The sequence below is a fragment of the Staphylococcus saprophyticus subsp. saprophyticus ATCC 15305 = NCTC 7292 genome, from assembly GCF_000010125.1.
Lineage (GTDB): Bacteria > Bacillota > Bacilli > Staphylococcales > Staphylococcaceae > Staphylococcus > Staphylococcus saprophyticus.
The window spans coordinates 1730146-1845488 of sequence record NC_007350.1 but is presented as its reverse complement, the minus strand read 5'-3'; the positions used below and the strand labels follow the sequence as shown (position 1 = coordinate 1845488).

At 32.9% G+C, this 115343-nt stretch carries 106 protein-coding genes, 2 tRNA genes, 1 pseudogene and 2 riboswitches (1 of these 111 running past the window's edge); of the genes and pseudogenes, 70 read left to right on the top strand and 39 right to left on the bottom strand.

The window, feature by feature from the left end; genetic code table 11:
* Positions 1–10 precede the first annotated feature (10 nt).
* The 3 genes from SSP_RS08905 to SSP_RS08895 all read left to right on the top strand — a co-directional run bounded on the left by SSP_RS08905 (position 11) and on the right by SSP_RS08895 (position 3021).
* Positions 11–1585 carry an alanine/glycine:cation symporter family protein gene (locus tag SSP_RS08905; protein ID WP_011303476.1) on the top strand — a complete coding sequence of 525 codons (1575 nt, stop codon included), beginning with the start codon at positions 11–13 and terminating at the stop codon, positions 1583–1585.
* Positions 1586–1679: 94 nt separating this feature from the next.
* Positions 1680–2426, top strand: coding sequence for an esterase family protein (locus SSP_RS08900; protein ID WP_011303475.1), 747 nt, complete (start codon positions 1680–1682; stop codon positions 2424–2426).
* Positions 2427–2511: 85 nt separating this feature from the next.
* Positions 2512–3021, top strand: coding sequence for a YjcG family protein (locus tag SSP_RS08895; protein WP_002483746.1), 510 nt, complete (start codon positions 2512–2514; stop codon positions 3019–3021).
* Between the two features lie 121 nt (positions 3022–3142).
* On the opposite strand, the gene ltaA is transcribed toward SSP_RS08895, so the two are convergent.
* Entirely contained in the window at positions 3143–4339 is a 1197-nt protein-coding gene (gene ltaA, locus SSP_RS08890; RefSeq protein ID WP_011303474.1) for a lipoteichoic acid biosynthesis MFS flippase LtaA, read from the bottom strand.
* Positions 4317–5492: a diglucosyl diacylglycerol synthase gene (locus SSP_RS08885; RefSeq protein WP_011303473.1), complete on the bottom strand. Its 1176-nt coding sequence runs from the start codon at positions 5490–5492 to the stop codon at positions 4317–4319. Before SSP_RS08885 ends, ltaA begins: the two co-directional genes overlap by 23 nt.
* A 402-nt stretch (positions 5493–5894) precedes the next feature.
* Here SSP_RS08885 and SSP_RS08880 point away from each other — a divergent pair, with 402 nt between their 5' ends.
* The 7 genes from SSP_RS08880 (at position 5895) to SSP_RS08850 (ending at position 15559) form a co-directional block, all read left to right on the top strand.
* Positions 5895–7379: a UDP-N-acetylmuramoyl-L-alanyl-D-glutamate--L-lysine ligase gene (locus tag SSP_RS08880; RefSeq protein ID WP_041784913.1), complete on the top strand. Its 1485-nt coding sequence runs from the start codon at positions 5895–5897 to the stop codon at positions 7377–7379.
* Entirely contained in the window at positions 7369–7608 is a 240-nt protein-coding gene (locus tag SSP_RS08875; protein WP_011303471.1) for a YueH family protein, read from the top strand. The genes SSP_RS08880 and SSP_RS08875 overlap by 11 nt, the downstream gene beginning before the upstream one ends.
* Positions 7609–7620: 12 nt before the next feature.
* Complete coding sequence (locus SSP_RS08870; RefSeq protein ID WP_002483741.1) at positions 7621–9183, top strand: peptide chain release factor 3; 1563 nt, start codon at positions 7621–7623, stop codon at positions 9181–9183.
* 46 nt (positions 9184–9229) lie between these two features.
* Positions 9230–9411: riboswitch (yybP-ykoY riboswitch) on the top strand.
* 131 nt (positions 9412–9542) lie between these two features.
* A complete protein-coding gene (locus SSP_RS08865; RefSeq protein ID WP_011303470.1) occupies positions 9543–10343 on the top strand; it encodes a TerC family protein in 801 nt (266 codons plus the stop codon).
* 371 nt (positions 10344–10714) lie between these two features.
* Positions 10715–12508, top strand: coding sequence for a trypsin-like peptidase domain-containing protein (locus tag SSP_RS08860; protein WP_011303469.1), 1794 nt, complete (start codon positions 10715–10717; stop codon positions 12506–12508).
* A gap of 18 nt (positions 12509–12526) precedes the next feature.
* Entirely contained in the window at positions 12527–13885 is a 1359-nt protein-coding gene (locus SSP_RS08855) for a TrkH family potassium uptake protein (RefSeq protein WP_011303468.1), read from the top strand.
* Positions 13886–14050: 165 nt separating this feature from the next.
* Positions 14051–15559, top strand: a complete 1509-nt coding sequence (locus SSP_RS08850; RefSeq protein WP_011303467.1) for a bifunctional metallophosphatase/5'-nucleotidase — start codon at positions 14051–14053, stop codon at positions 15557–15559.
* 590 nt (positions 15560–16149) lie between these two features.
* Here SSP_RS08850 and SSP_RS08845 read toward each other — a convergent pair.
* Positions 16150–16752 (bottom strand): CPBP family glutamic-type intramembrane protease, encoded by a 603-nt coding sequence (locus tag SSP_RS08845; protein ID WP_002483736.1) that lies wholly within the window; start codon positions 16750–16752, stop codon positions 16150–16152.
* Positions 16753–16757: 5 nt separating this feature from the next.
* Entirely contained in the window at positions 16758–16943 is a 186-nt protein-coding gene (locus SSP_RS08840; protein WP_002483735.1) for a YkvS family protein, read from the bottom strand.
* A 200-nt stretch (positions 16944–17143) separates the two neighbouring features.
* On the opposite strand from SSP_RS08840, the gene SSP_RS08835 reads away from it, so the two are divergent.
* A complete protein-coding gene (locus SSP_RS08835) occupies positions 17144–18133 on the top strand; it encodes a lipoate--protein ligase (protein ID WP_002483734.1) in 990 nt (329 codons plus the stop codon).
* Positions 18134–18214: 81 nt separating this feature from the next.
* Here SSP_RS08835 and SSP_RS08830 read toward each other — a convergent pair whose 3' ends face one another.
* Entirely contained in the window at positions 18215–18433 is a 219-nt protein-coding gene (locus tag SSP_RS08830; RefSeq protein WP_011303465.1) for an IDEAL domain-containing protein, read from the bottom strand.
* Positions 18434–18684: 251 nt separating this feature from the next.
* On the opposite strand from SSP_RS08830, the gene SSP_RS08825 reads away from it, so the two are divergent.
* The 4 genes from SSP_RS08825 (at position 18685) to SSP_RS08810 (ending at position 20210) form a co-directional block, all read left to right on the top strand.
* Positions 18685–19251, top strand: coding sequence for a competence protein ComK (locus tag SSP_RS08825; protein WP_011303464.1), 567 nt, complete (start codon positions 18685–18687; stop codon positions 19249–19251).
* A 153-nt stretch (positions 19252–19404) separates the two neighbouring features.
* Positions 19405–19479: transfer RNA gene (locus tag SSP_RS08820), tRNA-Asn, on the top strand.
* Positions 19480–19481: 2 nt separating this feature from the next.
* A tRNA-Ser gene (locus SSP_RS08815) sits at positions 19482–19570 on the top strand.
* A 211-nt stretch (positions 19571–19781) separates the two neighbouring features.
* A complete protein-coding gene (locus tag SSP_RS08810; protein WP_002483731.1) occupies positions 19782–20210 on the top strand; it encodes an organic hydroperoxide resistance protein in 429 nt (142 codons plus the stop codon).
* A gap of 86 nt (positions 20211–20296) precedes the next feature.
* On the opposite strand, the gene SSP_RS13285 is transcribed toward SSP_RS08810, so the two are convergent.
* Together SSP_RS13285 and SSP_RS08805 are read right to left on the bottom strand one after the other, a co-directional pair.
* On the bottom strand, positions 20297–20386 hold the full coding sequence (locus SSP_RS13285) for an SAR1012 family small protein (RefSeq protein WP_011303463.1): 90 nt from the start codon (positions 20384–20386) through the stop codon (positions 20297–20299).
* A 119-nt stretch (positions 20387–20505) separates the two neighbouring features.
* Positions 20506–20718, bottom strand: coding sequence for a TM2 domain-containing protein (locus SSP_RS08805; RefSeq protein ID WP_011303462.1), 213 nt, complete (start codon positions 20716–20718; stop codon positions 20506–20508).
* 167 nt (positions 20719–20885) lie between these two features.
* Between SSP_RS08805 and SSP_RS08800 the strand changes: the two genes are divergently transcribed.
* Positions 20886–21443, top strand: coding sequence for a GNAT family N-acetyltransferase (locus SSP_RS08800; RefSeq protein WP_011303461.1), 558 nt, complete (start codon positions 20886–20888; stop codon positions 21441–21443).
* A gap of 110 nt (positions 21444–21553) precedes the next feature.
* Here the strand turns inward: SSP_RS08800 and SSP_RS08795 are convergent, their stop codons facing one another.
* On the bottom strand, positions 21554–22492 hold the full coding sequence (locus SSP_RS08795) for a 1,4-dihydroxy-2-naphthoate polyprenyltransferase (RefSeq protein ID WP_011303460.1): 939 nt from the start codon (positions 22490–22492) through the stop codon (positions 21554–21556).
* Between the two features lie 188 nt (positions 22493–22680).
* Here SSP_RS08795 and SSP_RS08790 point away from each other — a divergent pair, with 188 nt between their 5' ends.
* The 5 genes from SSP_RS08790 (at position 22681) to SSP_RS08770 (ending at position 28203) form a co-directional block, all read left to right on the top strand.
* Positions 22681–24033 (top strand): isochorismate synthase, encoded by a 1353-nt coding sequence (locus SSP_RS08790; RefSeq protein WP_011303459.1) that lies wholly within the window; start codon positions 22681–22683, stop codon positions 24031–24033.
* On the top strand, positions 24026–25708 hold the full coding sequence (gene menD, locus SSP_RS08785) for a 2-succinyl-5-enolpyruvyl-6-hydroxy-3-cyclohexene-1-carboxylic-acid synthase (protein ID WP_011303458.1): 1683 nt from the start codon (positions 24026–24028) through the stop codon (positions 25706–25708). The genes SSP_RS08790 and menD overlap by 8 nt, the downstream gene beginning before the upstream one ends.
* Entirely contained in the window at positions 25695–26501 is an 807-nt protein-coding gene (gene menH, locus SSP_RS08780) for a 2-succinyl-6-hydroxy-2,4-cyclohexadiene-1-carboxylate synthase (protein ID WP_011303457.1), read from the top strand. Before menD ends, menH begins: the two co-directional genes overlap by 14 nt.
* On the top strand, positions 26494–27312 hold the full coding sequence (gene menB, locus SSP_RS08775) for a 1,4-dihydroxy-2-naphthoyl-CoA synthase (RefSeq protein WP_002483725.1): 819 nt from the start codon (positions 26494–26496) through the stop codon (positions 27310–27312). The genes menH and menB overlap by 8 nt, the downstream gene beginning before the upstream one ends.
* Before the next feature lie 438 nt (positions 27313–27750).
* Complete coding sequence (locus SSP_RS08770) at positions 27751–28203, top strand: MarR family winged helix-turn-helix transcriptional regulator (RefSeq protein WP_011303456.1); 453 nt, start codon at positions 27751–27753, stop codon at positions 28201–28203.
* A gap of 94 nt (positions 28204–28297) precedes the next feature.
* Here the strand turns inward: SSP_RS08770 and SSP_RS08765 are convergent, their stop codons facing one another.
* Positions 28298–29458: an aminotransferase class I/II-fold pyridoxal phosphate-dependent enzyme gene (locus SSP_RS08765; RefSeq protein WP_011303455.1), complete on the bottom strand. Its 1161-nt coding sequence runs from the start codon at positions 29456–29458 to the stop codon at positions 28298–28300.
* A 243-nt stretch (positions 29459–29701) separates the two neighbouring features.
* Entirely contained in the window at positions 29702–30706 is a 1005-nt protein-coding gene (locus tag SSP_RS08760; RefSeq protein ID WP_011303454.1) for an acyltransferase family protein, read from the bottom strand.
* A gap of 200 nt (positions 30707–30906) precedes the next feature.
* On the opposite strand from SSP_RS08760, the gene SSP_RS08755 reads away from it, so the two are divergent.
* Positions 30907–31332 (top strand): MarR family transcriptional regulator, encoded by a 426-nt coding sequence (locus SSP_RS08755; protein WP_002483721.1) that lies wholly within the window; start codon positions 30907–30909, stop codon positions 31330–31332.
* Positions 31333–31525: 193 nt separating this feature from the next.
* On the opposite strand, the gene SSP_RS08750 is transcribed toward SSP_RS08755, so the two are convergent.
* From SSP_RS08750 to SSP_RS08735, 4 genes are all read right to left on the bottom strand, one after another.
* Positions 31526–35917, bottom strand: coding sequence for a GW dipeptide domain-containing protein (locus SSP_RS08750; protein ID WP_011303453.1), 4392 nt, complete (start codon positions 35915–35917; stop codon positions 31526–31528).
* Positions 35918–36151: 234 nt separating this feature from the next.
* Complete coding sequence (locus tag SSP_RS08745) at positions 36152–36574, bottom strand: GNAT family N-acetyltransferase (protein ID WP_011303452.1); 423 nt, start codon at positions 36572–36574, stop codon at positions 36152–36154.
* Positions 36575–36651: 77 nt separating this feature from the next.
* On the bottom strand, positions 36652–37122 hold the full coding sequence (locus SSP_RS08740; protein WP_011303451.1) for a DUF2538 family protein: 471 nt from the start codon (positions 37120–37122) through the stop codon (positions 36652–36654).
* 20 nt (positions 37123–37142) lie between these two features.
* Positions 37143–38435, bottom strand: coding sequence for an LCP family protein (locus SSP_RS08735; RefSeq protein ID WP_011303450.1), 1293 nt, complete (start codon positions 38433–38435; stop codon positions 37143–37145).
* 573 nt (positions 38436–39008) lie between these two features.
* Here SSP_RS08735 and SSP_RS08730 point away from each other — a divergent pair.
* Positions 39009–40667 carry a phospho-sugar mutase gene (locus tag SSP_RS08730; RefSeq protein ID WP_011303449.1) on the top strand — a complete coding sequence of 553 codons (1659 nt, stop codon included), beginning with the start codon at positions 39009–39011 and terminating at the stop codon, positions 40665–40667.
* A 20-nt stretch (positions 40668–40687) separates the two neighbouring features.
* A complete protein-coding gene (locus SSP_RS08725) occupies positions 40688–41863 on the top strand; it encodes a serine hydrolase domain-containing protein (protein WP_011303448.1) in 1176 nt (391 codons plus the stop codon).
* Positions 41864–41915: 52 nt separating this feature from the next.
* On the opposite strand, the gene rihC is transcribed toward SSP_RS08725, so the two are convergent.
* The 6 genes from rihC to SSP_RS08695 all read right to left on the bottom strand — a co-directional run bounded on the left by rihC (position 41916) and on the right by SSP_RS08695 (position 47885).
* Positions 41916–42824 carry a ribonucleoside hydrolase RihC gene (rihC, locus tag SSP_RS08720; protein ID WP_011303447.1) on the bottom strand — a complete coding sequence of 303 codons (909 nt, stop codon included), beginning with the start codon at positions 42822–42824 and terminating at the stop codon, positions 41916–41918.
* Positions 42825–43307: 483 nt separating this feature from the next.
* Positions 43308–43598, bottom strand: a complete 291-nt coding sequence (gene qoxD / locus SSP_RS08715) for a cytochrome aa3 quinol oxidase subunit IV (protein WP_011303445.1) — start codon at positions 43596–43598, stop codon at positions 43308–43310.
* The gene (gene qoxC, locus SSP_RS08710; protein WP_002483712.1) at positions 43595–44200 is read right to left on the bottom strand and encodes a cytochrome aa3 quinol oxidase subunit III; all 606 of its coding nucleotides are present in this window, start codon (positions 44198–44200) and stop codon (positions 43595–43597) included. Before qoxC ends, qoxD begins: the two co-directional genes overlap by 4 nt.
* On the bottom strand, positions 44190–46178 hold the full coding sequence (gene qoxB, locus SSP_RS08705; RefSeq protein ID WP_011303444.1) for a cytochrome aa3 quinol oxidase subunit I: 1989 nt from the start codon (positions 46176–46178) through the stop codon (positions 44190–44192). The genes qoxC and qoxB overlap by 11 nt, the downstream gene beginning before the upstream one ends.
* Positions 46178–47299 carry a cytochrome aa3 quinol oxidase subunit II gene (gene qoxA / locus SSP_RS08700; RefSeq protein WP_011303443.1) on the bottom strand — a complete coding sequence of 374 codons (1122 nt, stop codon included), beginning with the start codon at positions 47297–47299 and terminating at the stop codon, positions 46178–46180. Before qoxA ends, qoxB begins: the two co-directional genes overlap by 1 nt.
* A 268-nt stretch (positions 47300–47567) precedes the next feature.
* Positions 47568–47885 (bottom strand): DUF5011 domain-containing protein, encoded by a 318-nt coding sequence (locus SSP_RS08695; protein ID WP_002483709.1) that lies wholly within the window; start codon positions 47883–47885, stop codon positions 47568–47570.
* Positions 47886–48130: 245 nt separating this feature from the next.
* On the opposite strand from SSP_RS08695, the gene SSP_RS08690 reads away from it, so the two are divergent.
* A complete protein-coding gene (locus SSP_RS08690) occupies positions 48131–49276 on the top strand; it encodes a globin domain-containing protein (protein ID WP_002483708.1) in 1146 nt (381 codons plus the stop codon).
* A gap of 151 nt (positions 49277–49427) precedes the next feature.
* Here the strand turns inward: SSP_RS08690 and folD are convergent, their stop codons facing one another.
* A complete protein-coding gene (gene folD, locus SSP_RS08685; RefSeq protein WP_011303442.1) occupies positions 49428–50285 on the bottom strand; it encodes a bifunctional methylenetetrahydrofolate dehydrogenase/methenyltetrahydrofolate cyclohydrolase FolD in 858 nt (285 codons plus the stop codon).
* 204 nt (positions 50286–50489) lie between these two features.
* On the opposite strand from folD, the gene purE reads away from it, so the two are divergent.
* From purE to purD, 11 genes are read left to right on the top strand one after another with little or no spacing between them, the layout of a single operon-like run.
* Positions 50490–50972 carry a 5-(carboxyamino)imidazole ribonucleotide mutase gene (gene purE / locus SSP_RS08680; RefSeq protein WP_011303441.1) on the top strand — a complete coding sequence of 161 codons (483 nt, stop codon included), beginning with the start codon at positions 50490–50492 and terminating at the stop codon, positions 50970–50972.
* Positions 50959–52086 carry a 5-(carboxyamino)imidazole ribonucleotide synthase gene (purK, locus tag SSP_RS08675; RefSeq protein ID WP_011303440.1) on the top strand — a complete coding sequence of 376 codons (1128 nt, stop codon included), beginning with the start codon at positions 50959–50961 and terminating at the stop codon, positions 52084–52086. The genes purE and purK overlap by 14 nt, the downstream gene beginning before the upstream one ends.
* A 4-nt stretch (positions 52087–52090) precedes the next feature.
* Positions 52091–52792 (top strand): phosphoribosylaminoimidazolesuccinocarboxamide synthase, encoded by a 702-nt coding sequence (gene purC, locus SSP_RS08670; protein ID WP_011303439.1) that lies wholly within the window; start codon positions 52091–52093, stop codon positions 52790–52792.
* Between the two features lie 2 nt (positions 52793–52794).
* Positions 52795–53055, top strand: a complete 261-nt coding sequence (purS, locus tag SSP_RS08665) for a phosphoribosylformylglycinamidine synthase subunit PurS (RefSeq protein WP_011303438.1) — start codon at positions 52795–52797, stop codon at positions 53053–53055.
* Positions 53055–53726 (top strand): phosphoribosylformylglycinamidine synthase subunit PurQ, encoded by a 672-nt coding sequence (gene purQ / locus SSP_RS08660; RefSeq protein WP_011303437.1) that lies wholly within the window; start codon positions 53055–53057, stop codon positions 53724–53726. The genes purS and purQ overlap by 1 nt, the downstream gene beginning before the upstream one ends.
* On the top strand, positions 53719–55908 hold the full coding sequence (gene purL, locus SSP_RS08655; RefSeq protein ID WP_011303436.1) for a phosphoribosylformylglycinamidine synthase subunit PurL: 2190 nt from the start codon (positions 53719–53721) through the stop codon (positions 55906–55908). The genes purQ and purL overlap by 8 nt, the downstream gene beginning before the upstream one ends.
* The gene (gene purF, locus SSP_RS08650) at positions 55887–57374 is read left to right on the top strand and encodes an amidophosphoribosyltransferase (protein WP_011303435.1); all 1488 of its coding nucleotides are present in this window, start codon (positions 55887–55889) and stop codon (positions 57372–57374) included. The genes purL and purF overlap by 22 nt, the downstream gene beginning before the upstream one ends.
* Entirely contained in the window at positions 57367–58395 is a 1029-nt protein-coding gene (gene purM / locus SSP_RS08645; RefSeq protein WP_011303434.1) for a phosphoribosylformylglycinamidine cyclo-ligase, read from the top strand. Before purF ends, purM begins: the two co-directional genes overlap by 8 nt.
* Before the next feature lie 2 nt (positions 58396–58397).
* Positions 58398–58964 (top strand): phosphoribosylglycinamide formyltransferase, encoded by a 567-nt coding sequence (gene purN / locus SSP_RS08640; RefSeq protein ID WP_011303433.1) that lies wholly within the window; start codon positions 58398–58400, stop codon positions 58962–58964.
* Between the two features lie 15 nt (positions 58965–58979).
* Complete coding sequence (purH, locus tag SSP_RS08635; RefSeq protein WP_011303432.1) at positions 58980–60458, top strand: bifunctional phosphoribosylaminoimidazolecarboxamide formyltransferase/IMP cyclohydrolase; 1479 nt, start codon at positions 58980–58982, stop codon at positions 60456–60458.
* Positions 60459–60482: 24 nt separating this feature from the next.
* Positions 60483–61727 (top strand): phosphoribosylamine--glycine ligase, encoded by a 1245-nt coding sequence (purD, locus tag SSP_RS08630; protein WP_011303431.1) that lies wholly within the window; start codon positions 60483–60485, stop codon positions 61725–61727.
* Positions 61728–61819: 92 nt separating this feature from the next.
* On the opposite strand, the gene SSP_RS08625 is transcribed toward purD, so the two are convergent.
* From SSP_RS08625 to graF, 4 genes are all read right to left on the bottom strand, one after another.
* Positions 61820–62626 carry an energy-coupling factor transporter transmembrane component T family protein gene (locus SSP_RS08625; protein ID WP_011303430.1) on the bottom strand — a complete coding sequence of 269 codons (807 nt, stop codon included), beginning with the start codon at positions 62624–62626 and terminating at the stop codon, positions 61820–61822.
* Positions 62619–64031, bottom strand: a complete 1413-nt coding sequence (locus tag SSP_RS08620; RefSeq protein ID WP_041784911.1) for an ABC transporter ATP-binding protein — start codon at positions 64029–64031, stop codon at positions 62619–62621. Before SSP_RS08620 ends, SSP_RS08625 begins: the two co-directional genes overlap by 8 nt.
* A 12-nt stretch (positions 64032–64043) precedes the next feature.
* Positions 64044–64619, bottom strand: coding sequence for an ECF transporter S component (locus tag SSP_RS08615; protein WP_011303428.1), 576 nt, complete (start codon positions 64617–64619; stop codon positions 64044–64046).
* Between the two features lie 86 nt (positions 64620–64705).
* A riboswitch (TPP riboswitch) is annotated at positions 64706–64807 on the bottom strand.
* A 248-nt stretch (positions 64808–65055) separates the two neighbouring features.
* On the bottom strand, positions 65056–65190 hold the full coding sequence (graF, locus tag SSP_RS13145; RefSeq protein WP_002483692.1) for a glycopeptide resistance-associated protein GraF: 135 nt from the start codon (positions 65188–65190) through the stop codon (positions 65056–65058).
* Between the two features lie 300 nt (positions 65191–65490).
* Between graF and auxA the strand changes: the two genes are divergently transcribed.
* The 5 genes from auxA (at position 65491) to ptsP (ending at position 71057) form a co-directional block, all read left to right on the top strand.
* Complete coding sequence (gene auxA / locus SSP_RS08610; protein WP_011303427.1) at positions 65491–66792, top strand: lipoteichoic acid stability factor AuxA; 1302 nt, start codon at positions 65491–65493, stop codon at positions 66790–66792.
* Between the two features lie 345 nt (positions 66793–67137).
* Positions 67138–68307 carry a class I SAM-dependent rRNA methyltransferase gene (locus tag SSP_RS08605; RefSeq protein WP_011303426.1) on the top strand — a complete coding sequence of 390 codons (1170 nt, stop codon included), beginning with the start codon at positions 67138–67140 and terminating at the stop codon, positions 68305–68307.
* A 58-nt stretch (positions 68308–68365) separates the two neighbouring features.
* The gene (locus SSP_RS08600; RefSeq protein ID WP_002483689.1) at positions 68366–68908 is read left to right on the top strand and encodes a hypothetical protein; all 543 of its coding nucleotides are present in this window, start codon (positions 68366–68368) and stop codon (positions 68906–68908) included.
* 164 nt (positions 68909–69072) lie between these two features.
* Positions 69073–69339 carry a phosphocarrier protein HPr gene (locus SSP_RS08595; protein ID WP_002483688.1) on the top strand — a complete coding sequence of 89 codons (267 nt, stop codon included), beginning with the start codon at positions 69073–69075 and terminating at the stop codon, positions 69337–69339.
* 2 nt (positions 69340–69341) lie between these two features.
* Positions 69342–71057, top strand: a complete 1716-nt coding sequence (gene ptsP, locus SSP_RS08590; protein ID WP_011303425.1) for a phosphoenolpyruvate--protein phosphotransferase — start codon at positions 69342–69344, stop codon at positions 71055–71057.
* A 301-nt stretch (positions 71058–71358) separates the two neighbouring features.
* Here the strand turns inward: ptsP and SSP_RS08585 are convergent, their stop codons facing one another.
* Positions 71359–71589, bottom strand: coding sequence for a glutaredoxin family protein (locus SSP_RS08585; protein ID WP_002483686.1), 231 nt, complete (start codon positions 71587–71589; stop codon positions 71359–71361).
* Between the two features lie 199 nt (positions 71590–71788).
* Here SSP_RS08585 and SSP_RS08580 point away from each other — a divergent pair, with 199 nt between their 5' ends.
* The 3 genes from SSP_RS08580 (at position 71789) to SSP_RS08570 (ending at position 74911) form a co-directional block, all read left to right on the top strand.
* A complete protein-coding gene (locus tag SSP_RS08580) occupies positions 71789–73141 on the top strand; it encodes a cytochrome ubiquinol oxidase subunit I (RefSeq protein ID WP_011303424.1) in 1353 nt (450 codons plus the stop codon).
* Complete coding sequence (locus tag SSP_RS08575) at positions 73141–74157, top strand: cytochrome d ubiquinol oxidase subunit II (RefSeq protein ID WP_011303423.1); 1017 nt, start codon at positions 73141–73143, stop codon at positions 74155–74157. Before SSP_RS08580 ends, SSP_RS08575 begins: the two co-directional genes overlap by 1 nt.
* A 94-nt stretch (positions 74158–74251) precedes the next feature.
* The gene (locus SSP_RS08570; RefSeq protein ID WP_011303422.1) at positions 74252–74911 is read left to right on the top strand and encodes a potassium channel family protein; all 660 of its coding nucleotides are present in this window, start codon (positions 74252–74254) and stop codon (positions 74909–74911) included.
* Between the two features lie 731 nt (positions 74912–75642).
* Here SSP_RS08570 and rnjA read toward each other — a convergent pair.
* Together rnjA and SSP_RS08555 are read right to left on the bottom strand one after the other, a co-directional pair.
* Complete coding sequence (gene rnjA, locus SSP_RS08560; RefSeq protein WP_011303420.1) at positions 75643–77505, bottom strand: ribonuclease J1; 1863 nt, start codon at positions 77503–77505, stop codon at positions 75643–75645.
* On the bottom strand, positions 77505–77720 hold the full coding sequence (locus tag SSP_RS08555) for a DNA-dependent RNA polymerase subunit epsilon (RefSeq protein WP_011303419.1): 216 nt from the start codon (positions 77718–77720) through the stop codon (positions 77505–77507). Before SSP_RS08555 ends, rnjA begins: the two co-directional genes overlap by 1 nt.
* 501 nt (positions 77721–78221) lie before the next feature.
* On the opposite strand from SSP_RS08555, the gene SSP_RS08550 reads away from it, so the two are divergent.
* The gene (locus tag SSP_RS08550) at positions 78222–78494 is read left to right on the top strand and encodes a hypothetical protein (RefSeq protein WP_011303418.1); all 273 of its coding nucleotides are present in this window, start codon (positions 78222–78224) and stop codon (positions 78492–78494) included.
* A gap of 214 nt (positions 78495–78708) precedes the next feature.
* Here the strand turns inward: SSP_RS08550 and def are convergent, their stop codons facing one another.
* Positions 78709–79260 (bottom strand): peptide deformylase, encoded by a 552-nt coding sequence (gene def, locus SSP_RS08545; protein ID WP_011303417.1) that lies wholly within the window; start codon positions 79258–79260, stop codon positions 78709–78711.
* A gap of 124 nt (positions 79261–79384) precedes the next feature.
* Between def and SSP_RS08540 the strand changes: the two genes are divergently transcribed.
* The 12 genes from SSP_RS08540 to auxB all read left to right on the top strand — a co-directional run bounded on the left by SSP_RS08540 (position 79385) and on the right by auxB (position 91411).
* Positions 79385–80011: a YkyA family protein gene (locus SSP_RS08540; protein WP_011303416.1), complete on the top strand. Its 627-nt coding sequence runs from the start codon at positions 79385–79387 to the stop codon at positions 80009–80011.
* A 266-nt stretch (positions 80012–80277) separates the two neighbouring features.
* On the top strand, positions 80278–81390 hold the full coding sequence (pdhA, locus tag SSP_RS08535) for a pyruvate dehydrogenase (acetyl-transferring) E1 component subunit alpha (protein ID WP_002483677.1): 1113 nt from the start codon (positions 80278–80280) through the stop codon (positions 81388–81390).
* Positions 81391–81393: 3 nt separating this feature from the next.
* Entirely contained in the window at positions 81394–82371 is a 978-nt protein-coding gene (locus tag SSP_RS08530) for an alpha-ketoacid dehydrogenase subunit beta (RefSeq protein ID WP_002483676.1), read from the top strand.
* A 144-nt stretch (positions 82372–82515) separates the two neighbouring features.
* Entirely contained in the window at positions 82516–83817 is a 1302-nt protein-coding gene (locus SSP_RS08525; protein WP_011303415.1) for a dihydrolipoamide acetyltransferase family protein, read from the top strand.
* A 3-nt stretch (positions 83818–83820) separates the two neighbouring features.
* Entirely contained in the window at positions 83821–85227 is a 1407-nt protein-coding gene (gene lpdA, locus SSP_RS08520) for a dihydrolipoyl dehydrogenase (protein WP_002483674.1), read from the top strand.
* A gap of 232 nt (positions 85228–85459) precedes the next feature.
* On the top strand, positions 85460–85738 hold the full coding sequence (locus SSP_RS08515) for a UPF0223 family protein (RefSeq protein ID WP_002483673.1): 279 nt from the start codon (positions 85460–85462) through the stop codon (positions 85736–85738).
* 141 nt (positions 85739–85879) lie between these two features.
* On the top strand, positions 85880–86419 hold the full coding sequence (locus SSP_RS08510; RefSeq protein ID WP_011303414.1) for a helix-turn-helix domain-containing protein: 540 nt from the start codon (positions 85880–85882) through the stop codon (positions 86417–86419).
* Between the two features lie 12 nt (positions 86420–86431).
* Positions 86432–87526, top strand: coding sequence for an ABC transporter ATP-binding protein (locus SSP_RS08505; RefSeq protein WP_011303413.1), 1095 nt, complete (start codon positions 86432–86434; stop codon positions 87524–87526).
* On the top strand, positions 87519–88322 hold the full coding sequence (locus tag SSP_RS08500) for an ABC transporter permease (protein ID WP_011303412.1): 804 nt from the start codon (positions 87519–87521) through the stop codon (positions 88320–88322). The genes SSP_RS08505 and SSP_RS08500 overlap by 8 nt, the downstream gene beginning before the upstream one ends.
* A gap of 5 nt (positions 88323–88327) precedes the next feature.
* Entirely contained in the window at positions 88328–89140 is an 813-nt protein-coding gene (locus SSP_RS08495) for an ABC transporter permease (RefSeq protein ID WP_011303411.1), read from the top strand.
* Entirely contained in the window at positions 89137–90210 is a 1074-nt protein-coding gene (locus SSP_RS08490; protein WP_011303410.1) for an ABC transporter substrate-binding protein, read from the top strand. The genes SSP_RS08495 and SSP_RS08490 overlap by 4 nt, the downstream gene beginning before the upstream one ends.
* 73 nt (positions 90211–90283) lie before the next feature.
* Positions 90284–91411 carry a lipoteichoic acid stability factor AuxB gene (gene auxB / locus SSP_RS08485; protein WP_011303409.1) on the top strand — a complete coding sequence of 376 codons (1128 nt, stop codon included), beginning with the start codon at positions 90284–90286 and terminating at the stop codon, positions 91409–91411.
* 119 nt (positions 91412–91530) lie between these two features.
* Here auxB and SSP_RS08480 read toward each other — a convergent pair whose 3' ends face one another.
* Positions 91531–92886 (bottom strand): Nramp family divalent metal transporter, encoded by a 1356-nt coding sequence (locus tag SSP_RS08480; RefSeq protein WP_046199698.1) that lies wholly within the window; start codon positions 92884–92886, stop codon positions 91531–91533.
* A 199-nt stretch (positions 92887–93085) separates the two neighbouring features.
* Between SSP_RS08480 and SSP_RS08475 the strand changes: the two genes are divergently transcribed.
* Positions 93086–93589, top strand: a complete 504-nt coding sequence (locus SSP_RS08475) for a DUF4064 domain-containing protein (RefSeq protein WP_002483665.1) — start codon at positions 93086–93088, stop codon at positions 93587–93589.
* Positions 93590–93751: 162 nt separating this feature from the next.
* On the opposite strand, the gene SSP_RS08470 is transcribed toward SSP_RS08475, so the two are convergent.
* Positions 93752–94363 carry a YktB family protein gene (locus SSP_RS08470; protein WP_011303407.1) on the bottom strand — a complete coding sequence of 204 codons (612 nt, stop codon included), beginning with the start codon at positions 94361–94363 and terminating at the stop codon, positions 93752–93754.
* A 263-nt stretch (positions 94364–94626) separates the two neighbouring features.
* Here SSP_RS08470 and SSP_RS08465 point away from each other — a divergent pair, with 263 nt between their 5' ends.
* Positions 94627–95451 carry an inositol monophosphatase family protein gene (locus SSP_RS08465; protein WP_002483663.1) on the top strand — a complete coding sequence of 275 codons (825 nt, stop codon included), beginning with the start codon at positions 94627–94629 and terminating at the stop codon, positions 95449–95451.
* Positions 95452–95540: 89 nt separating this feature from the next.
* Here the strand turns inward: SSP_RS08465 and SSP_RS08460 are convergent, their stop codons facing one another.
* The gene (locus tag SSP_RS08460; RefSeq protein WP_011303406.1) at positions 95541–95732 is read right to left on the bottom strand and encodes a DUF5325 family protein; all 192 of its coding nucleotides are present in this window, start codon (positions 95730–95732) and stop codon (positions 95541–95543) included.
* A 101-nt stretch (positions 95733–95833) separates the two neighbouring features.
* On the opposite strand from SSP_RS08460, the gene typA reads away from it, so the two are divergent.
* Entirely contained in the window at positions 95834–97681 is a 1848-nt protein-coding gene (gene typA, locus SSP_RS08455) for a translational GTPase TypA (protein WP_002483661.1), read from the top strand.
* A 356-nt stretch (positions 97682–98037) separates the two neighbouring features.
* Here the strand turns inward: typA and SSP_RS12825 are convergent, their stop codons facing one another.
* Positions 98038–98211, bottom strand: coding sequence for a DUF2197 domain-containing protein (locus tag SSP_RS12825; protein ID WP_011303405.1), 174 nt, complete (start codon positions 98209–98211; stop codon positions 98038–98040).
* 2 nt (positions 98212–98213) lie between these two features.
* Positions 98214–98696, bottom strand: a complete 483-nt coding sequence (locus SSP_RS08450; RefSeq protein ID WP_002483659.1) for a hypothetical protein — start codon at positions 98694–98696, stop codon at positions 98214–98216.
* A gap of 334 nt (positions 98697–99030) precedes the next feature.
* On the opposite strand from SSP_RS08450, the gene SSP_RS08445 reads away from it, so the two are divergent.
* The 3 genes from SSP_RS08445 to SSP_RS08435 all read left to right on the top strand — a co-directional run bounded on the left by SSP_RS08445 (position 99031) and on the right by SSP_RS08435 (position 104774).
* Positions 99031–99306 (top strand): YlaN family protein, encoded by a 276-nt coding sequence (locus SSP_RS08445; protein WP_002483658.1) that lies wholly within the window; start codon positions 99031–99033, stop codon positions 99304–99306.
* 376 nt (positions 99307–99682) lie between these two features.
* On the top strand, positions 99683–100918 hold the full coding sequence (ftsW, locus tag SSP_RS08440; RefSeq protein WP_011303404.1) for a cell division peptidoglycan polymerase FtsW: 1236 nt from the start codon (positions 99683–99685) through the stop codon (positions 100916–100918).
* A 400-nt stretch (positions 100919–101318) separates the two neighbouring features.
* Complete coding sequence (locus SSP_RS08435; RefSeq protein ID WP_011303403.1) at positions 101319–104774, top strand: pyruvate carboxylase; 3456 nt, start codon at positions 101319–101321, stop codon at positions 104772–104774.
* A gap of 78 nt (positions 104775–104852) precedes the next feature.
* Here SSP_RS08435 and SSP_RS08430 read toward each other — a convergent pair whose 3' ends face one another.
* On the bottom strand, positions 104853–105761 hold the full coding sequence (locus tag SSP_RS08430; protein ID WP_011303402.1) for a COX15/CtaA family protein: 909 nt from the start codon (positions 105759–105761) through the stop codon (positions 104853–104855).
* A gap of 282 nt (positions 105762–106043) precedes the next feature.
* Here SSP_RS08430 and cyoE point away from each other — a divergent pair, with 282 nt between their 5' ends.
* Together cyoE and SSP_RS08420 are read left to right on the top strand one after the other, a co-directional pair.
* On the top strand, positions 106044–106955 hold the full coding sequence (cyoE, locus tag SSP_RS08425) for a heme o synthase (RefSeq protein WP_002483654.1): 912 nt from the start codon (positions 106044–106046) through the stop codon (positions 106953–106955).
* A 24-nt stretch (positions 106956–106979) separates the two neighbouring features.
* Positions 106980–107441: a DUF420 domain-containing protein gene (locus SSP_RS08420; RefSeq protein ID WP_011303401.1), complete on the top strand. Its 462-nt coding sequence runs from the start codon at positions 106980–106982 to the stop codon at positions 107439–107441.
* 96 nt (positions 107442–107537) lie between these two features.
* Here the strand turns inward: SSP_RS08420 and SSP_RS08415 are convergent.
* Positions 107538–109795: pseudogene (locus SSP_RS08415) on the bottom strand (ATP-binding cassette domain-containing protein).
* 189 nt (positions 109796–109984) lie between these two features.
* On the opposite strand from SSP_RS08415, the gene SSP_RS08410 reads away from it, so the two are divergent.
* Positions 109985–111034: a CAP-associated domain-containing protein gene (locus SSP_RS08410; RefSeq protein WP_011303398.1), complete on the top strand. Its 1050-nt coding sequence runs from the start codon at positions 109985–109987 to the stop codon at positions 111032–111034.
* Positions 111035–111051: 17 nt separating this feature from the next.
* Positions 111052–111486, top strand: a complete 435-nt coding sequence (locus SSP_RS08405) for a YlbF family regulator (protein ID WP_002483650.1) — start codon at positions 111052–111054, stop codon at positions 111484–111486.
* A gap of 129 nt (positions 111487–111615) precedes the next feature.
* Here SSP_RS08405 and SSP_RS08400 read toward each other — a convergent pair whose 3' ends face one another.
* Entirely contained in the window at positions 111616–112539 is a 924-nt protein-coding gene (locus tag SSP_RS08400) for a glycerophosphodiester phosphodiesterase (protein WP_011303397.1), read from the bottom strand.
* Positions 112540–112670: 131 nt separating this feature from the next.
* On the opposite strand from SSP_RS08400, the gene SSP_RS08395 reads away from it, so the two are divergent.
* The gene (locus tag SSP_RS08395; protein ID WP_011303396.1) at positions 112671–112922 is read left to right on the top strand and encodes a YlbG family protein; all 252 of its coding nucleotides are present in this window, start codon (positions 112671–112673) and stop codon (positions 112920–112922) included.
* 110 nt (positions 112923–113032) lie between these two features.
* On the opposite strand, the gene SSP_RS08390 is transcribed toward SSP_RS08395, so the two are convergent.
* Positions 113033–113422: a DUF7147 family protein gene (locus SSP_RS08390; protein ID WP_011303395.1), complete on the bottom strand. Its 390-nt coding sequence runs from the start codon at positions 113420–113422 to the stop codon at positions 113033–113035.
* Between the two features lie 69 nt (positions 113423–113491).
* Between SSP_RS08390 and rsmD the strand changes: the two genes are divergently transcribed.
* Positions 113492–114034 (top strand): 16S rRNA (guanine(966)-N(2))-methyltransferase RsmD, encoded by a 543-nt coding sequence (gene rsmD / locus SSP_RS08385; RefSeq protein WP_011303394.1) that lies wholly within the window; start codon positions 113492–113494, stop codon positions 114032–114034.
* 1 nt (position 114035) lies between these two features.
* Entirely contained in the window at positions 114036–114521 is a 486-nt protein-coding gene (coaD, locus tag SSP_RS08380; protein ID WP_011303393.1) for a pantetheine-phosphate adenylyltransferase, read from the top strand.
* A gap of 381 nt (positions 114522–114902) precedes the next feature.
* Here coaD and SSP_RS08375 read toward each other — a convergent pair whose 3' ends face one another.
* A protein-coding gene (locus SSP_RS08375) for a nucleotidyltransferase (protein WP_011303392.1) crosses the window boundary here: on the bottom strand, positions 114903–115343 show its 3' portion. The gene runs 693 nt beyond the window's last position; only the last 441 of its 1134 coding nucleotides appear in the window; its start codon lies off the right edge, out of view; its stop codon occupies positions 114903–114905.

The window sequence follows — 115343 nt, the reverse complement described above, 5'->3', positions numbered from 1 at the left end:
GGGATACATTATGTTAGAGGGGTTACTTACTTGGTTTTATGATATTGTTTGGAGCAAACCGTTAGTTTATGGGTTACTGATTACAGGTGTACTTTTTTCATTAATGATGCGCTTTTTCCAAGTTAGGCATTTTAAAGAGATGATCAGATTAATGTTTCAAGGGGAAAAATCACCCACGGGGATATCGAGTTTCCAAGCCATTGCACTGTCACTCGCTGGCCGTGTCGGTACTGGTAACATAGTGGGTGTATCAACTGCAATCTTTATTGGTGGACCAGGTGCTGTATTTTGGATGTGGGCAACGGCTTTCTTAGGGGCAAGTAGTGCATTTATAGAATCAACACTAGGTCAAATATATAAGCGAGAAGAAAAGGGACAATACCGTGGTGGACCAGCATTCTATATTGAATATGGGATTAAGGGCAAATTAGGAAAAGTCTATGGCTTAATTTTTGCTATTGTCACAGTCATTTCTGTAGGACTCCTATTACCAGGTGTTCAGTCTAATGCGATTGCCAGCTCTATGAAAAATGCATTTAGATTGGAACCATGGATTATTGCAATATTTTTAGCGGTGCTTTTAGCCTTAATTATTTTTGGAGGTATTAAATGGATAGCGAATGCAGCAACCGCTATTGTTCCATTTATGGCAATTGCATATATTATAATGGCTGTTATCATTATATTCTTGAATATTGAACAAGTTCCAGGATTGATTGCACTTATTTTCAAATCTGCTTTTGGTATGCAAGCGGCTTTTGGTGGTATCTTAGGTGCCATGATTGAAATCGGTGTTAAACGTGGATTGTATTCTAATGAGGCTGGACAAGGAACTGGACCACATGCAGCTTCAGCAGCAGAGGTGTCACACCCAGCTAAGCAAGGGTTAGTTCAAGCGTTTTCTGTCTATGTAGATACATTGTTTGTATGTTCGGCAACGGCTTTAATTATATTACTTTCAGGTACATATAATGTGACAGATGGAGGGACAACCTCAAGTGGTAAACCAAGTATGATTAAAGATAATGGCATTTTTGTAGAAATGTCAAATGGTGATAAAGATTATTCGGGTACAGCGATGTATGCACAAGCTGGTATTGATAAGGCCCTTCAAGGTGGTAGTTATCATTTTGATCCTGCATTTTCAGGCATTGGCTCATACTTTATTGCATTTGCGTTATTCTTCTTTGCATTTACAACGATATTAGCGTATTACTATATTGCAGAAACCAATATTACTTATTTGACTCGGAAGGGAACAGGAAGGACAACATTCTTCTGGATTAATGTCACGAGAGTCGTATTAATTGCTGCCACAGTATATGGTGCAGTGAAGACGGCGGATATCGCTTGGATGATGGGTGATTTGGGAGTTGGTATGATGGCTTGGTTGAATATCATAGCTATTTGGATATTGCACAAACCAGCTATTCAAGCATTGAAAGATTATGAATTACAGAAAAAACAACTAGGTTCTGGTAAAAAAGCAATTTACAAACCAGACCCCAAAAAAGTACCAAATGCCGTCTTTTGGCTAAAAGACTATCCACAACGGTTGGCCAAACAAAAAATAGATGAGTCATAGAGGTATTTACACCATAAATAATAAGATTTCAACATTTTAAAATAATGCGTCTCTTGGTACAATGTCATTAAGACTACGAGGGGGCGCATTATTTATGTATGATTTTAAACCAGGATGTATCACTAAAATTAATTTTCCTAGTAAAATATTAGATAGAGATGTCACACTATCTATTTATTTACCAAAAGATTTTACCGAATTATTTAAATATAAAATCATATTTTGTTTTGATGGTGCTGATTTTTTCAGTTTTGGTAGAATTCATCGAACTTATGAGCAGTTACGAGAGGCCAATGAGGTAGAAAGAGCTATATTTGTTGGATTTCACTATGAAGATGTTGATAAACGGCGCGCAGAATTTCATCCACAGGGTGCACGTACACATTTAACTGTAAAAGCAATGGCCAATGAAATATTGCCATATATTGATCAAACATTTCCTACATTTAAAGTAGGTAACGCACGCATTTTATTAGGTGATAGTTTAGCGGGTAGTGCTGCGTTAATTACGGCGTTATCTTATCCGCGTATCTTCAGTCAAGTTGGTTTATTAAGTCCACAACATGATGAAGCGATTGAAATGTTAATTGAACGTTGTCAGTTTAAAGAACAATTATCCATTTGGCATGCTGTAGGATTAGAGGAAGAAGACTTTAAATTGCCAACAACAGGCAAATCTGCAGACTTTTTAACACCTAATCGAAAATTAAATCAAGTCATTGAAAAAAATGATTTCACATACCATTATTTAGAATTTGAAGGTGGCCATATGTGGAAGTCATGGAAACCATTATTAGGAGATCTGTTAAAATATTTTTTATCAGATAATATTTCTTTTTAATAATCTGAACTAAGATGACTTTAGAGTAACGAATTTTTCAGAAATTTGCTATAATGAAAATATGTTAAACAAAGGAGGAATTTAAATGATTTTAGGATTAGCATTAATTCCGTCAAAAGCATTTCAAGATGAAGTGAACGCATATCGTAAGCGTTATGATGCACATTATGCGACAATTATGCCGCACATTACGATTAAGGGGCAATTTAAAATAAACGATGGTGATTTAGAATCTGTTAAAGAGACAATTAAATCTAAAATCGAAGGCATTCCAACGATTGATATACATGCGACAAAAGCATCAAATTTTGCGCCAATCACTAATGTTATTTATTTTAAAGTTGAAAAAACTGAAACTTTAGAAAGACTATTTAATCAATTTAACAATGGTGATTTTTATGGTGTAGCAGATCATACATTCGTGCCTCACTTTACTATTGCTCAAGGCTTGACTAGTCAAGAATTTGAAGATATTTATGGTCAATTAAAGTTAGCGGGAATTGATTACAAAGAAACAATTGAGCAACTTTCTCTAGTTTATTATGATGAAAAAGAAGAAAAATGGAAAGTACTTGAGAACTATAACTTAGCTTAAGATTAAACTATAAAATATGAGTCATAACATACGATAAAAACTTGGAATGAATAAAAGCGCCACTCGCAATACTAGAAATAAATTTTCTAATATGCGAGTGGCGCTTTTTTATATTATTTAGTTAAGAAGTTTTAGTTTTATTGTTCACTTTTACAAAATAAATACCATAAAAGATGGCTAAGAATAAGAATACAAGTGCTGAGAAATAAAAAGTATTGTTAACTGATTTGGTGAATTCAGTAATGAGTCCACCTACAAGGGGACCGATCATTGAACCGAAACCTTGTACACTATTGAATACCCCCCAAGTTTCTTCTTGTTCATCTGAATGGATATGACTTGCCATAAACGTATTCCACGCTGGCAGTAAAATACCGTACATAAGACCTATAAATACTGCTAGCACCCAAACGATTGTAATATTTGTAATAAGTGAAAGTGCAAATATCATCAGCGTGTATAAGACAAAGCCACCAAAAATAACCCAGTACATAAATAAGGTGCCATGTTTATCTATTATTTTAGATAAGAAGAGCATTGAAATAGCACAACCGATCCCGCCGAACACAATTGCCATAGTATATTCTAATGTGGAGACACCAACAACTTTAGTAGCGTATGTAGGTAATATGGGTACCAATGCAGTGATTGAAGCACCTTGTAATAATATACCAGGGAATAATATCATGTGACGTTTAGTCACATCGACTATTTGCCCTAATTGTTGTTTGACTGGGCGTGTATTGTAATTCGTCAATCTTACTTTCACGAAGTAGTATAATATCCAAGCGATTAATACAACGAGTGACATTAAAAATGCAAATTGAGTTGGATGGAATTTAAAAATGACATTCATACCAACCATACCGACTAGCAGGCCTAACAGCCAAGAGAAATATACATATCCCATTTGCTTACCACGATTATTCTCATCTACACTTGCTAACATAATCACCCAAATTGGACTCACAGCGATACCAAGTAAAATGGCACTGGCTATTAAAACAAAGGGCGATGTAGGGAACCAAATGACTAAAAATAAACTTGCAAAGGCAAGTAAGAAACCTAGTGTTAGCACTAATTTAGTACCTAAACGCTTAAGTAAAAAGCCAATCACAAAATTGGTAGTTGCATCAGCAATAAAATGTATAGAAATAGCGATAGATGTAATACCTACCGCGATAGATGTTGCTGTTGGAAGTAGCGCTAAATAACTGAGTATGTACATACCGCGAGCGAATTCCATCAAGAATAAGATGATGAGCATGATTATGAAATTTTTATTTGAGTTGTAATTATTTAACGAAGAGCTTTGCATATAAAGGAACCTTTCCATATACTTCTTCATAATGAGATGAATGATTAAGTAAGTTTAATAAATCTTTACATAATTTATAAGTTGAATATGGAATTCTTGACGCGTCCATAGATTCTGACATCGAAGCTAATTTGGTCGGTGCATTCGTTAGAGCAGCGACTTGCTCAATAGCAGCTTCAGGTGTATTAGCAATACGACCATAGCCTTTTTCTTCAAAGTAAACTGCATTCTCAAGTTCTTGACCTGGCGCAGGATCTAAGAAAATCATAGGGATTTGTCGCGTTAATGCTTCTGAGATCGTGATGCCACCTGGTTTAGTAATCATCAACTGACTCGAAGCCATCCATTCATTCATATGTTTGGTATAACCTAAAATCAAGACGTTGTTAAAATCTTTAAATTGCGATGTTAATGAACGTTTTAAATCTTTATTTTTACCACATATCATGACAACTTGTGCATGCGGACTGCGATTTAAAATTTCTTGAATCATTTGACCAAAACCTTTAGAAACACCAAAAGCACCCGCAGACATTAGAATTGTCGGTTTGTCAGGGTCTAAGTGATTTTGACTTAGCCATGCTGTTTTATCAATGTCTGTTTCGAATTTATCAGATATAGGAATACCTGTAACCTTCAATTTATCTTTAGGAATGCCAATACTTGCAAACTCATCTTTCAGTTCCTCTGTAGCAAGATAGTATCGTTGAGAGAAAGGTGTAATCCAATTCTTTTGCATACGATAGTCAGTCATGACAGTAGCGATTGGTATATTCATATCAAATTGCTCAGTTAATACAGACATGACTGGTGTAGGGAATGTGAGTAAGATAAGGTCTGGCTTTTCTTTCAAAAGTAAATTCATTAATTTATTTAATCCGTAATATTTATAGAAACATTTATCTAATTGATCTGGTTGGCTATAATAAAAAGCTTTATACATATTTCTAAAGTATTTAAAGCTGTTAATGTACCATTTTTTACAAATAGAAGTGAGGATAGGGTGTGCTTCTAAAAATAAATCGTGTTCGATAACTGTTAAATTGTCTAGATTCATTTCTTTGAATTGGTTCACTACACTCTGAGTAACTTGTAAATGCCCATTACCAAAAGATCCAGTAATTATCAGTATTTTTTTATTTTGAGTAACCATTAAAAGCCACCCTCCAATAGATTATATTTAGCTCATGTTAAGTTTAACGTATTTTTTTAACGTGTGAAAGAAAAAACAGAATTAATAATGATTATATCATTTTACAATCAGATAAGAAATGCTACATACTGTATTGGAAATTAATACATATTAAAATAAGATTGTTGTATATCTATACCATACCACTATTAATCTAGAAGTAAGCTTGCAAAATGGTAATTTAAGCAAATATATAGAAAATATTAACAATTATATAACATGGGGTTAATATTTAACAGATTTTAAATGTATAAAATAGCTATATACAATAGGAAGAAATTATTAGCATCTCATCTTTAGATTCTATAAAATAAGTTGAAAATGTGTATAATAGAACTATTGGAAATAAAGGAGCGATAAATGTTGGATGCAAATGTGTTGTTTGAAAAAATAAGAGTGAAACAAGTTATCGGCACACTAGAAAAAAATATAACAGATATAACGACCGATTCTCGTACGGCACAACATGGCAGTGTGTTTGTTGCCTCAAAAGGTTATACAGTGGATAGTCATAAATTCTGCCAAGATGTCGTTAATCAAGGATGCCAAGTGATTATCGTTAGCCATCAGCAAGAAATAACAGGCGATGTAACTCAAGTTATCGTACCTGATACTTTGCGTGTGGCTAGTTTATTGGCAAATACATTGTACAATTACCCTAGTAAACAATTGATAACTTATGGTGTAACTGGAACAAATGGTAAAACGTCAATTGCAACAATGATACACCACATATATAGAAAGTTAGGTAAAGGAAGTGCTTATTTAGGTACGAACGGCTTTCAAATTAATGAGGATAAATCAAAAGGTGCTAATACGACGCCTGAAACAGTCTCACTGACTAAAAAAATAAATGAAGCAGTAGAAAAAAATGCAGAAGCTATGACTTTGGAAGTGTCAAGTCATGGATTATCATTAGGTAGATTACGAGGCGTTGATTTTGACGTAGCAATCTTTTCAAACTTAACACAAGATCATTTGGACTTTCATGGTACTATGGAAGCCTATGGACATGCCAAATCATTATTATTTAGTCAATTAGGAGAAGACTTATCACAAGAAAAGTTTGTAGTATTGAATAAGGATGACGCTTTTTCAGAATATCTTGCCTCTGTTACACCATTTGAAGTATTTACATATGGAGTGACAAATGACGCACAATTTACAGCACATCATATCAATGAATCATTACAAGGTGTGCAGTTTACCTTTAAAACCCCTGAAGGTGAGTTTCAAGTGAAATCACCTTACGTTGGTTTATTCAATGTCTCTAATATTATGGCAGCAATGATTGCTGTGTGGAGTAAAGGTATTGCGTTAAATGATATCGTTGATGCGGTAGAAAATCTAGAACCAGTTGAAGGACGATTGGAAGTACTTGATCCGTCATTACCTATAGATTTGATTATAGATTATGCACACACGGCTGATGGTATGGATAAACTGATAGATGCGGTTAAACCATTTGCTAAACAAAAATTGATATTCTTATGTGGTATGGCTGGAGAACGAGATTTAACGAAGACGCCAGAAATGGGCCGGGTCGCTTGTCGTGCAGACTATGTTATTTTTACACCTGATAATCCAGCTAATGATGCCCCTAAGACACTAACTCAAGAATTAGCAAAAGGTGCTACACATGATAATTATATTGAATTTGAAGACAGAGCTGAAGGTATTCGTCATGCAATCAATATAGCGGAACCAGGAGATACTGTCGTTTTAGCTTCTAAAGGGCGTGAGCCTTATCAAATTATGCCTGGACATGTCAAAGTGCCACATCGCGATGATTTAATTGGTCTTGAAGCGGCTTATGATAAATTCGGTGGTGGTCCACTTGAAGATTAAAAATTTACATTTTAATGAAATAGCTGGTCATGTGTATATTTATGAAAACAAAGTGAATCAATGTATGTTAATCGCAATTCCTGATATGCATTGGTCATTAGAAATCGATTCATCTTTAAATGAAGATGATATGAACGAGGAACTTGTGATACACTTGTTTACGTTACTTGATGAGTCAACAGCTTCACAAATTGCTGATGACATCGTTAAATGGATATTTGAAAGTTAAAGGAGAGTATAAATGAGTATAAAGGAAGAAGTAGAATCAAGAAAAACCTTTGCGATTATATCTCACCCAGATGCTGGTAAGACTACATTAACAGAAAAGTTATTACTATTCGGTGGTGCGATAAGAGAAGCAGGTACGGTTAAAGGTAAAAAAAGTGGCAAATTTGCGACGAGTGACTGGATGAAAGTTGAGCAGGAGAGAGGGATTTCTGTTACAAGTTCAGTGATGCAATTTGATTATGACCACTATAAAATCAACATTTTAGATACGCCAGGACATGAAGACTTCTCAGAGGACACATATAGAACACTGATGGCAGTTGATAGTGCTGTAATGGTGATTGACTGTGCTAAAGGTATCGAACCTCAAACATTGAAACTATTCAAAGTATGTAAAATGAGAGGTATACCTATTTTCACATTTATTAACAAATTAGATAGAGTCGGTAAAGAACCTTTTGAATTATTAGATGAAATAGAATCTACATTAGAAATCGAAACATACCCAATGAATTGGCCAGTAGGTATGGGGCAAAATTTCTTTGGTATTATCGATCGTGAATCTCACACAATAGAGCCTTTTAGAGATGAAGAAAATGTACTGCATTTAAATGATGATTATGAGTTGGAAGAAGACCATGCAATGAAAAACGATAGTGCATTTACTCAAGCAATCGAAGAGTTAATGCTTGTCGAAGAAGCGGGCGAAACGTTTGATAATGAAGCATTATTAAGCGGTGACTTGACACCTGTATTTTTCGGGTCTGCACTAGCGAATTTTGGTGTTCAAAATTTCTTGAATGCTTATGTTGATCATGCGCCAATGCCGAATGCTCGTCAAACTAATGAAGATATAGAAGTTAGTCCATTTGATCTTGATTTTTCAGGATTTATCTTTAAAATTCAAGCTAATATGGATCCTAAACATAGAGATAGAATTGCATTTATGCGAGTTGTAAGTGGTGCTTTTGAACGTGGTATGGATGTAACCCTTCAACGTACACATAAAAAACAAAAGATAACACGTTCAACTTCGTTTATGGCAGATGATAAAGAAACCGTTAATCATGCTGTTGCGGGCGATATTATTGGACTTTATGACACAGGGAATTACCAAATTGGTGATACGCTCGTAGGTGGTAATCAGAAATTCAGTTTCCAAGAACTACCGCAATTTACACCGGAATTGTTTATGAAAGTTTCTGCAAAAAATGTTATGAAGCAAAAACATTTTCATAAAGGTATTGAACAGCTTGTTCAAGAAGGTGCTATTCAATATTATAAAGCATTGCATACAAATCAAATTATCATTGGTGCAGTTGGACAATTACAATTTGAAGTATTCGAACATCGTTTGAAAAATGAATATAATGTTGACGTAGTGATGGAACCGGTTGGTCAGAAAATTGCACGTTGGATTGAAAACGAAGAAGACATAAAAGATAAAATGAGTACATCACGTTCAATCTTAGTAAAAGATATATACGATAACTATGTATTCTTGTTTGAAAATGAATTTGCTACAAGATGGTTTGAAGAGAAGTTCCCAGAAATTAAATTATATGGATTGTTATAAATTTTATTTTTGTGTATAATAACTATATTAATAGAATACCTATGACTCAGTTGTCAGAGGGGAGTAACTTAACTTTAGTTGAAAATATATGAGTTTCGCATACAATCGTTTATATATGGTAAGTAATGCAACTTATTTATCTTTTAACTTAGTCATTTTATCGTCATTACGAAGTATCAAACTTCCGGTAAAGTGGGCAGAATAAAACTGTCGAGTGAGACCTTTGCTAATAGTGAATATGGATTGCCAGTTGGTTCTTAACATCATTATAGATGATGAAGACAAGTGCAAGTTACGTAAACACTAGCTTAGCTTAGGTCTCTATTTTTATGCTTAAAAAATTAAAGGAGTTGTCCTATATGGATCCAAGTTTGATTTTACCTTATCTATGGGTACTATTAGTGCTCGTATTTTTAGAAGGTTTACTCGCTGCAGATAATGCAGTTGTAATGGCTGTTATGGTGAAACATTTACCACCAGAGCAACGTAAAAAAGCACTGTTTTATGGTTTGATTGGTGCATTTGTATTTCGTTTTATTTCTTTATTCTTAATCAGTATCATAGCGCATTTCTGGTGGATACAAGCACTAGGTGCGATATATCTACTTTATATGTCAATACGGAACTTGATAACCTTCTTTAAAGAGAAAGATCAGCAAGAGCATGATGGTACCGACGATCATCATTTTGATGATGATGGAGAAGAAATTCATGCCAGTGCTAAATCATTCTGGGGTACAGTATTGAAAGTTGAATTTGCAGATATTGCTTTTGCAATAGACTCAATGCTTGCAGCACTTGCAATAGCAGTTACGTTACCAGCGGTTGGTATACACTTTGGTGGTATGGACTTAGGTCAATTTGCTGTGATGTTCTTAGGTGGTATGATAGGTGTTATCATTATGCGTTTTGCAGCAACATGGTTTGTCAACTTATTAAACAAATATCCAGGTTTAGAAGGCGCGGCATTTGCCATTGTTGGTTGGGTTGGTATTAAACTTGTTGTTATGGTGTTAGCGCACCCAGACATTTTAATTTTACCTGAACACTTCCCACACAGTATTTTATGGCAATCTATCTTCTGGACAGTTATGATATTATTAGTTCTAATTGGTTGGTTGACGTCAGTTCGTCAAAATAAAAAAGAAGAGAAAAAATAATCATTTATTATTAGACTGGAAAGCCATTGTGCTTTTCAGTTTTTTGTTTGCAGAAAATAGTTTATTTTAAATAATGATTGTTTAAGTAAATTTAAAAATATCTGCTTAAATTATTTAAAGAGAAAATGAGATAAAGTTAGAAATTTGTATAAAAAGAGCTTATAATCAAAGCTAAGGTATAAATGATAAAATATTTGAAAATATAATAGCTAAATAGTAAATTTGGCGATTTCTGCAATACATTTACACACTCAATCAAAATAGAATTCAGTATGAATATTTGTGTGTACTAGTAAAATAAATCGGAAAAATCCTTAATGATATGTCATAATGGATAGTATAGAAAAGATGTAGTTTAGGGGGGCGTTTTTGTGGCGAATGATAAAAAACATGTGATCCCAAGAGAGAAATATGGTCGTAAAAGACGAGAATATTTTCACAATGAAGAACGGGAACAACGTGTCCAAATGGAACGTAAAGCTAGAAAACAACGGGCTGAAAAAGCGGAAAAATTAGCAAAGAATAACGAAGAACGTGTTAAAGAAAATTTAAGAAAAGCACGCATAGAAAAACTAACACAAGAAGAAATTCAGCAGCAACAAGCAATGGCTACGAAACGAAATAGCAGTAATTCAGAAAGTGAATTTGAACCATCTGAAGATAACGCTCTGAATCATGTATCTAAGCAACAACCAGAAGAAGTTTCGCCTACATCGGATATAGCCAAAGATGATGTTGAAGTGGCATCAACGACAAATGAAACAAATGGTTATTTAAAAACCAACGAAATATCAAATGATTCAGATATAGATGTAAATGCGTCTACTAACAAAGACCGTTTACATGATGATTATTTTTATTCTGAAGAAGCGCAACAGTCAAGGGTTAATCAGTATATTGAAGAAGATAACTCAGATAAGGTTCATAACAATATTGCCAGAAATCATAAGTCTGGACAGACAGATGATAAATCTGACCAACACAGACATAGTGACCAACCAACTTTAATAGATAAAGTTAAGTATTTCTTCAAAGAACACTGGGCGAAAGTACTAATTGTATTGGCAGTTATTTTGTTAATTGTCTTAATTAATGCCATCTTTAATAATGTAGATCATAATGGAAACACGAAGGATAATATATTCCAAAGCAGCGATAATGCTAATAAAGAAAAAACATATACAGATACAATGAAAAGTGCGAATAGTGCCATTCATTCCATCGTAACAGTCGAAAATGATACAAGTAATAATAGTTCATCTGCGGAGAAAGAGACACAAGAAGCAGGAAAAGAAAATGAATTAGGATCAGGTGTCGTCTACAAAAAAGTGGGCGACTCTATTTTTATCATGACGAATGCGCATGTTGTAGGTGATAAAAAGGAACAAAAAATTACATACGGTAATAATGATACATCTATTGGTAAGGTCATTGGAACAGACAAATTTTCTGATATTGCAGTAGTTAAAACCAAAATAAAATCAGGTAGTGATGTTAAATCAATTAAAATGGGTGATTCCAGTACATTAGTCCTCGGTGAGCCTATTATTGTCGTAGGGAACCCACTAGGTGTTGACTTTAAAGGTAGTGTTTCAGAAGGTATCGTGTCTGGATTAAATCGTCATGTGCCAGTTGATATCGATAAGGATAATCAATATGATGTGCTCATGAGCGCTTTTCAAATGGATGCACCTGTTAATCCTGGTAATTCAGGTGGTGGTGTTATTGATAAAAATGGTAAATTGATTGGTATAGCTTCTTTAAAAATTGATATGGATCATGTTGAAGGAATTGCATTTGCAATCCCAGTCAATGACGCTGAATCTATTGCCAAACAACTTGAAGCAAAAGGTGAAGTTAAATATCCTAATACTGGCATAAAAATCGCGAATGTTAAAGATATGGATGAAGCTACGCATCAATCCCTTAACTTACCTGAAGAGGTTAATAAAGGTGTTGTCATTGGAGATGTAAAAGACAATAGTTTAGGTGAAAAATCTGGGTTGCAAAAAAATGATGTAATAGTAGAATTAGATGGTAAAGAAGTTGAAGATAATCTAAGATATAGACAGATTATTTTTAGTCATAAAGATGATTTAGATACATTGCCAGCAAAAATATATAGAGATGGTAAAGAGCAAGATATCAAGATTAAATTGAAGTAGCGTTGAGGTGAGTACGCGTTGTCCATTTTCAATCAATTATTTAAAAAATCAAGTCCTCAACAAGGTATTGTGATGTATTATATAGTTGCGATTATCGTGGCATTCTTACTGTTGAACTTACCTTATGTTCATAAAGCAGGTGTCTCTGTAGACCCAATCGATTCATTGTTTGTTGCTGTTTCAGGTGTGAGTGTTACAGGGTTATCACCAGTTAATATTGTAGAAACATATACGACGTTTGGACAAATTATCATCATGATCATCCTAAACATTGGCGGTATTGGTGTAATGGCAATTGGAACAATGTTGTGGGTAGTACTTGGTAAACATATTGGTATGCGTGAAAGACAGTTAATTATGTTGGATAATAATAAAGATACAATGAGTGGTACAGTTAAATTAATTCTCGATATCGTGCGTACCATTTTAATAATCGAGGTGGTTGGTGCAGCATTATTAACGTTCTATTTTTATCGAGATAACCCTGATTTGCAGTATGCTATCATGCAAGGGTTCTTTGTTGCAGTATCGGCAACGACGAATGGTGGTTTAGATATTACCGGTCAATCCTTGATTCCATATGCTAATGATTATTTTGTGCAAACCATTGTAATGTTTTTAATTATATTAGGTTCGATTGGCTTTCCTGTGTTAATTGAAGTGAAGGCATATATTAAAAATAGAATCCCTAATTTTAGATTTTCATTATTTGCTAAAATAACAACAGTAACGTATTTAGTACTATTTGTATTTGGTGTCATTATCATTTTACTATTTGAATATAACCATGCATTCCAAAATATGTCTTGGCACAAATCGTTATTCTATGCTTTGTTCCAATCTGCAACGACGAGAAGTGCTGGATTACAGACAATTGATGTAAGTCATTTTGGTGAAGGTACGAACGTGATTATGAGCATCTTGATGTTTATTGGGTCATCACCAAGCTCGGTCGGTGGTGGTATTAGAACAACAACATTTGCAATTTTAATCTTATTTTTATTGAACTTTAATAATAATAGCGAGAAATTGTCAATTAAAGCATTTAATCGTGAGATACATACAACAGATGTTCAACGATCATTTGCAGTGTTCACAATGGCAGGTATTTTAACTTTTGCAGCGACGATTTTTATATTAGTTGTTGAGAATGGTAAAATTTCATTTCTTCAAGGCTTTTTTGAGGTGATGTCTGCGTTCGGAACGTGTGGGTTATCATTAGGTGTCACTGGCGATTTTAATGATATGTCGAAAGTTACACTTATGATATTAATGTTTATCGGACGTGTAGGTTTAATTAGCTTTATTATAATGATTGGTGGACGTAGAGAACCAGATAAATTCCATTATCCAAAAGAACGTGTGCAAATTGGATAATGTGATGAGCATAGAATCCTAAAAAAACACTTAGTTGAACGACAAATTCAATTAAGTGTTTTTTAATTATCTATTTTTAATATAGTTATAAATAATGAAGATAAGATATTAGTATCGACGTAATTTAAAAACATGTTAAACTGTGATTAACGAGGAGAGAGGCATATGAAAAAAAGTGAAAAGATTGCAATTGATGTTATTGCTACTTCAGATATGCATAGTTATTTTCTAAATGGAGATAATGGTTCTAATATCTATCGAGCTGGTACGTATGTTAAATCGAAAAGAGAAGAAAATGAACATGTCATTTTACTAGATAGTGGCGGGAGTTTAGCGGGTTCTCTGGCTGCGTTTTACTACGCTGTGGTAGCGCCATATAAACGCCATCCAATGATAAAATTAATGAACGCCATGCAATATGATGCAAGTGGCATTAGTCCTAATGAATTCAAATTTGGATTATCCTTCTTTTCTAGAGCAGTTTCATTATCGAGATTTCCATGGCTTTCTGCCAATATTGAATATAAGAAAACACGTGAGCCTTATTTTTCAACGCCTTATACAATTAAAGAAATAGAAGGTGTTAAAATTGCAATCGTTGGATTAACTTCGGACGGTTTAATGGAGAGAGAGCATTTTGAAATGGAGAATGATGTACAAATTGAAAAAACCTTGCTGTCTTCTAAGCGATGGATTCGATTTATTCACGAAACAGAGATGCCAGAATTTCTAATTGTCATTTATCATGGGGGATTAGATCAGCTTAATAAGTCATCAAATGAACGTGAGCAAAATGTGAATGAAGCAGAAAAACTAATGCAAACCTTAGGTGTCATCGATTTGCTTATTACTGGTCATCAGCATCAAACATTTATTGGAAAAGATGAAAAAACTTTATATGTTCAAGCTGGCCAAAATGCAGAACAGTTAATCCACGTGAAAATCAATTTTAAAAAGCGAACGAATTCATTCGAATTAGAAAATGTAGAATCAAAAATCGTTGATTTAAATGAATATAAAGAAGATGAAGCGTTATTAGATTTAACTTATTATGATCGAAAAACAGTTGAACATTGGGGAAAAGAAATTTTAACAAATAAAGATATAGATGCACATATTGATGGGTTAGATGACGTGATTACCAAACCCCATGCATTTACCCAACTATTACATGATAGTATACGTCGCAAATTTGATTATGATATTTCCTGTGTCCATTTGCCTACAAGCGGCGAAACTGGATTATCTGGACAAATTACTAATGAGGCATTATATAATGCATATCCTCATCCAGATGTACCAATTGATTTAACTTTGAAAGGTCAACAAATAAAAGAAATTTTAGAATATTGTTATGCACATATTGAATTTAGTGGAGGTTCGTTAAGCTTAACTATTGTGGATGAAACACTCTGTACATTTTGGCAAGGTGTGGACTATACAATTGATATGAATGCATTGCCATTTGAAAGAGTTCAATTAAATAATATAACATTAGATCATATGTATCGCGTAAGTATGACAGATTATTGCTACAGAAATTATAAACAATATTTAGAGCAAGCAGTTATTCATGAAACAGGTGAAATTACGATGGTTGAATTGATTTCACGAAATTTGAAAGATGACCAATATAAAATAAAACAAAAACAGACATTTGAAGTTTTAATATAAGCAGGTCTAGTATATAAGTAACTTTGACTAAAAATAAACGTCAATTTCTATTGAGATAATATAGAAATTGACGTTTTCTTTACTTTTTGCAAAATTATACGAAAGTATCTTTATTTAGAATATTAAATTAAAGATTATATGATGTTGTAACATCCTGACTCTCGGGCGCATTGTATAAATATCGTTTTGTATCGCTAACTTTCAATAGCTTGAATGAATCTCCAAAAGTGCAAAATGTTAATAACGAAAGGGGAGTGGGACAGAAATCAAATTTTTAAATAGAGATTTCGTAGTCCCACGTATGCAATCAAGGCAAGGATGACTAGGATTGAAATGTTTATCTGAGCTAAAGCCCATGCATAAGTCTCCTAGAATTTTATGCAGAATACATAAGCTTTGGCTTATGCATAAGAACTACTGATTTTCATAAATTGAAAAAGTAGTTCTTTAAATCAGTGAGACTTTACATTTTCAATTCAGTCATCTGCTGCCTAAATGAAAAAGAGTCTGAGACAACTATTTATGTCTCAGACTCCTTTTCATTTGAGAAGGGTATTGAAGTCCCAACGTTTATTAATAATCGTATAGGTTTATACGTTGAATATTAATAAGATAACAACTGCTACAATTTGAGCTACAACAGTTGTTGCTATTCTACGTGTATAGAAATAACTTAATGAAAGTGCCATTTGTACAATAAATACAAAGAAAACAATCCATAAGTTGTCAAGATAGTAAAATAATGAAGCAGAACATAATGCTGTAATTATAATACTTAACCAACTTGGGATATTTAATTTTATTAATTCTTTTTGTAAAACAGTTCTCATGTAAAGCTCATGACAAGGTATAACAAAGACTAATGTTACTAACATTTGCCATTTATAATAGACACCCGTACGTGTGAGTTCTTTGATTAATTCAGCATATTTTATATCAGAAGCAATTGCTGCGATAATAAGTTGAATAATAATCAATACAATACCAGTAATAATGCCCACACCTAGTGATGTGAGTAAACGTTTAGATTCAATATCTCTCTGATAAAAGATATAACTGATACCAGCAATTAGCATAATGCCCGTATAAAGATACCAATATTCTTGTTTCTCGCCCCACATTACCAAAAGAATAATGTGGAATACTATGAAACTTACGACAAACCAAATTAGTGCCTTAGAAATTCTATTCATTTTAACTATCCTTCTTGTTCGACGATTGTGTATCGTTTGTGATTAATGACAGTTTTTTCTGGCAAGTCTAGTTCTTCGAAGTTCTCCATAATTGTTAAATCAACAATTACTGAGTTGTCATTAATTTTTTCAACTCGACCTTTTAAGCCGTCATAAAATTCTACGATATTTCCCACTTCTGCAACAGTCATTTTTAGTCCTCCCTAGAAATGCTAACTAGATAGTATTATACAAAAAATCGGCAGACAAATAAACAAAAAACCATTAAATTGCATGATGTAAAACAATTTTCAATTTTTAGCAAAATATCAAAGTGAATGATTGGCAATTTTTGTGAAAATATAGCATAAATAGGGTAAGGGCATATATTTATGGAAAAGGAGTGCAGTAGATGAAGTTTATTAGTAACAACGACATTACAGATCCAACATTAAATTTGGCAATGGAAGAATATGTTTTAAAAAATATGCCAAAAGATGATAGTTATTTTTTGTTTTATGTAAATAGACCTTCGATTATTATTGGGAAAAATCAAAATACAATTGAAGAAGTGAATCAACCATATATAGACGAACACGGCATTGATGTCGTTAGACGTATATCTGGTGGAGGAGCAGTATACCATGACACAGGCAATTTAAACTTTAGTTTTGTAACTGATGATGATGGTAACAGTTTCCATAATTTCAAAAAATTCACAGAGCCGATTGTTGAGGCATTACAATCATTAGGCGTTGATGCTGACATGAGTGGTAGAAATGACATTCAAGTAGGTAGTGCAAAAATATCAGGTAATGCTATGGTCAAAGTAAAGGATCGTATGTTTAGTCATGGCACATTAATGCTAAATAGTGAATTGAATGAAGTCCAAAATGCATTGAAAGTTAATCCAGCAAAGATTAAATCGAAAGGTATCAAATCAGTAAGAAGCAGAGTAGCCAATATTTCTGAGTTTTTAGATGAACCTTTAGATATTGATCGATTTAAGGAAATAATTTTAAAAACAATTTTTGGAGAAGCTACGCAAGTAGAAGAATATATATTAACTGATGACGATTGGAAAAAAATTGAACAACTAAGTAATGAAAAATACCGTACATGGGAATGGAATTACGGTAGGAATCCAAAATATAATTTTGAAAGAGAAGAAAAATTTGAAAAAGGTTTCGTTCAAATAAAATTAGATGTAAAAAAAGGTCGGATTGAGCATGCAAAAATTTTCGGTGACTTTTTCGGTGAAGGGGACATAACTGAATTAGAAAATGCACTAGAGGGTACAATGCATGAATTCGATAGTATAGAAGAAGCACTTTCAAATTACGATATTTATCATTATTTTGGTGATATTGAACGCTACGAATTAATCAGATTAATGTCATAATAAATAACATATAAAAAGGTCTATTCTCTATCTTAATTTTAAGTAGGGAATAGACCTTATTTTAAGTAACAAAACAATAAATTAACCAACGAGAAATTCCTCCAAATTTTTGTATTCTTCAGTATAGCGTTTGAAATCATTCTCGTTTTTATTTTTTAAAGCATTATCAATGAGTTGTTCCAATTTTTGCTTACGGACGTTCCGCAATGATTCATCTATGATCAATTCAATGCCTAAATCATTAATCGTAGATACAAATGATTCTAGTGTATTGTACTTTACATGTGTATTATGTTTCATAATCAACACAGCCCCTCTATCTATATTTATATACAGTATACAAGGTTTTAATTTTTAAATCAATGAATATTCAGACTTTTCCGAAAAAATAAGTGTAAAATGCAACTTTACAAAAAATAAATTAATGCAAAAGTATAGATACTAAAAATTAATTGTAGAAAATTTATAAAAATTATTATTATATAAGTTGATTTTAAGATGTTTGTATTATATTATTTGATTGTCGCCATAATATATAAGGAGGTAAAAATATGATTCAACCCTATATCATTAAAAAAGGGGATATGGTTTTACAACCATGCAGTTTATCAACTGGTAAGTATGAAGGTAGTTATCTTTTAAAGTATAAGGATGACAGCAAAGTTCTAAAAGAACGTGTTCCAAAGATTATTGATCGATCGTGTAGATTTTATGGTAGTAGTTATAATTTTAAGAAAGAAGATACGATGAGAATTACTGGCATAAGCAGTAAACCCCCAATTTTATTTACTCCACTTTTTCCTACTTATTTTTTCCCAACGCACTCTGATAGAAAAGAAGAAAATACTTGGATTAATATTCATTATGTTCACCAAATCAAACCACTAAAAGAAAAGAAATGTAAAGTGACATTTGTAGATAATCAAACAATTGTAGCTAACATTTCAGCACATAGCATGCATCATCAATACCTAAATGGTATTTATTATTACTATATGATGGATAGGGCAGCAAGAGTTGCTACCTTTGATCCAGAATCTCCTATTGATTATACAAAACCTCAATTAAATATTTATGAAGCATTAGCAAAATATTCATTATTTGAAAATAAATCATAGTAAATTTGGCGACGTAAGCATGTAAAAATGATATATGTGGAATATTATATTAATTTAGTGTAAATATTCCGCATATTTTTTTACGTTTACTACTTGAAAATTTAACGAGAGTTGATATAATAATATTTGTGCTTGATTAGAGCAACCCATTATTCCACAGTAGCTCAGTGGTAGAGCTATCGGCTGTTAACCGATCGGTCGTAGGTTCGAGTCCTACCTGTGGAGCCATTGGAAACGTACTCAAGTTGGCTGAAGAGGCGCCCCTGCTAAGGGTGTAGGTCGCGAGAGCGGCGCGAGGGTTCGAATCCCTCCGTTTCCGTAATATAAAACTTTGTTTTAAACACCGTAATCCTTTTTGGGATTGCGGTGTTTTTTTGTGCGTTTAAAGTAAGTGAATTAAGTAGTGTTTGCAATTCTATAAAATAGCTCAAATCATATTTTTGTTAATCACAAAAAAATAATGTTATATTAATAATGAATTAATGTTGATTGTATAAAAAAATAATATAATTTTAAAAGGAGATTTTAAGATGGTCAAACCTTTATATGAAACAAAAGTGATTAGCAATGGTGGAAGAGATGGTAAAGTATTTAGTGAAGATAATACATTTTATCAGGATTTAGCAGTGCCGAAAGAGATGGGTGGTAATGGCGTAACAGAATCTAATCCCGAGCAGCTATTTGCAGCAGGTTACAGTGCATGTTTTAACAATGCACTTATGCATATTTTAAAAAGCGATAGTAAAGGCACGATTGAACCAGAAGTAAGTGTGACAGCTTATTTATTACCAGACAAGAATGACGGTGGTGTTAAATTAGCTGCAGAATTAGATGTAACGTTAACTGATATGACTCAGGAAGAAGCAGAAACTTATGTTGAAAAAGCGCATAACTATTGTCCATATTCTAAGGCTTTAAAAGAATCAATCGATATTGAAATTCAAGTCAGTGTCAACTAAATTAACGAAGATAGAAAAAGCTTATAACCCTTAAAGTACAAGGCGTTATAAGCTTTTTTGATTTATACAATTTGCGATTAGCTTTATTATTTATTTTTACTTATTAAATTTCTAATTGCTTTAACAATATAACCTACAGCTAAAGCTCTGAATACACGTTGAATAATATTTTTCATCCTAAGACCTCCCAAAATACAATTGAAATGTTTTAATTTGCGTTATTTTCTATTTACCCAATTTTAAGACAAAATATAGATGATTTTGCAAATTCATAAATTTTATAAGAGGTTAAAGTCTATTTCTCGAGGATAATCAATCCATCTTCATCAGCTTTGTTGAAAAATATTGTTAACAATCCACTAATAATCGCAATGATATAGGGGATACCAGTCCAAAAGAAAATAAGGTGAAGTATTCCTTGTAAAAGCTGATTTGAATAAAATTTGTGTATACCACACCAGCCTAAAATAAACGCAAGTACGACGTAAATGACTTTATTTACTTTCATTATTCCATATCCTTTCATAAATTATAGTTAATACGGTAATTATCTCTTATCTTTTACGATACAACAATTGATTTAAAAGAGAAAAATTAAATAGTATTAACTTCGAAATTTTAGATTTTATCATTTATAATTAAAATAAATAATTAATGAAGCTGAGGAGATTATATATGATTAGAAAAGCAAATCCAAACGATATTCAAAAAATTGCAGAATTGTGTTACATCATTTGGCAAGAACTAGAAGTTGATATGGTAAAAGGTATTGAAAAGGAACGTTTACTGAAAGTAATGGAGCAAAGTATGATTGAGGTACCTTACAGAGGTCATTATAGCAATACATGGATATATGAAATAGATGGAGAGGTAGCAGGGTGCTTAATTGCATATCCTGGCAATAAGGAATTAGAAATGGAACGTGCGTGGCTAGATATGACGTTAGACGATGATATTAGAGCATACGGATCGCCGATGCCGATGAAAGAAGCTAATGATGATGAATGGTATATAGAGACAGTCGCAACATTTCCACAATATCGTGGAAGAGGTGTTGCCACACAGTTAGTTAAACATGTGCTAAATGCATATAAAGATGGAAAATGGAGTTTAAATTGTGATGTAACTAATGAAGGCGCATTAAGTGTGTATAAAAAGTTGGGATTTGAAGCGAATAGTAAATTTGATCTATATGGTCATATACATTATCACATGGTTTATAAAGCGAATTAAAAAAGCCGAGACATGAATATATGTCTCGACTTAATTCAGCTTATTTACAGTGGTTAACAGGGAGGAAAATGTATACGTCCGAGTCATGGGAATGTGACACTAGCACGTTCTTAAATACCACCAAGTAATGCGCTAACATAAATACCTAATGCATATAGTAAACCAAAGAATGTATTGGTTTTACCTGTCGCTGCCATCGCTGGCATCATTGTTTGAGGTGTATCGTTTTTCTTGAATCTACGCACGGCTTTAATTGGCATTGGGAATGAAAGTAATGCTAATAAAAAGAAGATTGAACCACCAGGGATAAAGAAAGTGATATAAATAACAAGTACATAGGCAATAATATACATGAGGCCTAAGAAGCGTACTGAATTATTTTTGCCTAATAAGATTGGTAGTGTCTTTCGACCACTTTCTTTATCTTTAACACGATCTCGAATATTGTTGGCCATATTGATAAGACCAATAGTGATTACAATTGGAATGCTTATCCAAACAACAAAGCTTTGTAAATTGCCAGTTTGAATAAAGAATGCAATTAATATAATAATCATACCCATAAACACACCAGAAAACAGTTCGCCGAATGGTGTCCATGAGATTGGTAAAGGACCACCAGTATACAAATAACCAACTGCCATACAAACTAGACCAATTGGCAGTAACCAGAATGAGCTTTGTATTGCAATGAAAATACCTAATAACGCAGCTATAATATAGAATGCAATGGCTAAATTCATTACTAATTTGGGACTCATACCATTTCGAACAATGGCGCCTCCGATGCCAACTGAAGTATGGTCATCTAAGCCTTTTTTGAAATCATAGTATTCGTTAAACATGTTCGTTGCAGCTTGTATTAATAGACAGGCAATTAACATAGCTAATAAGAGACTTAGTTTTAAATGATCTTCACTCCCCAGTAAGAAGAGCTTAGCTGAAGCAGTACCAACGAGTACAGGTACGACAGCAGCAGTCAATGTATGTGGTCTCATTAACTGCCAGTACTTTTTGACAGTTGAATATTGTTGATATTGAGATGACATAATGATTTACCTCGAATTCTTTAAATTTATGATATTTTTTATCTAATATATTTTAATAGAATAAGGTGTAAAGGTCAAATTACGTAAAAATTTGTAGTAACGAAATAAGCTAGAAACCATACACACATTGTGAAAAGTGGTACAATATTATAATGAGTGTAAACTGATAAATGAAAGAAGTGAAATAGATGACATTAGACCTCAGGGAAAGTGAAATTGTCGAAGCGGTATACGAAAGTAATCATACTTGGGTTTCAGTAGAAGCAAAAATAGACTATGAATTAGATCCTACAGTATTATTCCATTTGACTGAAGAAAATGCTGGAGACCGTTTTTATTACAAGAAAAATGACAACAAAACTTCATTCTTTGGCTATCATGCTATTACTAGATTTAAAAATGATTTTGAAAATAAACAATCTATTTTTCGAGAATGGCAAAAATACAAAAGTGATATTGAATTAATACATCCGAGCTCCGATAAACATCATCTGAAGATTTGCGGAGGTTTCCAATTCTCAATGCATAAATCTGGTGATGAGTGGCGAGAATTTGGTATTAATCATTTTATACTACCAGAAGTATTAATAACTATGGAAAATGGTGTTTCTTATATTACTTATACTGTAAAAGCAGAACAATTTGAAATTGAACAATTTAAAGCGTTGATTGCACATTTAACTCAAAATACAATAGATTCTGAGTTTGAAATTGGTAATATTAAACGCATTGAAGATATATATAAAGATGAATGGCGTGATTTAGTTAAGGATACAATTGATGTATTAGATGAACATAAAAAAATTGTATTAGCGAGAAAACGTTTGGTTATGTTTGATAAAAATATCAATATACCGTATATCTTACAAAAAGCATCACAAGGTGAACATAATAGTTACTTATTTGTCTTAGAGTCACAGGATAGTATATTCTTCTCGCAAACACCGGAACAATTAATGGAAGTTAACAATGGTATATTATCTACCAAGGCTGTTGCTGGAACAATCAAACGTACACATCAAGATGAAGTAGATAAAGAAAATATACAGGCTTTCTTAAATGATGATAAAAATTTAAACGAACATCGTTTCGTAGTAGAAAGTATATTAAACGATATAGCACCTTATGTTAGAGATATTACTTTTAACGAAACACCGCAGATATTAACCAATGATCATTTATATCACCTATATACAAAAATTAAGGGTCAATTAGAAAATGATTCATATATTGGATTGTTAGACAATTTACATCCAACACCAGCGCTTGGAGGCTATCCAAAAGCTGAAGCAATTGAATACATTGAACAAAATGAATTCGGTACGCGTGGATTATATGGTGCACCTGTTGGATATATAGATATGAATGATGATTGCGAGTTTATTGTAGCAATTAGATCCATGCTAATTAAGAAAAACCAGGCCACATTATTTGCTGGTTGTGGCATTGTGAAAAATTCTGATGCGGATAGTGAAGTCGAAGAAACTGCAGTTAAATTTAACCCTATGATGAAAGCTTTAGGAGTCGAGGAATATGAATAATCATACAGATGCATTAACAAAGCAGGTCTTTACAATTGTTTCTGAATTATATGCTTATGGCATTAGAGAAGTAGTTATAAGTCCTGGATCGCGTTCTACACCACTAGCAATTGCTATAGAAGCGCATCCCAAATTGAAATCGTGGATTCATCCAGATGAAAGAAGTGCAGCCTTTTTTGCAATGGGTTTGATGAAAGGTAGTGAAAAACCAGTCGCTATCCTTTGTACATCAGGAAGTGCAGCTGCTAACTATACACCTGCGATTTCCGAAAGCAGTTTGAGTCACTTACCATTAGTTGTACTTACAAGTGATCGACCTCATGAATTAAGAGGCATTGGTGCACCTCAGGCAATAAATCAAACGAATATGTTTGCTAATTATGTGCAGTATCAGTTTGATTTTCCAATTGCTGAAAAGAATGATAATGAAGATATAATGGCGAATACAATTAAATTCCAATTGCAAAAAGCGAGTCAATTTCTTTATGGCCCACATCGAGGACCTATACATCTTAATTTACCTTTTAGAGAACCATTAACACCAAATACTGAAAAAGTAGAATGGTTAACTTCAGATACAAAGATATTGCCACACTATCAAAAAACAACGAGTTTAAATGAAATTAGTGCAATGATGAAAAAAAGAAAAGGTTTAATCATTGTTGGTGATATGCAACATCAAGATGTGGATCAAATTCTTACATTTTCAACAATCCATGATATGCCAATTTTAGCTGATCCATTGAGTCAATTAAGACGTGAACACCATCCGAATGTGGTTACGACTTATGATCTATTGTTGAGATCAGGTTTAGAATTAGAGGCTGATTTTGTCATTCGTGTTGGTAAACCTGTAATTTCGAAAAAATTAAATCAATGGTTAAAAGTAACAGAAGCATTCCAAATATTAGTACAAAATAATGATCGTCCGGATGCATTTCCGATCACCCCACACGTATCATATGAAATGTCTGCTAATGATTTCTTTAGACAATTATCAGAGATGCCAACAGTTGAGCGTAAGCAATGGTTAGAGAAATGGCAAACAGTGGAAAAACATGCAATAGTAGAAATCAAAGATCATTTAAGAACTGCTACAGATGAAGCTGCTTATGTGGGTAATGTATTAGATAAATTAACCAAGGATGATGCTATATTTGTGAGCAATAGTATGCCAATTCGTGATGTTGATAATCTATTTATTGATTGTGAGGCAGAAGTATTCGCGAATCGTGGTGCGAACGGTATAGATGGTGTCACATCTACGGCGTTAGGTATGGCCGTGCATAAAAAGATTACATTGTTGATTGGAGATTTAGCATTTTACCATGATATGAATGGCTTATTAATGTCTAAATTGAATGATATACAACTCAATATCGTCTTACTTAATAATGATGGTGGCGGTATCTTTTCATATTTACCTCAAAAAAATGAGGCAGATGCATATTTTGAAAGATTGTTCGGTACACCAACTGGATTGAATTTTGAACATACGGCGTTATTATATGATTTTGCATTTGATCGATTTGATACGATTGAAGCCTTTAAATATGCAGATTTATCGCAATTTGGTTCACATATTTACGAAATCATGACACATCGAGAAGATAACAAACAGCAACATCTTAAACTCTATAAAAAGTTGAGTGATATTATCGATGTTACATTATAAATTTCATCAATCAACCGTACCAACAGACAAATTGTTAGTCATGTTGCATGGCTTTATTAGTGATCAACAGACATTTGATCAACATATTCATAGTCTAAATAAAAATATAAATATTTTAACTATTGATTTACCGGGTCATGGTGCAGATCAGTCTGATTTAGAGCATAAATGGGATTTTCCTTTTATAAGTCATGAGTTAGATCAAACGTTGCGATTATTTACAAATTATCAAATTTACTTACATGGTTATTCTATGGGTGGTAGAATTGGACTTTACTATGCTTTATATGGTCAAGCGCAATTAACAGGGCTTATACTAGAAAGTACATCTCCTGGAATTGAAAACAGTGATGAGCGACAAGAAAGACAGCTAGTTGATCAAGCTAGAGCAAAAGTGCTTGAAATAGCTGGCTTAGAGGTGTTTGTGAATGATTGGGAAAAATTACCGTTGTTTTATACGCAGTATGAGTTAGATAAATCAACAAGAAACGCAATTCGTGATATGAGATTACGTCAAAATCCAATGCGTTTAGCCAAAGCTTTGCGTGATTATGGAACTGGACAAATGCCGAACTTATGGCCACAATTAAATCAAATTCAAATACCGACGTGTATCATAGTAGGTGAATTAGATGGTAAGTTCTGTAAAATAGCTAAAAATATCGTTTCAGTTATGCCAAATTTTGAAATGCATGTTGTTGCTAATAGTGGACATACAATTCATGTGGAAGAAATGGCAGAATTTGATAGAATAGTAATAGGTTTTATTAATAAGGAGGAGCAAAATGACTAGACAGTGGGAAACAATTAGAGAATATAAAGAAATTAAATATGAATTATATGATGGTATTGCAAAAGTTACAATTAATCGTCCTGAAGTACGTAATGCATTCACACCAAATACGGTACAAGAAATGATTGATGCATTTACAAGAGCACGTGACGACCAACGTATTTCTGTCATTATTTTGACAGGTGAAGGAGATAAAGCGTTTTGTTCTGGCGGAGACCAAAAAGTCCGTGGCCATGGTGGTTATGTAGGCGATGATCAAATTCCACGTTTGAACGTTTTAGATTTACAAAGACTTATTCGTGTAATCCCTAAACCTGTAGTTGCAATGGTTAGAGGTTATGCTATCGGTGGCGGTAACGTATTGAACGTTGTATGTGATTTAACAATTGCTGCAGATAATGCTATCTTTGGCCAAACAGGACCTAAAGTAGGTTCGTTTGATGCTGGCTATGGTTCAGGTTATTTAGCTCGTATCGTAGGACATAAAAAAGCACGTGAAATTTGGTACTTATGTCGTCAATATAATGCTCAGGAAGCATTGGACATGGGCTTAGTCAATACGGTTGTTCCTTTAGATCAAGTTGAAGATGAAACAGTACAATGGTGTCAAGAAATGAAACAACATTCTCCTACAGCATTAAGATTCTTAAAAGCAGCTATGAATGCTGATACGGATGGATTAGCTGGTTTACAACAAATGGCAGGAGACGCTACTTTACTTTATTACACAACGGATGAAGCTAAAGAAGGTAGAGATGCATTTAAAGAAAAACGTGATCCTGATTTTGATCAATTCCCTAAATTCCCATAAAAATTTAGGATGTGAAAGTATTGTAATAGGATTACCTGAGCTAAAGCTCAAGCATAAGAACTACTTATTCACATATAATGTGAAAGTAGTTCTAAGTTGTACTTTATATCTACTGGTAATTAAGAAAAGAGTCTGGACATTTTGACATGTGCCAGGCTCTTTTTTATTAATTTTAGAATATCAATTGTATTTAATAATTAATAATAATATTAATATTCAAGCGTACTAATATTGGTAGATTATGATTTGTTATTGTGAGTTAGTTAAAAATTTTAGAATGTAAATTCAAAATATTTACCTTAATGTTTTAGTTTTTCTTTTCAAAATAATAAATGGTGGTATATCTTTATATGTGAAAACTTTTTTACAATTAATTATTAAATTTGACTATTATTAAAACATCTATTAATATTATTATTAATAGATCGGGGGAGACAGATGACTTCAAACGATTATGATCAAATGAGAAAAGAAATGTGCTATTTATTTTATATTACTAGTAAAGAAGTAGTAAATAGATTTAATAAGTATTTAAAGCAATTTGATATTAGCTTTCCGAATTATATTGTCTTACTTTATATTGAAAATGATAAACCTATATATATTAAAACCTTATGTGATGAACTTTATTTAGATTCAGGTACAATCAGTCCAATTATTAAACGTTTAGAAAAAAAATCACTTATTGAGCGTATGAGAACGGAAGAAGATGAGCGCAGAGTGAAGGTTCGATTAACTGAAAAAGGATTAGAATTGAAAGATCATTTTCCAAAAATATCAGAGGATGTCATTCAACAGTTTAATATGAAGAGGGAAGATTCTCTTGCTTATTATGAAATTTTAAAAACGTTCGCTGAACAAAATATATATATAAATGATGAAGAAAGATAAATATAACAAGATTGAATAGCTGACGAGCAGCACTTGTTTATAAAAAAACCGAGTAAAAGTTATTAATAGACATAACTTTTACTCGGTTTTTAATTTAATTATATTTATTTTTAAGGTAATCTTCTAATCTTCTCATGGCTTCTTTTAAAGCATCAAGTTCGTATGCGTAAGATATACGAACATGCCCCTTTCCAATATCAGTAAAAGATGAACCAGGTACAATTGCAACATGAGCATTTTCCAGAACATCTACACAAAAGTCAAAATCGTTTTCTGTAAAGCGTTGAATACTTGGGAAAATATAAAAAGCACCTTCAGGTTTGGCATCGAGTTCAAAACCTAATGATTCAAGTTTTTGTATAAGGAAATTACGGCGTTCAATATATGCTTGGTTCATATATTGTGGTGCTTCAAGTCCTTCGTTCAATGCAGCGATACAAGCAATTTGTGCTGGTACATTTGCACAAATACAATTGTAGGCATGCATAAAAGTTAATTTTTCAATAAGATATTCTGGACCTATTAAGAATCCAATGCGAATACCTGTAGCAGAGTGAGATTTACTTAAACCACCAACTAATAATAATTGTTCTCTAATAGATGGGAATTCAGCGAATGATGTATGTTTGCCAGTAAAAGTGTTTTCAGCATATATCTCATCACTAATAACAAATATAGGCATATGCTTTAAAGTTTCAGTTAGTGCTTGAACCTCATTGTGGTTCAAAATGACGCCCGTTGGATTAGTAGGGTAGTTTAGTAATATGGCTTTGGTCTTCGCAGTTAAATGTGCCTCTATAGCTTCAGGTGTGACTTTATAATTCGTCTCTGTGGTATCAATATAAACCGGCACGCCACCTAATGTTTTGATAAGTGGAATATAGCCAGAATATACTGGACCTGGTATTAATATTTCATCACCTTCATCAATGATGCTTCTTAATGCAGTATCTAATGCTTCACTAGCACCGTTGGTAATAATAATTTCTTCGGAACTATATTTAAATCCATAACGTTGATGGAAATATTGGCTAACTGCATTTCTTGTTTCCACTAGACCTTTATTATGTGAATAGCTTGTTTGATTTTCATTTATTGCCTGGATATAAGCAGATTTAACAACATCAGGCATTGGAAAATCTGGTTGACCAATTGTTAAATTAATACAGTCTTTTATACCGCTAATACGGCTTGAAAATTGACGAATACTTGGTGCACTTAAATGTTTTGAATTATTATTTAATGATAGTTTCATTGTATAAATCACCTCAAGATTTAAAAATACCAAATTTAATTTTATATGTAGAGTTAGAGCGAGAATCAAAGATAGCTTTGGCTTTTGATTCTCGCTCCACAAGCATGTCGATATAAAGTTATAATGGATAGCAAAAATTTATATCATGCTTATTTTTTAATGATACTTGCTATAAAGCGATTGCGTTAATTAATGGTTACGCATCATTACTTTAAATATATCATATCGCGTTTCACAGTACCTTTATTCTTTGAATTTAGAAGGGGATTGTAGATTAATAATTGGATTTGTCCATTTTGATACAAAACGTGTTGATAATGCATAGACAATAATCGTCGTAAAGAGCAGTAAATAGACATAAGTTAATATCGATACTGAATCTTTAAATGGATAAATACCGAATCCACGTATAACCCCGATGACTAAACCATGTAATAAATAAACATACATTGTTCTACGTCCAATATAAGTGTAAAACTTTTCTTTTTCTGGTATTAGATTTAAGAAAGAGAAAAGTGTTATTAAAATTATGAAATAAAGTAATAACCTTTTAATAGGACTGTATAAGTCTTGTTTACCTTCGAGTGACATATAGGGTGAGTCACCTAATAACCTATCTGCATTAATAGGATGATATGTATAAGTAACATAAAATACAATCAAAATGATGATAGAGATTGGAACAAGTTTTTTATTTTTTAAAGTTTGGATATGCTTATTCGTAAACAGATAACCTAAATAAAATATTGGAAAGAACATGATGGTTCTTGAAAAGCTTAGATAATTATCGATATTTGATGAATAACCCGCAAATAATGAGATAATTATAGCAATCGGTAAAACATAGTATGGTTTATAATCCTTCACGATTACTAATATAACGTGGAAAAAGAATAATGTAAGTAAAAACCATAATGCAAATACTGGATCGAATGGATCAAATTTCACACTATCTTCTTTACCAGTTAAATAATAGTAAAAAGAGAAAAAGCCAAAGAAAATAACGTAAGGAATTAATAGTTTTTTAGAGACTTTTTCTAAATAACCAGCTTGGCCTGCTTTTTTTGCAAAATAACCAGAAATAAATAAAAAGCCCGGCATATGAAAGCTGTATATTGTTAAATACAATGAAGAAAGATGTTTACTGGCTTCTGTATATGGCTGTAATAAATGGCCAAACACAACAAGAAAGATTAACATTGCTCTAGCATTATCGAAAAAGTAATCTCTCTCTTTCAATTGTGACATTATTTTGCTCCTTTTATATATGCGATAAATTTTATATGCGCTACTTCTAATTTATTATAAAACATATGAGAAATGCAACAAAATAGTACAATTTGTCTTTTATTATTGTATATTAGGAAGAATACTATTATAATATTAGAAAATAAAATAGTGTATTTAACCTCTTAAGAATTTAATTTAAAGTAGTGGAGATGACCAACATGTATAAACAACTAGAACAATTAATTACACTGACGAGCAATGATCTTAATTTAGTAAGTAGACGATTTGGACAACGTACAGATTTAACTTCAGAGCAATTGGAGATGCTAAGAATTTTATATAATTATAAAAAGTTATCTCAATATGATTTAACAATGAAGATTAATAAAGAACAATCTATCGTATCACGTTGGATCAAGAAGTTATGTCAAATGGGTTATATCACGAGCAAACAATCCAATAAGGATATGAGATGCAAAGATTTAATGGTGACAGAGAAGTCAAAAGCTTTAGTCGAACAAATAAATGAAGTTAGGATAGCGCTAATCGAAGCACGATGTCAAAATTTAACAGCTAAAGATATTGAAAGCTTAAATCAGTTATTAAAAAAATTAAATGCACATCATACATATTTTATTAAATGAAATATAAAATAAACGAAGCGTAGGTGATATATAGCACTTTTTTGAAAAGTGATGTATTACCTACGTTTCGTTTAATATCTTTTGTTATTTATAAAGCATAAAGTGATTTTTACTTTTTAGTCATCAAATACCAAAAATTGGGATACAGGTAAAGCTGATAAACATTTAATAATGCCTCTAAAAAGTAGTACGATTATTTATAAGTATCTACGTCGAAGTATTTACCTAATTTACCCATTGAATCATAAAACCCTTTAATACGTGTAGCATTATGTGCTGCCCATGCTACATCTGTTGCATATTGATGAACACCTGGATTTTCAGGGTTCCAACGCATTTTGTAAAGTGTGTTTTGACCTTGATTGATATATGAGCCAGCGATGAATTTAGCACCACCAACAATTGCTTTTTTAACAGTATTCCAACCATTATTCTTGGCTGTAGCGAAACCTTGTTTAACAGCATCGCTATCAACAGCACCAATACCAAACATATTATAGTATTTATCTTTGCCATTAGTTACGACTTTACCGTTAACAACATCTCCGCCATTAGCTAGTTTAGATGTACCATTACCAGTTTCAAGTAGGGCATGTGAAATTAAATATACTTCATTGATATTATAAGCTTTGGCAGCTTCGCTAAATGCTTCACCTTGGCCTTCTAAAATACCTTTACCAACTAATAGTTTATCCAAATCAGCTGAAGAAATATTTTGTGATTTATCTAAACGTAAGAATTGATATTTTTGAGTTGGATCTTTAATTAATTTGCTAGAATCCATAGCATTTTTAATTTCAGTTGCAGAAGCATCTTCCCATTTACCAGCTGTATGTTGAATTTGTGGTTTGAATTTCAATCCTTTTTGGATAGCAACTGCTTGATCAAGTGTAAGACCTGATTTGTAATATTTCACTAATTCTTTACGTAAGTCATCTTCTTTTACCCAAACAACTTTACCATTAGCTAATTTACCATGGTACCAAGTGACACCATTAATGACTTGTTTTTCATATACAGTGAAAATACCTTCATAAAAGTCTTTCAATGAACCAGCAGCTTTTCCTGTTAATGGATCAATATAATAACTACCTTTTTGGTTATGAATGATGTAATCATATTTTATAGGTGTTACAGCTGATTTTGTAACGCTAGGTGTCTTCGTGGTACTATTTAAATCTTTTGCAGCAATCCAACCAGTTTTATTATTAACAATACCGTAGATATATTCATCTTTGTCAACGTAGACTGATTTTGATGCATTAAATTGATTGTTTTTTACATTTTTTAAAGTATCTAGTTGTTGTGATTTTGTACCCCAAGGGACAGCATAAAGACCATTATTTGTAGCTTTAACAGTATATTGACCATTTTTAGCCGTTGTCTTACTTAAGTTACGTGTATTGATATCTTTTGTATTAACCCAACCGATTGGTGTGTTTTGATTTGTATTTTGGATTAAGACATATGTGTTATTGCCTTGTGTACGTTGTTTAGTAACAGTAAATGTTTTACCTGAGAATTTAGATGCATCTTTACCTTTTGGATCATAAACTGTTGTTTTAATTCCAGAATTAGTAGCATTTAATTGACCAATCTTACTTACAGTTTGTGTTTGAGTTGCTGCTGGTTTCTTAGCAGTCTCTTTAACTGTTATATCTCCAGTTTGCATCCAACCTAAATTAGTATTGGTTTTATTATCAGTAATTAAATAAAATGCATTGCTACCTAAAGTTGCTTTTTTACTTAATTTGTATGTTTGACCATTCACATATGATTTTTGTACACCTTGCTTATCATATACAGATGTATATACACCATGATTAGATTTAGCAACTGTACCTTGTTGATTAGTTAAATTAGATACAACTAACTTGGCAGTCGTAGACGGCTTGCTTGGCGTCGTAGATGGTGCTGTTAATTTACTTAAGCTAACCCATCCAGTTAAATTATTTACAGTACCATAAATATAGTTTGTTTTACCAATTTGTTGTTGCTTAGTTGCTTTAAATGTTTGAGCTGATTTACCTGAAACAGAACCTGCTTTTTGACTACTTGTTCCCCAAGGAACTGTATAAATCACTTCTCCAGGATTAATTTTATAAGTTTTATTGATTTTTGCAGCGGCTTTAGCGGCGTTATAACTCACATCACCTTGATGTACCCAACCAATTAAAGTGCCTTTGTTATAGTCAGAAACTAAATAGTATTGTTCTTTACCTAAAGTAGCAGATTTAGTAACTTTAAGTGTTTGGTTTACACGATCAGTCTTTTTACCTTTTTGGTCATAAACGGTTGTGTATAAACCATCATTTTTTGAGTTGATACGGCCTACGCCATTATTTTCAGTAACTTTAACGGTACCTGATTTTGATGGGGGAGTTGTGCCTGTGTTTCCAGAACCAGTGCTACCACCAGTACCACCTGTACTGCCAGAAGAAGTAGTACCCCATGCTGCTGCTTGACCAGTTTTAATTAAATATTTTTCATAAATTAAATCGTAAAGTTCATCATAGCTATAATTATGTGCTGCTAAGTAACCATGAGGGTCAGAGTGGTCAGAACCACCTAGATAATTGCTGACTGCTTGGTGAGTCCATACCGTACCAACACCATCATATTCAGCACTGTCTGGGACTAAACCATAATATTGTAGGTTAGTTGCTGCGTAGTCTGCATAATTATTTATTGAACGTGCAAAAGAGTCATAGTCATGCGTATGAACTAATTCAACATGTATAAAACGATCATTTGCTTGTGGACCGGCACCCCATGCTAAGTAGTCAGTATTTGCAGTTTCAATAATACGATCACCATCTACATATGCATGAACAAAAGCGCTCGTGTAATTATTCTTCATATAGTTAATCTCACCAGTGATAGTTGAATTATCATTAGCAGTATCATGCATTACAATACCTTCAGGTTTGCCATAACGGTAATTATATTGAGGTAAGTAATTTGCTATATCTTGTTCGTAATTTGGTGCTTTAAAATTATTTTTACGAATATAGTTATTAATTGATGAATTAACTTTTGGTGAATATTTAGGTAATGCCGCACGTGTTGTTGCTTCTTTAGTTACTGCAGAACGTGTTGCTACTGCAGTATTAGCACTAGTAGTAGCTACTCTAAGCTTAGGTGTTACTTTTGCACTAAATGTAGCTGGCTGTACTTTGTTTTCTGCTGTAGAAGCTTCTTTAGATGATGTAGATACTTTGGCATTATCTTGCTTGTCATTAGAAACAACGTCATCTTCTTTAGAAGTTGCTTTGTCATCTTGAGTGGCAGATTCATTTTGATCTGCTATATCAGAAGCGTTAGCGTCACTATGAGTGTCGTCTTGTTTATCACTAGAAGCAACGTCTTCATTAGAAGTTTCTGCTTTATCATTTTGAGCAACAGATTCGTTTTGATCTGCTATATCAGAAGCGTTAGCGTCACTATGAGTGTCGTCTTGCTTAACATCAGAAGAAGCAACGTCATCTTCATTAGAAGTTTCTGCTTTATCATTTTGAGTCTCAGATTCGTTTTGATCTTTTACATCATCAGAAGCGTTAGCGTCACTATGAGTGTCGTCTTGATTAACGTCAGAAGAAGCAACGTCATCTTCATTAGAAGTTTCTGCTTTGTCATCTTGAGTTTCAGATTCATTTTGATCTGCTACATCAGAAGTGTTAGCGTCACTATGAGTGTCGTCTTGCTTAACATCAGAAGAAGCAACGTCATCTTCATTAGAAGATTCTGCTTTATCATTTTGAGTCTCAGATTCGTTTTGATCTTTTACATCATCAGAAGCGTTATCGTCACTTTGAGTGTCGTCTTGTTTAAAGTACGAAGAAGCAACGTCTTCATTAGAAGTTTCTGCTTTGTCATCTTGAGTTTCAGATTCATTTTTATCTGCTACATCAGAAGTGTTAGCGTCACTATGAGTGCCGTCTTGCTTAACGTCAGAAGAAGCAACGTCTTCATTAGAAGTTTCTGCTTTGTCATTTTGAGCAACAGGTTCATTTTGATTTGCTACATCAGACGAATTTTCATCTGTATTTGTTTCTTCAGCATTCGAACTCACATCATTAGATGTCTGTGATGCTTCATTAGTTGAATTTGTTTCTGATTGTATTGAGTCAGTGTTGTTTTCTTCATTCTCTTGGTTGTTATCTTCAACAGAAGTTTGCTCAGTATCTAAAGATTTCGTGTCATTATCTGATGAAACATCTTGTTGATCTTCTTGAACGTCTGTTTCCTGATTATATGTATCTTGATTTGATGTTTGTTCAGAAGTTTGATCATTCAACTCATCTAACTGCGCATCATAATTTGTATCTTCATTTGAAGATGCATCTTTTACTTGTGTAGGGTCTTGGTATGTTTGTGTACCTGAAATGTTAGTTGTTGGTTTGCTAATTTCAGATTTAATTTGTTCACTTTGGTTAAGTGCTTTTTCGTCATCCAATACATTTTTATTCGGAGTTTGATCTTGTGTATTACTTGCTGCTTGAGCATGATGAGTTGTCAAAGCTGTACCTGCTAATGTAAGTGCTACAATCGAAGGTACCTTATAAGTGTTCTTTTTCTTAGCCATTTAACTGCCCCTTTAACTATATATATTTGTATCCTATTATAATACGACGAAAGACCTAGAGGCTGGTTTTTACTGTTTTGTAATATAAAATTAATCTAAAGCCAGTATTAAAAAATTATAAAGCTAATAGAAAAGCGTTATAACGCCTAATTTACATTATATTAAAATATTACACTTTCTGAAATATTACAAAATTTAAATGAAGAATAACTGTAATATTCGGATGAAAAATTTTTAAATTATTTTTGTCATAGCAATGTGTTCGATATTTTCTTCCATAAAGATATCACCAATAGATTTATAACCAAGCGCTTCATAAAAGGACTTGGCATGATATTGTGCATTTAACGCCAATTTACTATAACCTTGTTGTTTTGCAGATGTTTCAAGAAATTGCATAAGTAATTGACCATATCCTGATTTACGGTGCGTCGCTCTAACAGCTACACGTTCTATTTTTACACTATCATTTACAGGACGAAATCTTCCAGTAGCAAAAGGTATATGATTTGAATCATAACCAATGACATGAGTGGCAACGTCTTCAAATTGATCAATTTCATTTTCTAATGGAACACCTTGTTCTTTCACAAATACTTCTTTACGAATTTCTAATGCATCGTCCATCATTTTAGGTGTAGTCACAATATTAAACATATATTTACCTCTTTTCTCATTTTAGATATTAAAAATACCCTACCATAAAATAGATGGTAGGGTAGAGTTATTTGAATTTATTGTGCTTCTTTTCTTACGATTGCTGTATACTGCCAAAAAATACGCATTTGTGCAATATTCCAGTTATTCATTCCCATGGTAAAGCCAGAAGGTTTGAATAGGTTTACATCGGTTACTTCTAACGCTGCAGCAATCAAGTATTGGATAGGTACACTGATTTGCTTCATAGTATCAGTGATACCATTTTGATCATATACCCAAGTAAATGGTAACTCAGATTCAAAAACATCAACTTTTTCAAATATTTCTGGGAGTGCAACGATGTAACACGCACCATCAACTACAGGATTAAGGTCACTATCTTTATAGTAAATGCGTAAGGCCTCATAATTCTCACGATGTTCATGATTAACGTAGAAAAATTCATTTCTGAATAGCGCCATATCTTTGCTGTGAATCAATTGCTGCTCTAAAACATTAAACATGCCATTCACATGTGCTAGTTTTTCATAAGTTTTGCGTGACATATTACGAGCTCCTTTCTAGATTAATATTGATTCGTTGGTACTTCTTGAGCGTTCTGTTGTTGGTTTGGATCAATTTGCTGTTGGTTAGGATCATTTTGTTGTTGATTAGAATCGTTCTGGGGTTGATTCACGTTATTTTGTTCGTTACCAAACTGATCCGTTTGTTGCTGATTATTATAATCTTCAGCGTTATTTGTTTCTGAGTTGCTATTGTCATTCTCATTTGATTGATTTTCATTACTATTTTCATCTTCCGAGCTATCTTTTTGTGATTTCGTTAGAAGACTATCATCTAACTCGGTTAATGGTACGAGTGTACCATAATAATCAATCACGCGTTGATTTAATAATTCATCTTTATCTTTAATTTTAGGTAAATCTAAGTCACTTCGCAACATATTTGTCGTTGACAGGATATTTTTTATATCTGGATTATAGTAATAAATGCCATTTAAATAATCATCGTCACCTTCAAGTTGTGAACTTTTTATTTTTATATCATCTTTTAAATAAGAAGTAGCAAGTACTTTTATTTCATCATAACTTAAATTATGTTTGGCATTTTTTCCGACAATTTCAACAACATCATCTAGTTTATTAAATGAGTCTGCTTTTTGTGCTTTTGCAAATAGTTTTTTAATTAAATCCATTTGTCTCTGACCACGTTTTAAATCTGAGTCTTGATGACGTGTTCTAGCTACAGCCAATGCTTCATCGCCATTAAGATTTTGATAGCCTTTTTTGACTTTAATTTTACCAGTATCGTTTGTATTTGGTTCATTAATGTTGTAAGGGACGTCATATTTAATGCCGCCCAATTCATCAACTGCATCAACAAACGCTTCCATATTAATTCTGACATAGTAATCGACTGGTAAATCTAATGTAGCCTCTACTGAGTCCATTGAAGCAGTAGGGCCTCCGTATGCATGTGCATGCGTAATTTTATCATAATAACCAACTTTTGGTATGTAGCTGATTGTATCACGCGGAATACTTAACATTCTAATTTGTTCCTTATCTGCATTAAAAGTAGATAATATCATTGCATCGGTTCTAGATTTTTCAGCTGTTTGTCCATTTTTTTCACGGCCACTATTATCATCAATTCCCAAAAATAGGATAGATATAGGATCTTTTGAAGGATTTACTTTAGAGTCACGTATATTTGACTTCCTAGAGGAATCACTATCATTAAAGGAAGACTCAAAAGCGCCTTGAGAAGATTTTAGCAATATGATCGCAAAAATAATTGGAACAACGACAAGAACTAATGAAAGAAATATTAAGAAATATTTTAAAAATTTATTCATGTTTGAAGCTCCCAAATTATTAGATTTTTTGTACATGTAACTATATTTATATTTTGATTTTACTTCTTTTTAACTTTGTAAATTATTTGTAAAGAAGAAAATGCACTATAAATTATAATTTTATTACTATCACTAAAAAATATCAACTATGAAGTTGTTAATTGTAATTTTATTGGCAATGTGTAATAAAATGATGAAACAATATGCACGCAGAAGTTATGTGTTAATCATAAATATACAATGCACTTGTCATGTATGATTAAGTAAATATGATTGTATTTAATCAAATCATCATTTATGAAATGATTTAAATCATTGAAAGTGGAAAGGTTAATAAATATAAAAATAGTATTACAATAATGTCATTTGATAAAATATGATTTATTTAAAGACATAGGATATAATATATATTGGAAATATCATCTTGTAGATGATTATAATTAAAAGATGTTAGAAATTTTAGATTGCCTTTATACTTAATTATAGCAAGTGTTGAAACAAATTTAATCATATTCCAGCATAAAGATATAATAAACGTACTAGGAATGAATGATTTGAGGAGGAAATATTATAGTGAAAGCACTTTGGTTAGAAAATATAAATGAAAGTTTAGTAAAGGATTTTTACGAAACACAAACAGAAGAAGAACAGAATGCTGGTTTTGAAGGGGTCTTATCATTTGGTACTGCAGGTATTAGAAGTACATTTGGTTTAGGACCAGCAAGGTTAAATGCTTTTACAGTCCGCAAAGTAGCGCTAGGTTTAGCTCAATATTTAAATCATAATGTTGATGACGCATCTGTTGTCATACATTTTGATACAAGATTTTTATCAAAAGCATTTTCACAAGAGATGGCAAGTGTGTTGGCAAATAATGGTATCACAGCTATTATTTCAGACAATTATAAATCGACACCAGAATTATCCTTTGCCGTAAGACATCTACAAGTAAATGCAGGCATCATGATTACAGCAAGTCATAATCCTAAAAATTATAATGGTATAAAGATTTATAATGAAAAGGGTGGACAATTATTACCTGAAGCTTCAGAGCAATTAAGTGAATATATAAATTCAATTGAAACACCATTAAATATTGAAAAAGGTGATTTTAATGCGTTCGTAGAAAACGGTAAAATAAAATATATGTCGAATGAAGTAACAGAAAGTTATAAAAAAGAAGTTAAGTCATTAGTAGGATCAATAGATGCACATGACGCAAAAGTCATATTGACGAGTTTACATGGTACGAGCCTACCTTTGGTATCTGACATTTTAACTGAATTAGATTATCATAATTTTGTTATAGAAAAAGAACAGTCAGAACCTAATGGTAATTTTCCAACAGTAGCTATTGCTAATCCTGAAGATGAAGCAGCTTTTACACTTGGCAAACAGCTAGCAGATAAAACAGATGCACAGCTTATTATTGCAACTGATCCTGATGCGGATCGATTAGGATTTATAGAACGTTATGGTGATAATGATTTTAGATATTTTAATGGCAATGAAATAGGGCTATTATTAATGAAATTAAGGTTCCAAGATTTAACTGAAGATAGTACGCCGCAATATATGATCAAATCAATAGTTACGAGCGAGCTAGCAGAAAGGTTAGCAACATCTCTCAATGTAGAAGTTAACGATGTTCTGACAGGTTTTAAATTCATTTCAGATTTAATAGAACACAAACAGAAAGATGATGATAAGCAATTACTGCTTGCATTTGAAGAAAGTCATGGGTACTTAGCACAACCTATTTCAAGAGATAAAGATGCTATACAAATGGTACCATTATTAGTTAAATATAAGAATTTACTTGATAAAAACGGTATAACATTTAAGGAAACAATTGAAGATATTTACGAAAATATCGGTTATTTCAAGGACAGAACACTTGCGCCTACATTTGAAGGAAAAGCCGGTGTTAAAAAAATAGAAAGTATTATGTCGCAATTTAGAAATGAACAGGTATTTTCTATATGTGGTATGGATGTACTAAAAATTGAGGACTATCATGTTGGAGAAGTTAGAGACATGATAACAGGTCATACTGAGAAATTAACATTACCAAAGACAAATTTAATTAGATTTATTTTTGAAAATGGTTTTATTGCGTTAAGACCTTCTGGTACAGAGCCAAAAATTAAATTATATTTTTCACTTGAAGTTGAAAATATTGATGAAATTACACAACAGTTTGAAGCAAACTATATTAATAATATAGTTTAAACAAATATAGAGGCAACATTATGACAACAAAGATACTCAAAAAAATAACAATCATTTTAATTATATTATTAATAGTAATTATTATTACAATCGCCTATAAGCTATATCATCGTAGTCATCAAGAAACGCCAATGGTACAAAATGAGACGAAACAAGAAACTACGAATAAACAAATGGGACATTTACAGACTATTGTCGATAATCAAAATCCACAGATGATGCAGATTAATCAATATCTTGAACAAGTTAAATTTAACGGTACTGCAGCTGTGTTCGAAAATGGTCAACTCAAATTAAATAAAGGATACGGTTTGCAAAACATTCAAGAAAATAAACAGAATCAAGCAGATACTTTATATTTAATTGGATCTTCTCAAAAGTTTGCAACAGGATTAATGTTGAAACAATTAGAAAGCGAAAATAAAATTAACATGAACGATTCTGTAACTAAATATTTGCCATGGTTTAAAATGAAGCAGCCAATTACTTTAAATCAACTCATGTTGCATAAAAGTGGATTGTTTAAATATAAAGCTTCTCCAAATTATAAAAATTTAAACGAAGCGGTACATGCAGTTCAACAAAAAGGCATTGAGCCTAAATTTTACAATAAAAATAGGTACAACGACGGAAATTATTTAGTATTATCGCGTGTGATTGAAGAAGTGACAAACAAGTCGTATAAGAAAAATTTTGAGGATAGAATTTCAAAACCGCAACATTTAAATTTCACTGCATTTTTCGATAATTCAAATTTTCAAGCATATATGGCTAAGGGTTATAAAAAGGATGGTAAATCTGGCAAACCACTACAACAGTATCCCAACGTTTTAGAACAGTATTATGGGGCGGGTAATTTGTACATGACGCCGAGTGATATGGGAAAATTGATTTTAGGATTACAAAATAATAGAATATTAAACAGCCATATATCAAAACCACTGATACATGAGAGTAAGACGTCTAAATATCCTCAACCTTATCGCTATGGGTTTTATTCCTTTGCAGATAAAAATAGAATTAATGGTGGTTTTTTTGGTCAAGTTTTTACGTCATATTTTAATGACAAGTATATTGTAATCCTAGGAACTAATTATGAAAATAGTGACGTGAATAATGAACAGAAAATCCAACATATTTACAATCAGATTTTAAAACAGGGTGGACCTTATAATCATGTGGGTAAATCATATTAATTGAAATTTTAAAACACACGCCATGGAAATGGGCGTGTGTTTTTTACTAAGATTATATACAGTATTTTAAAGCTTCAATAAATAGTTTTTTGAAATCGTTTGTTTCGATAGACATAACAACTGAGCAGTTAGGGAAGTGCGTGTTAAAATCTGTGACAGTTGCACCTTTTGTAAGTGTTCCAGTGGTCTCAATTTGTACATCTGCCTCTTTCACATCAAATTTTTCAGGATGTAATAAATAAAGTATCGTATATGCATCATAGACATTGATTCCTTTTTCAAAATCGTCGCCTTTATAATGTTTGAAAAGTTGATGCAACATGTCACCGGTTTTGTTTAAACTTTGTAATTCATTCACCGTTGCGTGACTAAGTGTAGAACTTCTAGCTACATCTAAGCCAACCATTGTAATTGGTAATCCAGAGTTAAATACAATGTGTGCTGCTTCTGGATCACAATAAATATTAAATTCTGCTAATGGTGTGACATTGCCTCGAGCTGCCGAACCACCCATTAATACAATTTCTTTAATATAATCTTTTACTTCTGGATAGGTTGAGAGTAATAGGGCAATATTTGTTAAAGGTCCTATTGGTATTAAAGTAATAGGGTCTTCACTTGATTGAAGTTCTTTGCGCATGGCTTCTACAGCATGAGTGGATGATAAATCATTGTAATTAATCTTAGGAAAATCATATCCTTCCATCCCAGATTCACCATGTACTGCACTAGCATCTACGATTTCTGATAATAATGGTTGAGAGGAACCTCTATGTACAGGAACGGTACTCGAGAAAAAACGTTTAAGTTTCAAAGCGTTCGCAGTTGTTTTTTCAATACCTACATTTCCATTAACTGTAGTAATCATTCGCAAATCAAAATTAGGATGATTTAATGCAATGCTAATCGCAGCAGCATCATCAATTCCAGGATCTGAATCTATGATAATAGGTTGTTTCATAATTGAATTTCCTCCTAAAAATAAATAATCATTTAAATATAGTGTACATTGTTTTACCTAGAAAATGTTGTATAGCAATTGAAAAATTAAGCGACTATTGATAGAAATATGAGGAAATAATGTTGTAAAGACATTCCATAGAGCCTAAGTTTAGTTTATTAGTATTTATTTTGAATAATCTAGGTTAGTTTTTAATATTCGTGAAGTATTTTTTTTAGAAATCGGCGTCATCTAATGAAAATACTATTTGAAAATAGGGGGGATATGAAGAAGGAAAAGTGACGGTCAGTTGCATGTTTGATTTACCATAGTTAATATAAACGATTAATTTAGTGCTTTCTTTTCATACGAAAAATTTATAACAACAAAACATACATATTTTGAAATTAACGAAATCAATATATAAAGAGACCCCCCTACACAAATAAATGCGTAGGGGGGTCTCTTTGTTCTAAGGCTTCTCAGAAGAGAAGTCTATATTGATTATAAGTGGCTTGAGTGTCCACCTTGCATTACCCAATAAGTACCGATAACAGTAATTAAAGTAATGATAATCGCAAATAAAACTTTAAAGGTTTGTAAATTACCATCTTTACTTTCAGTTAAGTGCATGAACATTAATAATTGAACTGCAGCTTGTATAAAAGCAAAACCAAAGATGATGGTAATCTTAGCATTAAGTGCCATAGATGTGTATAAAGTTACAAATACAGCTAAGATCGTTAAAACGATTGAGGCGATAAAACCTACAGTATGTTTTACTATTGTATTCATCCGCTAAACACCATCCCTATCATATATACGGCAGTGAAGATGAAAATCCATACAACATCTAAAAAGTGCCAGTATAAACTAACTATAAATAATTTAGGAGCATTGTCTTTATTTAATCCGCGCATTGCTACTTGAATTAATAGGCAAATAATCCAAACAATACCTAATGACACGTGGGCACCATGTGTTCCTAATAGAATAAAGAAACTAGACCAATAAGAACCGATAGTTAGATTAACACCTTCATGTACGTAGTGCGCAAACTCATAAATCTCGAAGCCTACGAATACCATACCAAGTAATACAGTGATAATCATCCAAATCAGCATTAATTTTTCTTTTTCTTTTCTCATATAGTAAATTGCAATACCACATGTATAAGAACTAATTAATAATGCAAATGTCATAATTAAAACTAATGGTAATTCAAACAATTCAGTCGTCATTTTTCCAGCATAATCGCCACCGTGTTGAAGTGTTAATAATGTTGCGAATAACGTACCGAATAATGAGAATTCTGCTGTAAGGAATACCCAAAAGCCAAGTTTATTTAAATTACCTTCATGCGAACGTTGATCAATTGTGTTTGCATCATGACTCATGACTTACAGCCTCCCTTTCTTTTATACGTGCATCACGTAAACGTTTTTCAGTTTCAGCAACTTCAGACGCTGGTATATGATAACCATGGTCGATTTGGAAACTGCGGTAAACCATAGTTGCGAAGATACCAATTAAACAAATAATAGCTGGAACGAGTGTTTCAAAGATAAGGAAGAATCCACCAATAGTGAAGAGAATTCCCATCCAGAATCCAACAGGAGTATTATTTGGCATATGGATATCTGTATAGTTATGGTTGTCTAAATAATGACGACCATGTTCTTTCATATCTACAAATGTGTCATAGTCATTCCAGTCTGGTGTGATAGCAAAGTTGTATTTAGGTGGCATTGCTCCAGCAGTTGCCCATTCTAAAGTACGTCCTAAACCATCCCAGTTGTCGCCAGTTGCTTCACGTGGTGCTTTGAAGAAGCTGTATACGATACTTGCAACTAAGAACATAAATCCTAATGCCATTAATAGGGCACCGACAGTTGAGATTGCGTTTAGTAACCACCAACCATCTTCTGGCATATAAGTGTATAAACGACGTGGCATACCATCTAATCCAAGGATGAATTGTGGTATGAAACAAACGTTAAATCCGATCATGAATAACCAGAAACACCATTTGTTTAATGTTTCGTTTAACTTGAAGCCAGTCATCTTAGGCCACCAGAATATTAAAGCTCCAAGACAGGCAAATACTACACCAGCTACTAGCGTATAGTGGAAATGCGCTACTAAGAAGTAAGTATTATGATATTGATAATCTGCTGCCGCCATTGAAAGCATAACACCTGTTACCCCACCGATTAAGAAGTTCGGTATGAACCCTAATGCGAATAGCATTGGAGATTCGAAGGTAACACGCCCTTTATAAAGCGTGAACAACCAGTTAAAGATTTTAACACCAGTTGGTATACCAATTAACATGGTTGAAATTGAGAAGAATGAGTTAATTAATGCACCATTACCCATTGTGAAGAAATGGTGAACCCAAACTAAGAAACTTAAGAATGCGATACCTGCAGTCGCCCAGACCATGCTTTGATGTCCGAATAGGCGTTTACGTGCAAATGTCGGAATAATTTCAGAGTAGATACCGAATGCTGGCAAGATAACGATATACACTTCAGGGTGCCCCCATACCCAGAAGAAGTTAGCCCAAAGCATTGGCATACCACCATTTGCAACTGAGAAGAATGCTGTGTCGAAAATTCTATCAGTTGTAAATAGCGCTAATGTAACTGTTAATACTGGGAAAGCCAAGATAACGATTAATGCTGTAATGAAAGTCGTAACCGTAAACATTGGCATTTCCATAAATTTCATTGTTGGTGTTTTACATCTAAGTATAGTAACAAAGAAGTTAATACCAGTCATCAGTGTACCAATACCGGAAATTTGTATCGCTATTAAGTAATAGTTGACACCAGGTCCTGGACTGAATTCTCCTGCGAGTGGTGCGTAGTTTGTCCAACCAGCTGCAGGTGAGCCTCCGACTATAAATGAAAGGTTGAATAAAATCATACCTGAGAAGAATAACCAGAAACTTACGTTATTTAATACAGGGAATGCAACGTCACGCGCACCAATTTGTAGTGGTACGACAACATTCCATAAACCAAAGATGAAAGGCATAGCCATAAAGATAATCATTATTACGCCGTGCGTACTAAAGACTTCATTATAATGGTTTCCTTCTAAAAATGTATTGTCTGGAATGGCTAATTGCGTACGCATCATTAGCGCGTCAATACCACCACGTACGAACATTAATACCGCACAGATTAAGTACATTGCACCAATTTTTTTATGGTCAATAGATGTGAACCATTCTCTGTATAGATATTTCCATAATTTGAAATAGCTAATTACTGCGATTACGGCAATAACTGCGAAAGGAGCACCAATTTGTCCCATTGTTATCATCCAGTTACCTTGAACGAGTAATTGATCCCATGGAAAATTCATTAATGTCCACCTCCATTTTCATGGTCTTTTTTCTCAATTTTAGATGCTTTTTCATCTTTAGCACCTTCAGAGATTTTTTCCATTTCATCCATATTATGTGATTCTTCATCTTTGAATTCACTATCATATGGTTCATTATTGCCTAAAATCATGGCTTTCATTCCATGACGTTCGTAGTTAGCATTTGTGATTTCCGGCTTACGTGCAGGTTGATCTGGTTTATCTAACACATCTGCTGTACGTTCTTCTTCAGTGTTAAAGTTTGGATCTTTTTGAACGAAATTATAACGATCATAAGCATAGAAAATATACTCAGGGTCTGCTGCAGGATCAACAAATGCTAAATGCGTACCACTGAAAGTTAAATTTTTGTTTTCAGTAGTTGGTAAAAGTTGCTTATCAAATGTATCTTGATCCAATACTTTTTGTTTTTTGGCATCTTTTACCCAATCCTCGAATTTGCTTTGGCTTACTGAATTCACATCAAATGTCTGACGACTGAAGCCTTCACCATTGAAGTTTGAGTTACGTCCACGGAACGTACCTTCTTCACTAGCTGTTAAAGTCCAGTCCATAGTCATACCTGTCATCGCATATTTTTGACCACCTAATTGTGGAATCCAGAAACTTGTCATCATATCCATTGATTGGAGTTTGAAGACAACTGGGCGATCTTTCGGAATAGTTAAATGGTTAACTGTTTCGATTTTCTCTTCAGGATAACTAAAGAACCACTTATAACCAGCACTTGTAGCATAAACAACAAGTGGATCGTCTTCTTTCTGTGGTTTTTCCTCGTAATTATAAAGTGAATTAACTGTTGGAATAGCTAATGCAATTACAATAATTACTGGAATAATAAACCAAATTGTTTCTAATAAAGAATTGTGGTGCATCTTACCTGATTCATCAGTGTTTCCAATTCTATATTTATATAGAAAAACTGTGAATAGAATAAGTACAGCGGCAATAATAACAAGCATGAAGATAATTGAATACATAATCAAAAACTTCGAATCACTTGCCATCGGCCCTTTTGGGTTTAAAACTTCTACGTTAGAACAGCCACTAAGTAAAATTAGCGAGCCAAAGAGTAGAAGCAAAGACTTAAATTTTGACACTTTTTTGACCTCCTAATACTACAAATGTAGGGCTTAACATCAATTTTAAGATATTACGCAATATTTACAAGTGTTTGTGCGAAAAAAATATTGTAAAATTAAAAGAAACCCAACAAACTCAACGTCTGGTGGGCTTTCAAAGATTTGTTAAAATTATGTGTACATTTTGTGAAAAGTGTCATATTTAAGGCGAAAGGGTGATTTTATCAAAAAAGTAGTGATAAAGGTTATCATTTAGCTTGGTTTTTGCTATGTATGGAATTTTAATTTATTTAACTTCTATATAACGTATCGATTTACTTGATGCGCCGTTTGAATCTTCCACTTTATACTCAATTTTGTATTTTCCAGCTTGGTTGATATTAACATTACCATCAACTTTAATTTTATGTGTTAAATCGCCGTCTTCTTTATCGTATGCATGTACACCATTTAAAAGATTATATTCTTCACCTTTATCTATGATTGTATCATTCGTACCTTTAAGCTCTGGAATTGAATTGTCAGTGGCTTCTGCACTTAGGTTTGGGGATACAAGAGTTGCAGAAACGCCAATTGCTGATAACGATTGTATAAGTTTATTCATTTATTGACCTCCAAGAAGAGACTTTAATTGATTTATCTATACTATACTGTAATGCGCTGTGTATTACATCATACTATAGTCCTAATATACCTTATTTATTTAAATATAATTGTAATTTTTAGTTAAAATTAAGTAAAATGAACTTTTTGTGAATTTTATCACAAATTTGTTTTGAAATACAATAATTTGTAATAAAATAAAGTAGAAATGATAAATCTATATTTGAAGAAATGGAAGTGCTTATTATGTTGAATGAAAAAGAAAAAGCGATTATTAAAGAAACGGTTCCGGTATTGCAAGAAAGAGGGGTAGAAATCACATCGTTTTTCTATAATAGAATGTTTACACAGCACCCTGAATTAAAAAATATGTTTAATCAAACAAACCAAAAGAAAGGATTGCAATCAACGGCGTTAGCACAGAGTGTATTAGCTGCAGCGATGAATATTGATGATTTGACACGTATTTTACCAGTTGTGAAAGAAATTGCATTTAAACATTGTGCATTACAGGTGCCGCCAGCTGGTTATGATATTGTAGGTGAAAATTTATTAGCTGCCATCCAAAATGTTTTAAAATTATCGGATGATGATGCAATCTTAGACACTTGGGCTAAAGCATACGGAGAAATTGCTAAAGTATTTATTGAAGTTGAAAAAGATATTTATAAAACAATGGCATGGGATGGTTTCCAAGCATTTGTAATTAAAAATATAGAAACTGTAGCTACAGACATCAAAGCATTTACAGTTAAATCTGATGAAATAGACATGAGTAAATTTAAACCAGGTCAATATGTCACGGTCGATGTGAAGAGTGCGTCACTACCATACCGTGCTAAACGCCATTATTCAATTGTAGAAGGTGATAGTGAAACACTGACTTTTGCAGTTAAACATGATGTAACAACAACACATGAAGGGGAAGTGTCTACGATACTTCATAGTGAATACAAAGAAGGCGATACGATTCAATTATCAGCACCAGTAGGTCCGTTTTCCGTGGTCAACAGTGAGTCACCACAACTATTTATTGGATCCGGTATCGGGGTTACACCTTTAATTCCAATGTTTAATCAAGTGGCTAAGTCAGAAGCGCCAATTCAATTTATTCAAAATATTATTAATGATACAGATATACCATTCTCAAATAAACTAGAGGCAATAGCTGAAAGTAAAGAGAATAACGATTATATTATTTATGATAAGCATAAAATGGGTTATATGGATGCATCGTATTTGAATCAATTTATAACAAAAGATACTGAAATTTATGTTTGTGGTGGTGTTAATTTCCTTCAATCTATCATCACTACCTTAAAAGAAATGGAAGTTGATGAAACGAAAATTCATTTCGAATCGTTTATCCCTAAATTAAGTGTTGGTGTATAAAGTGTTATATGATTGAATGAAATAATATAAATTAACAAAAAACAAGACACGTTAAGTCGTATTGAACTTAACGTGTCTTGTTTTGTTAATGAAGCAGTAAAGCATTTTATTTATATAAATATCAAAAAAATTGATTCTTTATCTCGCGAGTTTATTCAATCCCTCTACGCATTTTTTCAGCTATAAGTGTGTTATTTAATACCATTGTAATTGTCATTGGGCCAACGCCACCAGGTACGGGTGTAATTGCACCTGCCACTTCTTTAACTTCATCGTATTCGATATCACCTTTTAATTTACCATTTTCATCAGGTGTATTCCCTACATCGATTACAACCGCGCCTTCTTTAACGTCTTCTTTTGTTACTAATCCAGGACGACCCACAGCACTAACAATGATGTCAGCATTTTTTAAATAACGCTTCATATCTTTAGTTCTTGAATGAAGAATCGTTACGGAAGCATTTTTTTGAAGTAATAATTTAGAAACTGGTTGACCTACAATGTGACTACGTCCGATAACAACAGCGTCTTTTCCTTCTAAATCAATATCGGCATGATTTAAAAGTTCCATGATACCTAATGGTGTACAAGGTACAAATGTTTGTTGATCAATATAAAGCTTACCAATATTTTCAGGATGGAAGCCATCGACATCTTTTGCTGGGTTAATAGATTCTAATACTTTTTGTTCACTTACTTGATCAGGAAGTGGTACTTGGACTAATATACCGCTCACACTATCATCTTCATTTAAGCGTTTTAATTCGTTTAAAACGTCTGCTTCAGAAGTAGATTCGTCGAGATGAACAATTTCTGAAATCATTCCAATCTTTTCCGCAGCTTTCTTTTTAGAGTTGACATAACTTTGACTTGCACCATCATTACCGACTAGAATGACAGATAATTTTGGTGTATACCCCTCAGCTTGTAAAGCTTCAACTTGATCTTTAAGTCCTTGTCTGTAATCTTTAGCGATTTGTTTACCGTCTAAAATTTTTGCGACCATGAAAAAATCCTCCTTGAATGTTTGAACTTTACTTAACATTAACACAAATGATGGGATAATTAACAACCAAAAGACGTAGATTAAACAAAAAAAAAGTATTAAAGTTCGATTTTTGATTGAAAAAGCATCATTTACTTGTTATGCTATATCTGTAATATACATCTAATAGTAGTATCATTTCAAATTTCTGAAAGGGTGTTCATTTTGAAAGTAGTAGTCATTATGGGAAGTTCTTCTGATTGGGAAACAATGAAAGAAAGTTGTTCGATGTTAGACCAATTTGAAATTCCGTATGATAAAAAAGTAGTTTCAGCACATCGTACGCCTCAATTAATGTTTGAATTTTCAAGAGAAGCGAGAGATGCAGGATATGATGTCATTATCGCTGGTGCAGGCGGTGCTGCGCATTTACCAGGTATGGTTGCGTCAATGACGACTTTACCAGTAATTGGCGTTCCTATTGAGTCTAAAAGTTTAAAAGGAATGGATTCGCTATTGTCAATTGTACAAATGCCAGGTGGTATTCCAGTAGCAACGACAGCAATAGGTAAAGCTGGCGCTAAAAATGCGGGTATCTTGGCTGCAAGAATACTTAGTATTGGTAATCAAACAGTGCAAAAGAATTTGGAAAATTATGAAAAATCTTTAGTTGAGAAAGTGAGTGATATGCAAGATGAACTTGAGTAAATTAAAATTCGGCTCAACCATAGGTATCATAGGAGGCGGTCAACTGGGCAAAATGATGGCGCAGTCTGCCCAACAAATGGGATACAAAGTGATTGTGTTAGATCCCAATTCATCATGTCCTTGCCAGTATGTTGCCAACGAGTTCATCAACGCTGCGTATGACGACCAAATAGCACTAGATCGACTTGGAGCATTATCAGATGTAATAACGTACGAATTTGAAAATATCTCGGCTAATCAATTACAAGCATTAGCTTCAAAATATAATATTCCTCAAGGCTATCAAGCGATTCAATTACTTCAAGATCGCCTGACGGAGAAACAAACTTTACAAGATTCTGGCAGTAATATAGCGCCGTTCCTCCAATTAACTGACTATGACGATTTAGTTAAAGCGGTTGATTCAATTGGATATCCTTTTATTGTTAAAACACGTTTCGGTGGATATGACGGTAAAGGTCAAGTGCTTGTTAAAGACGCCACTCATTTAGATGAAGCGCGTCAACTGATTCAAGCACAAGAATGTGTAGCAGAACAGTACCTAAACTTAAGTAAAGAAGTTTCTTTGACAGTAACCATCGGTACAAACAATCAGATCACATATTTCCCTCTACAAGAAAATGAACATCAAAATCAAATACTATTTAAAACAATCGTGCCTGCGCGAGTACAAGATAATAAAGAGCAAGAAGCGCGTAATGAAGTAAATAAAATAATTAAAGCCATACATTTTATAGGTACATTTACAGTTGAATTTTTTATAGATCAACAGAATCAACTATATGTAAATGAAATTGCGCCTAGACCGCATAATTCCGGACATTATTCAATTGAAGCTTGCGAATATTCTCAATTTGATACACATATTAAGGCAATAACAGGACAACAATTACCACAACAAGTAACACTATTGAAACCGGCGATTATGATGAACTTATTAGGCAGAGATTTAGATTTATTAGAAGATCAATTCGCAGAACACCCTGAATGGCATGTCCATATCTATGGCAAAAACGAACGTAAATTTAATCGTAAGATGGGACATTTAACGGTGTTAACTAATGATATAAATGAAACTGAACAAAAGTTGCTTAAACAATTTGAAGGGAGATAAATATATGTCTTTGTTATATGAAGGAAAGGCTAAAAGAATTTTTTCAACAGGAACGTCTGATGTACTAAGAGTTGAATATAAAGATGAAGTGACAGCTGGTAATGGTGCTAAAAAAGACTTCATTGAAGGGAAAGGACGCTTAAATAACCAAATTACCTCTCGTATATTTAATTATTTGAAAGCTAAAGGCTTGAATAGTCATTTTATTGAGCAAATATCTGAAACGGAACAATTAGTTAATTCGGTTGAAATCATTCCTTTAGAAGTTGTAGTTAGAAATATTGCAGCAGGCTCAATTACAAAAAGACTAGGTTTTGAAAAAGGACATACATTTGAAACACCATTAGTTGAATTTTTCTACAAGAATGATGATTTGAACGACCCCCTTATCACTGAAGACCATATTAAACTACTTCAAATTGCTAATGATGGTGAAATTGAAAAATTAAAAGAAGCAGCAACAGAAATTAATGAAGTATTAGTGAACTTAATGGACAAAATGAATTTAAGATTAGTCGATTTTAAAATTGAATTCGGACGCACAAATGAAGGTGAAATTTTATTGGCTGATGAAATTTCTCCAGATACATGTCGAATTTGGGATAAACAAAGTGATACAAATTTTGATAAAGATGTTTATCGAGAAGATACAGGATCAATTATCGAGACATATCAGACTTTTTTAAATAAATTGGAGGCACTCTAACAATGAAAACAATTGAATTGCATATTACATTACAACCACAAGTATTAGATACACAAGGACAAGCATTAAATCGAGCTGTACATGATTTAGGATATAAGCAAGTCAATGATATCAGAGTTGGTAAAGTACTCTATATGACTGTTGATGAAGCAACTGACGAAGCAGTTCATAATGTTGTAACTACGTTAAGTGAAAAACTTTTTGCTAATACTGTTATTGAAGAATATAGCTATAAAGTATTGGAAGAAGGAGAGAAGGCATAATGAAATTTGCAGTGCTGAAATTTCCAGGATCAAATTGCGACAGAGACATGTATAATGCTGCATTGAAATCAGATGTAGAAGCAGAATATGTAGATTATAGAAATACATCGTTGGACGGTTTTGATGGTGTACTGATACCAGGTGGTTTTTCTTTTGGTGATTATTTACGTTCTGGGGCAATGGCAAGTGTTGCACCAATTACAGAAGCAGTAAAACAATTTGCGAAAGAAGGTAAACCGGTACTTGGTGTGTGTAATGGGTTTCAAATTCTAACTGAAATTGGTTTACTTCCAGGTGCTTTACTACATAATGATTCTCATTTATTCGTGAGTCGAAATGAATCATTGCGTGTGGTAAATCATAATACGGCATTCACAAATTTATATAATGAGGATGAAACTGTAGTTTATCCTGTTGCGCATGGTGAAGGACATTATTATTGTACTCAAGATATGTATGATCGTTTAGAGGCAAATAATCAAATTATATTAAAATATGTCAATAATCCGAATGGTTCTTTTAATGATATCGCAGGTATTATCAATGAACAGGGCAATGTGTGTGGTATGATGCCTCATCCGGAACGTGCTATTGAACCAATTCTTGGTACAGATAGCGGCGTAAAATTATTTCAAGCAATGGTAAATAGTTGGAGGGAACAAAATGTCTAAATTTATTGAACCAAGTTCTGAAGATATTAAAATTGAACAACTGTACAAGGATATGGGATTAAGTGATGAAGAATACGCAAAGGTTTGTGATATTTTAGGTCGTGAACCTAACTTTACGGAGATTGGTATTTTCTCAGTTATGTGGAGTGAACACTGTTCTTATAAACATTCCAAACCCTTTTTAACACAATTTCCAACTTCAGGTGAACATGTTTTAATGGGCCCTGGAGAAGGCGCAGGCGTTGTTGATATTGGTGATAACCAAGCGGTTGTGTTCAAGGTTGAGTCACACAATCACCCTTCTGCAGTTGAACCATACCAAGGCGCAGCTACTGGTGTGGGAGGCATTATTAGAGATATTGTTTCTATTGGTGCACGTCCAATTAATTTATTGAATAGTCTAAGGTTTGGTGAATTGACAGAAAAACAAAACCGTCGACTTTTACGTGGCGTTGTTGCAGGTATAGGTGGCTATGGTAACTGTATAGGAATTCCTACAACTGCTGGAGAAATAGAGTTTGATGATCGATATGATGGCAACCCACTCGTCAATGCGATGTGTGTAGGCATTATTGATCACGACATGGTTCAAAAAGGGACGGCTAAAGGCGTTGGAAACTCTGTTATTTATGTTGGTTTAAAAACTGGCCGCGATGGTATTCATGGTGCGACTTTTGCTTCTGAAGAATTAAGTGAAGATAGTGAAAGCAAACGACCATCTGTTCAAATTGGTGATCCATTTGTAGGTAAAAAATTAATGGAAGCCACGCTAGAAGCCATCACATTTGATGAACTCGTTGGTATCCAAGACATGGGGGCTGCAGGACTAACATCATCATCCTCAGAAATGGCAGCTAAAGGTGGTAGTGGCTTACATTTACGTTTAGAACAAGTCCCTACAAGAGAACAAGGTATTTCACCGTATGAAATGATGTTATCTGAAACTCAAGAACGTATGTTGCTTGTTGTAGAAAAGGGAACAGAACAAAAATTCTTAGACCTCTTTGATAAACATGAGTTAGACAGTGCAGTAATTGGAGAAGTAACTGACACGGATCGTTTCGTATTAACTTATGAAGATGAAGTATTTGCCGATATTCCAGTTCAACCTTTATCTGATGAAGCGCCAGTTTATGTACTTGAAGGTACGTCGCCAGAATACAATGAAACTAAAAATGACTATAGCAGTGTAGATGTTGAATCCGTATTTGATCAATTATTACAACACCCAACTATAGCTTCGAAGCGTTATTTATACGAACAATATGATCAACAAGTAGGTGCTAATACGATAGTTAAGCCAGGATTACAAGCCTCTGTTGTGCGCGTTGAAGGAACTGATAAAGCTATTGCGTCAACGATTGATGGAGAAGCCCGCTATGTATTTAACAATCCATATGAAGGTGGAAAGATAGTTGTTGCCGAAGCGTATAGAAATTTAATTTCTGTAGGTGCAACGCCTTTAGCTATGACGGATTGTTTAAATTATGGCTCACCTGAGAAGAAAGAAATATATCAACAATTAGCAGATTCAACAAAAGGTATGGCAGAAGCATGTGAGGTTTTAAGCACACCTGTCGTTTCGGGTAATGTGTCTTTATATAACGAAACGAGAGAAACATCTATATTCCCAACACCTGTAGTAGGTATGGTTGGTCTCATCGATGACATAAGTTATCTTAATCATTTTAATCCTTCTGTAGGAGATACATTATATGTTGTTGGTGATACAAATGATGATTTCGGTGGTAGTCAAATAGAGAAATTGTTGTATGGTCAAGTGAATCATGAATTTGAATCCATTGATTTATCGCAAGAAGTTCGTAAAGGTGAATCGATAAAACAAGCAATTCGAGAAGGGGTAGCTTCACATGTGCAAACAGTAGGTAAAGGTGGCTTATTGCTTACTTTAGCTCGTATCAGTGCACATTACCAACTTGGTTTACAGGCGAAACTAAGTGTTACGAATGCGCAACTGTTTAGTGAAACACAAGGACGTTATATTGTAATCGTAAAAAATGGTCAATCATTAAACTGCGATTATGCTGTTGAGATTGGTAAAGTGACTAATGATCAACAATTTAAAGTGACAAATGAACAGAGCGAAATTGTGCGTGATGTAAAACATTTAAATGATTTATGGGAAGGAGCTATACCTCAATGTATGACAGCAACGGATTAAATGAAGAATGTGGCGTGTTTGGCATATGGAATCATCCGGAATCTGCTCAATTAACCTATATGGGACTACACAGTTTGCAACATCGTGGTCAAGAAGGTGCTGGAATCGTTTGTTCAAATGGTGAAGTGCTTAAAGGTGAACGTGGTTTAGGTTTATTGACAGATGCGATATCAGATACACAAATGGAATCATTTAAAACATATCAACATGCAATTGGGCATGTGAGATACGCAACATCCGGGAATAAAGGTATAGAGAATATTCAACCGTTTTTATATCATTTTTATGATATGAGTGTTGCAGTTTGTCATAATGGTAATCTTATCAATGCGCAAAGTCTAAAAAAATCTTTAGAACATCAAGGCTCTATTTTTCACTCTTCTTCAGATACTGAAGTTATCATGCACTTGATACGCAGAAGTAAAGCACCTACATTTGAAGATGCTTTTCAAGAAAGTTTAAGAAAAATAAAAGGCGGATTTACTTTTGCGGTACTAACTAAAGACGCTTTATATGGTGCAGTTGACCCTAATGCGATTCGACCATTAGCTGTTGGTAAAATGAAAAATGGTTCATATATTATTGCCAGTGAAACATGTGCAATCGATGTCCTAGGTGCTGAATTTGTAAGAGATATTCATGCTGGAGAATATGTAGTCATCAATGATGATGGGATCAGAGTCGAATCTTATACGCGTCATACAACGACGGCTATTTCAGCTATGGAGTATATTTACTTTGCTAGACCTGATTCAACCATTGCCGGTAAAAATGTTCATGCTGTTAGAAAACAGTCTGGTAAGCAATTAGCGAAAGAAAGTCCAGCATCAAATGCGGACATGGTTATTGGTGTACCTAATTCTTCACTTTCAGCAGCATCTGGTTATGCCGAAGAGAGTAGACTGCCGTATGAAATGGGTCTTGTTAAAAATCAATATGTTGCAAGAACATTTATTCAACCGACACAAGAATTACGTGAACAAGGCGTCCGCGTAAAATTATCTGCTGTAAAAGATATTGTCTATGATAAAAATATTGTCTTAGTAGATGATTCGATTGTCAGAGGTACTACGAGTAAACGTATAGTACAAATGTTGAAAGACGCAGGCGCTAAGGAAGTTCATGTACGCATTGCTTCTCCTGAGTTTATGTTTCCAAGTTTTTATGGCATAGATGTTTCAACAACGGCAGAGCTTATTTCATCAAATAAATCGCCCGAGGAGATTAGTGATTATATTGGAGCAGATTCACTGGCTTATTTAACAGTCGAAGGTCTAATTGATTCTATTGGACTTGATTGCGATGCGCCTTATAGTGGACTTTGTGTTGAAAGTTTCACAGGTGATTATCCTGCAGGTTTATATGATTATGAGCAAGATTATGTAGCGCATTTAAGTGAACGTCAAAAAGCGTACTTAGCAAATCATCAACAATACTTTGATAGAGAGGGTAATTTAAATGTCTAAAGCATATCAACAAGCAGGCGTCGATATTAATGCAGGGTATGAAGCGGTAGAACGAATGACAAGTCATGTCCAAAGAACAATGCGCAAAGAAGTACTTGGTGGATTGGGTGGCTTTGGTGCTACATTTGATTTGTCACAGTTAAATATGAAAGCACCTTTACTTGTATCAGGTACAGATGGTGTAGGTACAAAATTAAAATTAGCCATCGATAACGATAAACATGACACGATTGGTATAGATGCTGTCGCAATGTGTGTCAATGATATTTTAACTACAGGTGCAGAACCACTTTACTTTTTAGATTATATTGCAACTAATAAAGTCGTTCCTGAAGTCATTGAGCAAATTGTCAAAGGGGTAAGTGATGGCTGTGAAGAGACCAATACAGCTTTAATCGGTGGAGAAACAGCTGAAATGGGAGAAATGTATCACGAGGGTGAATATGATTTAGCAGGCTTCGCAGTAGGTGCAGTAGAAAAGGATGACTATATTGATGGCTCATCTGTTGAACCTGGACAAGCAATTATAGGTCTTGAATCTAGTGGCATACATTCCAATGGTTATAGTTTAGTTAGAAAATTAATACAACAATCAGGTATTAAATTAAGTGAACCATTCAATCAAGAACAGACATTTTTAGATGCTTTTTTGAAACCCACACGTTTATATGTAAAACCCGTGTTAGCTGTTAAATCATCTATTAAGATATATGCCATGACCCATATTACAGGGGGCGGTTTTTATGAAAATATACCTAGAGCCTTACCTGAGGGGATAACAGCCAAGATTGATGTCACGCAATTTCCTACGCCAGCTATATTTGATTGGTTACAAGAACAAGGAAACATCTCAACTGATGAAATGTATAACATTTTTAACATGGGTATTGGCTTTACTTTAGTCGTTGATAATAACCAAGTTGAATCAACATTAGAAATACTTAATGGTCAAAATATCAAGGCATATAAAATTGGTGAAACTGTTAAAGGCAACGAACCAATCCAATTAACGGGGGTATAAAATTGACCAAAATAGCTATATTTGCTTCTGGTTCTGGAAGTAATTTTGAAAGTATTATGTCTAAAATCAAACAAGGGGAACTACCAAATATTGAAGTAACCTCACTTTATACAGATCAAGTAAATGCATATTGTATTGAACGCGCGCGCAAATATCATTTAGATGTTCATATTAATGAATTGAAAAATTTTGATTCTAAAGCGGATTATGAACGTAAAATTATAGAATGGTTAACGTCTGAAAAAGTAGAGTGGATTGTTCTAGCTGGCTATATGAAATTAATAGGTGAAAATATTTTAAGAGCTTATGATAAACGCATTTTAAATATTCACCCTTCATTATTACCAAAATATAAAGGGAAAGATGCTATAGGACAAGCGCTAGCAAGTGGCGATACAATAACTGGTTCAACAGTACATTATGTTGACAGTGGTATGGATACGGGAGAAATTATTGAACAACGTCAATGTGATATTTATCCGGACGATAATAAATCTGATCTTGAAGAAAGAATTAAAGCAATAGAGCATGAATTATATCCAGAAGTCATATCAAAAATCATTCAATAAGAGGTGCTAATTTAAATGAAGAAAGCAATATTAAGTGTGTCTAATAAAGCAGGTATTGTAACCTTTGGTCAATCATTAATAGAGCAAAATTATGAATTATATTCAACGGGCGGAACAATGCGTGAATTAGCCAATGGCGGGTTACCTGTGAAGTCGATTTCAGAGTTGACAGAGTTTGAAGAAATTATGGATGGCAGAGTTAAAACATTACATCCATCTGTACACGGCGGTATTTTAGCTGATAGAGATAAACCTGAACATTTAGAACAACTGCAAGCACAAGGTATTGATTTAATAGATATGGTAGTTGTCAATTTATATCCATTTAAAGAAACGGTTGCAAACCCTAATGTGACAGAAGAAGATGCAATTGAAAACATTGATATCGGTGGACCAACGATGCTGCGTGCTGCAGCAAAGAACTTCAAACATGTTATCACCGTTGTACATCCTGCTGATTATAATGAAGTGATTGATAAATTGAAAAATGGCACATTAGATGAAGCTTATCGCAAATCACTTATGATTAAAGTATTTGAACATACAAATGAATATGACGCAGCGATTGTAGACTATTTTAAAGATAATAAGGAAAGTTTACGTTATGGTGAAAATCCACAACAATCAGCTTATTTTGTTAGAACATCTGATGCCAAACATACTTTAGCAGGTGCCAAACAATTACATGGCAAGCAATTAAGCTATAACAATATCAAAGATGCGGATGCAGCGTTATCATTGGTGAAACAATTTGAACAACCTGCTGCTGTTGCTGTTAAGCATATGAATCCATGTGGCGTGGGCGTTGCTGAAACAATTGATGAGGCATATAAACATGCTTTCGATGCAGATAATCAGTCTATTTTTGGTGGTATTGTTGCTTTGAATAGAACTGTAGAAAAATCATTGGCAGAAGTATTGCATGGTATCTTTTTAGAAGTTGTTATTGCACCAAAATTTACACAAGAAGCTCTAGAAGTGTTAGGTAAAAAGAAAAATATTAGGCTTTTAGAGATTGATATGACAATTGATAATAGTGAACAAGAACTTGTCTCTGTATCAGGAGGTTATCTTGTACAAGATAAAGATAATGTCAAATTAAATAGAGAAGACATGACAGTCGTTACAGAAGTTGAGCCAACAGAAGCGCAATGGGATGCTATGCTTCTTGGATGGAAAGTTGTTGCATCAGTTAAAAGTAATGCTGTTATCTTAAGTAATGCAAAACAAACAGTGGGTATTGGTGCAGGTCAAATGAATAGAGTAGGTTCTGCTCAAATTGCAATTGAAAGAGCGATTGAAATAAACGATGACGTTGCTATGGTTTCAGATGGTTTCTTCCCTATGGATGACACGGTAGAATTAGCTGCAAATTCTGGTATTAAAGCAATTATTCAACCAGGTGGTTCTATCAAAGATCAAGAATCTATTGATATGGCAAATAAACATGGTATTGCAATGGTTACAACAGGCGTAAGACATTTTAAACATTAATTAATATTGGAGGAAATGTAGCTTATGAAAGTACTCGTAATTGGTGCAGGTGGTAGAGAGCATGTATTAGCATTTAAATTAAAACAGTCTCCACTTATTAATGAAATTCATGTGATACCAGGCAATGGCGCTATGAAAAATATAGCGACAGTACATACAGATATAGATGAAGCGAATCATGAAAAAATTGTAGATTTTGCTAAGACACAGAATGTTTCATGGGTAATTATTGGACCTGAACAGCCATTAACCGAAGGATTAACCGATAAATTGCAAACAGAAAATATAAAAGTATTTGGTCCAAATGAAGCTGCAGCACAAATTGAAGGTTCAAAATTATTTGCAAAACAACTCATGGAAAAGTATGACATTCCAACTGCAGCTTACAAAGAAACAAATAACAAAACAGATGCATTAGCCTATATTGACACATGTGAATTTCCAATTGTACTGAAAAAAGATGGATTAGCCGCAGGTAAAGGTGTTATTATTGCTAATAATATCGATGAAGCACGTGAAGGAATAGACATTTTATATTCTGAAGAAAATGGCACAGTTGTATTTGAACAATTTCTTGAAGGCGAGGAATTTTCACTTATGACATTTGTTAATCAAGATTATGCTGTGCCATTTGATTGTATTGCGCAAGATCATAAACGTGCGTTTGACAATGATGAAGGTCCTAATACTGGTGGTATGGGAGCATACTGTCCGGTACCTCATATTGATAAGGGTATGATAGAACGTACAAATAAAGAAATTGCTCAGCCAATTGCACAAGCAATGGCGAAAGAGGGCTATTCATTTTTTGGTGTGCTATATATAGGCGCAATTATAACAAAAGATGGTCCTAAGGTGATTGAGTTTAATGCAAGGTTTGGAGATCCAGAAGCGCAAGTGTTGTTGACTCGAATGGAAAGTGATTTGATGCAACACATTTTAGATTTAGAGGCGAAGCAACCGATTCAATTTAAGTGGAAAAAAGATGCGGTTGTAGGGGTTATGCTTGCGTCTAAAGGCTATCCAGGTACTTATAATAAAGGTGAGGTCGTTTCAGGGTTTACATTAGATGGAAGATACTTTGTAAGTGGTTTAAATAAAGTTGATCAACATTACGTAACTTCAGGAGGTCGTGTTATTCTCGCTTTAGGCGAAGGTAGCGACATTAGTGAAGCTAAAGCTAATGCTTATGAAGCGGTTGACCAAATTCAAAGTAATGCATTATTTTATCGTTCTGACATCAGTGACAAAGCGATAAAACAAAAATAGCAAAAAAGCGATGGAACAAACTGGTTTAGGTTTTGTTCCATCGCTTTTATTTTTTTGGATAAAAATGATTTCGAAAAGTTAGTTGAACTTTTTTAATAAATACTTGTTATACGGACATCGTCGATTCCAGTTATTGGGAAATATAGTGATAAGTAATAGGCACTTATTAATATGAGTCCCATAACTATAATTAACAGAATATCTTTATACGAGAAAGGTGCAGGATAATAATATGTTCGAGGCCCATCTTTGAAGCCTTTTTTTTCCATTGCTACTGAAAGCTGATGTGCCTTCCTGATGTTTTGACTTAATAACGGAATGATGAGGTGCTTGACTCTTTTTATACCTCGATAATTTTGGGCACTTATTAATTGATAACGTATTTTTAATGATTTTCTTAATTGTAAAAAAGACATAAACATTAATGGCACCATGCGTATTGCCGCCATAAAGGCATATGCTACTTTGGGTTTTACTTTTAAATGTTGCATTAAACTATAAAATACAAGAACGATTTGTGAAGTAAAAGCAATTAAGATTCCAAAAAATGAAACCGTTGTTGTACGCATCGCTAAATGTAAGCCACGATACAAACTTTCAGTTGTTATTTGTATAAACCCAAATTTGAATAGTAAGTGCGTCCCATCACCATAAAAAATCATGAATAATGCGGACACTAAACTGAAAAGTATCGTAAAAGTGATAAATACTAAGGTAATTTTAAATTGCAAGCCATTGAATATTAATAATAGAGCAAGCATTAAGCACGTAATATAAAACATATAATCGAATTGATGAACAAATATGACAAAGAAGAATAATATAACAGCAATCCCTAATTTAGTAATGATATTTACATCATCGATAAAGGAATGGTGTTTTTTCCACATATCAAACATACGTATCACCTGTCTTTTCTATTAAATGGTGATGTTCGAGATGTAGTCTTCGAGTTGGGTAACGTGCAATAATTTCTGGGTCATGTGTAACCATGATAATGGTTTGTCCTTGTTTAATTCTCTGTTGAAACAGCTTAATTAGGTTAAATGTATTGTGACTATCAAGTCCAAATGTAGGTTCGTCAAGTAAAATTAAATCAGAAGAAGCACTTAAAGCAATGGCAACACTTAAGCGTCGTTTTTGTCCCATAGATAATTCATAAGGGTGTTGTATTTGTACTGATGTTAAGTTAAGCGTTTTTAATAATGATTCAGTTTGCTGTTTAGCTTCATCCGTTGAATTAAATTTGTTTTTGTTTTGTATATGAATTTCGTCGTATACAGAATTTGTTATAAATTGTAATTCGGGATTTTGATACACAAGATACATAGATTTTGCTGCAGATTTAATTTTAGTGTAAATATGATGATTGATGTACATCTGACCTTCATATTTAATTAATTGCATCATTGATTCGAGCAGTGAAGTTTTACCTGAACCATTGGACCCGGTAATGGATATCCATTCTCCCGCATTGACATTTAACTTAGGAATGTTAATGAGTTGCTGCTTTCCACGTTTAATAACTGCATCTTGAATTTGGAAATTAAAATGAGATGAATCAGAATCTGAAAAATTTAGTGCTTTTGGTGCAGAATGCCAAGCTTTTGGATGCCAAACACCATATTCAGTTAATAGCGCTTCATAATAATTTAAAATTTGAGAAGGTGGGGCATCTGCAATGATGGCACCATCATAATTCATTAAAACGACACGATCGACATGTTGCCATATATGTTCGACTTTGTGTTCTACTATAAGTACAGTTTGGTCTCGCCACAATGATTGAATTTTTTGCCATAAATCAGCAGTTGACTCTACATCTAACATCGCGGTAGGTTCATCTAAAAATAGTGTCGTTGCTTGTTGTAAAATTGTCTCAGCAATCGCAAGTTTTTGTTTCATACCGCCACTTAATTCATTAATATATTGATTTTTGTCCACGTTTAATCCAACTGTCATTAGTGCTTCCTCAATACGATGATCCATTTCTTCCCGAGGAACTTGTTGATTTTCTAGTACAAATGCAAGTTCTTCATAAACTTTAGGCATACAAAATTGAGTATCTGGATCTTGGAATATGACACCACTTGAAGGATCGACTTCTAATGCATCATATTTTAACGGCAAATCTATCAAGTTTGGCACAATGCCACTAAGTACGTTTAATAAAGTACTTTTACCTGAACCAGAAGGACCTAATAATAATACCTTTTCTTTATCTTTTATTTGAATAGACAAATTGTCGAATATTTTTTTTTGACCATTTGGATATTTCAAGCGTAAATTTTTAGTAGCTATCAACATTATTACTCCTTATAGATTGTCATAATCACTCTGGGTTGCTGGTCTGAATAATTTTGTTACACCAGTTTGGTCAAGTGCTTTAACAATATAATAAGATAAGAGACCGGCAACGATAATACCGCTAATTAATCTAAATATGATGTATAAAGCAAGATTCCAACCCGCGACTTCTCCTAGATAACCATAGGCAAAATCTAAAGGTAGTGTTGCAACTGAAGCTAAAAATCCTGCTAGCATCGCAACCATTGCTGAACGTGATTTATATCGAAAAATAGCAAATATAATTTCGCAAGCTAAACCTTGTAATAATGCATAGACCATCGTTGCAATATCAAAACGACCCATTACAATTGTTTCACCAGCACCTGCAGCAAATTCTGCAAGCACAGCAATACCGGCTTTTGGAATTATGAGATAAGCTACGACTGCTGCCATAAACCAGGCACCATAAGTGAGTTCTTCAAAATGAAGTCCAGTTACCTGTACAGCTTTATAGACAAAATTCCAAATATTATAAATAATAGCGAAAACAACTGCGATAAGCACAGTTACAAGTATTTCGGATAGTTTTAAACCTTTTGACATCATTGTTCCTCCTAATATAAAAAACGCACAACCTTCTAGAAAGTTGCGCGTTTTTATATAGGCATACGGATACCAAAGTTACTCAGTGATATCGCAATACACTTTCCTACGCTAGTTTAATCTAGATCAGGTTCAAAGGGTTTGAGGGTATACCTCATCTCAGTCACAAAACACCCCTAGTGCGAATGATTTATTTAAATTTAATTATAATGTATGACTTTTCGTCGTTTATGTCAAGGTTATGCTAGAAATTGTTGGTTAATAGAGTGATTATTTTAAGGACAAACGTTGTTATTTAAGTTTATTACATGTAATCATGTTATAAAACCCTTAAAAATAGGAATGGACACAAACCTCATTTCGATAAGATTTGATGTCGCACTCCCATATCGGATTTACATTTATATTGAATTACTATTAATACCAAGTATCTATACTAGTCTAAAGTATCTTGAATATTTTGTTTAGTTTCTTCAGTGTTATCTTTTGCAGATTCTTTTTCTTCTTTTAATTTATCCTCTGCTTTTTTAGCTTTTTCAGCTGCTTCTTTATTTAATTCTTCTTTACTCATAATTAAAGCACTCCTTCATAGTTATGATTATCTATATTTAGTATATACCACAATTGAATAAAATATAAACACTTCAATATAATTACAATAGTTTGATATGAGATTAATGTTAATTAATGGATAATGTAAATAATGCATCGATAATGTACTTAATAAGTTAAATTTATAAAATTGTTTAAACATGAATTGTAAGTGGGAATTTGACTATAAGTCATTTTATATCATACTATGGACTTATTTATTAGATAATTAAAGACAAGAACTAAATGTTCATATATAATAACTTTTGAGGTGAATGGTATGTCTTTTTTGAAGAAACACGCTGAGATATTATATAGTTATGTTATAGGCATCGTTTCGCTTTTCACAGGTCTTATCATTTTAATTAATTTACCATTAATTAATAAATTAAATGGTAAAGGTAAAATTGATTTGCACATTCATAATGTATGGGATTTTATAAATGCATTTTTTAGTGAAATAATTAGAGTAATGAGTAATTACATAGGTAATTTCCCGATAATTAGTGCCATCATTATTGCTTTATTTGGTATTGGTGTCATTATGATTGGCTTTACTTTATATAGAACGACAAGATATGACTATGATATTTCAGTATTCTTTTTAGTTATTGGTATTCTTTTTTTCATCATAACACTGATATTGATGACTCAAGTTTATAGCTTTTTTGCTATTATTTTCGTAATACCATTTGCAATTCATATTGGTTATATCGTTTATAAGGACGAGTTAAATACAGAACATAGAAAATATCATTATTTATGGATTATTTTCAGTTATGGGATAAGTTACTTAATAACGCAAATTGTTTTATACGGAAGAATTGAAAGCGATGAAATCATTCCTATTGATATTTTGAGTGTTAACACATTCTTTATTATCATGTGGTTACTTGGACAAATGTCTATTTGGAACTTCTTATTTTTAAGAAGATCACTTCCTTTAACAAAACAAGAACTTGGGGAAGAAGAACCAGAATTATCAAGAACTAACAAAGGATCAGTAACAAATCAAACGAAAGAAACATGGAAGACACTACAAGATAAAACAACAGAATTTACACGTAAAACGCGCAGAAGTGTTGATATTCAAAAAGCTAGAGATAAAAAAGATAAATTTATTGCTAAATGGAAAGAAATTATCGATATTCAAGAGGATGATATTCCAAATTGGATGAAAAAACCTAAATGGATTAAACCTGCATATGTAGAGTTGTTCTGTGGAGCCATCTTATTATTCTTTACTTTAATTGAATTTAACAATAGGAATTCACTTTTTGTTTCAGGTAATTGGGAAATTTCCCAAACACAATATGTGATAGAATGGATTACGCTATTCTTTTTAATGATTATTATCATTATTTATATATTGACAACATTAACGAATTTCTTAAAAGATAGGTTCTATTATCTGCAAATGTTTATGGTCAGTTTATTATTCTTCAAATTACTGACTGAGTTTATGAACATTATGGTTCACGGATTATTATTATCCATCTTTATCACACCAATTTTAATCATTATGCTATTGGCTATATTTGTAGCATTTGTTATGAAGTTACGTGAACCAACTAAATATTAATTACTTTAATAGAAACAAGGAAGAAGTCTGGGACATGGCATTGTCTCAGGCTTTTTTTATTTGAAAGTAAAGGTAAAACACAACTTCTAAATAGAATTTCTTTCACATTTTATGTGGATTAGTCGCACTTATTCATGAGCATCGGCTGATGTCATTCACTATATTTGATAAGGTGAGGCGACCCAATCTTTATTGAAAAATTAAATTTCTATAAAAATACTTATGAAGTTTCAGATATAATATTTTGGTGAATTGTAGATAATTGATGTTACGATGTTAATGAGATGATAAAATGAATAAGCAAATAATAAATATAAATAAAAGTAGAAAGGCTGACATAAATTTATGAAAATTGCCACGTTAAATAGAGGAAAAGAAACGAAATATTTAAATGAATACCCATTAGTAGATGAAGAAGATATTTATGCACACGATCATTTAAAAGAGGGGGACCTATTTTATTTAATGAACGATAGAGATCAATATATAGCTACTGCTTATGTTGGTAGACAGCATAAAGGCGTTGGCTGGGTATTGAGCTATGACAAAGATGAAGTCATTAACACACAATTTTTTGAAACATTATTTAAAAATGCCAAAGCTGAACGTGAATATTTCTATAATATTGATGGGACGAATGCTTTTCGTGTTTTTAATGGTGAAGGCGATGGTATAGGTGGTTTAACCATAGATAACTATGATGGTCATTTCTTAATCCAATGGTATTCAAAAGGCATTTATAAATTCCGTTATAATGTATTATCAGCGTTAGAAAATGTATTCGAATATACGTCTATATTTGAAAAAATGAGATTTAAAGACGCAGAAATTCAAGGTGGATTTGTTGATGGTGAAGCACCTGAGTTTCCAATTATTATTGAAGAAAATTTCACATTCTATAATGTAGATTTAAATGATGGACCTATGACAGGCATATTTTTAGATCAAAAAGAAGTACGAAAAAAATTAAAAGATCATTATGCTGAAGATAAAGAAATATTAAATGTATTTAGTTATACGGGTGCATTTTCTGTTATAGCTGCCGAAAACGCAACAATGACAACAAGCGTAGATTTAGCAAACCGATCACGTGCACTTACAGAAGAAAATTTTGGCTTGAATGGTATTGATCCTAAGTCACAATATATTTATGTAATGGACACTTTTGATTACTTTAATTATGCGTGTCGTCATGACTTGTTTTACGATACGATTGTTATTGATCCACCAAGTTTTGCTAGAAACAAGAAAAAAACTTTTTCCGTATTAAAAGATTACGATAAATTAATTAAAGGTGCACTTGAAATATTAGGGCCTGACGGTACATTACTGTTATGCACAAATAATAGTACGTTTTCTTTGAAATCATTCAAAAATGTAATCAATCAAACATTAACAGAAGAAGAAGTAGATTATGAAATTGTAGAAGTAATGGGCTTGCCAAAAGATTTCAAAACACATCCACACTATAAACCTTCTAAATATTTAAAGGCTGTTTTTGTAAAAATAAAGTAAAATTATGAAAAAAGGGTATTCTTTTTAATACGAAGTAATTTACTAAGGAGTGAATAAAATGGGTTTTAAAAATAAAATCACAAATAATGTTACACAAAAAGTTGGTAATAAAGTATTAAAAATTGAAGATATCAAACAAAAAAGTAATATACCTACCACAAATATAGAAATTGAAGAACGACGTAAACGTGCACAGGCACTAGTTAGAAAAAAATCTGTTTTATCATCAAGTATCAGTATTGTGCCAATACCCGGTTTAGATTTTGGTGTCGATATTAAATTGATGAGAGATATTATTGAAGATGTTAATAAAATTTATGGATTAGATCATAAACAAGTGAATAACATGGGCGATGATATGAAAGAGCGTGTCTTAGCTGCCGCGGCGATTCAAGGTAGTCAATTTATAGGTAAAAAAATATCGAATGCGATATTAAAAGTTGTCGTTAGAGATGTTGCAAAACGTGTAGCTGCGAAACAAACGAAATGGTTCCCGGTTGTGGGGCAGGCTATTTCAGCATCAATTAGTTATTACTTTATGAAAAAAATTGGAGATGAACATATTCAAAAATGTGAAAAAGTTGTGAAAGAACTTGTTTAAAACTATAGCGTTTTCACAAATTAGCTAAAATTCTCTGAATATTGTCATGTCATGGGTGCAACGAATTGAATTTATAATAATAATTTGGTAATGTTATTATATAAAACTATGCTAGGTTTTATAATAAACCAACGATTCTAACTATACGAAGGAGAAATCATTTTATGGAACAAAAATCATATGTAATTATCGACGAAACAGGTATTCACGCTCGTCCAGCGACAATGCTTGTTCAAACTGCCTCAAAATTTGATTCTGATATTCAATTAGAATATAACGGTAAAAAAGTTAACTTGAAATCAATCATGGGTGTTATGAGTTTAGGTGTAGGTAAAGATGCTGAAATTACAATCTACGCTGACGGTAGCGATGAAAAAGATGCAATTGAAGCAATCACTGACATTTTATCTAAAGAAGGATTAACTAAATAATTATGTCTAATTATATAAATGGTATAGCTGCATCTGACGGTGTAGCTATAGCTAAAGCATACTTATTAGTTGAACCAGATTTATCATTTGATAGCGAAAAAGTGTCAGATGTAGATGCTGAGATTGCAAAGTTCAATAATGCTATTCAAACATCCAAAGTTGAATTAACTAAAATTAGAAATAATGCTGAACAAAATTTAGGTGCTGATAAAGCAGCAATTTTTGATGCGCATTTACTTGTTTTAGATGATCCTGAATTAATTCAACCAATCGAAGAAAAAATTAAGAATGAACAAGTTAACGCACCAACTGCATTATCTGATGTAACTGGACAATTCATTACTATTTTTGAATCAATGGATAATGAATATATGAAAGAACGTGCTGCTGATATCCGCGATGTTTCAAAACGTGTGTTAGCACATATTTTAGGTGTAGAATTACCAAATCCTAGTATGATTGATGAAAGCGTTGTTATAATCGGTAACGATTTAACACCTTCAGATACTGCTCAATTAAATAAAGAATTTGTACAAGGATTTGTAACTAATATAGGTGGTAGAACTTCACATTCAGCAATTATGAGTCGCTCATTAGAAATTGCTGCAGTTGTAGGTACTAAATCTATTACTCAAGAAGTTAAACAAGGTGACATGATTATTGTTGACGGTTTAACAGGTGAAGTCATCATTGATCCTACTGAAGATGAAGTCATTGCTTATCAAAACAAGCGTGAACGTTTCTTTGAAGACAAGCAAGAATTACAAAAATTACGCGATGAAGAGACAACTACAATTGATGGTAGACACGCTGAACTTACTGCCAATATCGGTACACCGAATGATTTAAAAGGTGTAATTGAAAATGGTGCAGAGGGCATTGGATTATACCGTACTGAATTTTTATATATGGGTAGAGACGAAATGCCAACTGAAGATGAGCAGTTCGAAGCTTATAAAAAAGTATTAGAAACGATGGAAGATAAACGCGTTGTTGTACGTACTTTAGATATTGGTGGAGATAAAGAACTACCTTATCTGAATTTACCTGAAGAAATGAATCCTTTCTTAGGTTACCGTGCTATCCGTTTATGCCTAGATCAACCTGATATTTTCAGACCACAGTTGCGTGCATTATTACGTGCATCTGCTTTTGGTAAATTGAATATCATGTTCCCTATGGTAGCTACAATCCAAGAGTTCCGTGATGCTAAAGCATTGTTACTTGAAGAAAAAGATAACTTAACAAATGAAGGCATTGAAGTTTCTGATGATATCGAACTTGGTATTATGGTAGAAATTCCTTCTACTGCTGCGTTGGCAGATGTATTTGCTAAAGAAGTTGATTTCTTCAGTATAGGAACGAATGATTTAATTCAATATACAATGGCTGCTGATAGAATGTCAGAACGTGTTTCTTACTTGTATCAACCATATAATCCTTCAATATTACGTTTAGTAAAACAAGTAATAGAAGCTTCTCATAAAGAAGGTAAATGGACTGGTATGTGTGGAGAAATGGCTGGCGATGAAATTGCAATTCCATTGTTATTAGGCTTAGGATTAGATGAGTTCTCAATGAGTGCTACCTCAGTACTTAAAGCACGTCGTCAAATCAAAGGTTTAAGTCAAAATGAAATGGAAGAATTAGCTCAAAGAGCAATTGATTGTGCTACTTCTGAAGAAGTTCAAGATTTAGTAAATCAATACGCTAAATAAAATGAGTACTTATTAAAAAATAAAGATATGTCTTGGATATAAACATCTGAGATTAACTAAAAACGCCGATTTCTATTGTAATTAAATAGAAATTGGCGTTTTTTATGTTTGGAAAGTGAATTTAAAGGCTGGAGGGTTTGCATAGAGTGTTTAATATTAATAAATTCTATTTAGAAATGGCTAAAGAAACACGAATGATTAATTTTTAATTTTGTAAAAAGTTACAAAATACGTTACTTTATAATTAGTACTTAATTAACTTTACAACATAATTAAATTGTTAACTTTGAGAATGCATCGCTTATTTAATATTTAATGTGCTATTTATTTTATCCATGTCAATTTGGTGCATTGGTTCACCATTTAATAAAATAAAAGGTGTTGCAAATGCATCATAATCAATCATTTCATTTCTATATTGTGTATTACTGATATTTTTTTCACGATATGCGACATCATTGTCAGCTAAGTAGTTTTTGATGAAAGTACAAGGTGGACAATCATTTTGTGTGTATATGATAATCTCGTTCATAATCGGTTTATCCTTTCTTTATTCAATTTACTATAATATAAGAGACTTTAGAATATATTTCAAGTCTTTTAAATTGTATGAAATTAGACATTAATTTGTCACTTTATTTTGAGAGAAATAAATTTAAAAAATATGTACACCGGTTTATAATGGAAAGACGTTGTGATTTTTGTCACAAATAAATAAAAAAGGTGATATTATGGATTCAGTTGAATTAGCACGGTTTTTAACTGCGATGACACTCGCAGTGCATATAATTTTTGCAACAATTGGTGTGGGGATGCCAGTCATGTTCGCTGTTGCCGAATTTATTGGTATTAAGAAAAATAATCCACTATACACAACATTAGCCAAAAGATGGTCCAAAGGTTATACGATAACAGTAGCTGTAGGTGTCGTGACAGGTACAATTATAGGTCTACAGTTGTCATTACTATGGCCAACATTTATGCAAATGGGTGGACATGTTATAGCATTACCATTATTTATGGAAACATTTGCTTTCTTCTTTGAAGCGATATTCTTGAGTATATATCTATATACATGGGATCGTTTTAAAGGAAAATGGACGCACTTTTTAATTAGTATACCAGTTATCCTTGGTGGATCATTCTCGGCGTTCTTTATTACTGCCGTTAACTCATTTATGAATACACCTGCTGGATTTGAAATGAAAAATGGCAAAATGGTTAATGTAGAACCATTAGCAGCAATGTTTAATGATTCGTTTTTAATTAGATCATTCCATGTGGTTGCAACTGCACTTATGACAATGGCGTTTGTATTAGCGGCTATCGCTGCTTTCAAATTACTCAAAAATAAATTTAAAAAAGATACAGAATATCATAAAAAAGCACTAAAACTAACTATGATCTTAGGTGTTGTTTTTACATTAGGATCTATGTTAGCAGGTGACTTATCTGCTAAGTTCTTACATCAAGAGCAACCAGAGAAATTAGCAGCTTATGAATGGCACTTTGATACGGAATCACATGCAGATTTAGTTTTATTTGGTTCCTTAGATGAAAAAACGCAAGAAGTAAATGGCGCAATTAAAATTCCTGGTCTCCTTAGCTTTTTAGCTGATAATAATACTAATACAGAAGTTAAAGGTCTGGATGAATTTCCAAAAGATTTACAACCACCAATGATTGTACATTATTACTTTGATCTCATGGTTTCGATGGGGGTATTTTGTTTAGTCGTTTCCGGTGCATATGTACTTACACTTATATTTAAAAAACTGCGGAAATTTACACATTCAAAACCTATGTTATATGGTGTACTATTGACTGGTCCAGCGGCTATGCTAGCAATCGAGTTTGGTTGGTTCTTAACAGAGCAAGGTCGTCAGCCATGGATTGTTCGTGGTTATCTTAAAGTAGCAGATGCTGCGACACAAGCAGGAGGATTAACCCTAGTTACAATTCTATTCGGCTTGTTATACCTTGTGTTAATGGTTACCTCTGCTTATGTATTAATTCGTATGTTTAAAGAGAAACCAGCTTATAAAGAAGTTGAAGCACTAGCTTCAGAAAGAGGTGATGCATAATGATATTCGCATATATTGGCATTTCCGTACTTTGGATTTTCTTATTCTGTTACATCATTATTGCATCCATAGATTTTGGTGCAGGTTTCTTTACATTACATGCCAAAATTACAAAGCAAGATAAGAAAATAAATCATTTAATAGCACGTTATTTAAACCCAGTTTGGGAAGTGACAAATGTTTTCTTTGTATTCTTCTTTGTTGGTGTGGTAGGTTTTTTCCCTGACACTGCAATGTATTTTGGAACAGTGTTACTATTGCCAGCCTCTATCGCTTTAATATTACTGTCTATTAGAGGTGCATTTTATGCCTTTGAAAATTATGGCCCAGATAGTAAATTAGTTTGGTTAGCAATGTATGGTATCGCTGGTTTATTAATACCAGCATCACTTGCTACGACATTAACGATTTCAGAAGGTGGATATATCACTGGAACAGAAAATAATTTGGATTTAAATTGGACAGAGTTATTATTAAGTCCATACTCTTGGTCAGTCGTATTCTTAGCGATTATCTCAGTTCTGTATATATCTTCAGGTTTCTTAACATATTATGCTTCGAAAGCAAAAGATAAACCAGCGTATAACTTATTAAGATATTGGTTCTTAATTTGGGGCCCACCAATGATAGCAATTTCATTATTTGTATTTTTATCATTGCGTTTACAAAATGAAGCACACTTCATCAATGCAGTATCTAATTATTGGTGGATATTCTTGTTAAGCTTTATTTGTTTTATTGGTGCAATGGTCTTAACATTAATGAAAAAAGGACATGGTTACGCATTTATATTAGTCATTTTACAAATGGGATTTGCATTTTTCGGATATGGTGCAAGTAAATTACCATATTTACTTTATCCGTTCATTCGTATAAATGAACACGTAGTAAATAGTAGTATGGCAATTGCGTTAATCATTGCTTTTATTTTAGGTTTACTTTTACTGATTCCATCGTTAATATTAATATTAAGATTATTTGTTTTCGACAAAAAATATGTGGAAGGCAAAAAATAGAAGATTTTCAAATGTGGTTATGATTGTTCTAAATAATACTTATGTGGTGTTGTTTAGAATGGTCATGCCACGATTTTTAAATTGGAGGACACACATGGATAAAGAGTATGTTGTAATTGGTTTAGGCCGATTTGGCGGTAGTATTGTAAGAGAATTAAATGCGCTTGATATGGATGTAATGGCAATTGATATGAATGAAGCACGTGTGAATGAATATAGTGATATTGCAACACATGCTGTAGTTGCTGACACTACAGACGAGGCAGTTATGAAGAGTCTGGGCATGAGAAATTTTGATCATGTGATCGTTGCAATTGGTGAAAATATTCAATCGAGTACCTTAACAACATTAATCTTAAAAGAATTAGGTGTGAAAAAAGTTACAGCAAAAGCTCAAAATGATTATCACGCTAAAATTTTAAATAAAATTGGTGCTGACACGGTAGTACACCCAGAAAGAGACATGGGGAGAAGAATCGCACATAATGTAGCAAGTGCCAGTGTTCTTGATTATTTAGAACTTGCAGATGAGCATTCTATAGTAGAAATTAAAGCTAGTGAAAAAATGGCTGGTCAAACTATAATTCAATTAGATATTCGTGCGCAATATGGAATAAGTATCATAGCGATTAAAAGAGGTAGAGACATTTTAGTATCTCCAGATCCTAATATTAGTATTGAAATAGGAGATATTTTAATCATGATTGGACACGATAATGATTTAAATCGTTTTGAGAAAAAAGTAGTAAGATAACTTATTTAAAAATGAGGCAGCAATATTAATATTTTTGATTAAAAATAAACGTCAATTTCTATTGAGATAGTATAGAAATTGACGTTTTTTGCATTTATGAAAGGTGGTAAATTAGCGAGATACTATCTTATTTTGTTAATCACAATTTGTTGTTAAAGTTATTGTTACTATTGTACTTTTTTACATTAGTAATTAAAACATATAACCCAATGATTAACATCAGTATTGGAAGAACTATTATTAAATATATAGAAAATGCACCAAATAAATTAGTAATCATCGCTAGTATTAGAATGATGAGCATAATTAAGATGACTAAATTCAGACTCAAAGTTTTCGACATGATAATCCTCCTATATACATAAAGTGATTCATTTACTCAATTTTATATAATTATGATTATTAAAGGTAGTAGAGAAGAAATAACAACTGATAAATTACTGTTTTTAATTACATATGGTATGACAATAGATGTTAAAATTGCCCAAGTAATTAATATGATAAATATATAACTTATCTGTGTAAATCAAATACTTCTCTTTAAATTAATGTCACATCACAGTTAATATAACATAGCATAAATGCTGTTCATATATTTTAAGTTGTATTAATGCTTGTTTTTTACAGATGTGTTGAATAATAAAATGAGTAAATATAAAGCGGCCTAATCCTTAATGAGGATTAGGCCGCTTACTGTGAGAATGAAGATTTAAGTCCATTCCTGTACTTTTTTAAGATTCTGAATTTTGGTTTTGATTCGATTGTTTTGGTTTTTCAACGGATTGATTGGCTTTATTTGAGCCATTTTTATTACTTGATTTTTCTACATTTTGTTGATTTTTTGATGGTGATTTTGTGTTGTTTTTCTTCGGTTTCGTATTTTTGTTACTTGGTTTTTTAGTGGATGTTTGATTATTATCTTCATTCACTTTCATGATAACTGGTAATATCATTGGTTTACGTGCAGTTTTTTCGAATAAATAGGGTTGTAATGTTTCGATAATTGAAGATTTGATTTGGTGCCATTGAATATCTTGATTCTGATTCAACTTACCAATTACATCCGTTTTGATTCTACGTTGTGCATCATAAATCAATTGACCAGATTCACGCATATATACGAAACCTCGTGAAATAATATCTGGTCCTGAAAGAAGTTTATTCGTTTTAAAGTCAATACTTACTACTACTATGACTAAACCTTCTTCAGATAAAAGCTTTCTATCACGAATAACGACGTTACCAATATCACCAATACCACTACCATCAACTAAAACATTGCCAGAAGGAATTCTGCCGGCTTTTCTAGCTGAATCATGTGTTAATGCTAAAACATCACCAATATCAAAGATAAAGACATTGTCAGGATCAACACCACATTCGATACCTGATTGACCGTGTGCTTTTAGCATACGATACTCACCATGAATTGGTAAGAAAAATTTAGGACGTAGTAGGCGAAGCATTAATTGTTGATCGCCTTTAGAACCATGACCAGAAGTATGAATGTTAGATACTTTATTATGAATAACCTCGGCACCTGCACGGTAAAGGGAATTAATCGTACGATTAATGCTCTTTGTATTTCCTGGAATAGGTGAAGAGCTAAACACGACAGTGTCTTCTGGAATAATTTTGATTTGTTTATGTGTACCATTGGCAATTCTTGATAAAGCTGCCATTGGCTCACCTTGTGAACCAGTACATAAAATTAATAATTCATGTTTTGGAACAGTGTTTATTTTGTTAGGTTCCACAAATGTTTCTGGTGGTGCTTTGATGTAACCTAATTCCATACCAATTTTAATATTGTTTTCCATTGAACGACCGAATGTAACGATTTTACGATTATGTTTAATTGCAGCTTCAACAGCTTGTTGAACTCTGTAAATGTTTGAAGCAAATGTCGCGAAAATAATACGTCCACTGCAATTGCGGAAGATTTTTTCAACATTTTGTCCAACTTCACGTTCACTTAAAGTGAAATCTGGAACGAGTGAATTTGTTGAATCTGAAAGTAAACAAAGTACGCCTTCTTCACCAAGCTTTGCCATTTTTGCAATGTTTGCTGGTTCTCCAACTGGTGTGAAGTCAAATTTGAAATCTCCAGTATGCACAATATTACCTTCTGGTGTATTTACGATAACACCATAGGCTTCTGGAATACTGTGTGTTGTTAGATAGAAAGATACTTCAAAATGCTTCGATTTAATAACGCTACTTTCATCAATTTCAATTAATTCTGTAGTTCTTAATAAATGATGTTCTTCTAATTTGTTTCTAATCAAACCTAAAGCTAATGGACCGCCATATATAGGTACATTAATTTGCTTTAATAGGTAGGGCACACCACCTATATGGTCTTCATGTCCGTGAGTAATAAACAGACCTACAATTTTATCTTGGTTTTGTTCTAGGTATGTGATATCAGGAATAACATAATCGATACCTAATAAATTATCGTCAGGGAATTTAATACCTGCATCAATAATAACGATTTCATCCTGATACTCAACAGCGTAGGTATTTTTACCGATTTCACCTAAACCACCAAGTGCGTATACCGCAACTTCATTTTTGTGGATTTGTTTCATTATTCAGCTTGCTCCACGTTGAAGTGATCAGATTGTTTTTCATATTCTAAATGTGCGCCCTCTAATTTAGCAATAAATTCAATATTAAAATTACGATCCTTCAAATATCTTCTAACTTGTTCTTCAGTTTGTGCTTCAACATAAATAGTTTGTGTGTGTTCACGTACGATTACTTCTTCTTTATTATGTTGATAAAATACTTTAAATACTGCCATTTTATATATTTCCTCCTAAAAATCATGTGTTGATTTTATAATTATTTTTATTGTAATACCCTAGCACTTTGTATATATGAAAAAGATGAGACTACTTTTATAAAACGAGCTCTGTTTTTCATAAATAGTGTTATTACTACCATCTATAATTAGAACGTACTAGTATTGTCTGGTAAGTTTTTAGGGTGATCTTCAGTTCGTTCGAATAGAAAAACACAAATACTTTAATTTGTATGTTTTCAGTTATTTCTCATTTTACATGATGTAGTGGAATAAATAAAGCAGTTTTATCACAAGAGAAAACTATTTAATAGTACAAGTTACTTCTTATTTAAATTACATATTAAAAATTACTGAAATTAAATACAGAAAATTTTGAAAAAACAACATAAAAACTTGAGTAGTATATAAAAATTAATTAAGATAAAGAAGTATCTTAAAGGGAAAGTTAAGTACAATATATTAAGTATGATACATAAGTAAATATTTGAGGTGGACCATTTGAACAATGTAAAGAGAATAGTAGAAGATGTAAAAAAGGAAAAAGTGCGTACGGATAAAATATTTAAGGATATCACTTTTGAAGTACGTGCTGAGCAAGTTATCATGTTTTTTAATTATAATGAAATTATTGATACAGTGAATGAGGATCAAAATTATGTTAAACATAACCACGATCCAGAGTTTATTGATATTCAGCAATTAACTGAATTAAAGGCTGAGTTTAAAGAGCTAGATATTCCATTTCATGAGCGAAGAGATGATTTCATGTAATTCATAGATATAACAATGAAAGAATATGATATTGTTAATAATTTATTTGTAAAATGTTTGATAACCAAGTTAAATACGATGTTAAGTATACATTGCCAAAGTTAAAAAGTTTAAAAATAAAAAGAGCTAATCCGACTGCGGATTAGCTCTTTTAGTTTGAGCATGGTTATTTATGAACCAAACTCTTGTTTATAATATGTTTTAATCAAATAGATTAAACTTCTACAGCATCATTATGTGGCTGAAGTGGATTATTTGGATCTATATGATCATAGAACATGATGCCGTTGATATGGTCAATTTCATGTTGAACCACAACAGCAGGGTAACCTTTCAAGCGCAATTTAACTTCTTTTCCATCGATATCTGTAGCTTTAACAGTAATTCTATTTTTACGATGAACTAATCCTGGAATGTTTTCATCTACGCTTAGGCAACCTTCACCTGTAGGAAGATACGCTTCTTGAATACTGTGGCTCATGATTTTTGGATTAACTAACATCAAATCATATGACTTGCCATTTCCGTCATCAGGGAGATAAACGGCAATCATTTTTTTTGAAATATTAATTTGTGGCGCGGCAAGACCCACGCCTGAGCGCAAACCATATTTAGTAGCAATTTCATCATCTTGACTATTAATTAAAAATTCACGCATAGCCAATAACGTATTACGATCTTCTTCAGAAAGCGGTAAAGTAACATCTTTTGCTTTTTCACGAAGAGTAGGATGTCCATCACGGATAATATCTTTCATAGTTAACATTTGTTCATACACCTTCCTTAATATAAAATATACCAAAGTTTCATAGATAAAATACAGTAGTTAGATTTGATTTATTATAAAATATTATATAACATTACAAGCACATAAAGGAGGATTTTTCAAAATGAAATTAAAATATGGCATCAGTGCAGTCATTGCTTCTACAGTATTAGTTGCAGGTTGTACAACAGATAAAGGTGAAATCAAAGATTACAACGAACAAGTTCAAAAAGCTTTTGATGAAGAAAAGCCTGTATCATCTGTAGGGAAGAAATTAAATAGTTTAGAACAAGACAAACAAAAATTAGTGAAAAAAATCAACGGTAAAGACCAACAAGAAGTACAAGAAACTTCTAAAAAAGTTGTAGATAATGTAGAACAAAGAGAAAAAGAATTCGGAAAAGAAGAAAAAGCCATAAATAATTCTGAAGAAAAATTCAAAAAAGCGGAAAAACATTTAGATAATATTAGCGACAAAGCGAAGAAAAAAGAAGTTAAACAACTAAATGATGCACTTAAAGAAAAATATAAGGCACATGATGAATATGCAAAAGCCTATAAGAATATCATGAATAAAGAAAAAGATATGTTTGAATATACTGCTGACGATCAAGTAGAACAATCTCAAATTGATAAAAAATCTGAGGCAGTATCAAAATCATATAAAGATATGAATAAAGCCTTCAAAAAGTATTCAGATACAATGAATAAAGTGAATAAAGAAAAAGAAGATGTAGATAGCCTAGCTTAATTCAAAAAAGCGAGTCATTTGAAATTATAATATGGAAGATATAGTATAAGTATTGGTTGCGCTTACATTCAAATGGAAATGCTCAACGATAGACATACAAGGACTGGTAATACAGTTGTAATAATTTCATTAGTACAGTTGCGAAACTGTACCTGTTTTAATTACTACAGAACTTTTTCAAATTGTTTAACTGCATAAAAGTTTTGTGGTACAATGTTTAAGAATAAAATGAATTTCTATTATACGGGAAAGGTTTGGTGAATTGAATGGCTCCGAAATTAAAAGCCCAATTCGATGCAGAGAAAGTATTGAATGATACTCAATCTCAATTTGAAATGATTCAAATTTTGGATGAAGATGGTAACGTCGTTAACGAAGATTTATTACCAGATTTGTCAGACGAGCAGTTAGTTGAATTAATGGAGAGAATGGTTTGGACACGTATCCTTGATCAACGTTCTATTTCATTAAATAGACAAGGTAGATTAGGTTTCTACGCTCCAACAGCAGGACAAGAAGCTTCACAATTAGCTTCTCAATACGCTTTAGAACAAGAAGATTTTATTTTACCAGGTTACCGTGATGTACCACAATTAATCTGGCAAGGATTACCTTTAACTGAAGCTTTCTTATTCTCAAGAGGTCACTTTAAAGGTAACAGAATGCCTGAAGGCGTTAATGCGTTAAGCCCACAAATTATTATTGGTGCACAGTATGTACAAACTGCTGGTGTAGCATTAGGTATTAAAAAACGTGGTAAGCAAGCTGTAGCAATTACTTATACTGGTGATGGTGGTTCTTCACAAGGTGATTTCTACGAAGGTATTAACTTTGCTTCTGCTTATAAAGCACCTGCAATTTTTGTAATCCAAAATAACAACTATGCTATCTCTACACCTCGTAGTAAACAAACAGCGGCAACTACTTTAGCTCAAAAAGCAATTGCTTGTGGTATCCCAGGTTTACAAGTTGATGGTATGGATGCATTAGCTGTATACCAAGCGACAAAAGAAGCGCGTGACCGTGCTGTTAATGGTGATGGTCCAACATTAATTGAAACAATTACTTACCGTTATGGTCCTCATACTATGGCTGGTGACGATCCAACTAAATACAGAACTTCAGATGAAGATTCTGAATGGGAGAAAAAGGATCCATTAGTTCGTTATAGAAAATTCCTTGAAGCTAAAGGTCTATGGACTGAAGAAAAAGAAAACGAAGTAATCGAACGTGCGAAAACTGATATTAAAGCTGCTATCAAAGAAGCAGATAATACAGAAAAACAAACTGTTATTGACTTGATGGAAAATATGTACGAAGAAATGCCTCAAAATTTAGCAGAGCAATATGAAATTTATAAAGAGAAGGAGTCGAAGTAACCGATGGCACAAATGACAATGGTACAAGCGATTAACAACGCGCTTAAAACCGAATTACAAAACGATGAAAATGTTTTACTTTTCGGTGAAGACGTCGGTGTTAACGGTGGTGTTTTCCGTGTAACTGAAGGTTTACAAAAAGAATTCGGTGAAGATCGTGTATTCGATACACCTTTAGCGGAATCTGGTATTGGTGGTTTAGCTTTAGGTTTAACTACTCAAGGATACCGTCCAGTTATGGAAATACAATTCTTAGGATTCGTATTTGAAGTATTCGACTCTGTAGCAGGACAATTAGCGCGTACGCGTTTCCGTTCTGGTAACTCTAAACAAGCACCAGTAACAATTCGTGCTCCATTTGGTGGCGGTGTACATACACCTGAATTACACGCTGATAACTTAGAAGGTATCTTAGCGCAATCACCTGGTCTAAGTGTTGTAATTCCTTCTAATCCTTACGATGCTAAAGGTTTATTAATTTCTGCAATCAGAAGTAACGACCCAGTTGTTTACTTAGAGCATATGAAATTATATCGTTCATTCCGTGACGAAGTACCTGAAGAAGAGTATACAATCGAAATTGGTAAAGCGAACGTTAAACAAGAAGGTAATGATATTACACTAATTGCTTATGGTGCGATGGTACAAGAATCATTAAAAGCAGCAGAAGAATTAGAAAAAGAAGGTTATTCAGTAGAAGTCATTGACTTACGTACTGTACAACCAATCGACATTGAAACACTTGTTGCTTCAGTTGAAAAAACTGGACGTGCTGTAGTAGTTCAAGAAGCGCAACGTCAAGCTGGTGTTGGTGCAGCAGTTGCTTCTGAATTAGCAGAACGTGCAATTCTTTCATTAGATGCTCCAATCGCTCGTGTTGCAGCAGCAGACACGGTTTATCCGTTTACGCAAGCTGAAAATGTTTGGTTACCAAACAAAAACGATATTGTTGAAAAAGCAAAAGCAACATTAGAATTTTAATAATCACTGATAAGAAGTAGCGTATACGATAAGTCGATATACCTACTTCATTCAGGTTTATATATAAGCATGAGATTTGAGTTGTTTAGCGCATTCTCAATTTCTAATTTTTGACTTAATATGAAATTTTAGGAGGATAATAACGTGGCATTTGAATTTAAATTACCCGACATTGGTGAAGGTATCCACGAAGGTGAAATTGTAAAGTGGTTTGTTAAAGCTGGAGATACAATTGAAGAAGATGATGTATTAGCTGAAGTTCAAAACGACAAATCAGTTGTTGAAATTCCATCACCTGTTTCAGGTACTATCGAAGAAGTATTAGTAGATGAAGGTACTGTAGCAGTTGTTGGTGATACAATTGTTAAAATTGATGCACCTGATGCAGAAGACATGCAATTTAAAGGTAGCGAAAGTGACGAGGCTTCAAGCGAGTCAACAGAAGCTCCTGTTGAAGAAAGCACTAAAGAAGAAGCATCAGCACCTGCTCAATCTTCAAATGATGAAGAAGTAGATGAAAGTAAACGTGTTAAAGCAATGCCGTCAGTTCGTAAATACGCACGTGAAAATGGTGTTAACATTAAAGCTGTTTCAGGTTCAGGTAAAAACGGACGTACGACTAAAGAAGACGTTGATGCTTACTTAAATGGTGGACAAGCAACAGCTTCAAATGAAAGTGCAGTAGCAACTAGCGAAGAAACTACAAGTTCTGCACAATCAGCAGCAGTTTCTACAGAAGGGGAATACCCAGAAACTACTGAAAAAATACCTGCAATGCGTAAAGCAATTGCTAAAGCAATGGTTAACTCAAAACATACTGCACCTCACGTAACATTGATGGATGAAATTGATGTGCAAGAATTATGGGATCACCGTAAAAAATTCAAAGAAGTTGCAGCTGAACAAGGTACTAAATTAACTTTCTTACCTTACGTTGTCAAAGCACTTGTGTCTGCACTTAAAAAATACCCAGCACTTAATACTTCATTTAATGAAGAAGCTGGTGAAATCGTGCATAAACATTACTGGAATATCGGTATTGCAGCTGACACTGACAGAGGTTTACTCGTACCAGTAGTTAAAAATGCTGATCGCAAATCTATGTTTGCAATTTCAGACGAAATTAATGAACTTGCTGTCAAAGCACGTGATGGTAAATTATCAGCTGATGAAATGAAAGGTGCTACTTGTACAATTAGTAACATCGGTTCAGCAGGTGGACAATGGTTCACACCAGTTATCAATCACCCAGAAGTTGCTATCTTAGGTATTGGTCGTATTGCGCAAAAACCTATCGTAAAAGATGGAGAAATTGTTGCGGCACCAGTATTATCATTATCACTAAGCTTTGACCATAGACAAATTGATGGTGCAACTGGTCAAAACGCTATGAATCATATTAAACGTTTATTAAATAATCCAGAATTATTATTAATGGAGGGGTAAAACATGGTAGTTGGAGATTTCCCAATTGAAACAGATACTATTGTAATCGGAGCAGGACCTGGGGGCTATGTTGCAGCAATACGTGCAGCACAGTTAGGTCAAAAAGTAACAATCGTAGAAAAAGGCGAACTTGGTGGCGTATGTCTTAATGTAGGATGTATTCCTTCAAAAGCGTTATTACACGCTTCGCATCGTTATGATGAAACTAAAAACTCTGAAAATTTAGGTGTTATTGCTGAAAGTGTTTCACTTAAATTTGATAAAGTTCAAGAATTCAAACAATCAGTTGTTAAAAAATTAACTGGTGGTGTTGAAGGACTATTAAAAGGTAATAAAGTTGAAATCGTAAAAGGCGAAGCTTACTTTGTTGATAATAATAGCCTACGTGTTATGGACGAGAAAAGTGCTCAAACTTACAACTTCAAACACGCGATTATTGCAACTGGTTCTAGACCAATTGAAATCCCTAACTTCAAGTTTGGTGACCGTGTAATTGATTCAACTGGCGCTTTAAATTTACAAGATGTACCTGGTAAATTAGTTGTCGTTGGTGGCGGTTATATTGGTTCTGAATTAGGTACTGCATTTGCTAACTTTGGTTCTGAAGTAACTATTTTAGAAGGTGCTAAAGATATCTTAGGCGGTTTCGAAAAACAAATGACGCAACCTGTTAAAAAAGGTATGAAAGAAAAAGGCGTTGAAATTGTTACTGAAGCAATGGCGAAATCAGCTGAAGAAACAGACAATGGTGTTAAAGTGACTTATGAAGTAAAAGGTGAAGAACAAACAATCGACGCTGATTACGTATTAGTTACTGTTGGACGTCGTCCAAACACTGACGAATTAGGCTTAGAAGAATTAGGTCTTAAATTCGCAGATCGCGGTTTATTAGAAGTAGATAAACAAAGCCGTACATCAGTTGAAAACATCTTTGCAATTGGCGATATCGTACCAGGTTTACCACTTGCACATAAAGCAAGTTATGAAGCTAAAGTAGCTGCAGAAGTTATTGCTGGAGAAGCATCAGAAGTAGACTACATTGGTATGCCTGCTGTATGTTTCACTGAACCAGAATTAGCGACAGTTGGTTATACAGAAGCTCAAGCTAAAGAAGAAGGTTTAGCAGTTACTGCTTCTAAATTCCCTTATGCAGCTAATGGTCGTGCGTTATCATTAGATGATACAACTGGATTTGTTAAATTGTTAACACTTAAAGAAGATAATACATTAGTAGGTGCTCAAGTAGTAGGTACTGGGGCTTCTGATATTATTTCTGAATTAGGTTTAGCAATTGAATCAGGTATGAATGCTGAAGATTTAGCATTAACTATTCATGCTCACCCAACATTAGGTGAAATGTCTATGGAAGCTGCTGAAAAAGCATTAGGATTACCTATCCACACTATGTAATTATAAGTAATTTCATATAAATTTAATTGGGACTGGGACATCGATGAATGTCTCAGTCTCATTTGCTTTTATAGATATAGATAGCAATATCGAGTAGTTAATAAAATAATAGAATAGTATGATTACAGGTTTATTAAGTAAAATCTTTTACTGTTCCATTTTATTTATACATAAAGCATAGCAAACATAAATTGAGGTTTATCATAATTTGAATGAAAGGGTGTTAAAATCTATGGAGTACCAATATCCCATTGATTTAGATTGGTCAAATGATGAAATGATGCAAGTTGTTTCTTTCTTTAATGCAGTAGAATCCTATTATGAATCAAGTGTAGAAGGAGAAAAATTGTTAGATCGCTACAAACAATTTAAAAAAATCGTTCCAGGTAAAGCCGAGGAAAAACAAATTTTTAAAGAATTTGAAAATAGTAGTGGCTATAGCAGTTATCATGCAGTGAAAGCAGTTCAATCATCACCAGATCAAAAATTATTTTCAGCAAAAAGTAAATAAGTATTGTCTTCATCGTTATATTTTGATATTTTTATTAAGCATTAAACAAAATGTTTGATAAATATAAACAGCATATAACGATTTTTTAATTTTACATAATAGCATTAGATTCAATTTTGAAAATTACGAAAAGGTGACAATATGGAAATTGGAAAGAAAATTAAAAATTTAAGAAATATAAAAAAGTTAACGCAAGAAGAATTGGCAGAAAGAACAGATCTTTCAAAAGGTTATATTTCACAAATTGAAAGTCAATATGCATCACCAAGTATGGAAACATTTTTGAATATATTAGAAGTACTTGGCACAAGTCCGAGTGATTTTTTCAAAGAACCTAAATCTGAAAAAGTATTATATAAAAAAGCAACACAAATCACATACGATGAATATGATAAAGGTTATATTTTGAACTGGCCAGTCAGCCAATCAAACGAATTTGATATGGAACCATTGATATTAACTTTAAGAGCGAATGCATCATATAAAAATTTTGGACCATCTGAATCTGATACCTTCATATATTGCTTAAAAGGTGAAGTAGTACTCATGTTGGGTAATCAAAATTATTATGCAACAACTGGTGACGCGCTTTATTTTAAAGCGAACCAAATACATAGACTAGAAAATCAAACAGCGGATGAAGTACAAGTAATGATTGTTGTTACAGCTTCATATCTATAGGAGGACACGCGTATGGAACCATTATTATCATTTAAATCTGTAAGTAAGCAGTATGATGATATGCAGATATTAGACAAAATAGATATAGATATTGAATCAGGATATTTTTATACATTACTAGGGCCATCAGGTTGTGGTAAGACAACGATATTAAAATTAATTGCAGGTTTTGAAGAAGCTGATAATGGTGACATTATTTATCAAGGTAAATCAATTAATCATTTATCAGCGAATAAAAGAAAAGTTAATACTGTGTTCCAAGATTATGCGTTATTCCCTCACTTAAATGTCTATGACAATATCGCTTTTGGGCTAAAATTAAAAAAATTAGCTAAATCAGAAATCAAACGAAAAGTACATGAAGCATTGAAGTTAGTGAAACTGGAAGGTTATGAATCAAGAACGATAGAGGGCATTAGTGGTGGACAAAAACAACGTATTGCAATAGCAAGAGCAATTGTCAATGAGCCTGAAATTTTATTGTTAGATGAATCTCTATCTGCTTTGGATTTAAAATTAAGAACTGAAATGCAGTATGAACTTAGAGAAATACAATCTCGATTAGGCATTACATTTATTTTTGTTACACATGATCAAGAAGAAGCATTAGCGCTTAGTGATTATATATTTGTGATGAAAGATGGTAAAATCCAACAATTTGGTACGCCAATTGATATTTATGATGAACCAGTCAATCGTTTTGTTGCTGATTTTATCGGTGAATCAAATATCGTAGAAGGTAAGATGGTTAAAGATTACTTAGTGAATATCTATGGGCAAGATTTTGAATGTGTAGATATGGGTATACCTGAGCAAAAGAAAGTTGAAATTGTGATTCGTCCTGAAGATATTTCATTGATAGATGCAAAAAGTGGACTGTTTGAAGTTACTGTAGATTCTATGTTATTTCGAGGCGTGCATTATGAAATAAATTGTATTGATAGAAAAGGCTATGAATGGATGATTCATTCAACTAAAAAAGCAGAAGTAGGTAGTAAAGTAGGTTTATACTTCGATCCTGAAGCAATTCATATTATGGTTCCTGGTGAGACAGAAGAAGAATTTGATAAACGAATTGAAAGTTACGAGGAACAAGACAATGCGTAAACTGAATCGATTTCTCTTTATCCCATATGTATTATGGATGATATTATTTATTATTGTACCTGTGTTATTACTTGTTTATTTTTCACTATTTGATATTCAGGGTCATTTCAGTTTTGAAAATTATAAACAAATGTTTTCGTGGAAATACTTTAGCATGATTTGGGATTCAGTTATTTTTGCAGCTGTCATTACTATCATTACATTGTTCATTAGTTATCCAGCTGCTTATTTTATACGAAATTCAAAATATCAAAATTTATGGTTAATGATACTCATTATTCCAACTTGGATTAATTTACTTCTAAAGACCTATGCATTTATAGGGTTATTGAGTCATGATGGTGTTATCAATCAAATGTTAAATTTATTACATTTACCTAAAATGGATTTATTATTTACTGTACCTGCATTTATACTTGTTGCCAGTTATATTTATATACCATTTATGATTTTACCCATTTTCAATAGTATGAAAGACATCCCTAATAACATTTTACAAGCCTCTAGTGATTTAGGTGCTAGTCCGTTTACGACTTTCCGAAAAATCATCTTACCACTTACAAAACAAGGTGTGTTAACAGGGGTTCAAGTGACATTTATTCCAGCATTATCGTTATTTATGATAACAAGGTTAATTGCTGGAAATAAAGTGATTAACATAGGAACTGCGATAGAGGAACAATTTCTAGTGATTCAAAACTACGGCATGGGTTCCACTATAGCATTATGTTTGATTCTCTTTATGGCGTTAGTGTTAATCATTACGAATACTAAATCTACAAATGGAAAAGGGTGAGTCATATGAAATGGTACGGTAAATTATACCTTGGTATATTAATTGCAATATTGTATATTCCAATTTTATTTTTAATGGTATATTCATTTAATTCTGCTGGGAATATGATTCATTTTGAGCATTTCACTTTGGAACATTATCAATCCTTGTTTAGTAATGATCGTCTAATGTCAGTTATATTTAATACGATTGCTGTTGCCTTGTTAGCGGCGGCTTTTGCTACTGTGATCGGTACAATGGGAGCAATTGGTTTATACCATTTGCGAAATAAAAAATTAAAAGTTTCATTGTTGACGCTCAATAATGTATTAATGGTATCTTCTGATGTAGTGATTGGTGCTTCGTTTTTGATTATGTTTACAGCCATTGGCCATTTTACTGGTTTAGGTTTAGGATTTTTAACGGTGCTCATTTCTCACATTGCATTTTGTATACCAATTGTTGTGATTATTGTATTGCCTAAATTATATGAAATGAATGATCATACATTAAATGCAGCACGTGATCTTGGAGCGACTGAATTGCAAGTATTAAACAAAGTCATGTTACCTCATTTAATGCCCGCAGTTATTGGTGGTTTTTTTATGGCGCTTACCTATTCACTTGATGACTTCACAGTAAGTTTCTTTGTTACTGGTAATGGTTTTAGTGTACTATCTGTAGAAGTATACGCCATGGCAAGAAAAGGAATAAGTATGGAAATTAATGCGATTTCTACTATATTATTCTTAGTTATCATGCTGGGTATATTAGCTTATTATTTAATTCAGAACACGCTAAAACACAAAAAACATAGCAAAAGAGGTGTGCAACAATGAAACGATTTTTACAATTAATTATAATTTCAATTGTTGTTGGCGTGATTTGTTTACTTATAAGTCAAAAGTTCACATCTAAAGACCATTCTGCGAGTGGTGAAAAAATATATGTCTATAACTGGGGAGAGTATATCGATCCTAGTTTGATAAAAAAATTCCAAAAAGAAACGGGTATTGAAGTAGTTTATGAAACATTTGATTCTAATGAAGCAATGGAAGCAAAAATACGGAATGGTGGCACAAATTATGATGTTGCTTTTCCAAGTGAATATACTGTTCAAAAATTAAAAAAAGAGAATTTGTTATTGCCGCTAAATCATGAGAAAATACCAAATATGAAGAATTTAGATTCAGATTATATGAATATGTCATTTGATCAAGGTAATCGATACTCTGTTCCTTATTTCTTTGGCACAGTAGGAATTCTTTATAATAAAAAAGCTTATCCGAATGATCATTTCGATTCTTGGAAGCAACTATATGATAAAAAGTATAACAATGATGTACTCTTGGTTGATGGTGCTAGAGAAGCCATAGGTTTAGCCTTGAATAAATTAGGCTACAGTTTAAATGATACAAATTCACAACATTTAGCAGAAGCTGAAAAAACATTATCACACCTAGGACCCAATGTTAAAGGTGTTGTAGGTGATGAAATAACGATGATGTTAGAGCAACATGAAGCAAATGTTGCGGTTGTATGGAGTGGCGTAGCAGCACCTATGGTACAAGGTAGTGATGAATTTAACTATGTTGTACCGAAAGAAGGATCTAATCTTTGGTTCGATAATATGGTGATGCCTAAGACAGCACAAAATAAAGCGGGCGCCTATAAATTTATGAACTTTCTATTAGACGAAGAAATTAGCAAGCAAAATACTGAATGGGTTGGTTATGCTACACCTAATAAAGCAGCAAGAGAGAAATTACCAGATGAAGTTAAAAATGATAAGCGTTTTTATCCTACACAGCAAGACCAAAACAGACTGGAAGTTTATAAAGATTTAGGTAAAGAAACATTAAGCGAATATAATGAGCGATTTTTAAATTTTAAAATCTCCTTGAAATAAGGCGTAGTTAGTAGTTATTTTGCCATTAATTCGCTATAATAGTTTGACAAGCAATATAAGGAGTTGTAAAAATATGTCAGGAGAGCAATATACTCAAGTTAGACGACCAGTGAGTCGACTAGCAGAAAAAGTATTAGGTTGGTTAAGTTGGGTATTCTTATTACTACTAACCGTAATTACGATGTTTATTGCACTAGTATCTTTTAGTAGTGAAACATCAATACAAAATTTAGAAACAACGCTAAATGGTAATGACTTTGTTCAACAAATTCTAGCAAATAATAGTTTGAATACGACACAATTTGTTATTTGGCTACAAAATGGTGTATGGGCAGTCATTGTATACTTTATCGTATGTTTACTGTTATCATTCTTAGCACTGATATCTATGAATATTAGAATCTTATCAGGGTTCTTATTTTTATTGGCTACGGTTATAACATTACCGCTCGTATTATTATTTGTACCACTTATCATACCAATTCTATTTTTAATCGTTGCAATCATGATGTTTGCTCGAAAAGACAAAGTAGAAACAGTACCTGCATATTATACTGAAGGTTATAGAGGTCATTATTCTGATTATGATCAACCGTCAGAACCAGAACCACAACCTCAATATTATGAGAAACAACAAACTGCTGATGTTGAACAACCTACTAATGATGATTCGTTAAGAAGAGGGGGCTATTCATCTGAAGTTGCTAATAAAGTAAATGGTAAAAATGATGCGACTGAAGAGGAACCTCAAGTTCTATCAAGACAAGAAAAATACAACTATAAGCAGAAAAAACAAAATGAGACGCAAGCAGATGCGCAAAATGTGGAAGATGATTTTGGTAATGTGAGTGATGTGTATGATGAATCTGGTGAATACGTATCTAAGCATAACCAAGAAGATGAAGCAGCTGCAGCACAACGTAGACAAGAAGAACATGAAGCGGAGCAACGTCGTCAACAAGCTGAGTATGAAGAACAACAACGTCGACAACAAGCTGAGGCCGAAGAAGCGGCGCGATTAAAACAAGAAAAAGCTGAAGAAAAAATGCGTGTTAAGCAAGAGAAGAAAGAACGTAAGAAACGCGAAAAAGAAAGACGCAAACAACAGCCGAGCGCAGTTAGTCAACGCAGACAAAATTTTGAAGAACGCAAAAAGATGACGTCTCATGAAACTGAAAAAGATCAACAAGATAAATCGTAATAAGAGACGATGCTTAATAAAAAAGATGAGCGAGGACATAAAGTGTACCTCGCTCATCTTTTTTATGTTTATCTTTTACATAAAATATTCATTTTAGTTATATACAATAATGCTATATATTATAACTCTTGGAATGTTTGAATAATTAGGTAAATATTTAGAATGCTAAGTATAATGATTAAACACCATGATATGATATTTACCCATAATTTATTTTTAAATTGTCCCATTAAACGTTTGTCATTCGTTGATAATTGAAGTGGAATGAGTGAAAATGGTAAAGCTAAACTTAAAAATACTTGTGAAAATACTAATAATTGTTCCATTTTTGCTTCATTACTATTAAAGACGATTAAACAGATAATGATAGGTAATATCGCAATTAAACGTGTAATCAATCTTCGTAACCAATTTGGTATTTTTAAATTTATAAAACCTTCCATGACGATTTGACCTGCCATTGTTCCAGTTATTGTAGAATTTTGACCTGACGCAAGCAGTGCGATTGCAAATAAAGTACTCATAATTGCACCTAACGACGCGCCTAATAATGGTTGATTCTGTAATGCATTATATAAATCATAGAATCCACCTAATTGCTCTGTATTTACACCAAAGAAAAGCGCTGCCCCTAATACTAGTAATAAACAATTCACGATGAATGCAATTGATAATTGTATATTTGAGTCCATTGTTGCATATTTGATTGCGTGTGCTTTTGATTGTATGCTATTGCGATCATACATACGTGATTGAACGATTGATGAATGTAAATATAAGTTGTGCGGCATAATTGTCGCTCCGATAATACCTAATGCAATAAAGAGTGCACCATTATCTGTAATAATTGTTGAACTCGGAACAAAACCATTTAATACTTCAGTAACGTGAGGTGATGCAATAAATACCTCGAAAACAAAAATAACAAGTACTGTGAATATAAGTGTTCCCACAATTGCTTCGATTTTTCTAAAACCAAAGCGCATAATAAATAGTAATAAGAAAACATCAAATACTGTGATTAACGCGCCTACAAGAAGCGGAATACCAAATAATAAATCTAAGGCAATGGCACTACCTATAACTTCTGCTATATCTGTCGCGATAATTGCTAACTCAGCAATGATCCAAAATACAAATGCAACGGGTTTATTTAAATAGTGTTTAGTAGCCTGAGCTAAGTCCATACCTGTTGATATTCCTAACCTTATTGTCATACTTTGTAATAACATTGCTGACAGACTAGAAAGTAAAATCACGAATAGCAAAATGTATCCAAACTGCGCGCCACCTTGCATAGAAGTAATCCAATTACCTGGATCCATATAGCCAACAGCGACTAATAAACCTGGCCCTAAAAATGAAAATAATTTTTGGCTAAATTTGCCATGAGTATTGATGGAAACCGTATTATTAATTTCATCTAAACTCTTATTATGGGTTTGAACATGATTTTTCAATACCCCCACCTCCATATTAATTTATTAACATTTTATAGATTACTCCAAAATAATTATTAGGTCAACCTAAAAATACATAGAGAATAAATTTCTTGGCTACATTAAATTTTGAATAGGGGCTATTGATTAATTAGTTTGATCATTATACGAGATGATTTTTAATTAAATGCAATTTTGATATGATAGAGGAAAGTATAATCTAAGGAGGAAGTCGATGAATAGGAAACCTGAACGTATCATGGCGTGGATTGCAAATGGTCTTAGTATACTGTTTCTATTATTAATGGTTCTAGTCTTTTCATTTATGAATGTACCAGAATTTAAAGAGGCATTTCATCAAATGAATCAGCAACAAGGACTAGAAATGTCGATGGAAACATTTAAAACATCTATTATGTTTCAAGGCGTTTTATTAATTATTTCTACGATACTTGGTATATTGGGAACTTTTATTATCAAAGGAAATCGTGTGTTGGCTGCTTGTGTTTTTATAATTGCAGCAATCACTAGTATATTTTCCGGGAATTTTGTTGCGCTCATTTTGTGGTTTATTGTTGGTATCATGTTATTCGTCAAAAAGGATAAGCGCTTTGACCATCACAAAGGTATTGTTTCAAACGATAACGCTAATGATACGCATAATGCCAATCGAACTGAGGACATGGATCCAGATCGTGAAATGAAACAGAAGAAAGATAATGACCCTTATATTTATTAAGTATCATTAGGCAACATACAAAATATCATGATTTAAATCTGTGTTAATAAATAGCGTGATAACGCAAAAAAACAACTGACCTCATACATTGTCGTACCTTCATAAATGAGTTATATAACTCATTTATGAAGGTGACATTAGAATCGTATAGGTCAGTTGTTTTTATTTATAAAATTTTAACAGTTGTTCAAACGTTTCTTCTAAGAAAGATAGGAAAGCTTTATCATTTTTAAGGTGTTCTGAATTTGGTGACAAAGTACGAGCAACGAAAAATTCACCTTTTTTCACTTCTTTAACGCGCCTAAACGCTTTGAATAAATCTTCGTCAGTCATATTGTGGATATACGTTTTTTCTTGACTCATATGGTCTAAACTCACGCTATAATCTGAGGGTAAATTTCTCAATGCATCGAATTGATCTACAAAAGCTTGTACTTGTTGCGCTTTATCCTTGGCTTCATGCATCACACCATACATAACGAACAATTGATTTTCAAAAAGGCCTATTTGAAAATGTGGTTGCATTTTATAACCACGATTATTTGTTGCAAAAGCGACCCAAGTATCTTTGGGTGGATTGACACTTCTACGTGCATGTTTAGCAACATGTGGATAGAAAATTTCGCCAGTAGCAGTTTCCAAGTATTGTGCGAAGTAGTCACCCAAATGATTTAATTGTGGTCTAACGCGTTCGTTGAGTGCTTCCATTCTTGCATCAAGACCATCAACAGTGAATGCTTTAAAATTCTTAGGTTTAAATGTATATTTAGTCATTTGGTCCTCCTATAATCATTCTATACGTTTGTATTGTAGCATAATATAAACATTGAAACATTTGCTTTGCTCTATACCCTTATGATACTGAATAAGTGATATCTAGTGCGTGTATACAACGAGTAAAAAGGGTAATTATAATAGATAAATCATACTTAGATGAAATTTAATGCTTGATTATTGAAGTATTTAATAAATTGTTGGCTAATATCTTTTTAAGTATTAACTAATGTATAATAAATAGTGAACAAGGAGCTGATACAATGACTGTTTATGAATTTGCAAAAGGCCTTATATTAGAAGCAGGAATCAATGTAAAAAAAATAATGAAACAAGACATTAAGATTGAGACAAAATCAAATCCTAATGATCTAGTGACGAATGTGGATAAAGCTACGGAGAAATATCTTTTTGATAACATCAAGCAAACATACCCGAATCATTTAGTTATAGGTGAAGAAGGACATGGACATGAGCTGAAAGACGAGGCAGGGGTAGTTTGGGTTATCGATCCAATTGATGGTACGTTGAATTTTGTACATCAGCAAGAAAATTTTGCAATTTCAATCGGTATCTATAATGATGGGAAACCATATGCTGGCTTTGTTTATGACGTTATGAACGATGTATTATATCATGCTAAAACGGGTGAAGGCGCATATGAAAACGGTAATTTGTTACCAGCAATTTCTTCCACACAACTAAAAACGAGTATTATTGGTATCAATCCCAATTGGCTAACTAAACCACGCTTAGGTGAAATGTTTAAACCCATCGTAAATGAAGCAAGGAGCGCGCGTGCCTATGGTTCTGCAGCGTTAGAAATCATACACGTGGCAACTGGTAAATTAGGTGCATATATGACACCTAGATTACAACCATGGGATTTTGCAGGTGGTTTGATTATCTTAAATGAAGTGGGGGGCGTCGGCACAAACTTATTAGGAGAACCCTTATCCATATATGAACCGAGTTCGATTATAATGGCAAATAAGGATTTACATTCAGAGTTAATAGATAACCATTTCAAAAAAAATTATGAAATAGTTCAATTATTACAGCAAAAATTAAAAGCTAAAAATGATTAGCTAAATCGATTTTTAAAAATAAAAAAGCGTCTCACTCCTACTTAGAAGAGTGAGACGTATTTATGAATATATGTTAAATCAACATGAAATTATAGCCAATCATTTTCACGATATTTCTTCTTTAACGTGAAACCGTAACCAAATGTTGCAATGAATAATATAAATGTTAAAATCATGAATGGAACATTTGTAGCAGCTAAACTGAAGCTAAATAAAAGTAAAAATATTATAGCAACCACAGCGAGTACCCAAAATATTGCTTTTGATTTTTTTTGTTGCATCCCTACCACACCTTTATAGTTTTCTTTAACCAATTATATGATATAATAAAAAAGTTGCAAAGAAAAGTGGGAATTTACTCGAGAAAGGAAATTGTATAAAAATGACTAAAATAAGAGAAGATGTTCGTAATATAGCTATCATTGCTCACGTTGACCATGGTAAAACGACACTTGTAGACGAATTGTTAAAACAATCAGGAATTTTCCGTGAGAATGAGCACGTAGACGAAAGAGCAATGGATTCAAATGATATTGAAAGAGAACGTGGTATCACTATCCTTGCGAAAAATACAGCAGTAAATTACAAAGATAATCGAATTAATATATTAGATACACCAGGACATGCTGACTTCGGTGGAGAAGTAGAACGTATCATGAAAATGGTTGATGGTGTTGTTTTAGTAGTAGATGCATATGAAGGTACAATGCCTCAAACACGCTTTGTTTTGAAAAAAGCATTAGAACAAAACTTGAAACCAGTTGTAGTTGTAAATAAAATTGACAAACCAGAAGCTAGACCTGAAGGTGTAGTTGATGAAGTTTTAGACTTATTTATTGAATTAGAAGCAAACGATGAACAACTTGATTTCCCAGTTGTATATGCTTCAGCAGTGAATGGTACTGCAAGTTTAGATCCAGAAAAACAAGATGAAAACATGCAATCATTGTATGAAACAATCATTGATTATGTACCAGCTCCTGTAGATAATAGAGATGAGCCACTTCAATTCCAAACAGCACTATTAGACTATAGTGACTATTTAGGACGTATTGGTGTTGGTCGTGTATTTAGAGGAACAATGCGTGTCGGTGACAATGTATCATTGATTAAATTAGACGGATCAATTAAAAACTTCCGTGTAACAAAAATCTTTGGTTTCTTCGGTTTGAAACGTGAAGAAGTTAATGAAGCATATGCTGGGGACCTAATTGCTGTATCAGGAATGGAAGATATTAACGTTGGTGAAACAGTAACGCCAACTGATAACCAAGAGGCATTACCAGTATTAAGAATTGATGAACCAACACTAGAAATGACTTTCAGAGTAAACAATTCTCCATTCGCAGGTCGTGAAGGTGATTACGTGACTTCACGTCAAATTCAAGAACGTTTAGATCAACAATTAGAAACAGACGTTTCTTTAAAAGTTACACAAACTGAATCTCCAGATAAATGGATTGTTGCAGGTCGTGGTGAATTACACTTATCTATATTAATTGAAAATATGAGACGTGAAGGTTTCGAATTACAAGTTTCTAAACCACAAGTTATCTTAAGAGAAATTGATGGCGTACAATGTGAGCCATTTGAACGTGTACAATGTGAAGTACCACAAGAATATACAGGTGCTGTGATTGAATCATTAGGACAACGTAAAGGTGAAATGTTAGACATGGTCACTACAGACAATGGCTTAACACGTATTATCTTTATGGTACCAGCGCGTGGATTAATCGGTTATACTACTGAATTTATGTCTCAAACACGTGGTTATGGTATTATTAACCATACATTTGAAGAATTTAAACCACGTGTTAAAGGCCGTATCGGTGGTAGAAGAAATGGCGCATTAGTATCATTAGATCAAGGTAAAGCAAGTTCATATGCACTTATGGGCTTAGAAGACCGTGGTGTAAACTTTATGGAACCAGGTACTGAAGTTTATGAAGGTATGGTTGTTGGTGAACATAACCGTGAAAATGACTTAACAGTTAATGTAACGAAAGAGAAAAACCAAACTAACGTACGTTCTTCTAATAAAGACCAAACAGTTACAATGAAACGTCCAAGAACGTTAACACTTGAAGAAGCTTTACAATTTATTAATGACGATGAACTTGTAGAAGCTACGCCAGAAAACATCCGTATTAGAAAAACAGTATTAGAGAAAAATGCACGTGAAAAAGAAGCGAAACGTATTAAACAATTAATGCAAGAAGATGAATAATAAAACGTTTTTTTCTAAAACATTTTAATTTCAATATAAGAGGACTCATTCGTATTAAGGATGAGTCTTCTTTATATTTAAAATATTATTATTTTAACCATCTCAGGCTTGTAAGATAGACGAGCTTATAGTCTCACACGCTTACTATTGCTCTGGGCGCCAGCAAGTTATGTTATGATTCAAAATACGTATATTAATATTCAAAAAATAAAGGCACCTCATTTTAAAATTACCATTAAATAATTTAAAAATGAGGTGCCTTATTAATTAGAGACATTTATGTCACGGATGCTTTATTGGGTTGTTAGTATATTATTATCAAATTTTAAGAAACGTTTTAATACATATTTAACTGTTTAACGATGATTATACGTTGTATCTTGATTACGTTGTTTTGGTGTATCAAGTCTACTTTTACATTCATCACACATAAACGTATGCATTGGATCGTTACGTAATCTTTTGGCTTCTAATGTATTTTGATCTATGAACACTTCCGTATCACAAATGATACATTTCACTTTCTTCATAACTAGATCACCTCTATACCAGTAACATATTGAAACTGATAAGAATATCCTTCTTCAGGAATATAAACAAAGCTATCAACAGAATAATCCTCATATAATCTTTTACCATCTTTGGCGAATTGGAAAAAGAGGTAAGGTAACAAGTCGATTGGTATTTCAATTGACTCATTATCATTAAACAAACGTATTGTGGTTGCATTATCATGAGGTTCAGCATTTTTGAAAAATGGTGTCATATTGATAACAAAAGATTTTTCTAATACTGCGCGTCTTTTATATTTAATTTCTGAATTTAGAGTTGGCGGATTCGTTTGACCTTCTAGAATGGCTCTATTCCATTCGCGATTATCGTCAAAATTGATTGGCTTTGTGCCGTCAAAAACGCCTTGTTCTAAATCTTCAATTTGTACTTTTCTGTCATCAAAAATCCAAGTCGTACTATCTAGCGTAATTGGAAATTTAACTTCACCCTTAATTTGAATCATAATCCCACTCCTATTGGCATAAATTACAAATATCTATAATCATTTTATTGAAAAAATTTTAGTGATAAAAATGACTTTTTTGTGAACAAAACACTTATCTATGTTACATTTAATTCAAGTTTAGCAGAGCTAAAAAATAAAAATCATTAAACCGTTTTCAAGTAATGGCCTGTATAAAGGCACATTGATTATAAATAAGAGTAAATTAAATTATCGTTACTATTAATATTATCACAAATTAGACAGTAACGTATATTCTTGAATTCACTTGCTTTTTACTATTTAGTAAGATACACTCTTCTTATAAAGTTACAATTGATAGGGGGAGTATGTCTTGGAAAAAAATCAAAAAATTAACAATGCGGCATATGACCAATTGAATAAAGATGCTGATAGGATTCTCCAACTTATTAAAGTACAAATGGATAATCTTACATTACCTCAATGCCCATTATATGAAGAAGTACTTGATACACAAATGTTTGGATTACAAAAAGAAGTGGATTTTGCTGTACAACTTGGTTTAGTTGACAGAGAAGTGGGCAAAGATTTAATGCTTCGTTTAGAAAAAGAACTTTCTAAATTGCATGATGCATTTACTAATGTTTAATTTGGTTACAGTAGGTAGATTTATTTCTGGAAACATAAGATTCCAAAATTGATATATAAACTTATATAGGAATTTATTATTTAAAACTACATAAGTATTGTGAAAGTGGCTGGGACATCAATCATTTGTTGATCATTTCTTAGCCACTTTTGTCGTGCTTTAAAAAAATAACTCAACAATAAAATAAAATAATGATTATTAGTGTTATATTTGCTCGAGAAATTGTTACAATGTTTGATATAATGTTAAAAGTAAAATTTATTTTTATCAAACGATTACCGTAAAAGGATTACGGATGATTCAAATCACTTTTATTAAATACAGTTATCGAATTAACAAATAGAATATTAAAAATTAGAATTGGATGATATGTCATATGAATAACATAAAACGGTTTTTTCGATATATAAGTAAAAATGCCAAATATATCGATTATCCACTCGTAGTTACATATTTATTATTATGTCTAATTGGTTTGGTTATGGTATATAGTGCAAGTATGGTTGCTGCTACAAAAGGATCGTTGACAGGTGGCATATCCGTACCAGGTACGTACTTTTATACAAGACAATTAATGTACGTGATAATGAGTTTAGTTATAGTATTTTTCATGGCATTCTTCATGAATGTTAAATTATTAGAAACAATTAGATTTCAAAAATGGATGATGATTGGCATCATTATTTTACTTGCTGCAACACTAGTTGTTGGTAGTAATATCAATGGTTCCAAAAGTTGGATTAATTTAGGTTTTATGAATTTACAAGCTTCTGAATTGTTGAAAATTGCAATCATCTTATATATTCCTTACATGATTGAAAAGAAACGACCAAAAGTATTTAAACAGCCAAAATTAATGACTTCACCAATTATTTTAGCAGGATTGTGTATCGCATTAGTGCTGTTACAGCGCGATGTCGGACAAACGTTATTGATTATGATTATATTCGTTTCAATACTTTTCTATGCTGGTATTGGTGTCCAAAAGTCCATTAAATACGGTCTGTTAATTATAGTAGGTGTCGTTATTATTGGCTCGCTCTTCTTAATTATTGGTTTAGTACCAGATTACTTAACAGCGAGATTTAGTACGTTAACAAATCCATTTAGCCAAGAATCAGGTACGGGGTATCATATTTCTAATTCCCTAATTGCCATCGGGAATGGTGGCTTGCTAGGTAGAGGCCTAGGCAACAGTATCATGAAATTAGGTTATTTGCCTGAACCACATACAGATTTTATTTTTTCTATTATATGTGAAGAATTAGGTTTAGTAGGTGGCCTTGTAGTCATTTGTTTACTATTCTTTATCGTCTATAGAGCCTTTGAGTTAGCTAATAAGACAAATTCTTATTTTTATAAACTCGTATGTGTTGGTGTAGCTAGTTATATAGGAAGTCAAACTTTCGTTAATTTAGGTGGTATTTCAGGTACAATTCCTTTAACAGGGGTGCCATTACCATTTATCAGTTTTGGTGGTTCATCTATGATTAGTTTAAGTATCGCTTTAGGTTTATTACTTATTACCGGTAAACAAATAAGAATAGAAGCTTATAGAAAAAAACAAGCGAATAAGAAAAAGACTCATATCGGAATGACTAGACGGTATTAATAAAAAACTAAATTAAATGTTTAATAATCAGTAAAAGGATTTAAAGACAAACGTTTCAACTTTTAATAGTTGAAATGTTTGTCTATTTTTTTACAATTTAAACCTAATTTTGAAATACTTTTTACAGATAGATATAATGATAATAAAAAGTTATCAATAGTAATAACTTTTTATTAATTGTAATACGTGATATAATTTTCTTCTAAGCTTGTTATAGTAAGGCTTTCGATTCATTCGGAAGAAGTACATTTAAATTATAAAAATTTTACAATTTAACATCTTATAAATAGTTTCAAGATAAAACTTAATAATTTATTACTGTATACATTGTTCGTATTTTGCTATAATGAAAATCATATCTAACTTTTTAGAAAATTCAAAATTTAAGGGGGACCATGATGTGAAACAAATAAACAAGCTTTTGGTAGCCAATCGTGGTGAAATAGCAATAAGAATTTTTAGGGCAGCGACAGAATTAGATATTAAAACAGTTGCAATTTATTCAAATGAAGATAAAGGATCTTTACATAGATATAAAGCAGATGAATCTTATTTAGTAGGCAAAGATTTAGGACCTGCTGAATCTTATTTAGATATAGAAAGAATCATTGATGTTGCTAAGCGTGCAGATGTAGATGCGATACATCCTGGTTATGGCTTTTTAAGTGAAAATGAAACATTTGCTCGTAGATGTCAAGAAGAAGGAATTAAATTTATTGGTCCACGTGTTGAACATTTAGACATGTTTGGCGATAAAGTTAAGGCAAGAACAACAGCGATTAATGCGGATTTAAGAGTCATTCCAGGTACGGATGGTCCTATTGATAATCAAGAGGATGCGATTGCATTTGCTAATGAAGCAGGTTACCCATTGATGATTAAAGCGACAAGTGGTGGCGGCGGTAAAGGTATGCGTATCGTACAATCGGAAGATGAATTAGAAGACGCATTCCATCGAGCTAAATCTGAAGCGGAAAAATCATTTGGTAATAGTGAAGTATATATTGAAAAATATATAGACAATCCGAAACATATTGAAGTACAAGTTATCGGTGATGAACATGGTAATATCGTACATTTATATGAACGTGATTGTTCTGTACAAAGACGACACCAAAAGGTAGTAGAAGTGGCACCTTCAGTTGCATTGTCAGATGATTTAAGGGAACGTATCTGTGAAGCAGCAATCCAATTAATGGAAAATATTGAATATGTCAATGCAGGTACGGTGGAATTCCTTGTATCGGGCGAAGAATTCTACTTCATTGAAGTTAATCCGCGTGTTCAAGTGGAACATACGATTACTGAGATGATTACAGGTGTTGATATCGTTAAAACACAAATACTTGTTGCTGATGGTGAAAATCTATTTGACGAAGAAATAAGTATGCCAAGTCAAGCAGATATTAAAACATTAGGATATGCGATTCAATGTCGTATTACTACTGAAGATCCAACAAATGATTTTATGCCAGATACTGGACGTATCATAGCTTATCGTTCAAGCGGTGGTTTTGGAGTGAGATTAGATGCTGGTGATGGATTCCAAGGTGCAGAAATTTCACCTTATTATGATTCGTTATTGGTAAAATTATCTACACACGCTATGTCTTACAAACAAGCAAATGAAAAAATGGATCGTTCATTACAAGAAATGCGAATCCGTGGTGTGAAAACCAATGTTCCGTTTTTAATTAATGTTATGAGAAATGAGCAATTTAAAACAGGTGATTATACTACTAAATTCATTGAGCAGACACCTGAGTTATTTGATATTGAACCGATATTAGATAGAGGTACAAAAACGTTAGAATATATTGGTAATGTTTCGATTAATGGATTTCCAAATGTAGAAAAACGACCTAAACCGATCTATGAAACATCGCCAATTCCACAAATCCCTAGAAAAGAAATAGCAAAATTAGAGGGAACGAAACAAATACTGGATACTAAAGGACCTAAGGCAGTAGCAGAATGGTTAAAAGAGCAAGACGATGTATTAATCACCGACACTACATTTAGAGATGCGCATCAGTCATTATTAGCTACACGTGTGAGAACAAAAGACATGATGAATATTGCTTCTAAAACAGCTCAAGTAATGAAAGACAGCTTTTCATTAGAGATGTGGGGCGGTGCAACTTTTGATGTTGCGTATAATTTCTTGAAAGAAAATCCATGGAAACGCTTAGAAAGATTAAGAAAAGAAATTCCAAATGTTTTATTCCAAATGTTATTACGCGCCTCAAATGCTGTTGGATATAAAAATTATCCAGACAATGTTATAAAAAAATTCGTTAAAGAAAGTTCAGAAGCTGGCATAGACGTGTTCCGTATCTTTGACTCTTTAAATTGGGTTGATCAAATGAAAGTGGCCAATGAAGCTGTACAAGAAGCGGGTAAAATTTCGGAAGGGACGATTTGTTATACAGGAGACATATTAAATCCAAATCGTTCGGATATTTATACTTTACAATACTATGTTGATATGGCGAAAACACTTGAACGTGAAGGATTCCATATATTAGCGATTAAAGATATGGCGGGATTATTGAAACCTAAAGCTGCCAATGAACTAATTGGAGAATTGAAAGCTGCGGTTGATTTACCAATTCACTTACACACACATGACACAAGTGGAAATGGTTTATTAGTGTATAAACAAGCTATAGATGCAGGTGTAGACGTCATTGATACTGCAGTAGCTTCTATGAGTGGTTTAACAAGCCAACCAAGTGGCAACTCTTTATATTATGCATTAAATGGATTTGATAGAAATATGCGTGCAGATGTAGATGGTATGGAAGAGTTATCACACTATTGGGGTACAGTACGTCAATATTACAGTGATTTTGAAAGTGATATTAAATCACCTAATACTGAAATTTATAAACACGAAATGCCTGGTGGTCAATATTCGAACCTAAGCCAACAAGCTAAAAGTTTAGGATTAGGCAATCGATTTAATGAAGTAAAAGAAATGTATAGACGTGTGAACTTCTTATTTGGTGATATTGTTAAAGTAACGCCGTCATCTAAAGTTGTAGGTGACATGGCATTGTACATGGTACAAAATGATTTAAATGAAGATACTATTATAAAAGATGGCTATAAATTGGATTTCCCTGAATCAGTTGTGTCATTCTTTAAAGGTGATATTGGACAGCCGGTCAATGGTTTCAATAAAACGTTACAAAAAGTTATTCTCAAAGGGCAATCTGCCAATACAGATCGACCAGGGGAACATTTAGATCCTGTTGATTTTGAAGCAGTAAGAAAAGAATTAGAAGAAAAACAAGAGAGAGAAGTAACAGAACAAGACATCATAAGTTATGTGCTATATCCTAAAGTTTACGAACAATTTATAGCAACACAAAAACAATTTGGAAATGTGTCTCTTTTAGATACGCCAACATTCTTCTTTGGTATGCGTTCAAATGAAACGGTTGAGATTGAAATTGATACAGGTAAACGTTTAATCATTACACTTAAGACAATTACGGAACCAGATGAAAAAGGTATACGTACAATCTTTTATGATATGAATGGCCAAGCGCGACGTATCTTTATTCAAGATGAAAATGTTAAGGCGAATGAAAGTGTTAAGCCAAAAGCAGATAAATTAAACCCAAATCATATTGGTGCACAAATGCCAGGTTCAGTTACGGAAGTGAAGATTGCTGAAGGAGAATCTGTAACGAGTGGTCAAGCGTTATTGATTACTGAAGCTATGAAGATGGAAACAACGATTCAAGCACCGTTTGATGGCGTTGTTAAAAAAGTAACAGTACAAAGTGGTGAAGCGATTGAAACAGGCGACTTATTGATTGAAATTGAAAAAGAACCTGTTGATTAGTTTAAAAATAAAAAGCAAGCTCAGTTTTCTTAAAAACTGAGCTTGCTTTTTTATGTGATTATATACCCAAAACGTTAATTATCCGCCACTTCGAATTGTACGTAACATTAATATGATAAAGTATGCGATTAATCCGAAGAGTAATGTAATAAACAATGCATGTAACAATGCGATGAATAAATTAACTTCAGTAATAATGGATAATGCGCCTGTAGTTACTTGTAAGATAACTAAAATAAATGCCGCTGTATAACCGTAACGAATTGTACGATTTTCTCTATAATTGTTTACGGCGTGGATAAATGTAATTAAAATCCAAATAAAGGCAATGAGTGCCATACCTCTATGTGTTAAATTTACCCAATCCTGAACATTATGTGGCATTAAATCATTAAACGGTAATGGCCATTGACCATACGCTAAACTTGCTTCTTTATGTCTTACTAAAGCACCTGTATATATCGTCATATAAACAATGAGTGCCATAATCCATGTATAAATTCTCAATGGTTTTCTAATAAACAATTCATCAGCTTCATATTTACGGTCAACTTCATATATAATTAAAGTTAATACAAATACAGATGAAAAGGAAATTAAAGAGATACCAAAGTGAAGTGCTAATACATATGCATTTTGTTGCCACATTACTGCTGCCGCACCAACTAAAGCCTGAATTAGTAAGAAACCAACACTAATACAAGATAATGGTTTAACTTCTTTGATATAACCAATATGTTTCCAAGCAACAATAACCAACCATAAAACGACAATTAATGATAAGCCAGATACTGCACGATGACTTAATTCAATTAATGTTTGGATTGGTAAATTTTGAGGTAAGAACGCGCCATGACAAAGTGGCCAGTCAGATCCACAACCATCTGCTGAACCTGTTTTTGTTACTAACGCGCCACCAAGTTGAACAAAAGCCATTATGACTGTTGCTAACACAGATAACCATTTAAGGTTTTTTTTGCTAAACAAGAATTAACCCCCCACTTTAAAAATATAATAATGAAAATATTTAATTACGCCCAGTAGTGCTAAAAGCAACTTAGGTATACATAATGATACATCTCATTTATATATTTTTATATGTTCATAAATCTTAAATTTTATTATAACAATAAATAGCAAATAAAATGTGTCACAAAAATGACTTTTTGCTAATGTCGATAAAGTGTCACAAATATCTTTACATTAATGTAGTCAATTGAACAAAATTAATATATCATTGTATTATATGAAAAAAATAGGAGGGAAATTATGAACAAAGAACAAACTTTGGCGCATAATTCTAGCCGTGTAACTTTTAAAGAGTTACAGCAAATCATCAAAATGGGCTTGGTTCAAGGGAATTTAATTCCTGCATTTGCTGGATCATGGTTAGCGATTGTGTTGGCAAATCATTCCTTCCTCTCGTCAATACCACAAATCTTAATGATGTTAGTGGGCTCTACGTTAATTATGGGGGGCGCATGTGCTTTAAATAATTACTACGATCAAGATATTGACAGTATCATGCCAAGTAAACAACAGAGACCTACAGTTAATGAAAGAATTTCAAATAGAAATTTATTAATTCTCAGCTTTGGAATGATGCTCATAGGGGAAGCATTACTATTTGCACTCAATATACCTTCAGGCGTTATTGGTCTATTGGGCATTGTTGGTTATGTATCATTTTATTCAATTTGGTCTAAAAGACATACGGTTTGGAATACAGTCATAGGTAGTTTTCCAGGAGCAGTTCCACCGCTAATTGGTTGGACAGCGATAGAAGGAAATATAAGCTTAGTAGCCGTTGCACTATTCTTAGTTATCTTCTGTTGGCAACCGATTCATTTTTATGCTTTAGCAATTAAACGTAAGGATGAATATTCATTAGCAAATATACCAATGTTACCATCAGTTAAAGGATTTAATCGTACGAGAGTAAGTATGTTTTTCTGGTTAGTTGTCTTGTTACCACTACCATTCTTATTAAGTAGCTTAGGTGTTACATTTATTGTGTTAGCTACTTTATTAAATTTAGGATGGCTTTACTTAGGATTAACAAGCTTCAAAAAAGATACAGATCAAACAAAATGGGCAACAAAAATGTTTATATATTCACTAAACTATTTAGTCGTTTTCTTCGTACTCGTTGTTGTCATCTCGCTCATTCAAATGTTTTAATAACTTATGATAAGGATGTATTATATGAACTTACCAATTTTACCCACAATCAGTACAAGCTTTATTGTAATTAGTGCAATCCTTATTGCAATAGGTTGGCGTCAAATATGGAAAAGAAAAATTGAAAGTCATAAAAAGGTAATGTTGGCTGCAGCATTTTTTGCACTAGCATTCTTTATCATTTATGCTTCAAGAACAATTTTTATAGGTAATACTGCATTTGGTGGTCCAGATTCTATCAAAATTTATTATACAATTTTCTTGATTTTCCACATTAATTTGGCAACAATCGGGGGCATTTTAGGACTTGTACAAATCATTACCGCCTTTAAAGATAAATTTAAGGTACATAGATTTGTTGGACCTATAGCATCGATTGTCTGGTTCTGTACAGCTATTACAGGTGTAGCTGTATACCTATTGCTTTACGTATTATATCCAGGTGGCGAGACAACATCGCTACTTAAAGCAACGTTTGGATTATAATAATCAATAAATAAAGCGTTAGTTTTTTAAAAGGCATATAAGAGGAGTCATCTCAATGAGATGACTCCTCTTTGTTTTGAATAGCTAACAAGACAATTAGCGTTCTGTATATCTTTTTAAGTGCTTGGCTGTAAGCGACGCATTTATTTGAAGTAAACCTTGAGGTTCCCCTTGATAAAGTAATTGGCCCCCTTTTTCACCTGCAAATGGGCCGATATCAATAATCCAATCAGCATAAGTCATCATCGTTAAATTATGTTCTATAATAACAACTGTATTGTGTTCATCGATGAGTCGTTTAAAGCAATCTATTAATATGGGGATATCATCTTCATGTAAACCAGTCGTTGGTTCATCAAAAACAAAGATATGTTGGTGGACAGTCTTTGTTAAGTATTTACTTAATTTGACTCTTTGTACTTCGCCACCAGACAATGTATCAAGTGTTTGTCCCAATGTCATATAGTTTAAACCAGTTGATTTTAAAGCTTGGAGTGGTTGAGCGATATCCTTATTTTTATTGAAAAAGGTGATTGCTTCATCAACCGTTAATGCTAAAATATCAGCAATATTATACCCCTCCACTTTAACATCTAACACTTCTGGTTTGTATCGTTTACCATGACAAACATCACATGTTTGTGTGAAATCTGGCATAAAGGCTAGCTCTGTTTTGATAATGCCTTTACCGTGGCATTCAGGGCAAGCACCTGCAGAATTATAGCTAAACAACGATTTCTTTAAACCGGTTACTTCACTAAAATATGAGCGCACATCATCAAATATATTTAAATAAGTCAATAAATTGGAGCGACTCGAAGCATGCGCTGGTTTTTGGTCTATAAAAATGGTGTCTGCTAGCGCTTCTAAACCTGTATGGATTAACGAACTTTTACCAGAACCTGCAACACCAGTTACGACAGTCATAGCTTGTTCAGGCAGTGTCACAGTCATATTCTTAATATTGTTACGAGAAACATTCTTTAAATTTATGAAATTTGAAGCGCTTAAATTCGGTGATTTTAATTGGTGCATTCTGCGCAAAGCATCACCTGTATGTGTTGTTGAATTGAGTAACTCATGATAACTACCTGTAAAAGTAATGTCACCACCATATTTGCCAGCTAAAGGACCTAAATCAATAATATAATCGGCTATTTTTATAACATCTGGGTCATGTTCGACTACTAAAACTGTATTCCCTTTATTTTTCAAGGACAGAATAATTTCATTAATACGCTGAATATCTTCTGGATGAAGTCCAATACTCGGCTCATCAATAATATATACTAAATCACTCAACGCACTGTTTAAATGTCTAATGAGTTTAATTCTTTGTGATTCTCCACCTGATAAAGAGGTGGATTCTCTAGATAAAGTTAAATAATTTAAGCCGATATAACTCAATGATTCTAACTGCTGTTGCAATGGTTCAATAATGACATTTGCTTTTGGTGAATCAATTTTTTTGATGAATTTTAAAGCATCATCAATTGATAAATTTGTAAAATCAGCAATATCTAAGTTATTGATTTTACACTTTAAAACTGAAGTGCTCAGTCTTTTTCCGTGACAAGTAGGGCATTTTTTAGAAGTAACCACTCTATCAATCGCTTCTTTAAATTTATTTTTTCAAAGTTGTCATTCAATAAAAATGAACGTCTAAATCTATGGATGAGACCTTCAAATTTTGCAGTCTTAGGCCAGTTTTCTGGTGGGTGTTTAATTTTCATTGGCTTAGCGTACAAGAAGGTATCTAGTTCTTCTTTGGTAAAATGTTTTAATTTTTTATCGTTGTCAAACAAACCAGAATATAAATAGCGTTTTCCTCGCCAACTATCTGGTCTGAAAGAAGGGAAACGTATCGCATCTTCATTGAGCGATTTATTAAAATCTAATAATTCATGTAAATCAATGTCCTCAACGTAACCAAGCCCTGAACAAGTTTCACACATACCTTTAGGATTATTAAATGAAAAGATATCTGAGTAACCAACAAACGGTTTGCCAATTCGTGACCAAAGTAATCTCACAGATGCATAGATGTCCGAGATTGTACCGACTGTAGAGCGAGAATTTCCACCTAATCTTTTTTGATTTATAATCATTGCCACTGGTAAATGTTCGATTAAGTCGACCTTTGATTTTGAAAATTGAGCTAGTTGATGTTGTATGTATGTTGAGTAAGTTTCGTTTAAAAGCCGTTCTGATTCTGCGGCAATTGTATTAAACACTAAAGAAGATTTTCCTGAACCCGAACGCCCAGTAAAAACAGTTATTTGATGTTTAGGTATATCAACAGAAATATTTTTTAAATTATTTTGCTTTGCGCCATGTATGCGTATCATTGACATGCATTTTCACCTCTTATTTCATAGTATACCCAAAGTTGAGTTGTGTATTACCTTAATTTGTAATAGAGCGTAATATGTTGAAAATCTGTCGTATTTTACAATATACTTCTAATATTACGACGGCATGCCTTGTTTGTGATATATTGAAACATGTACAATAAATGAAAGAGAAGTATAGGTGGGTGAGCGATGAAAAAATTAATAATTAAAATTATTGGTGTACTGTTATTAATATGTTTCTTGATTTACCTTTTTTACTCACCACGTTTAAAGTTTGATGTTTTGGAGAATCCTAATAAAGATTCAACGAAGACTACTCAAAATGAAAATATTAATAAAAATGAGGAATCAGTTGAAAATCCGATGCCAAAAGAAGGTATCGGTACGTGGGTAGGTCAAAACCTAAAAAAACTTACAAATACATATGGGCAAGCTGAACGGGTTTATTCATATAAAGGTGATTTTAAAAATTATATATTTAAAGAGCATAATCAATATTATCTTGTTACAACAAAGCATAATATTATTAAATCTGTGTACGCAACTGGTAAAGATGCAAAAGTCGATCCATTAAAGATTTCCGATAATGCATCACATGTTTTTGAGAAATACAGTATTAATCCTGAACCAACGATTAAAGTTGATGGTAAAGAATATGAACTTGAATTATCTGATTTAGATATGAAGACGCAAACACTTATAAAGTTTAAAAATATTTATGCACAAATTTATATTGACCAACAATCAAATGAAATTGTAGCTGTTAGATATTTAGATAGCGAAGCCTTAGCAGCCTTTAAACCATATCAAATGTTAAGTTCTCAAGAAGATAAAGAAGTTCAAAGTGAGCATGGTGATTTGCCCTATGAGCAAAATTCAAATCAATTGATGACATTATATGAAATTACAAATGAAATGAGAAAGTTAAAGGATGCCAAGCCACTTAAAATTAACAATGATATAGCTCATATTGCATCATTTAACTTGTATGAAGCTACAGGGACTGATAGTGTTGAATTTACAGAAGATGCTTTAAAACAACAGTTGAATGAACAAAAAATATCATTTGTCTCCACGAGTCAAAACGTAGGATATGATTTTAATGAAGTACCTACGTTGATTCATAGTTGGTTAAATTCGGATATCCATAGATCAAGGATGTTAAATTCAAAATATAATGAAATGGGTGGCGAAGTAACAAATGGTTATTACACACTTATTTTCGTAGAGGATAAATAGAAAGGAGATGGACGACGATGATTACAGAAGAAACTTTAACAGTGCTAGATGAAATAGAAATGCTCAGTGATAAAATATTACAATCTCGATTATATAAAGCATACAAAACAGCTGAACAGACATTAGCCAATGATGATGAAGCGCATCTACTTTATCAAGCTTTCTTAAAATCTAAAGAAAAATATGATGAAATTATGCGGTTTGGTAAATATCATCCAGATTATCAAAGTGTCATGTTAGAAACACGTAAACGTAAACGTGCATATGAAATGCTTGATGTAGTGATGGATTATAAACAAAAAGAAGTTGCTTTGCAGGAATTGATAGATCAAGTTATTGTGAAAATTGCTTACGCAGTTTCTGAGAATGTGAAGATTGAAGCGGGCAATCCATTTTTCCAAAAAGAATCAGGTGGTTGTGCCACTGGCGGTTCATGTGGTTGTTCATTATAAAAGATAGATTGGAATTTTTAAGAAAATAGTAAAGGAGGCAGAGCGCTAACAGGACTCTGCCTCCTTTTTTGTGAATTTAATCAGATATTGAAATCATTGTAAATAGCACTTGTCGTTTATTTTATAATATTATTTGGGATACGTATTTTTAAATCTTTCTGCTAAATCAGGTCGATCAGTGACTAAGGTATGTGCACCATAAAAGATTAAATCATTCATCATATCTAAATTGTTAACACCATAGTAGCCTGGAACGATATTTCGTTCGTTTAACCATTGTATAAACTTGGGCGATGTTAGCTTAATCCCGTTAAAAGAAACAGGCATTTGAAACGTATTCGCACGAGGTTGGAAAGTATTGCCAAGACCTGTGAAGAATTTCAATACGCCTTCAGCTACTTCATTTTGACTTGCACCAATCGCCACAGTACCATGGCTAATTATATTAAATCTTTCAATTTGTTGACTGTGAAAACTTGTCACTAAAACGCGTTTTTGTGCATGGTGTGCAACGATGACTTCATAAATGATTTCTGGCGCTAATTCACCTTCTTTGCTTTTGGGGTCATCTTTTAAATCCACATTAATTAATTGATTTGGATAATGTTCTAATAATTCATCAAATGATAATATTTTGGCATCTTCATGTCCACGATAAACTTTAGTCCCATTAATATCGGTGAATCGATAACCTGCATCTAGTTGTTTTAATTCTGCTAAGGTGTGTTCAGATACTTTACCTGATCCATTTGTAGTACGATCAACAGTAGCATCATGAAATACTACAAGTTTATGGTCTTTCGTAAGTCTGACATCTGTTTCAAAACCATCTATATCATGTGCGACTGCATTATCAAAAGCAAGCTTAGTTTGCTCTGGTCTGACAGCCATACCACCTCGATGTGCAAAAATATATGGTGCAGTTCTAGAAAAGAAAGGTGGTATACTTTGATTATGCGGTTGTGTTTTATATTTATTAATAAAAATTAAACTTCCTACCAAACCGACTGTGCCTAAAAATCCAGCTTTAATTATGTTATTAATTTTTGTCACGAGCCTTCCTCCTCAAATTTGGGTATATAGAGTAATATAGCAAAAGTTCATGCTACATCAAAATAATTATTATTTATAAAATGGAAAAGCCATGATATTATATAATAGCTAATAAATGGAGTGATGAATAAATGAATATTGTACCAAGAACAAGTATAATTATATATCTAAAACATATGAAGCATGAAAGACAAGTACGTAAATTCGGGCATATTGTCAGTACTAATAGACTAGAGAGATTTGTTGTCATGTACATTAATGAAGACGAAGCGGATCAAGTTGTTGATAAATTAATGAGATTAAAATACGTGAAGCATGTTGAAGGTTCACCTTATAAATATTTGAAGAAAGTTTATGAGAAAGAACAGCATGAAGTTTTATAATATGAACTTAACGATACTGCTGCACACTGACTGAAGCAGTTGCTATATCAGCGTTAACAATAGAAAAGCCACAATAGTATATGCAATAGCTATAGTGGCTTTTTGTTATATTATTGCAAAGGTGGAATCCATCTTTGTAAGCGCAAGACACTTGTTAAATAATTAAAATATAATTCAGTGTCGTGAAATCGTTCGGCGGGCTGGACGTCAACAGCTTTTATATTGACGTGATATTTTTCAGCCTGGTTATTTATCAGTTCAAATTTTTTATTGGAATCAGGGTAAGGGTATTTCACTGCGTTAAGCATAATATACATTGCTTGGAAATGTTGTTCACTGGTTGGTTGCATGATGATAGCGACAGATGAACGTGCGTGTGCACAATTTGGAGAATGAAAATAAACGATATGTGCTATACGTTGGTGGTTATATTCTATTAATGTATTAAATTCGAATAAATCTGTAAGGCCTTCTCCGAGCTTTATAAATGATTGTTTCAAAATACGATGCCTCCTTATCTGCAGTATGCATTATATAAAATATATTTTGAGAATGGAAGTGTAAATCATATGAGAGTAATTTCTGGAATACATAAGAGTAAGGCGCTTGAGAGTTTAGAAGGACGCAATACTAGACCGACAATGGATAAAGTAAAAGAAGGTATATTTAATAGTTTACACGAAGTTTCTGGCATTGGTCTTGATTTATTTGCTGGTAGTGGAGCACTTGGAATTGAAGCATTATCTCGAGGCATTGACCAAATGATATTTGTTGATCAAAATTTTAAAGCTGTAAAAGTCATTAAAGCAAATTTAAAAAACCTTAATATTGATACACAAGCAGAAGTATATAAAAACAATGCTGATCGTGCTTTAAAGGCCTTAGCCAAACGAGAAATACAATTTGATGTAATATTTTTAGATCCTCCTTATGAAAAAGGGTTAATTGATGAAGCATTGGAAGGTATTGCAAAGTTTAATTTATTAAAAGAAAATGGTATTATCGTTTGTGAGTTTAAACATCATGAAAAAATCAAGATGGAGCCATTCCATGAGATAAAACGTTATCATTATGGTTTGACAGACACTTTGTTATTAGAAAAAGGAGATTAATATGTCTACAACTAAAGCAGTCATTCCAGGAAGTTTCGATCCGATTACATATGGTCATATCGATATCATAGATAGAAGTGCGGATCGCTTTGATGAACTACATATTTGTGTATTGAAAAATAGTGGTAAGTCAGGCACATTTTCAATAGAAGAACGTATCGCGCTGATTGAAGAATCAGTGAAACATTTGAATAACGTAACAGTTCATCATTTCAATGGTTTATTAGTCGATTTTTGTGACAAAATTGGAGCAGAAACGATTATAAGAGGATTAAGAGCTGTGAGTGATTTTGAATATGAATTAAGACTTACATCAATGAATAAAAAATTAAACAGCAATGTAGAGACAATGTATATGATGACGAGTACAAATTATTCATTCATCAGTTCTAGCGTTGTGAAAGAAGTTGCAGCATATAAAGCAAACGTTTCAGACTTTGTACCTGTACATGTTGAAAAAGCGTTAAACGAAAAGTTTAAAAAATGATAAAGAACCACTTACCAACTTGTTGGTTAGTGGTTCTTATGCAATTGCAAGGCAATTGTAAACCAAAGTAGCTTACCAACTTGTTGGTTAGTGGTTCTTATGCAATTGCAAGGCAATTGTAAACCAAAGTAGCTTACCAACTTGTTGGTTAGTGGTTCTTATGCAATTGCAAGGCAATTGTAAACCAAAGTAGCTTACCAACTTGTTGGTTAGTGTTACACAGTAGCTGACTGAAGCTAAATGCACACAAGCATGTTTTTTAGCATTCTAGTCAGCCTTGTGGGGGCGGGACAACGAAAGCATTATTAAAAAGCTGATTTCTGTCCCGGTCCCTTATGCAATTGCAAAGCTAAATGACCATGCTTGGTATTTTAATCCGTATCAAATCCGTATCACCGGTGTATTAAAGTCGTTTGCAGTTTGACCTGAAATAAGGTTGTAAATTTTAGTAGCATGTATCTCATTAGTAAATAAATTTGCGTTTTGTTTATTGACTTGCGTCACAAAGTTTCTTTCTGGAAACGATTTTTTAATTTGTTTTAAATACTGTTGTCCACGTTCAGACATGCCTAGGATACGCACAGCGTTAATTGAGGCAGGCTCATCATGTTTTTTAAAATTTAAAAGTATATTCATAAGTAAACGCTGAATGTGCGTATAGGTATAACGTTTCGTTTTTAATAGCGTCATTAAATGTTCAAAACTTGTCGCTTGTTCAATAGTTTGAAGTATGCGATTTTCAATGCCTTCACTCATGGTATAAATCTGTGCTAATGATGTGGCATCTTGGCTTAAAATTGCATATTTTAAATAATTGAATGT

Excerpts from the sequence above, each read along its gene's own strand:
- SSP_RS08450 (WP_002483659.1), bottom strand. The coding sequence starts at position 98,696 with ATGATTCAAATTAAGGGTGAAGTTAAATTTCCAATTACGCTAGATAGT.
- SSP_RS08840 (WP_002483735.1), bottom strand. The coding sequence starts at position 16,943 with ATGACTGTTGCAGAAGTGGGAAATATCGTAGAATTTTATGACGGCTTA.
- SSP_RS08895 (WP_002483746.1), top strand. The coding sequence starts at position 2,512 with ATGATTTTAGGATTAGCATTAATTCCGTCAAAAGCATTTCAAGATGAA.
- SSP_RS08900 (WP_011303475.1), top strand. The coding sequence starts at position 1,680 with ATGTATGATTTTAAACCAGGATGTATCACTAAAATTAATTTTCCTAGT.
- SSP_RS08475 (WP_002483665.1), top strand. The coding sequence starts at position 93,086 with ATGAATAGGAAACCTGAACGTATCATGGCGTGGATTGCAAATGGTCTT.
- SSP_RS08750 (WP_011303453.1), bottom strand. The coding sequence starts at position 35,917 with ATGGCTAAGAAAAAGAACACTTATAAGGTACCTTCGATTGTAGCACTT.
- SSP_RS08555 (WP_011303419.1), bottom strand. The coding sequence starts at position 77,720 with ATGGCAGTATTTAAAGTATTTTATCAACATAATAAAGAAGAAGTAATC.
- ftsW (WP_011303404.1), top strand. The coding sequence starts at position 99,683 with ATGAATAACATAAAACGGTTTTTTCGATATATAAGTAAAAATGCCAAA.
- SSP_RS08760 (WP_011303454.1), bottom strand. The coding sequence starts at position 30,706 with ATGTCACAATTGAAAGAGAGAGATTACTTTTTCGATAATGCTAGAGCA.
- SSP_RS08765 (WP_011303455.1), bottom strand. The coding sequence starts at position 29,458 with ATGAAACTATCATTAAATAATAATTCAAAACATTTAAGTGCACCAAGT.
- SSP_RS08420 (WP_011303401.1), top strand. The coding sequence starts at position 106,980 with ATGAACTTACCAATTTTACCCACAATCAGTACAAGCTTTATTGTAATT.
- SSP_RS08405 (WP_002483650.1), top strand. The coding sequence starts at position 111,052 with ATGATTACAGAAGAAACTTTAACAGTGCTAGATGAAATAGAAATGCTC.
- pdhA (WP_002483677.1), top strand. The coding sequence starts at position 80,278 with ATGGCTCCGAAATTAAAAGCCCAATTCGATGCAGAGAAAGTATTGAAT.
- SSP_RS08810 (WP_002483731.1), top strand. The coding sequence starts at position 19,782 with ATGGTCAAACCTTTATATGAAACAAAAGTGATTAGCAATGGTGGAAGA.
- SSP_RS08795 (WP_011303460.1), bottom strand. The coding sequence starts at position 22,492 with ATGTCATCTCAATATCAACAATATTCAACTGTCAAAAAGTACTGGCAG.
- SSP_RS08725 (WP_011303448.1), top strand. The coding sequence starts at position 40,688 with ATGACAACAAAGATACTCAAAAAAATAACAATCATTTTAATTATATTA.
- SSP_RS08410 (WP_011303398.1), top strand. The coding sequence starts at position 109,985 with ATGAAAAAATTAATAATTAAAATTATTGGTGTACTGTTATTAATATGT.
- SSP_RS08825 (WP_011303464.1), top strand. The coding sequence starts at position 18,685 with ATGATTCAACCCTATATCATTAAAAAAGGGGATATGGTTTTACAACCA.
- SSP_RS08515 (WP_002483673.1), top strand. The coding sequence starts at position 85,460 with ATGGAGTACCAATATCCCATTGATTTAGATTGGTCAAATGATGAAATG.
- SSP_RS08905 (WP_011303476.1), top strand. The coding sequence starts at position 11 with ATGTTAGAGGGGTTACTTACTTGGTTTTATGATATTGTTTGGAGCAAA.
- rnjA (WP_011303420.1), bottom strand. The coding sequence starts at position 77,505 with ATGAAACAAATCCACAAAAATGAAGTTGCGGTATACGCACTTGGTGGT.
- SSP_RS08865 (WP_011303470.1), top strand. The coding sequence starts at position 9,543 with ATGGATCCAAGTTTGATTTTACCTTATCTATGGGTACTATTAGTGCTC.
- SSP_RS08800 (WP_011303461.1), top strand. The coding sequence starts at position 20,886 with ATGATTAGAAAAGCAAATCCAAACGATATTCAAAAAATTGCAGAATTG.
- rihC (WP_011303447.1), bottom strand. The coding sequence starts at position 42,824 with ATGAAACAACCTATTATCATAGATTCAGATCCTGGAATTGATGATGCT.
- ltaA (WP_011303474.1), bottom strand. The coding sequence starts at position 4,339 with ATGCAAAGCTCTTCGTTAAATAATTACAACTCAAATAAAAATTTCATA.
- qoxB (WP_011303444.1), bottom strand. The coding sequence starts at position 46,178 with ATGAATTTTCCATGGGATCAATTACTCGTTCAAGGTAACTGGATGATA.
- lpdA (WP_002483674.1), top strand. The coding sequence starts at position 83,821 with ATGGTAGTTGGAGATTTCCCAATTGAAACAGATACTATTGTAATCGGA.
- SSP_RS08480 (WP_046199698.1), bottom strand. The coding sequence starts at position 92,886 with ATGGAGGTGGGGGTATTGAAAAATCATGTTCAAACCCATAATAAGAGT.
- purM (WP_011303434.1), top strand. The coding sequence starts at position 57,367 with ATGTCTAAAGCATATCAACAAGCAGGCGTCGATATTAATGCAGGGTAT.
- typA (WP_002483661.1), top strand. The coding sequence starts at position 95,834 with ATGACTAAAATAAGAGAAGATGTTCGTAATATAGCTATCATTGCTCAC.
- menD (WP_011303458.1), top strand. The coding sequence starts at position 24,026 with ATGAATAATCATACAGATGCATTAACAAAGCAGGTCTTTACAATTGTT.
- SSP_RS08695 (WP_002483709.1), bottom strand. The coding sequence starts at position 47,885 with ATGAATAAACTTATACAATCGTTATCAGCAATTGGCGTTTCTGCAACT.
- purS (WP_011303438.1), top strand. The coding sequence starts at position 52,795 with ATGAAAACAATTGAATTGCATATTACATTACAACCACAAGTATTAGAT.
- purC (WP_011303439.1), top strand. The coding sequence starts at position 52,091 with ATGTCTTTGTTATATGAAGGAAAGGCTAAAAGAATTTTTTCAACAGGA.
- def (WP_011303417.1), bottom strand. The coding sequence starts at position 79,260 with ATGTTAACTATGAAAGATATTATCCGTGATGGACATCCTACTCTTCGT.
- SSP_RS08585 (WP_002483686.1), bottom strand. The coding sequence starts at position 71,589 with ATGAACGAGATTATCATATACACACAAAATGATTGTCCACCTTGTACT.
- coaD (WP_011303393.1), top strand. The coding sequence starts at position 114,036 with ATGTCTACAACTAAAGCAGTCATTCCAGGAAGTTTCGATCCGATTACA.
- menH (WP_011303457.1), top strand. The coding sequence starts at position 25,695 with ATGTTACATTATAAATTTCATCAATCAACCGTACCAACAGACAAATTG.
- SSP_RS08835 (WP_002483734.1), top strand. The coding sequence starts at position 17,144 with ATGAAGTTTATTAGTAACAACGACATTACAGATCCAACATTAAATTTG.
- SSP_RS08490 (WP_011303410.1), top strand. The coding sequence starts at position 89,137 with ATGAAACGATTTTTACAATTAATTATAATTTCAATTGTTGTTGGCGTG.
- SSP_RS08580 (WP_011303424.1), top strand. The coding sequence starts at position 71,789 with ATGGATTCAGTTGAATTAGCACGGTTTTTAACTGCGATGACACTCGCA.
- purH (WP_011303432.1), top strand. The coding sequence starts at position 58,980 with ATGAAGAAAGCAATATTAAGTGTGTCTAATAAAGCAGGTATTGTAACC.
- SSP_RS08690 (WP_002483708.1), top strand. The coding sequence starts at position 48,131 with ATGTTGAATGAAAAAGAAAAAGCGATTATTAAAGAAACGGTTCCGGTA.
- purQ (WP_011303437.1), top strand. The coding sequence starts at position 53,055 with ATGAAATTTGCAGTGCTGAAATTTCCAGGATCAAATTGCGACAGAGAC.
- ptsP (WP_011303425.1), top strand. The coding sequence starts at position 69,342 with ATGTCTAATTATATAAATGGTATAGCTGCATCTGACGGTGTAGCTATA.
- SSP_RS08870 (WP_002483741.1), top strand. The coding sequence starts at position 7,621 with ATGAGTATAAAGGAAGAAGTAGAATCAAGAAAAACCTTTGCGATTATA.
- rsmD (WP_011303394.1), top strand. The coding sequence starts at position 113,492 with ATGAGAGTAATTTCTGGAATACATAAGAGTAAGGCGCTTGAGAGTTTA.
- cyoE (WP_002483654.1), top strand. The coding sequence starts at position 106,044 with ATGAACAAAGAACAAACTTTGGCGCATAATTCTAGCCGTGTAACTTTT.
- SSP_RS08770 (WP_011303456.1), top strand. The coding sequence starts at position 27,751 with ATGACTTCAAACGATTATGATCAAATGAGAAAAGAAATGTGCTATTTA.
- SSP_RS08395 (WP_011303396.1), top strand. The coding sequence starts at position 112,671 with ATGAATATTGTACCAAGAACAAGTATAATTATATATCTAAAACATATG.
- SSP_RS08495 (WP_011303411.1), top strand. The coding sequence starts at position 88,328 with ATGAAATGGTACGGTAAATTATACCTTGGTATATTAATTGCAATATTG.
- SSP_RS08885 (WP_011303473.1), bottom strand. The coding sequence starts at position 5,492 with ATGGTTACTCAAAATAAAAAAATACTGATAATTACTGGATCTTTTGGT.
- SSP_RS08500 (WP_011303412.1), top strand. The coding sequence starts at position 87,519 with ATGCGTAAACTGAATCGATTTCTCTTTATCCCATATGTATTATGGATG.
- SSP_RS13285 (WP_011303463.1), bottom strand. The coding sequence starts at position 20,386 with ATGAAAAATATTATTCAACGTGTATTCAGAGCTTTAGCTGTAGGTTAT.
- menB (WP_002483725.1), top strand. The coding sequence starts at position 26,494 with ATGACTAGACAGTGGGAAACAATTAGAGAATATAAAGAAATTAAATAT.
- SSP_RS08605 (WP_011303426.1), top strand. The coding sequence starts at position 67,138 with ATGAAAATTGCCACGTTAAATAGAGGAAAAGAAACGAAATATTTAAAT.
- graF (WP_002483692.1), bottom strand. The coding sequence starts at position 65,190 with ATGAGTAAAGAAGAATTAAATAAAGAAGCAGCTGAAAAAGCTAAAAAA.
- SSP_RS08850 (WP_011303467.1), top strand. The coding sequence starts at position 14,051 with ATGAAAAAAAGTGAAAAGATTGCAATTGATGTTATTGCTACTTCAGAT.
- SSP_RS08465 (WP_002483663.1), top strand. The coding sequence starts at position 94,627 with ATGACTGTTTATGAATTTGCAAAAGGCCTTATATTAGAAGCAGGAATC.
- SSP_RS08830 (WP_011303465.1), bottom strand. The coding sequence starts at position 18,433 with ATGAAACATAATACACATGTAAAGTACAATACACTAGAATCATTTGTA.
- SSP_RS08805 (WP_011303462.1), bottom strand. The coding sequence starts at position 20,718 with ATGAAAGTAAATAAAGTCATTTACGTCGTACTTGCGTTTATTTTAGGC.
- SSP_RS08845 (WP_002483736.1), bottom strand. The coding sequence starts at position 16,752 with ATGAATAGAATTTCTAAGGCACTAATTTGGTTTGTCGTAAGTTTCATA.
- folD (WP_011303442.1), bottom strand. The coding sequence starts at position 50,285 with ATGGTCGCAAAAATTTTAGACGGTAAACAAATCGCTAAAGATTACAGA.
- SSP_RS08600 (WP_002483689.1), top strand. The coding sequence starts at position 68,366 with ATGGGTTTTAAAAATAAAATCACAAATAATGTTACACAAAAAGTTGGT.
- SSP_RS08735 (WP_011303450.1), bottom strand. The coding sequence starts at position 38,435 with ATGAATAAATTTTTAAAATATTTCTTAATATTTCTTTCATTAGTTCTT.
- qoxC (WP_002483712.1), bottom strand. The coding sequence starts at position 44,200 with ATGAGTCATGATGCAAACACAATTGATCAACGTTCGCATGAAGGTAAT.
- SSP_RS08530 (WP_002483676.1), top strand. The coding sequence starts at position 81,394 with ATGGCACAAATGACAATGGTACAAGCGATTAACAACGCGCTTAAAACC.
- SSP_RS08625 (WP_011303430.1), bottom strand. The coding sequence starts at position 62,626 with ATGTTTGATATGTGGAAAAAACACCATTCCTTTATCGATGATGTAAAT.
- SSP_RS08570 (WP_011303422.1), top strand. The coding sequence starts at position 74,252 with ATGGATAAAGAGTATGTTGTAATTGGTTTAGGCCGATTTGGCGGTAGT.
- qoxD (WP_011303445.1), bottom strand. The coding sequence starts at position 43,598 with ATGAATACAATAGTAAAACATACTGTAGGTTTTATCGCCTCAATCGTT.
- SSP_RS08470 (WP_011303407.1), bottom strand. The coding sequence starts at position 94,363 with ATGACTAAATATACATTTAAACCTAAGAATTTTAAAGCATTCACTGTT.
- SSP_RS08595 (WP_002483688.1), top strand. The coding sequence starts at position 69,073 with ATGGAACAAAAATCATATGTAATTATCGACGAAACAGGTATTCACGCT.
- auxA (WP_011303427.1), top strand. The coding sequence starts at position 65,491 with ATGTCTTTTTTGAAGAAACACGCTGAGATATTATATAGTTATGTTATA.
- SSP_RS08575 (WP_011303423.1), top strand. The coding sequence starts at position 73,141 with ATGATATTCGCATATATTGGCATTTCCGTACTTTGGATTTTCTTATTC.
- SSP_RS08615 (WP_011303428.1), bottom strand. The coding sequence starts at position 64,619 with ATGTCAAAAGGTTTAAAACTATCCGAAATACTTGTAACTGTGCTTATC.
- SSP_RS08540 (WP_011303416.1), top strand. The coding sequence starts at position 79,385 with ATGAAATTAAAATATGGCATCAGTGCAGTCATTGCTTCTACAGTATTA.
- SSP_RS12825 (WP_011303405.1), bottom strand. The coding sequence starts at position 98,211 with ATGAAGAAAGTGAAATGTATCATTTGTGATACGGAAGTGTTCATAGAT.
- purL (WP_011303436.1), top strand. The coding sequence starts at position 53,719 with ATGTCTAAATTTATTGAACCAAGTTCTGAAGATATTAAAATTGAACAA.
- SSP_RS08460 (WP_011303406.1), bottom strand. The coding sequence starts at position 95,732 with ATGCAACAAAAAAAATCAAAAGCAATATTTTGGGTACTCGCTGTGGTT.
- SSP_RS08745 (WP_011303452.1), bottom strand. The coding sequence starts at position 36,574 with ATGTTTAATATTGTGACTACACCTAAAATGATGGACGATGCATTAGAA.
- auxB (WP_011303409.1), top strand. The coding sequence starts at position 90,284 with ATGTCAGGAGAGCAATATACTCAAGTTAGACGACCAGTGAGTCGACTA.
- SSP_RS08740 (WP_011303451.1), bottom strand. The coding sequence starts at position 37,122 with ATGTCACGCAAAACTTATGAAAAACTAGCACATGTGAATGGCATGTTT.
- purD (WP_011303431.1), top strand. The coding sequence starts at position 60,483 with ATGAAAGTACTCGTAATTGGTGCAGGTGGTAGAGAGCATGTATTAGCA.
- SSP_RS08510 (WP_011303414.1), top strand. The coding sequence starts at position 85,880 with ATGGAAATTGGAAAGAAAATTAAAAATTTAAGAAATATAAAAAAGTTA.
- SSP_RS08790 (WP_011303459.1), top strand. The coding sequence starts at position 22,681 with ATGACATTAGACCTCAGGGAAAGTGAAATTGTCGAAGCGGTATACGAA.
- SSP_RS08755 (WP_002483721.1), top strand. The coding sequence starts at position 30,907 with ATGTATAAACAACTAGAACAATTAATTACACTGACGAGCAATGATCTT.
- purK (WP_011303440.1), top strand. The coding sequence starts at position 50,959 with ATGAACTTGAGTAAATTAAAATTCGGCTCAACCATAGGTATCATAGGA.
- SSP_RS08505 (WP_011303413.1), top strand. The coding sequence starts at position 86,432 with ATGGAACCATTATTATCATTTAAATCTGTAAGTAAGCAGTATGATGAT.
- purF (WP_011303435.1), top strand. The coding sequence starts at position 55,887 with ATGTATGACAGCAACGGATTAAATGAAGAATGTGGCGTGTTTGGCATA.